We start from the raw sequence: 80,775 nt of genomic DNA, 5'->3' as shown, positions 1-80,775 counted from the left end.
GGTGTCGTTTTGAACCGTCAAAACGACACCTGGCGCTACCTGCTTCACGGGGAGCGGGACCCTACGGAATCGGCACGGGGGTGACGCCGAGCGGCTCCAGGTGCTCCGCGCCGCCGTCGGGCGCTGACAGCACCCAGATGCCCTTCTCGTGGACCGCCACGGAGTGCTCCCACTGGCAGGAGCGCTTGCCGTCGGTGGTCACCACGGTCCAGTCGTCCTCGAGGACGGCAGTGTCGATGCCGCCGCGGACCAGCATCGGCTCGATGGCAAGGCAGAGGCCGGGCTTGATCCTGGGGCCGCGGTGGTTGGTGCGGTAGTTGAGCACGTCCGGTGCCATGTGCATTTCGGAGCCGATGCCATGGCCCACGTAGTCCTCCAGGATGCCCAGCGGCTTGCCCGGCACGGAAGAGACATAGTCGTCGATGGCGGCGCCGATGTCACCCACATGCGTGCCCTTGGCCAGGGCGGCGATGCCCCGCCACATGGCTGCGTGTGTGACGTCCGAGAGTCTCTGGTCCTCGGGGTCGGCAGTGCCCACGATGACGGTGCGCGCGGAGTCGGAGTGCCAGCCGTTGACGATTGCGCCGCCGTCGATGGAAATGATGTCGCCGTCCTGCAGCACGCGGCTGCCGGGGATGCCGTGGACCACTTCATCATTGACCGAAGTGCAGATGGTGGCCGGGAAGCCGTGGTAGCCGAGGAAGTTGGACTTGGCCCCCGCCTCGTTCAGGACGGCGGCGAAGACGTCATCCAGGTGCTTGGTGGTGACCCCCGGCACCGCGGCTGCCACGGCGGCGTCCAGCGCGCGGCTGAGGACCAGCCCGGCCTCGTGCATGGTGCGCATCTGGGCATTGTTCTTGTATTCGATCCGGGGCTGGCCGAAGGCCATGGTGTTTGTCCTTTCACATGGCTGAGGCTCCTCCCGGTTGCCGGGAGGAGCCTCGCTCGATGGGGGCGCCTGGGTCAGGCTGCCTGTGCCGCCTTGATGGCCTGCATCACGCGGTTGGTCACCTCGTCGATGGGACCAATCCCGTCGACCTGGGTGAGGATGCCGCGCTCGGCGTACTTTGCCACGACGGCTTCGGTCTGCTCGTGGTAGAGGTCCAGGCGGTGGCGGATGACGGCTTCGTTGTCGTCGCTCCGGCCCGTCTCCTTCGCACGGCCCAAAAGCCGGTGCACCAGTTCCTCGTCGTCAGCGGTCAGCTGCAGGACGACGTCGAGCTTCTCGTCGCCGTTGGCGAGGATCTCGTCGAGGTAGTCCACCTGCGCGGTAGTGCGCGGGTAGCCGTCCAGCAGGAAGCCGTTGTCGACGTCGGGCTCGTTCAGGCGGTCGCGGACCATCTTGTTGGTCACGCTGTCCGGAACGAAGTCACCGTTGTCCATGTACTTCTTGGCCTCGATGCCGAGCGGGGTTTCGCCCTTCACGTTGGCCCGGAAGATGTCGCCGGTGGAGATGGCCACAACGCCGAGGCGTTCTGAGATCCGCTCCGCCTGCGTTCCTTTTCCGGAACCGGGAGGTCCAATAATCAGCATTCTCGTCATCGCAAAAGCCCTTCGTAGTGACGTTGTTGTAGCTGCGCATCAATTTGTTTGACGGTTTCCAGGCCAACGCCCACCATGATCAGGATCGAGGTGCCACCGAACGGGAAGTTCTGGTTCGCGTTGATCAGCACGAGCGCCACCAGCGGAATCAGCGCCACGAAGCCCAGGTACAGGGCACCGGGAAGAGTGATCCGGGAAAGCACGTACTGCAGGTAGTCCGCGGTCGGCCGGCCGGCGCGGATACCTGGTATGAAGCCGCCATACTTCTTCATGTTGTCGGAGACCTCTTCAGGGTTGAAGGTAATCGCGACGTAGAAGTAGGTGAAAAACACGATCAGGACGAAGTAAACGGCCATGTAGATCGGGTGGTCGCCGCGGGTCAGGTTGTTGTTGATCCATTCAACCCAGGGCTGGAGCTGCTCGCCGTTCTTCGGCTGGTTGAACTGCGCAATCAGGCCGGGAATGTAGAGCATTGAGGAAGCGAAGATCACCGGAATGACGCCGGCCATGTTCACCTTGATGGGAATGTAGGTGCTGGTGCCGCCCACGGTCCGCCTGCCGATCATGCGCTTGGCGTACTGGACGGGGATGCGGCGCTGCGACTGTTCAACGAAGACCACCAGCGCCACGGTCAGCAGGCCCACCACCAGGACGAGGAAGAACGTGCCGGGACCCTGCGAGGTCCAGATCGCGCCAAGCGATGTGGGGAACTGCGCCGCGATGGACGTGAAGATGAGCAACGACATGCCGTTGCCCACGCCCTTCTCGGTGACGAGCTCGCCCATCCACATGATCAGGCCGGTGCCGGCCGTGAGCGTGATGATGATCAGGATCGTGGTGATGACGCTGGAGTCGGGGATCACCGGCAGCTGGCAGCCGGGAAGCAGCTGGCCGGAGCGGGCCAGGGACACCAGGGTGGTTGCGTTGAGCAGGCCCAGCGCGATGGTGAGGTAGCGCGTGTACTGGGTCAGCTTGGACTGCCCCGACGCGCCCTCCTCGTACAGCTGCTGGAACCGCGGAATGACCACCCGCAGGAGCTGGACGATGATGCTGGCCGTGATGTAGGGCATGATGCCCAGGGCGAAGATGGACACCTGGAGCAAGGCCCCGCCGCTGAACAGGTTAACGAGCTGGTAGAGCCCGCCGGCAGTCTGACCGTTCTGCAAGCATTGCTGGACATTCTGGTAGTCCACACCTGGCGAGGGAATGAAAGCGCCCAAGCGGAAGATGGTGATGATTCCCAGCGTGAACAACAACTTGCGTCGCAGATCAGGCGTGCGAAAGGCCCGGCCAAATGCGCTAAGCAAGCGTCCTCCTGTGGTGTCAATAAAGAGTGGGGTGAGGGAATTCGATAGATCCCGACAACCGAGTCTAACGGTTGTATGCGCCATGCGAACAATCCGCAGGCTCGATCGTGCGCCCGGTGGCGGGAAAAATACGCCCGGCGGAAGTGAAAAACTCCCGGTATCCGGGGCCGAAGCCCGCGGATACCGGGAGTTTTTACAGCTGGCGCCGTCCTTAGAGGGCGGTGGTGCTTCCGCCTGCTGCAGCAATCTTTTCTGCGGCGCTGGCCGAGAATGCGTGGGCGGTGACGTCAACCTTGACGGTGATGTCGCCGGTGCCCAGCACCTTGACGGGCTGGTTCTTGCGAACGGCACCCTTTTCGACCAGGTTCTCCACGGTGACAGCGCCACCTTCCGGGAACAGCTCGTTGAGCTTGTCCAGGTTTACCACCTGGAATTCGACCCGGAACGGGTTCTTGAAGCCGCGAAGCTTCGGCAGGCGCATGTGCAGCGGCAGCTGGCCGCCGGCAAAGCCAGCCTTCACCTGGTAGCGGGCTGCCGTACCCTTGGTACCGCGACCGGCGGTCTTACCCTTGGATGCCTCACCACGACCAACACGGGTCTTGGCGGTCTTGGCACCCGGGGCGGGACGCAGGTGGTGAACCTTCAGGGCGTTCTGCTTCTCAGCAGCCTGTGCCTTATCAGCAGTGTTCTCTGCCATTTACTTCGCCTCCTCTACCTTTACCAGGTGCGGAACCGTGTTGAGCATTCCGACGGTCACGGCGTCGGCGGTGCGGACAACGGTGTGTCCGATCCGCTTCAGGCCGAGGGACCGCAGGGTGTCGCGCTGGTTCTGCTTGCCGCCAATGGCGGACTTGATCTGAGTGATCTCCAACTGAGCGTCGGAGGGGACCAGGTTCTTAGCCATGACTAGACACCTGCCTTCGGGGCGAGGAGGGCCTTCACCAGTGCCTGGGGAGCAACCTCGTCCAGCGGCAGGCCGCGGCGTGCTGCCACGGATGCCGGCTCTTCGAGGCGCTTGAGGGCGTCAACAGTCGCGTGAACGATGTTGATGGCGTTGGAGGAACCGAGCGACTTGGAGAGGATGTCGTGGATGCCCACGCACTCCAGTACTGCACGGACCGGACCACCGGCGATAACACCGGTACCGGCGGAAGCCGGACGCAGCATGACGACGCCGGCGGCGGCTTCACCCTGTACGCGGTGCGGGATGGTGTTGCCAACGCGGGGAACGCGGAAGAAGGACTTCTTGGCCTCTTCAACGCCCTTGGCGATAGCAGCGGGAACTTCCTTAGCCTTGCCGTAGCCGACGCCGACCATGCCGTTACCGTCACCAACGACGACCAGTGCGGTGAAGCTGAAGCGACGACCACCCTTGACGACCTTGGAAACGCGGTTGATGGTGACAACGCGCTCTACGAACTGGTTCTTTTCGGCTTCACGGCCACCGTCGCGGCCGCCACGGCCACCGCGGTCGCCGCGGCCCTGGCCGCGGTCGCCACGCTCGCCGCGACGGGCGCCACCACGGCGGTCCTCGGCAGCGGGGGCAGTGGTCTCAGCAGCTGCGGCCTCGGGAGCCTTCTGATCTGCAGACACAGTGTCCTTTTCCTTGTTTGCTTCGGTCACAGTGACAGCCCACCTTCGCGTGCACCGTCGGCGACGGCTGCGATGCGGCCGTGGTACTTGTTACCACCACGGTCGAAAACGACAGCCTCTACGCCGGCAGCCTTGGCACGTTCGGCGACGAGCTCGCCAACGCGCTTGGCCTTGGCAGTCTTGTCACCGTCGAATGCACGGAGGTCAGCTTCCAGAGTGGACGCGCTTGCTACGGTCTGCCCAATGCTGTCGTCGACAACCTGGACAAATACGTGGCGTGCGGAGCGGTTGACCACCAGGCGGGGGCGGGCAGCCGTACCGGCAATGCGCTTGCGGATACGAAGCTGGCGGCGGCTGCGGGCAGCAGCCTTGCTCTTGTTCGTACGCTTCTTGTTAATGGCGATGGCCATGGTTACTTACCAGCCTTTCCGACCTTGCGGCGGATAACCTCGCCGGCGTAACGGATGCCCTTGCCCTTGTACGGGTCAGGCTTCCGCAGCTTGCGAATGTTGGCAGCAACTTCGCCGACCTGCTGCTTGTTGATGCCTGAGACAGAGAGCTTGGTCGGTCCCTCTACTGCAAAGGTGATGCCGGCCGGAGCCGCAACGCTGACCGGGTGGCTGTAGCCGAGAGCGAACTCAAGGTCAGAACCCTTGGCCTGAACGCGGTAACCGGTACCAACGATTTCAAGCTTCTTCTCGTAGCCTGCGGTGACGCCCTGGATCATGTTGGCGATCAGGGTGCGGGTCAGGCCGTGGAGCGAACGGGAGGCGCGCTCGTCGTTCGGGCGGCTGACGGTCAGGGTGTTTTCCTCAAGGGCAACCTCGATCGGGCTGGCCACAGTGTGGCTCAGCTCGCCCTTGGAACCCTTGACGCTGACGACAGAGCCGTCAACCTTGACCTCAACGCCGGCAGGAACGGTGATGGGGAGACGTCCAATACGTGACATTATTCTCTTCCTTTCCCGTTACCAGACGTACGCGAGGACTTCGCCGCCCACGCCCTTCTTGCCGGCCTGCTTGTCAGTCAGGAGGCCGGAAGAGGTGGACAGGATTGCGATACCCAGGCCACCGAGCACGTGCGGCAGGTTGGTGGACTTCGCGTAAACGCGGAGACCCGGCTTGGAGATACGGCGAACACCGGCGATGGAACGCTCGCGGTTCGGACCGAACTTCAGCTCGAGGGTCAGCTTCTTGCCAACCTCAGCGTCCTCTTCCTTCCAGCCGGCGATGAAACCTTCGGCCTTGAGGATGTCGGCAACGCGTGCCTTGAGCTTGCTGTAAGGCATAGTCACGGAGTCGTGGTATGCCGAGTTTGCGTTACGCAGGCGCGTAAGCATGTCTGCGACAGGATCTGTCATTGTCATGGTGGGCTCTTGCCCTTCCTCGTAACGGTTTCCGCCGTTCGCCCACGCGGAGCGGAGCGGCCGGACCTTTTACGTAGTAATTAAGCTTCGGTCTTGAACGGGAAACCCAGCGCCTTGAGCAGCGCGCGGCCTTCGTCGTCAGTCTTGGCGGTGGTCACAACCGTGATGTCCATACCGCGGACGCGGTCGATCTTGTCCTGGTCGATTTCGTGGAACATAACCTGCTCGGTCAGACCGAAGGTGTAGTTGCCATTGCCATCGAACTGCTTGCCGCTCAGGCCGCGGAAGTCGCGGATACGGGGCAGTGCCAGGGTGACCAGGCGGTCGACGAATTCCCACATGCGGTCGCCACGCAGGGTTGCGTGTGCACCGATGGGCATGCCTTCGCGCAGCTTGAACTGTGCGATCGACTTGCGGGCCTTGGTAACCTGCGGCTTCTGGCCGGTGATCTGGGTGAGGTCGCGGACAGCGCCGTCGATCAGCTTGGAGTCCTTGGCGGCATCTCCAACACCCATGTTCACAACAACCTTCACCAGGCGGGGTACCTGGTTCACGTTCTCGTACTTGAATTCATCCTGCAGCGCAGCCTTGATGGACTCGGCGTACTTGGTCTTCAGACGAGGAACGATCTTCGTTGCCGGAGTCTCGAGAGTCTCAGTCATTAGATGTCCTTCCCGGTGCTCTTGGACACGCGGATACGGACGGTCTTCTTGACGCCGTCCTTCTCTACGGTGTCGAGGCGGAAGCCCACGCGGGTCGGCTTCTTGGTCGACGGGTCAACCAGGGCCACGTTGGAAACGTGGATCGGGGCCTCTACGACCTCGATGCCGCCGGTCTTGGTGCCGCGCTGCGACTGTCCAACCCGGGTGTGCTTGGTGACGCGGTTGATGCCCTCAACCAGCACGCGGTTGGTGTCGGTGAAGACCCGCAGGACCTTGCCCTGCTTGCCGCGGTCGCCGCCGCGCTCAGCCTTGGCGCCAGTGATGACCTGAACCAGGTCACCCTTCTTGATCTTTGCAGCCATGGACTAGAGCACCTCCGGAGCCAGAGAAACGATCTTCATGAACTTCTTGTCACGCAGTTCACGACCAACCGGTCCGAAGATACGGGTACCGCGGGGGTCACCGTCGTTCTTCAGGATCACGGCTGCGTTCTCGTCAAACTTGATGTAGGAACCATCCGCACGGCGGCGTTCCTTCTTGGTACGGACGATGACAGCCTTGACGACATCGCCCTTCTTTACGTTGCCGCCCGGGATTGCATCCTTGACGGTGGCGACAATGACGTCACCGATGCCTGCGTAGCGACGGCCGGATCCACCGAGAACGCGAATGGTAAGGATTTCCTTAGCACCCGTGTTGTCGGCGACCTTCAGTCGCGACTCCTGCTGAATCACTATTTACTCCTTGCGTCGCGCCGGTTCTCAGGCCGTGGTCTTGCTACGGAATGAGCCTTGCGGAACGGTTGATCGGGGTGTCTCTTGACCTGCCTGGATTTTGCCAGACCAGGCCTAAACGCCCGTGCCAGAAGCAGTTGCCTCCATCCGGTCCGGGAAGGATCCCGGGCGCAAGGAAGCACTATGCTGTGGCACGCTTGTTTACGAGGTTGATGACGGCGCACAGAAGGCGCCATACAAACTCAATATCCTAGCACGTTTCGCGCCGATCCCCATATCACCACTCCTGCCCGGGCTGCAAGACGGACGACGGCGTCACGCAGGGCAGCCTTTCGGCCCACCCATGGTGCCACTCCCCCGCGACGCCACGTCCCGCCGTCGTCCGCCCACGTGAAAAGGTGCCTGGCGTGACGCTTGCTTAAACGAGGAAGCCCCCGCTCCCGTATGGGAGCAGGGGCCTCAGCTAAGCAGCAGGTGCTACTTGGCCTTCTCGAGGATTTCCACGAGCCGCCAGTTCTTGGTAGCGGACAGCGGACGGGTCTCGGCGATGACAACGAGGTCGCCGATGCCGGCGGTGTTCTCTTCGTCGTGCGCCTTGACCTTGGAGGTGCGGCGGATGACCTTGCCGTACAGTGCGTGCTTCACGCGGTCTTCAACCTCGACGACGATGGTCTTTTCCATCTTGTCGGAGACCACGTAGCCGCGACGGGTCTTGCGGTAACCGCGCTGCCCAGCCTTGGCTTCGGTAGCAGATTCGGTCACGTTCTGGTCCTTTTCACTCACTTGGCGTCCTCCTCGGTCTCAGCCTTTTCAGCCTTGTCGGCCTTCTTGGTTGAAGCCTTCTTGGACTTCTTCTCTTCCTTGGCTTCCACAACCGGTGCGGCAACCTCGGCACGAATGCCCAGCTCGCGTTCGCGGAGAACGGTGTAGATGCGTGCGATGTCCTTCTTTACCGCGCGCAGGCGACCGTGGTTCTCCAGCTGTCCGGTGGCGGACTGGAAACGCAGGTTGAACAGCTCTTCCTTGGCCTTGCGGAGTTCTTCAACGAGACGCTCGTTGTCGAAACCGTCCAGCTGTGCGGGAGCCAGATCCTTGGATCCTACTGCCATTTCTATTCACCACCCTCGCGACGCACAATGCGTGCCTTCAACGGCAGCTTGTGGATTGCCAGGCGCAGGGCCTCGCGAGCTACCTCTTCATTGACACCGGAGAGTTCGAAGAGAACCCGTCCCGGCTTGACGTTGGCGACCCACCATTCCGGTGAACCCTTACCGGAACCCATGCGGGTTTCGGCAGGCTTCTTGGTCAGGGGACGGTCCGGGTAGATGTTGATCCAGACCTTACCGCCACGCTTGATGTGGCGGGTCATCGCGATACGAGCGGACTCGATCTGACGGTTGGTGACGTATGCCGGGCTCAGGGCCTGGATGCCGTACTCACCGAAGGAGACCTGGGTGCCGCCCGTAGCAGCGCCGGAACGACCCGGGTGGTGCTGCTTACGGTGCTTGACTCGACGTGGGATAAGCATTTAAGCCTGTCCTCCTTCTGCAGCAGCAGGTGCTGCTTCAACTGCCGGTGCTTCGGCAGCAGGAGCTGCCTCGGCGGCCGGGCGGTCGTTGCGACGGCGGCGGTCACCACGGTCAGCGCCACCCGGGCGGCCCGGACGGTCACCACGGTTACCGCGGGACGGTGCGGAAGCAGCCTGTGCAGCCAGTTCCTTGGCGGTGACGTCACCCTTGTAGATCCAGACCTTCACGCCGATGCGGCCGAAGGTGGTCTTGGCTTCGTAGAAGCCGTAGTCGATGTTCGCGCGGAGGGTGTGCAGGGGCACACGGCCTTCGCGGTAGAACTCCGAGCGGGACATTTCAGCGCCACCCAGGCGGCCCGAGCAGGCGATACGGATGCCCTTGGCACCTGCACGCTGTGCGGACTGCATGGCCTTCTTCATCGCACGGCGGAATGCCACGCGGGAAGTCAGCTGCTCTGCAACGCCCTGGGCCACAAGCTGGGCTTCCATCTCGGGGTTCTTGACCTCGAGGATGTTCAGCTGGACCTGCTTGCCGGTGAGCTTTTCGAGCTCGCCGCGGATGCGGTCTGCTTCTGCTCCACGGCGGCCGATGACGATGCCGGGACGGGCCGTGTGGATGTCCACGCGGACGCGGTCACGGGTGCGCTCGATCTCAACCTTGGCGATACCGGCGCGCTCCATGCCCGTGGACATGAGCTGGCGGATGCGGATGTCTTCGCGGACGAAGTCCTTGTACCGCTGGCCGGCCTTGGTGCTGTCAGCGAACCAGTGCGATACGTGATCGGTGGTGATGCCGAGTCGGAACCCGTGCGGGTTTACTTTCTGTCCCACTTAGCGAGCCTCCTCTTTCTCCGGGGTAGCGACTACCACGGTGATGTGGCTGGTGCGCTTCTTGATCTGAAATGCACGACCCTGGGCACGCGGCTGGAACCGCTTCATGGTCGGGCCTTCATCAACAAACGCTTCGCTGATGATGAGGTCACCTTCGTCAAACGCCACGCCGTCGCGGTCCGCGAGGACCCGGGCGTTGGAGATTGCCGACTGAACTACCTTGAATACCGGCTCCGAAGCTGCCTGGGGGGCAAACTTCAGAATTGCCAGAGCCTCATTCGCTTGCAAGCCACGAACAAGGTTGACGACGCGCCGGGCCTTCATAGGCGTTACGCGGATGTGGCGCGCAATTGCCTTGGCTTCCATTGCTTTCCTTCTCTCGTCTTTGACGTAAACGCAGGCGCCTAGCGGCGCTTGCCCTTACGGTCGTCCTTGACATGGCCGCGGAATGTCCGCGTGGGAGCGAATTCGCCGAGCTTGTGCCCGACCATCGACTCAGTGACAAACACCGGGATGTGCTTGCGTCCGTCGTGTACGGCGATCGTGTGTCCGAGCATGTCGGGGATGATCATCGAACGGCGGGACCAGGTCTTGATGACGTTCTTGGTGCCCTTTTCGTTTTCCCTGGCTACCTTCACAAAGAGGTGCTGGTCAACGAAAGGACCTTTTTTCAGGCTGCGTGGCATGTGTCCAGGCTCCTATCGCTTGTTCTTGCCAGTACGACGGCGACGAACAATAAGCTTGTCGCTCTCTTTGTTGGGGCGGCGGGTGCGGCCTTCACGCTTACCGTTCGGGTTGACGGGGTTACGACCACCGGAGGTCTTACCCTCACCACCACCGTGCGGGTGGTCAACCGGGTTCATGGCGACACCACGGACGGTCGGGCGGACGCCCTTCCACCGCATACGGCCGGCCTTGCCCCAGTTGATGTTCGACTGCTCGGCGTTGCCGACCTCGCCGATGGTTGCGCGGCAGCGCACGTCAACGTTGCGGATTTCGCCGGAGGGCAGACGCAGCTGGGCGAAGCGGCCTTCCTTGGCAACAAGCTGGATGGATGCGCCGGCGGAGCGGCCCATCTTGGCGCCGCCGCCCGGACGCAGTTCAACTGCGTGGACAACGGTACCCACCGGGATGTTGAGCAGGGGCAGGTTGTTACCGGGCTTGATGTCAGCACCGGCACCTGCCTCCACAACGTCACCCTGGGAGAGCTTGTTGGGGGCGATGATGTAACGCTTGGTGCCATCAACGTAGTGCAGGAGGGCGATGCGAGCCGTGCGGTTCGGATCGTACTCGATTTCGGCAACGCGGGCGTTGACGCCGTCCTTGTCGTGGCGACGGAAGTCGATCAGACGGTACTGGCGCTTGTGGCCACCACCCTTGTGGCGGGTGGTGATCTTACCGGTGTTGTTACGGCCGCCCTTCTTGGGCAGCGGACGTACCAACGACTTTTCCGGCGTCGACCGCGTGATTTCGATAAAGTCCGCTACGCTCGAGCCACGACGGCCCGGGGTAGTCGGCTTGTATTTACGGATTCCCATAATTTATTTCCTCGTTAAAGTGGTCTCCGCTACGAGAGCGGACCGCCGAAGATGTCGATGGTGCCTTCTTTGAGGGTGACAATCGCACGCTTGGTGTTCTTGCGGGTACCCCATCCGAATTTGGTGCGCTTGCGCTTACCGGCACGGTTGATGGTGTTGATCGATTCGACCTTGACGGAGAAAATCTTCTCCACGGCCAGCTTGATCTCGGTCTTGGTCGAACGGGGGTCCACCAGGAAGGTGTACTTGCCCTCGTCGATCAGGCCGTAGCTCTTTTCCGACACGACGGGTGCAAGCACGACGTCGCGGGGATCCTTGATGGTGGCTGCACTCACTTGGCATCCTCCTCGTTCTTAGCTGCCTTAGCGGCAACGAATGCGTCGTAAGCAGCCTTGGTGAAGACAACGTCATCAGAGACGAGAACGTCGTAGGTGTTCAGCTGGTCTGCGTACAGAACGTGAACGCCGGCGAGGTTGCGCACGGACAGTGCAGCCACGTCGTTGTCGCGCTCGATGACGACCAGCAGGTTCTTGCGCTCGGAAACACCCTTGAGCGTTGCCAGAGCGGTCTTGGCGGACGGCTTGTCGCCTGCCACCAGCTCGGAGACAACGTGGATGCGGCCGTTGCGGGCCCGGTCAGACAGTGCGCCGCGCAGAGCAGCAGCAATCATCTTCTTGGGGGTGCGCTGGCTGTAGTCACGCGGGGTGGGACCGTGGACAATGCCACCGCCGGTCATGTGCGGAGCACGGATGGAACCCTGACGGGCGCGGCCGGTGCCCTTCTGCTTGAACGGCTTGCGTCCTGCACCGGAAACTTCAGCGCGGGTCTTGGTCTTGTGGGTACCCTGGCGAGCAGCAGCGAGCTGGGCAACGACAACCTGGTGCAGCAGCGGCACGTTGGTCTGGACGTCGAAGATCTCTGCAGGCAGGTCAACCTGGACAGTGTTAGCCATTGGACTAGGCTCCCTTCACGGCGGTGCGTACGAGGACGACCTGGCCGCGGGCGCCGGGGACGGCACCCTTGATAAGGAGCAGCGACTTCTCGACGTCAACCGCGTGGACCGTGAGGTTCAGCGTGGTGTGACGAACGGCGCCCATGCGGCCGGCCATTTTCATGCCCTTGAAGACGCGGCTCGGGGTGGATGCGCCACCGATTGAACCGGGCTTACGGTGGTTCTTGTGGGCACCGTGGGAAGCTCCAACGCCGTGGAAGCCGTGACGCTTCATAACACCGGCGAAGCCCTTACCCTTGGTGGTGCCGATGACGTCGATCTTCTGGCCGGCTTCGAAGACCTCTACGGAGAGCTCCTGGCCCAGCTCGTACTCAGCAGCGTCTGCGGTACGGAGTTCGACGACGTGACGGCGAGGCGTGACGCCTGCCTTTTCAAAGTGACCAGCCAGCGGCTTGGTGACCTTGCGGGGATCGATCTGGCCGTAGCCGATCTGAACGGCGACGTAGCCATCGGCCTCAGCGTTGCGCAGCTGGGTGATGACGTTCGAGTCTGCCTGGACCACAGTGACGGGGATGAGCTTGTTGTTCTCGTCCCAGACCTGGGTCATGCCGAGCTTCGTGCCCAGCAGGCCCTTTACGTTACGGGTTGCGGTCATAGTTTCTCAGCACCTCCCTACAGCTTGATTTCGATGTTCACGTCGGCCGGCAGGTCGAGACGCATGAGCGAGTCAACAGCCTTCGGCGTGGGATCGATGATGTCGATAAGACGCTTGTGCGTGCGCATTTCAAAGTGCTCGCGGCTGTCCTTGTACTTGTGCGGAGAGCGGATGACGCAGTACACGTTCTTCTCCGTGGGCAGCGGCACGGGGCCCACTACCGTTGCGCCTGCGCGCGTGACCGTCTCAACGATCTTCCGTGCTGAAACGTCAATGACCTCGTGGTCGTATGACTTCAGCCGGATGCGGATTTTTTGTCCCGCCATGTCGCCTGACTCTCTTTCAGTCTGTGCTTCCCCTGGTTAGGGCTGCCCTGTTCACTTACTCGTTGTATGGCTGCCGAAGCATTTGAGGTCGTAACCACCATCCGCCGCACAAACTGAATCCGGATAAATCCGGGTTCCTCACCTTGCCGGCGCAACCGACCCCCGCGGTCGGGCGTGTCGCGCTCAACACGCATACAAATCCGCAAGTCCATTGGGGTGGGTTATGTTTGGTCTTCAACTTGGACCCTGCACCCGGCATTATCCGGATCGGGACGCGAAGAAGCGCTTGAACAACTCATCTAGTATGCCGGAAATCCGCGGCAGATGCGAATCGGTGCTGGCAGGGGCCCTGCGGCCGGCCATTGCCGTGGCCGCGAACGCGCTGGATGATAGGGGCATGACCCTGGAAGGCACCGAATCCGTGACGGAACTGGCCGGGCGCGTGCCGGCGTCGTTCACCCTGGGCGTCGCGGCAGCGGCGTTCCAGATAGAAGGCGCAGTCACAGACGGCGGCCGGGGGCCGTCCGGCTGGGATGCTTTTGCCGAGAAGCCAGGAGCGATTATTGGCGGGCACTCCCCCGCCGTCGCGTGCGACCACTACAACCGGCTGCCGGAGGACGTGGCCCTGCTCAAGGAGCTGGGCGTCGACTCGTACCGGTTCTCGCTGTCCTGGCCGCGCATCCAGCCTGACGGCCAGGGCAGCCTCAACAGCGAGGGCCTTGATTTCTACGACCGCCTGATCGACCAGCTGCTCGAGGCCGGCATCTCCCCCATGGCCACCCTTTACCACTGGGACACGCCGCTGCCGCTGGAGCACCGGGGCGGCTGGCTGCACCGGGACACCGCCGAACGGTTCGGCGAGTATGCCCGGGCGGCAGGTGAGCGGTTTGGTGACCGGGTGGCGCAGTGGGTGACCCTGAATGAGCCGGTCTCCGTCACCCTGAACGGCTACGCCCTGGGCGTGCATGCCCCCGGCCGGAAACTGATGTTCGACGCCCTTCCCTCGATCCACCACCAACTCCTTGCCCACGGACTCGGGGTGCAGGCACTGCGCGCCGCCGGAGTGGCAGGCGGCATCGGTGTGACCAACCTGCATGCCCCCGTCCGCCCCGCCAGCCGCAAACCCGGCGACAGGCTGGTGGCACACCTCTACGACCTGCTGATGAACAGGATCTATGCCGACCCGGTCCTGCTGGGACGCTACCCGTCGCTGCCGCTGTACGCACGGCCGTGGCTCCGCTCCATGGGCCGGATTTCAGATGCGGACCTTCGAACTATCCACCAGCCGTTGGATTTCTACGGGCTGAACTACTACTTCCCGGTCAAGGTGGCACTGGGCCCGGGCATAACCCCGATTCCGGCAAACACCCACCAGGAATTGGCCCGGCTGCCCTTCCATGAGGTGGGGTACCCGGACCACGGCAGCACGGGGTTCGGCTGGCCGGTAGCGCCGGAGTACCTCGGGACGCTCCTTGCCGAGATGCGCGACCGCTACGGCGACGCCCTTCCGCCGGTGTACATCACCGAAGGCGGGGCCAGCTTCCCCGAGCCGGACCGCGTCTCCGGAACGCTGGAGGACGACGACCGCGTGGGTTACCTGGCATCGCACCTTCGTGCCGCACTGGATTCCACCGCGCCTGGCGGCGCCGCAGAAGGCGTGGACCTGCGGGGCTACTACGTGTGGACCCTGATGGACAACTTCGAATGGGCGGCCGGCTATTCGCAGCGCTTTGGCCTGGTGCACGTCGACTTCGAGACCCTGGAACGGACACCGAAGCGGTCCTTCTACTGGTACCAGGCGCTCTCCCGGGCCAGGGGCGCCGGGGCCGCCTCCGGCAGCGCTGCGGCCGGATAGCGCGGCCGAATAGGGCGTAGCCGCCTGGTCAGGCTTGCCCGAGCACGGTGAGGAAGATCAGGACGCAGTTCAGGCCTACGATCAGCGTGGCGCTGGTCCATCCCGCGATGCGCAGGGGCCGGGAGTCCGTGTGGATTCCCATGATTTTGCGGTCGCCCGTCAGCCGGATCAGCGGCACCAGGGCGAAGGGGATACCGAAGCTGAGGAGGACCTGGCTCAGGACCAGGGCGAGGGTTGGTTCAATGCCCGCTCCCAGCACCAGCAGCGCCGGAATCAGGGTGACGAGCCGGCGGGTCAGCAAGGGGACGCGCAGCTTCAACAGTCCGCCCATGATGGTGGCACCGGCGTAGCATCCCACGGACGTGGAGGCCAGCCCGGATGCCAGCAGGCCAATGGCAAACACGACGCCGATGACGGGGCCCAGTGCCGACGTGACGGCTGCGTGCGCCCCGGCGATGGTGTCGGTGCCTTCGACGCCGCGGAGGCTGGAGGCGGCGAGCAGCAGCATGGCGATATTCACGACGCCGGCGAGCAGCAGGGCGCCGGCGACGTCAAAGCGGGTGGCACGGATCAGCCGCGTCCTGACTGCCGGGTCCTCCGAGAAGCCGTGGCGGTCCCGGGCCAGGGCTGAGTGCAGGTAGATGGCGTGGGGCATGACCGTGGCACCCAGCATGCTGGCAGCCAGCAGGACGGTGTCCGTTCCCTCGAACCGGGGCACGAGGCCGGCCAGGGCACTGCTTCCATCGGGCGGACTGACGAACAGGCCACTGACGAACCCGACGGCGATTACGCCGAGCAGGGTCAAAATGGCGAGTTCGAACGATTTCTGGCTGCGATGGGACTGCAGGGTAAGCAGCAGCATCGATGCCACGCCAATGATGACGCCACCCGTCAGCAGGGGGAGGCCAAAGAGCAGGTTGAGGGCAACGGCTCCGCCGATGACCTCAGCCATGTCCGTTGCGCCGGCAACGATCTCTGCCTGCGCCCAATAGGCACGGCGGCCGCGGGTGCCCAGCCGTTTGCCCAGGATCTCCGGCAGGCTCATCCCGGTGGCGAGCCCCAGCTTCGCGGACTGGTATTGCACCAGTACGGCCATGGCATTTGCCGCGACCAGGACCCAGACGAGCAGGTAACCGAAGCTGGCCCCTGCCGTGAGGTTGGCGGCAACGTTGCCTGGATCGACGTAGGCGATGGCCGCGACAAAGGCGGGTCCGAGCAGCAGGAGCCGGGACCAGACCCTGGATGAGGCGGGGCGCGCCTGCATTGTTGAAACAGCCATCAGTGGTCCTCGTCGTCGGGGGCGGTGATATGACGAGGATACCGTTAATTTAGGCGCACCGAAAACTCTGTTGCAGGCTTACCGGCAGATGTGTGTCCAGGCAGTAGGCTACATGTTTTTGTTGGCCCTGTTGATCCGCTTGGCACGGTCAATTTCGTGGCGGAAATACCTCTTGGTCCAGAACACGCCTGCCACTACGGCAACCGCGATAATCAGGAAAATCAGCCATCCCATGATGAGCTCCTCTCAGTGCTGCAACAGTATCAGGGGCGGGTTCCGGCGCGGCCTTGGCCGCCCTCCCCACCCGGGTTGTCCGTGCTGCGGTTCAGCCGCCAGACGGCGAAGGCAATGAGCCCGACGGCGATAAGTGCCAGCAGCGCGAAGGTGTACTGGCGCATGGCCCACAGAATGCAGGCGGCCACGCCGGCGGCACCCCACCGGACGAAGATCCGGTCCCCGAGCGCCAGTCCAGCGGCGAGCAGTATGGCAAGGCATGCCAGGACCCACAGCTGCTGGCCGCCGCTGCCCCCGAAGAGGACCCCCAGTCCGGACACTGTGAGCAGGCCTGCGGACGCAGCAGCGAGAGACCTGCCGATTGCCGCATAACCGCCCAGGTAGCGGAGGCCGGAAAGGACAGCGCCCAGCACGACGTACCACTGCGCCACCCAGAAACCGTCCGGGAGCCGTGCCCCGAACCGGGCAACCCCGCCGCCTGCCCCATCGAGCTGGAAAATCGCCGCGCGCTGGATGAACGCGACAAGAACAGCAACCCCCACTTCCGCCACCGCACGGCGGGCCCTTGGCGGTGCTTCCCTGGAGGCAACCGCAACGACGAGGACAAAAGCGGCAGCTGCCGTCCAGGCCGTCGCATCCCATGGCAGTCCGGCCAGCGCGGCGGCAGCATAGCCGAGGAGGGCCGCCCCTGCCAGCGCCCGGGCCCGGACGTTTGCGGCTCCTTGGCCGCCCGCAACACGTCCCGCGAAAGAAATGAGCCGGACGCAGTACATCACCGCTGCCGCCGCACCGGGTCCTGCCAGCCACGGGAGGTATGTCCCCCAGGCACCCTGGTGGTCCCCGAAAGCAACCGATGCGGCCATGAAGGCACCCGCAAGGAATGCTCCTGCCGCAGGTGCGTACAGGACGGCCCACCCTTCCACATGGGAAGCGGTAAAGCACACCGCCGCCAGCGCCAGGACCGCAACACCGGGAACCCAGTCCGCGGCAAGTTGTCCAAGCAGCAGTGCGGCAGCCACGAACGATCCCGCGGAAACGAGCCACAGCCAGTGTTCCGCGCCGGCTCCGGTTCCGATCCGCTGGTGCAGCATGCCGGCTGCTGTTGCCGCAAGGCCAAGCAGAATCAGCATCAGGGACGTCCCCGTATACGAGAGGACAGGTTCGTCGCCAAAGGGCGGCAGAGGGCTGAGGGAGAGCACGGCGCCCAGCACTGCGTAGTGCCCCAGGTAGAGCGCACCGAGTGCTGCAAACAGACGGCGGGCGGCGACGACCGAAGCCAGCAGCAGTGCGAATTCCAGGTAGAGCACCCAGCGCCCGCCGCCGCTGTGCGGGTCCGCCGCGTGCTGAACGGCATAGGCAACTGGCAGCAGCGCCTGGCCCGCAAGCGTGATCCAGACAGCAGCCTGCTGGAACGGAACCTCTGCCAGCCGGAACCGCATCACCCAACGGATGGCGTGCTGCGCCGCCAGAACCAGGGACAAGGTGACCGAGACCGCGGTGGGCGAGGCGGTGAGGTCGTAGCTGAACACCCCCGCCAGGCATGCGGTCAGGGCCCGCGCAGCCACGAAGTACCAGCCCTTGGCAGCCCGCCCGGCTGAACCCACGACCATGATCCCGGCGAACACGGCGTAGACGCCCAGCACGATTTCCAGCAGCGGCGCGTCGTTGGCGGAAAGGACGGCCAGGACCAGGAACGTCACAGGTGCATACCACACGGCGCCCGCCCCGCGCCTTAGCACGTAGCCGGCCCACGCCGCGGAGACGGCGGCCACTCCCACGATGAGCGGGTGCTGCCAGTTCCCGGCGGACAAGAGGCTTCCTGTCAGGGGACCTGCCGCTGCACAGGATGCCAACTGCAGGAGAAGGACCACCCCGGCGTCGATCCGGACACCCCGGGGAGCCTGTCCGTGGATGAAAGCGCGCAGCGGAAAGACCAACTGTGCTCCCAGCGCGGTGGCCAGCACCACGGCCGGGTCAAGCACTTCACCGGCAATGATGGGCCTCCCGGAACCCTCGGCAAGCTGTTCAAAGGCCGTGAGGACCAGTAGGGTGCCGGCACCCCGGGACATCCACCAGTAGCTCCAGCGGTGCTGGACGGCCGGCAGCCTGAGGGCACAGGCAGCAAGGTATGCCAGCAACATCAGCAACGCGAAGTTGCCGCTCTCCAGGCCGAGAACCTCGAAGGCGAAGGCAATGAGCAGGACAGCAACAACGGGCGGCAGGAGTTCGCCCACGGTGGGGCGCCAGGCATCGTCCCGGCCCACGCGCGGCAGCAGCGCAAGCCCTGCCGTCAGCACTGCCGCCAGATGAATGAAGGTTGCTGCCAAGGTCAGCGAAGCGCCTGTCCCGGTGTCTGCAGCAGAAAGGCTGTAAAGGCTGGCTACCCCGAGGACCATGTACCCCGCCAGGGTCGCCTGCGGCGCGAGGGTGCGCCGCCCGTACCGCTCCAGCGCAGCCGAAAGCAGCTGCTGGGCTAGGGCAGCCAGCACAAGGCTGAACCATACGGCACGGTCCTGGCCAGGGCCGTCGGTCACCGCGGCAACCACCGCCGGTGCCGCCAGGGTGGCAGCCGCCCGGGCGCCGAACACCATCAAATGCCGGAGGGCTCCTTCAGCCAGGCGGCCACGTACCAGCCAGAACAGGCCGGCGGCCGCCAGCAGCCCGGCCAGAGTGCCTTCTCCGAGCTGGTGGCTGAAGATTCCGGCCAGCACCAATGCCGCGGCGGGAGCTGCCTCGGCGCTTCCGCCCAGCTTGGCAGCGATGACGGCGCCCGTTACCAGGGCAAGGAGGAACACCATCCGGAAAGGCAGCTCCCCCGCCTGCACGTCGAAGGAAAACATGGCCCCGACCAACTCGTTCATTGCGTAGGCAGCGGTAAACAGAAGCTGTGCAACGAATGTTGACAACGCATCAAGCCGCCACCATCGCCGCGCAGGCCGGGCATCGCCGTCGGACGGGTGCGTGGGTGGCGGGCCCGCCGGAGGCGCCGGCGCGCCGGGCTCAGGACCCACTTGGGCGGAGGGCACGGCACTCCGGAACCAAACATCGAGGCGGCCCGCGCCGAACGCAAGCGCGCACGACTGAAGGGCCAGCAAGCCGGCCACCGTCAGCAAAGCGTCACTCCCCTGCCCGGTCATGGCCCAGATGGTGGTGGCCGCCGCAACAGTAAGCGCGGCCCGCGCACCGTAAAAGTAGCGGAGCCGGGACCGGCCGGAGGAAACGGCCGCCAATAGGGCGAAGTAAACCCCGCATAATCCAAGGATGAGCGCGTACTCGGCCTTGGCCAGGAGCACCGGGCAGAACGTTGCCACCATGGCAACCGCCGGAACCAGGTAGGGGTGAAGCGTGGCAAGTGGCCGCACATAAACCGGCGGCAGCCAACCGGGACGCACCATGGAAAGAACCGTGACGGACACGGCCACGGCAATCATGACGACGAAATACCAGACGAGCGCCGCGCCCAGCACAGACACTCCCGACCATGCCGACGACACCACGAACGTCAATGAGAGGTAGACCAGGATCCGGCTTTCCAGGCGCAGCGCGGCAGCTGCATACGCGGCCGTTCCAACCAGCGACGTGGCCAGCCAGGCCCCGGGCCCGTTGTGCCACGCGAAGTTGTACAGCGCCAGCCCTGCGACGGGAACAAGGGCAAGCCCTGTGCCCGCGAAAGCCACGGCGGCGGGCCGAAGCCGCTCCACCCGGGCGTGGAGGCCAAGGCCCAGCCCGTAGAACAACCCGGCTACGACCGTGACCCCGGCGAACCGCAGCAAGGGCGGGAGCCCCGTTCCGATGAACAGCGCAGCCGCCGCAACCAGGAGAAGGCTGGCCACGTAAAGGGTCACGTTGATGTTTTGGCGGTCCCTGCGTTCGCGGCGCGCCTGCTGCTCCGCCGGTGACAGTGCCGGCCGGACCGGAGGCTTGGGCGGGCGGGCGGCAACGGGTCGGTCCGCCGGCCGCGTGGTGGCGGGGGTCGCCGCGTGAATAGCGGCCGGATCCCGGGGCTGCGGCTGCGAACGCTGCGGAACCGCACGTGGTGGTGCCGCAGCCGGTGGCCAGGATGGAACCGGCAGGGTTGCGGCATGGGGTGGAGGCGCCACCGGACGCTGTTCCGTCGGACCCGGTGCGGCCTGGAGATCGGCCATCCTCGCCATGGCGTCCATCCAGCCCTGCAGGTGCCCGGCACGGTACCCCGCCTCGTACGCTTCGTCAGTCACGCCTGACCCCCTCCAAGATAAGCAGCACCATCCGCAATATGTCCAACGACTTTAGTAAAGATAGCAAAAGAAAACCCCGCTGCATGCAGCAGCGGGGTTTTCTGTGGATTACCTGCGGCCGGAGCCCGGCAGATCCGTGATCAGCAAGTACTACTTGATGATCTTGGTAACGCGTCCCGAACCAACGGTGCGGCCGCCTTCGCGGATTGCGAAGCCGAGGCCCTCTTCCATAGCGATGGGCTGGATGAGCGCAACGGTCATCTCAGTGTTGTCGCCAGGCATAACCATTTCCGTGCCCTCGGGCAGGGTGATGACGCCGGTTACGTCCGTGGTACGGAAGTAGAACTGCGGGCGGTAGTTGGAGTAGAACGGGTTGTGACGTCCGCCTTCGTCCTTGGAGAGGATGTAGACGTTGGCCTCGAAGTCGGTGTGCGGGGTGATGGAACCCGGCTTGACGACAACCTGGCCACGCTCGACATCGTCGCGCTTCAGACCACGGAGCAGCAGGCCACAGTTCTCGCCGGCCCATGCTTCGTCGAGCTGCTTGTGGAACATCTCGATACCGGTAACCGTGGTCTTCTGGACCGGGCGGATACCGACGATCTCGACCTCAGAGTTGATGGCGAGGGTTCCACGCTCGGCGCGGCCCGTCACAACGGTGCCACGGCCGGTGATGGTGAAGACGTCCTCGATCGGCATCAGGAACGGCTTGTCGCGGTCACGTACGGGGTCCGGAACGGACTCGTCGACCGCAGCCATCAGGTCCTCAACGGACTTGACCCACTCGGGGTCGCCTTCCAGGGCCTTCAGGCCGGAAACGCGAACGACCGGAGCGTTGTCGCCATCGAAGCCCTGCGAGCTCAGGAGCTCACGAACTTCCATTTCGACGAGGTCGAGGAGTTCTTCGTCCTCAACCATGTCAGCCTTGTTCAGCGCGACCAGCAGGTAGGGAACACCAACCTGGCGGGCGAGCAGAACGTGCTCGCGGGTCTGAGCCATCGGGCCGTCGGTAGCGGCAACCACGAGGATTGCGCCGTCCATCTGGGCAGCACCGGTGATCATGTTCTTGATGTAGTCAGCGTGGCCGGGGGCGTCAACGTGTGCGTAGTGACGCTTCTCGGTCTGGTACTCCACGTGGGAGATGTTGATGGTAATACCGCGCTGACGCTCTTCGGGTGCAGAGTCGATCGACGCGAAGTCACGCTTCTCGTTGAGATCCGGGTACTTGTCGTACAGCACCTTGGAAATGGCGGCCGTCAGCGTCGTCTTACCGTGGTCAACGTGACCAATGGTGCCGATGTTGACGTGCGGCTTAGTCCGCTCGAACTTTGCCTTTGCCACAGGTTCCTCCTAGAACGTTTTCAAATAACTTGCCCTCCAGCCGCGCTTGTCGCGGTAGAACTCAGGCAAGTCTACTTGGGGGCTTTGGATTGGTGAAATTGCAGATTCAGGAACTAATACTAATCCGCTGAGCCTGTTCGTGCAGGGGCCGGAACCGGCTTGCCGGATGACTCCGACCGGCCCGGCCGCCTGCACCGGGTGCGTTGGCCCGTGGAGGCCTGCACACCCGAGGTGTTCGCTTTGAAAGTCCGGAAAGGACTACTCGCCGCGGGACTTCTGGATGATCTCGTCGGCAACTGCCTTCGGGACCTCGGCGTAGCTGTTGAAGGTCATGGAGTACACCGCGCGGCCCTGGGTCTTGGAGCGCAGGTCGCCGATGTAGCCGAACATGCCGGACAGCGGCACGTGGGCACGGACAACCTTGACGCCGGCTGCATCTTCCATGGACTGCATCTGGCCACGGCGGGAGTTGAGGTCGCCGATAACGTCACCCATGTATTCCTCAGGGGTACGCACCTCGACATCCATCAGCGGTTCAAGCAGAACAGGGTTCGCCTTGCGCGCAGCTTCCTTGAAAGCCATGCGGCCGGCGATCTTGAACGCCATTTCCGAGGAGTCAACATCGTGGTAGGCGCCGTCAAGCAGCGTTGCCTTGATGCCGACAACAGGGTAGCCAGCCAGGACGCCGTCGTTCAGTGCGTCCTGGATACCAGCGTCAACAGACGGGATGTATTCGCGCGGAACGCGGCCACCGGTGACCTTGTTCTCGAACTCGTACAGCTCGCCCTCGGCGGTGTCCAGCGGCTCGATGGCAATCTGGACCTTTGCGAACTGGCCCGAACCACCGGTCTGCTTCTTGTGCGTGTAGTCGTGCTTCTCGACTGCGCGCTTGATGGTTTCGCGGTAAGCAACCTGCGGCTTGCCAACGTTGGCCTCAACCTTGAATTCGCGGCGCATGCGGTCCACCAGGATGTCCAGGTGGAGCTCGCCCATGCCGGCGATGATGGTCTGGCCGGTGTCTTCGTTGAGGGACACCTGGAAAGTGGGGTCCTCAGCGGAGAGCTTCTGGATGGCGGTGGAGAGCTTCTCCTGGTCACCCTTGGTGTTCGGCTCGATGGCCACGGAGATCACGGGCTCGGGGAAGCTCATGGACTCCAGGACGATCTGGTTGTTGGCATCGCACAGGGTGTCACCGGTGGTGGTGTCCTTCAGGCCGATGGCTGCGTAGATGTGGCCAGCGGTGGCTGCCTCGACCGGCATTTCCTTGTTGGCGTGCATCTGGAACAGCTTGCCGATGCGCTCCTTCTTGCCCTTGGTGGAGTTGACCACCTGGGCGCCGGATTCCACGTGACCGGAGTACACGCGGATGAAGGTGAGCTGGCCGAAGAAGGGGTGCGCCGCAATCTTGAACGCCAGAGCGGAGAACGGCTCGTCGGCTGAAGGCTTGCGGGTCAGTTCCTTCTCTTCGTCCTTCGGATCGTGACCGATCATCGGAGGAACGTCGAGCGGGTTCGGCAGGTAATCAACAACTGCGTCAAGCATCGGCTGGACGCCGCGGTTCTTGAAGGCGGAGCCACAGAACACGGGGTACAGCTCGGAGTTGATGGTCATCTTGCGGATGCCGGCCTTGAGCTCGTCGATGGTGAGCTCTTCACCTTCGAGGTACTTCTCCATGAGTTCCTCGGAGGCCTCGGCAACCGTCTCAACGAGGTTGGCGCGGTATTCTTCGGCCTTCTCCTTGAGGTCCGCGGGGATCTCCTGGATTTCGTACTTGGCACCCATGGTCACGTCGCCCTTGGCGTCGCCCGGCCAAACCAGGGCGCGCATGTAGAGCAGGTCGACGACGCCGACGAAGTCGTTCTCGGCACCGATCGGCAGCTGCATGACCAGCGGCTTGGCACCGAGGCGGCTGATGATGGTGTCTACGGTGAAGTAGAAGTCAGCACCGAGCTTGTCCATCTTGTTGACGAAGCAGATACGCGGAACGTTGTACTTGTCAGCCTGGCGCCACACAGTCTCGGACTGCGGCTCAACACCTTCCTTGCCGTCGAACACGGCAACTGCACCGTCGAGGACGCGCAGGGAGCGCTCAACCTCAACCGTGAAGTCCACGTGGCCGGGGGTGTCGATGATGTTGATCTGGTTGTTTTCCCAGAAGCAGGTCACGGCGGCAGACGTGATGGTGATGCCGCGTTCCTTTTCCTGTTCCATCCAGTCGGTGGTCGAAGCGCCGTCGTGCGTTTCGCCGATCTTGTGGTTCACACCCGTGTAGAACAGGATGCGCTCGGTTGTGGTGGTCTTGCCGGCATCAATATGGGCCATGATGCCGATGTTGCGGACCTTACTAAGGTCGGTAAGCACGTCCTGTGCCACGGGGTCTCCTTTTGGGATGGACTACGCGTTCGCCGCCGGCTCGGTTGAGCCGGCGGCGTCCGGGGAGTATTACCAGCGGTAGTGTGCGAAGGCCTTGTTGGACTCGGCCATCTTGTGGGTGTCTTCGCGACGCTTCACAGCGGCACCGAGACCGTTGGACGCATCCAGGATTTCGTTCTGGAGACGCTCGGTCATCGTCTTTTCGCGGCGGGCCTTGGAGTAGCCAACCAGCCACCGCAGGGCGAGGGCGGTGGAGCGGCCCGGCTTGACCTCAACCGGAACCTGGTAGGTGGCGCCACCGACGCGGCGGCTGCGGACCTCAAGCGAAGGCTTGACGTTGTCCATGGCCTTCTTCAGGGCTGCAACGGGGTCGCCGCCGGACTTGGCGCGTGCGCCTTCGAGTGCACCGTAGACGATGCGCTCGGCCGTGGACTTCTTGCCGTCAACGAGCACCTTGTTGATGAGCTGGGTTACCAGCGGGGAACCGTAAACCGGATCCGAAACGAGCGGCCGCTTGGGGGCCGGACCCTTGCGAGGCATATTACTTCTTCTCCATCTTTGCGCCGTAGCGGCTGCGGGCCTGCTTACGGTTCTTCACACCCTGGGTATCAAGGGCGCCACGGACGATCTTGTAGCGGACACCCGGGAGGTCCTTCACACGACCACCGCGAACGAGCACAATGGAGTGCTCCTGCAGGTTGTGGCCAACACCGGGGATGTAGGCGGTAACTTCCACGCCGCCGTTGAGGCGCACACGTGCCACCTTACGCAGAGCCGAGTTCGGCTTCTTCGGGGTGGTGGTGTAGACGCGGGTGCAGACACCGCGGCGCATGGGGCTGCCCTTAAGCGCGGGAGCCTTGGTCTTTGAGACCTTAGGCGTGCGGCCCTTGCGGACCAGCTGGTTAATCGTAGGCACTCTCGTGTTCTCCGTTTTATCCGGAGTGGCTGTTTCCGGCCACTCTCCTGTTGCGTTGCCCCGCCGCCCGGGCCTTGAAGAAGCTCTCCAGGGCGGCGAAGGCGAAGCCTTTAATAGTCGGATCGCACACCGGGGCGGGACGTAATTTCCCGCAGTTCCCTAGGCATGCAAAAATGTGGCATACGTTGCACAAGAACCCTGCAAACCGGAAACGTCGCTCTGGTCCAGCCTTTCAGCTGATACCGGCGCACTCATCCACTGCCACAATAACAATTGGTAACCAGTCTAGCATGGACAGGCTCCATGCCTTAATCGGCGGGTTAAACGAAGGGATGGACCCCCACCTTGCGGTGCGGGACCATCCCTCGTCAGGCGTCAACCGTCAGTGGTTACCGGAAGTCGTTGCCCAGGTCGTAGTCATCCAGCGGGATGGCGTGGAACTCAGGTGCTCCGTCGCCGCCCAGGGTGTCGTACGAGAAGTCACTGAACGCGCTGGGGCCGGTGAACAGGTTGGCCTTTGCTTCTTCAGTGGGCTCCACGGTGACCTCGGTGTAGCGCGGCAGGCCCGTGCCGGCCGGGATCAGCTTACCGATGATGACGTTTTCCTTCAGGCCCAGCAGCGGATCGCTCTTGCCTTCCATGGCCGCCTGCGTCAGGACGCGGGTGGTCTCCTGGAAGGATGCTGCGGACAGCCAGGACTCGGTGGCCAGCGACGCCTTGGTGATGCCCATGAGTTCAGGACGTCCGGAAGCCGGAGTCTTGCCCTCGGACACAACGCGGCGGTTGGCATCCTCGAAGCGGCTGCGCTCGGCGAGCTCGCCGGGCAGCAGGTCCGATTCGCCGGACTCGATGACCGTGACGCGGCGCAGCATCTGGCGGACGATAACCTCGACGTGCTTGTCGTGGATACCGATGCCCTGGCTGCGGTACACGCCCTGGACCTCGTCCACCAGGAACTTCTGTGCCGCACGCGGACCCATGATGCGCAGGACCTGCTTGGGATCGACCGGGCCGTTGATGAGCTTCTGGCCGACGGTGACGTGGTCGCCGTCTTCGATCAGCAGGCGGGAACGGCGCAGGACCGGGTAAGCGATCTCTTCCGATCCGTCATCCGGGGTGATGACCAGGCGCATCTGGCGCTCGGACTCTTCGATGGTGATGCGGCCGGCTGCTTCAGCAATCGGGGCAACACCCTTCGGAGTACGGGCTTCGAAGAGCTCCTGGATACGGGGCAGACCCTGGGTGATGTCGTCGCCGCCGCCGGCGGAGACAGCACCACCGGTGTGGAACGTACGCATGGTCAGCTGGGTACCGGGCTCACCGATGGACTGTGCGGCGATGATGCCCACGGCCTCGCCGATGTCCACGGTCTTGCCGGTGGCCAGCGAACGGCCGTAGCACAGGGCGCAGGTGCCGACGCTGGACTCACAGGTGAGTACGGAGCGGACCTTGACCTCGGTGATGCCTGCCTTGAAGAGCTCGTCGATAACGACGTCGCCGCAGTCGGTGCCGGCTGCCGCGAGGACGTTGCCTTCGGAGTCCACGACGTCGACAGCCAGCGTACGTGCGTACGCGCTGTTCTCGACGTTCTCGTCCAGGACAAGCTCACCGTTGGAGTCGGCGACGGCGATCGGCGTGACCAGGCCGCGTTCGGTGCCGCAGTCCTCTTCACGGACGATGACGTCCTGCGAGACGTCCACCAGGCGACGGGTCAGGTAACCCGAGTTGGCGGTACGCAGGGCGGTGTCGGCCAGCCCCTTACGGGCACCGTGCGTGGCGATGAAGTATTCCAGCACCGACAGGCCCTCGCGGTAGGAGGACTTGATGGGGCGCGGGATGATCTCACCCTTCGGGTTGGCCACCAGGCCACGGATACCCGCGATCTGGCGGACCTGCATCCAGTTACCACGTGCACCGGAGGACACCATGCGGTTGATCGTGTTCATCGGGGACAGGCTCTCGCGCATCACCGAGGCGATGTCGTTGGTGGCCTTGTTCCAGATCTCGATCAGTTCCTGGCGGCGCTCGTCGTCGTCGATCAGGCCCTTGTCGTACTGGCCCTGGATCTTGGCGGCGCGCTCTTCGTACCCGGCAAGGATTTCCGGCTTGGCGGCCGGAACTTCGATGTCGGAGATGGCGACGGTGACGCCCGAACGGGTGGCCCAGTAGAAACCGGCATCCTTCAGGTTGTCCAGCGTGGCAGCGGTGACAACCTTCGGGTAGCGCTCGGCGAGGTCGTTGACGATGCGGGACAGTTCGCCCTTGTCGGCTACGGCCTCAACCCACGGGTAGTCCTCGGGCAGGGTCTCGTTGAAGAGGACCTGGCCCAGGGAGGTCTGGACGAGCGCGGGCTGGCCCGGCTCCCAGCCTTCGGGTGCTTCCCAGCCGGCGTACGGAACGAAGCCTTCGAGGCGGATCTTGACCTGCGAGTTCAGGTGCAGCTCGCGGGCATCGAACGCCATGATGGCTTCCGAGACCGAACCGAAGATGCGGCCTTCACCGGCTGAACCCTTGCGCTTGGTGGTCAGGTGGTAAAGGCCGATGATCATATCCTGCGACGGCAGGGTGACCGGGCGTCCGTCAGAGGGCTTCAGGATGTTGTTCGAGGACAGCATCAGGATGCGGGCCTCAGCCTGGGCCTCGGGGCTCAGCGGCAGGTGGACTGCCATCTGGTCGCCGTCGAAGTCGGCGTTGAACGCGCCACAAACCAGCGGGTGCAGCTGGATTGCCTTGCCTTCAACAAGCTGCGGCTCGAACGCCTGGATGCCCAGGCGGTGCAGGGTGGGTGCACGGTTGAGCAGCACCGGGTGTTCGGTGATGATCTCTTCGAGCACGTCCCACACCTGCGGGCGGTAGCGCTCCACCATCCGCTTGGCCGACTTGATGTTCTGGGCGTGGTTGAGGTCAACCAGGCGCTTCATCACGAACGGCTTGAAGAGCTCCAGGGCCATCTGCTTGGGCAGGCCGCACTGGTGCAGCTTCAGCTGCGGGCCGACGACGATGACCGAACGGCCGGAGTAGTCGACGCGCTTGCCGAGGAGGTTCTGGCGGAAACGGCCCTGCTTGCCCTTGAGCATGTCGCTCAGGGACTTCAGCGGACGGTTGCCCGGACCGGTGACGGGGCGGCCGCGGCGGCCGTTGTCGAAGAGGCTGTCAACAGCTTCCTGCAGCATGCGCTTCTCGTTGTTGACGATGATCTCCGGAGCACCCAGGTCAAGCAGGCGCTTGAGGCGGTTGTTGCGGTTGATCACGCGGCGGTACAGGTCGTTGAGGTCGGAGGTCGCGAAGCGGCCACCGTCCAGCTGGACCATGGGGCGCAGTTCCGGCGGGATCACCGGGACGGCGTCGAGGACCATGCCAAGCGGGCTGTTGTTGGTGGTCAGGAACGCGTTGACCACCTTCAGGCGCTTGAGGGCACGGGTCTTGCGCTGGCCCTTGCCGTTGGCGATGACGTCGCGCAGGGCCTCGGACTCGGCCTGCATGTCGAAGTTCTCAAGGCGCTTCTTGATGGCCTCGGCACCCATGGAGCCTTCGAAGTACATGCCGTAGCGGTCGCGCAGTTCGCGGTACAGGCCTTCGTCGCCTTCGAGGTCGGCGACCTTCAGGTTCTTGAAGCGGTCCCAGACCTGCTCGAGGCGCTCGATGTCGGCGTCGGCACGCTTGCGCACGTTGGCCATCTGGCGGTCGGCGGAGTCGCGGGCCTTCTTCTTGTCGGCAGCCTTGGCGCCTTCGCCCTCGAGGCGGGCGATTTCGCCTTCGAGGTCGCGGGCGATCGCGGCGATGTCGGCGTCGCGGTTGTCGATCAGCTGCTTCTTCTCGATGTCGTGCTCAACCTGCAGGTTGGGCAGTTCCTCGTGGCGGGCAGCCTCGTCGACGCTGGTGATCATGTAGGCGGCGAAGTAGATGACCTTTTCGAGGTCCTTCGGTGCCAGGTCAAGGAGGTAGCCCAGGCGGGACGGAACACCCTTGAAGTACCAGATGTGCGTGACGGGAGCGGCGAGCTCGATGTGGCCCATGCGCTCACGGCGGACCTTGGCGCGGGTGACTTCGACGCCACAGCGCTCACAGATGATGCCCTTGAAGCGCACGCGCTTGTACTTGCCGCAGTAGCATTCCCAGTCCCGGGACGGGCCGAAGATCTTCTCGCAGAAGAGGCCGTCCTTCTCGGGCTTGAGCGTGCGGTAGTTGATGGTTTCCGGCTTCTTAACCTCGCCGTACGACCAGCCGCGGATGTCTTCCGCGGTGGCGAGGCCGATCTGCATGAGGCCGAAGGAGGATTCGCTGGACATATGGTCCCTGTTCTCTCTTGTTCTCTAAATTCTGAAGTCTTGGGTGCGGGATGAGGAAGGAGGACGACGGCGGGCGCGGCCCGCCGTCGTCGGACTCCTTAGACCTCTTCTACGGAGCTGGGCTCTGCACGAGACAGATCGATGCCCAGTTCCTCCGCAGCCGTGAAGACTGCGTCATCAGAGTCACGCATTTCAATTGTGGTTCCGTCCGTGGAAAGCACTTCCACGTTCAGGCACAGCGACTGCATTTCCTTGATCAAGACCTTGAAGGATTCGGGAACGCCCGGCTCGGGGATGTTCTCGCCCTTGACGATGGCTTCGTAGACCTTCACGCGACCGTGGATGTCGTCAGACTTGATCGTGAGGAGTTCCTGGAGCGTGTAGGCGGCGCCGTAGGCTTCGAGCGCCCACACTTCCATTTCACCGAAGCGCTGACCACCGAACTGCGCCTTACCACCCAGCGGCTGCTGCGTGATCATGGAGTAGGGACCGGTGGAGCGTGCGTGGATCTTGTCGTCCACCAGGTGGTGGAGCTTCAGGATGTACATGTAGCCGACCGAGATCGGATCCGGGAACGGCTCGCCGGAGCGGCCGTCAAACAGGCGGGTCTTGCCGGAGGAGTTGATCAGGCGGTCACCGTCGCGGGTCACGTTGGTGGAGTCCAGCAGGCCCGTGATTTCCTCTTCGCGGGCACCGTCGAACACCGGCGTGGCAACAGTGGTGGGACCACTCTCGCGCGGCAGGTTCGGCAGCTGCTTGACCCACTCGGGCTCGCCCTCGATCTTCCAACCGGTCTTGGCAACCCAGCCGAGGTGCGTTTCGAGCACCTGGCCCACGTTCATACGGCCCGGAACACCCAGCGGGTTCAGGACGATGTCGACGGGGGTGCCGTCGGCAAGGAAGGGCATGTCCTCGACGGGCAGGATCTTGGAGATAACACCCTTGTTGCCGTGGCGGCCGGCGAGCTTGTCGCCGTCGGTGATCTTGCGCTTGGCGGCCACGTAGACGCGGACCAGCTGGTTGACGCCCGGGGGCAGCTCGTCGTCGTTGTCGCGGTCGAAGACGCGCACGCCGATGACCGTGCCGGACTCGCCGTGGGGAACCTTCAGGGACGTGTCACGCACTTCGCGGGACTTCTCGCCGAAGATGGCGCGCAGCAGGCGCTCTTCCGGGGTCAGTTCGGTTTCACCCTTCGGGGTGACCTTTCCGACCAGGATGTCCCCTGCTTCAACCTCGGCACCGATGTGGATGATGCCGCGCTCGTCCAGTCCTGCGAGGACTTCCTCGGACACGTTGGGGATGTCACGGGTGATTTCCTCGGCACCAAGCTTGGTGTCGCGGGCATCGATCTCGTGCTCCTCGATGTGGATGGAGGAAAGGACGTCCTCGGCAACGATGCGCTGCGAGAGGATGATGGCGTCCTCGAAGTTGTGGCCTTCCCATGACATGAATGCCACGAGCAGGTTCTTGCCCAGTGCGAGTTCACCCTGGTCCGTTGCCGGGCCGTCGGCGATGATGCCGCCGACTTCCAGGCGCTGGCCCTCGTTGACGAGCACACGGTGGTTGTAGCAGTTGCCTTGGTTGGAGCGGGCGAACTTGTTGATGCGGTAGTTGGTCTCGGTGCCGTCGTCGTTGAGCATGATGACGAGTTCGGCGGAAACCTCGGTGACCACACCGGCCTTCTTGGCGATGACAACGTCACCGGCGTCGACGGCGGCGGCGCGCTCCATGCCGGTGCCCACGAACGGAGCCTCGGAACGGACCAGCGGCACAGCCTGGCGCTGCATGTTGGCACCCATGAGTGCGCGGTTGGCGTCGTCGTGCTCGAGGAACGGGATCAGGGCGGTTGCCACGGACACCATCTGGCGCGGGGAAACGTCCATGAACTCGACGTCCTCGGCCGGAACCAGGACAGGCTCGCCTCCACCACCACGGGCACGGACCAGGACGGTGTCCTCGGCGAACTTGTTGTTCTCGTCCAGCGGCGCGTTGGCCTGGGCGATCAGCACCTCGGCCTCGTCGTCGGCCGTCAGGTACTGGACGTCGTCGGAAACAACGCCGTCCTTGACCAGGCGGTACGGGGTCTCGATGAAGCCGAACGGGTTGATGCGTCCGTAGGATGCCAGCGAACCGATCAGACCAATGTTGGGGCCTTCAGGGGTTTCGATGGGGCACATACGTCCGTAGTGGGACGGGTGCACGTCACGGACTTCCATGCCGGCGCGGTCACGGGACAGACCGCCGGGGCCCAGGGCCGACAGGCGGCGCTTGTGGGTCAGGCCCGAGAGCGGGTTGTTCTGGTCCATGAACTGCGACAGCTGGGACGTTCCGAAGAACTCCTTGATGGCTGCAACCACGGGGCGGATGTTGATCAGGGTCTGCGGCGTGATGGCCTCGACGTCCTGGGTGGTCATCCGCTCGCGGACAACGCGCTCCATGCGGGACAGGCCGGTGCGGACCTGGTTCTCGATGAGCTCGCCGACGGCGCGGATACGGCGGTTGCCGAAGTGGTCGATGTCGTCGATTTCGACGCGCAGGTCCACTTCCTGGCCATCGCGGGTGCCCTTGATGGTCTTCTCGCCGGCGTGCAGCGCGACGAGGAACTTGATCATGGCAACAATGTCTTCAACGTGCAGGACAGAGGCTTCCTTGTCGCCAAGGGAGCGGTCGATGCCCAGCTTGCGGTTGATCTTGTAGCGGCCAACCTTGGCCAGATCGTAGCGCTTGGAGTTGAAGTACAGGTTGTCCAGCAGGGACTGGGCAGCCTCGACGGTGGGCGGCTCGCCCGGACGCAGCTTCCGGTAGATGTCCAGCAACGCGTCTTCGCGGGTCTCGGTGGCGTCCTTCTCCAGGGTTGCCCGCATGGAGTCGTACTGGCCGAACTCTTCGAGGATCTGGCCTTCGGTCCAACCCAGGGCCTTCAGCAGGACGGTGACCGACTGCTTGCGCTTGCGGTCAAGGCGCACGCCGACCTGGTCGCGCTTGTCGATCTCGAGCTCGAACCAGGCGCCGCGGGACGGGATGATCTTGGCGGTGAAGATGTCCTTGTCGCTGGTCTTGTCAGCGGCACGCTCGAAGTAGGCGCCCGGGGAACGGACCAGCTGGGAGACGACGACACGCTCGGTGCCGTTGACCACGAAGGTGCCCTTCTCAGTCATCAGCGGGAAGTCGCCCATGAACACGGTCTGCTGCTTGATTTCGCCCGTGTTGTTGTTCATGAACTCGGCCTTGACGTACAGCGGAGCCGAGTACGTTGCGTCCCGGTCCTTGCACTCGGCCATGGTGTACTTGGGGTCGGCGAACTCCGGATCGGAGAAGCTCAGGGACATGGTGCCCTGGAAATCCTCGATCGGGGAGATCTCTTCGAAGATGTCCGACAGGCCGGACGTGGTGGCGACGCTGAGATCGTTTTCTTCGACAGCCTTTGCCACGCGTGCCTGCCAGCGCTCATTGCCGACCAGCCAGTCAAAGCTGTCTGTCTGCAGGGCAAGCAGATTCGGAACGTCAAGAGGTTCGTGAATCTTTGCGAATGAGAGCCGGCGAGTGGCACCATCAGTGCTGTCGGCGGTGTTAGCGGTTTCGTTATTAGAGGTGCTCGAGGCGACCAAGAGGGATCCTTCCACAGACCTTCAGGCGTTTTCAGATCTCCCCCGCTGTGCACCCTGCGAAGTGACTCCGCAGCGCTACCATCCGGTTCCGCTATATGACCCGGGGCCCGAACTGGCTATGCTGTGACGTTGTTACGGCACGTTAATAGCCAGCTGCCAGGCAAAGCCCACCGCTATATGAAGGCTGAAGGTAAACAGGGAAGACGCAAATATCTACGATACGGCAAAACAACCTATGTGTCTACCCCACATCGGCCCGGATTGCAAGCACTGGTTTTTCCGGACTGCTTCCGGAGTGGCCGCTACAGCCGCAGGGTAACGCCCTCCGACGTGCATGCTGCGGAGTTCGCGAAGACAGCGTCCCTGACGGCATCCTGGGATTCCTGTGCCGGCCTGCCGCCGGACGCGGCGGTCGAGGAGTGGTCGATGGCAAGAAGGCTGAGGGAGGCAAACAGGCCCTGGAGGTCGCCGGTTACGGTGTCCTTGGCATCCTGGGCCTTGAGGTAAACGTCCTCATAGCCTTTGGCATCCGTAGGCGAAACGGCGGCATAGTCCGCCACCAGCTTGTTGAACAGCTCGCAGGCTTCCCTGGTTCCGGTTGCCTTCGCGGTGGCACCCGACGTGACAGGGCTGCTGCTTTCGGCAACCGCGGACGGGGCCGCCGCCCGGGAGGAATCCGCCGGGGCCGGGGCGGACACGGAACAACCCGCCAATGCGGCGCTGGCGGCAACAGCCGCCGCGGCAATGCCCCTCTTCATATCTTTGCTCCGTCCGTCAAGACTGCGGACTTGGCGTCCCCCTGCAAATACTTCCGCCGTCCACCCTACGCAAACGGCCGCCGTCGTGCACACCGCCGACGATGGGGACCTCTCCCCCGGGTCGCTGCAGGCCGGAATGCCGCCGCCCGCCCGGGCGTTTGAATAGATGGGTGACCAGGGTCACGATAGCCTTGGTGGCTTACACCGGAACCGGAGCGAAAGAGATAACCATGGGCAACTCTCCTGACAGCACCGACGTTGTCATCCTCGGGGCAGCGCGTACCCCGCAGGGCCGCATCAACGGGCAACTGGCGAGCCTGACGGCGGTGGACCTCGGGGCCCACGCGATCAAGGCTGCGCTGGCAGCAAGCGGCGTCGACGCCGCCGACGTCGAAACCGTGATCATGGGCCAGGTCCTGCAGGCCGGCGCCGGCCAGAACCCGGCGCGGCAGAGCTCCATCGGGGCCGGCATTGGCTGGAACGTGCCCGCGGTGACGGTGAACAAGGTGTGCCTCTCGGGGCTGACCGCAGTGATCGACGCGGCACGGATGATCCGCGCCGGCGAAGTATCGGTGGCGGTCGCCGGCGGCCAGGAATCGATGAGCCGGGCGCCACACCTGCTGCCCGGATCACGCCAGGGCTGGACCTACGGCTCCATCCAGGCGCTCGACGCTGCCGCCCATGACGGGTTGACCGATGCCTTTGATGGGCAGTCGATGGGGCTCTCCACCGAGACGCGGAACCTGACGCTGGGCATCGACCGGACTTCGCAGGACAACGTCGCGGCGCAGTCGCACCAGCGGGCTGCCCTGGCGGCGAAGAACGGAACGTTCGACGGCGAGATCGCACCGATCAGCGTCAAGCAGCGGAAGGGCGACGCCGTGGTGGTGGACACCGACGAAGGCGTCCGCCCCAACACCTCGGTGGAGTCCCTGGCCGGCCTGCGGGCGGCATTCGTCACCGACGGCACCATCACGGCCGGCAATTCCTCTCCCCTGTCCGACGGCGCCGCCGCCCTGGTACTCGCCTCCCGTGGATACGCGGAGGAGCACGGGCTGGACTACCTGGCAGTGGTCGGCAAGCCGGGCCAGGTGGCGGGTCCGGACAACTCCCTGCATTCCCAGCCCTCGAACGCCATCATGGACGCGCTGGCAAAGGCCGGCTGGGCCACGGGCGACCTCGACTTCATTGAGATCAATGAGGCGTTCGGCTCGGTGGCGGTCCAGTCCCTCAAGGACCTGGACTACCCGCTGGAGAAGTGCAACATCCATGGCGGCGCCATCGCCCTGGGCCACCCCATCGGTGCCTCCGGTGCCCGGCTCGCGGCCCATGCCGCCCATGAACTGAAGCGCCGCGGAACGGGCAAGGCTGCGGTGTCCCTTTGCGGCGGCGGCGGGCAGGGCGAAGCGCTCCTGCTGTACCGCGACTGATGGCGGGCGTATCCGGAAACAGGACGGACGGCGTCGGGCGGGAACGCTTCCTGGCCGACGCCGCCGCGCGCGGCCTGCGGGTAGACGTGGTGGAACGTCCGGCTGCGAAGAGCCTTGAGGAGGCCGCCGGCATCCTGGGCATCAGCCCCGCGGACATCGTCAAATCCCTCGTGGTCAAGCACAAGGACGGGACGTTCCTGTTCGCCCTGGTGCCCGGGGACCGGCAGATCTCCTGGCCCAAGCTGCGGGCCCTCCTGGGAGTTAACAGGCTCTCCCTGCCGCCGGCCGATGTCGCACTTGAGGCGACCGGTTACGAGCGGGGCACCATTACCCCGCTGGGGAGCACCACCGCGTGGCCGGTTTACGCTGACGCCACCATCACCGGACGCCGGATCTCCATGGGCGCCGGCGCCCACGGCTACAGTGCGTTTGTCGACGCCGACGCCCTGACCGAGGCGCTGGACGCCGTCGTCGCGGATATTTCGGACCCCGCCTGAAACGCAGGAAACCCCGCCCACCGGAGTGGACGGGGTTTCCTGGGGAAAAGGCGTTGTTACTTGAGGGTAACGGTGGCGCCTGCAGCCTCGAGCTGCTCCTTGGCCTTCTCGGCAGCTTCCTTGTTGGCGCCTTCGAGGACAGCCTTGGGGGCACCGTCAACCAGGTCCTTGGCTTCCTTGAGGCCGAGGGAGGTGATGGCGCGAACTTCCTTGATGACTGCGATCTTCTTGTCGCCGGCAGCTTCGAGGATGACGTCGAAGTCGGTCTTCTCTTCAACCTCTTCAGCAGCTCCGCCACCGGCGGGGCCGGCAACTGCAACAGCAGCGGCGGTAACTTCGAAGGTCTCTTCGAAGAGCTTGACGAACTCGGAGAGCTCGATGATGGTCAGTTCCTTGAAAGCTTCAATGAGCTCTTCGTTGCTGAGCTTCGCCATGGTAGGCGTCCTTCCTGTTGTTGGTGTCCGAACGGCGTGGAGCCGGACCGGCACCGGAGTCTGGTGGGGTAAAGAGAATTAGTTCTCTTCGGCAGCGGGAGCTTCGGCGGCAGCGTCAGCTTCAGCGGCAGGGGCTTCTTCAGCGGCGGGCGCTTCGGCAGCTGCCGGTGCACCGTTCTCTTCTTCAAGCTTGAGGCGCAGTGCGTCGATGATGCGTGCAGCTGCGGCGGCAGGTGCCTTGAGGACGCCTGCAACCTTGGCGAGCTGCAGCTCGCGGGACTCGAGGGCAGCCAGTGCGGCAACCTCGCTGGCGTCCAGTGCCTTGCCCTCGAAGTAACCGGTCTTGATGACCAGCTGCTTGTTGGCCTTGGCAAAATCCGTCAGGCTCTTGGCAGCGGCAACTGCGTCACCCTTGATGAACGCGATTGCAGTGGGGCCGGCAAGCTGGCCGTCGAATGCTTCGACGCCGGCTTCCTTGGCTGCAATGGCGGTCAGGGTGTTCTTGACGACCGCGAACTTGGTGTCCTGGCCGAGAGAAACACGCAGCTGCTTGAGCTGTGCAACGGTGAGCCCGCGGTATTCGGTCAGGACAGCGGCGTTCGATTCCTTGAAATCGTTAGTGATCTCAGCTACTGCTGAAACCTTGGTAGGCGTTGCCATAACCCTCCTTCCGGGGATAGTGCCGGTATTCGACGGTCCCCGCTCCAGAGAGCTAAAACTAAAAACGCCCCGCGCAGATGCACGGGGCTTGGCTCAACACGGCTTGACCGTGGAGCTTTGCTTCGTTCACCTGCGCCGGCCGCCCTGCGTTGAGGGTCCTTCGTCCGGAAAGCCACTGGAGTCCCCCGCGCACAACTGCAGAGTTGAGCCATGTTCAGGAGAGTGGATTTCCAACAACCGACGGTCTTTGGTACGTCCAGCTTACGCGAGGGCGCACCATCCGCCAAATCGGGCTCAACTGGTGCTGGTGTGCAGCTTTGGAAGCTCCTTCTGCCAGATGCCCGTCACCCCGGCCGTCTGGAAGCCGAGCTGCTTGTTCACCGTCAGGAGGTACCGGTTTTCGGGCGCGTTCCAGGTGTAGATGATCCTGGCGTCCGGGAACTGCTCGGAGAGCCGCTCCATGTTGGCCACCTTGATCAACAGTCCCAGCTTATTGCCGCGGTGTTCCTGCAGGACCAGGGTGTCGTCCTGGAACACCACATCGGTGCGGTGCGCCAACACGGTGATGGTGGTCAGCCCCACCAGGGATCCGCTGGCGAGGTGCTCGACGGCGGTGACCACTGTCCGCCTGCCCTGCGCAATGGCGACGTCCTCCGCTTCACGCAGGATGCCGCCGTCGAACACCATGTCCTGCTCCACCGGCACATCCATGGACGGGTCCACGCCCGCGCCGGCCTGGTTCTCCAGCGTGGCCACCGCTTCCAGCCAGCGGTCCGGGCAGCGGTCCGTCCAGTGGTGCAGGCGGTACCTGCCGTGGTTGGCTTCCTCGGCCTCGGCCTGGAGGTCGGCCACGAGCTTGCTGTCCAGCGGCAGGGCGCAGGCGCTGAACTGCTCGATGTGCTGCAGTGTGTAGCCCATCTTCCGGGCGAACTCGACCTCGCGGCTTTCCAGCGGCACGAAGCCCTGCCCGGATCCGGGAACGAGCAGGGCCTGTTCGAATTCGTGCAGTGACGCCCCGGGATGGTTGGTGTCCACCAGGATCATGGTGCGCCCCTCGCCCCTCGCCAGGTGTTCGGCGGCCTCGAGCAGCCTCCGCCCGACGCCCTGGCGCTGGAACTCGGGCAGGATGTCCAGGGTGAACTCGGCGAGGTCCAGGTGGTCGGTCAAGGGAAGCGCGATGTCCACGGTGCCCACGATGGCGCCGTCGACCTTCGCCACGAGGATGAGCTGTCGCTCATAGGGATCCTCGAACTCAAGGAGCTTCTCCAGGGGGCCGTAGGCGAGGTCGTCGCTCCCCCACGTCTGCATCCGTACCTTGCGGCCCACTTCGACGGCGGCCAGGAAGTCCGCTGCGTCAGGCGAGTCCAGTGAGTCGGGGATCCAGAGTTGCTCGATCTTCACGTCTATTGCCATTCGGGCATCATCCCAGCCGTTTCTGCCACTCACCTTCATAGCCTGCGGGCTTGAATCCAAGGGCGGTATTTATCGCCAGCATATGCTGGTTTTCGCTGGCATTCCATGTCAATATCGAGCGCGCCAGCGGCCATCTTGCCTGTGCCGTTCGGAGGTTCCAGAGCTTGACCAGCAACCCCAGCCGGTGTCCCCGATGCGGCCCGGTCACCAGGGTGTCCTGCTGCAGCACTGCCCCGGGAACCTCCGGCCGCCAATGAAGGACGGTGTAGGCCACCAGTTCGCCGGTGGCCCGGTGCCTGGCCGCCGCCACGAGGGTCTGCACCCCGCTGCGGGCGAGCATGTCCTCACCGCGGCGGACCCTGTCCACGTCCCAGGCTTCGCCTTCCCAGTCCATCCCGGCAGTGGGCGCGTCGAGGCTCATCCGCGCGTTCAACCGGGCATAGTTGTCCACCAGGTCCGCCGGGCAGGCGTCGGCCCACCCCACCAGTGCGTAGTCCCGGGCGTGGAGGGCCGCTGCACTGGCCAGCTCGGCCAGCCGGTCCGGGGACACAGGCAGGGCCAGGCGGCTGGACGTCTCCACCTGTTCCAGCTCATAGCCGGCGGCAACGGCGAAGGCGGTGGAAGGTTCATCCGAGGGCAGGCTTCCCGCCCCGGACTTGGCCGGCAGCAACGCCCGGCCCCCGTCCATGGACGCGGCCGGGAGTTCGAAGTAGCCGTCCAGGGACGTGCGGTTGTTCCTGCGCGCCACGGCCTCCGCGTGGCGCAGCAACTCCCGGCCCACGCCGCGCCTGCGGAAAGGCGGCGCCACCAGGACGCCGATCCCGGCGGTGGCCAGGTTCTCCCGCAGCGGCAGCGTCACCGAACACATCCCCGCCGCTTCCCCGCGAATCCGGCCTACGAAGAGGTGCCGTGCCTCGTAGTCCGTGCCGCGCCAGTGCTCCACTTCCTCGGCAAGGGTGTAGCCACGCTCCAGGTTGCCCCAGGTGTCCAGCTCGTGGGCCTGCCGCATCGCCAGGCAGTCACGGAAGTCCCGGAACGACCCGCTTTCAGTCGCGGATGAAGGGACGACGACGGCGGAGATCACCAGGGCGTTCGGCTTCGTCATGGCCCCAGCCTAGCCAGCCGTGGGCTGCTGTCGGGGAGCGCGGGCAGGGAGATTGTCCGGGTTAACGCGGGAAGGGACCGCCGGCAGCAAGCCGGCGGTCCCTTCCTGTGCGCCCCGAAGGCGCGGAATGCTGTGAGGACTAGGCCTCGATGAGCACCTTGGTGACGTTGGGGTCGACAGAGATGCCGGGACCGAACGTGGTGGCAACGGTGGCCTTCTGGATGTAGCGGCCCTTGGCGGCGGAGGGCTTCAGGCGAAGAACCTCTTCCAGTGCTGCTGCGTAGTTCTCAGCAAGCTTGACGGCGTCGAAGGACACCTTGCCGATGATGAAGTGCAGGTTGGAGTGCTTGTCGACGCGGAAGTCGATCTTTCCACCCTTGATGTCGTTGACGGCCTTGGTGACATCGGGGGTCACGGTGCCCGTCTTCGGGTTCGGCATCAGGTTACGCGGACCCAGGACCTTACCGAGGCGGCCAACCTTACCCATGAGGTCAGGGGTGGCAACGGCGGCGTCGAAGTCGGTCCAGCCGGCGGCGATCTTTTCGATCAGGTCGTCGGAACCAACGAAGTCGGCGCCGGCTGCGATTGCGGCCTCAGCCTTGTCACCCGTGGCGAAAACCAGGACGCGGGCGGTCTTACCGGTGCCGTGCGGCAGGTTGACGGTGCCGCGGACCATCTGGTCGGCCTTGCGGGGGTCGACGCCGAGGCGGAACGCGACCTCAACGGTGGCGTCGAACTTGGACGGGTTGGTGTTCTTGGCCAGCGTCACTGCCTCGAACGGTGCGTAGTGCTTCTCCGCGTCGATCTTGGCGGCTGCTGCCTCATATGCTTTGCTGCGCTTTGCCATGCTGCTTATTTCTCCTTGTGCAGTTGTGGTCTGCGGACCGCGCTGGGCCCTGCCACCGTCGGTGATCCGGTTTCGTTATCCGGCCCGGATGCCCGACATTTCAATTTTTGTGGTGCCGGTGTATCCGGCGGTGCCACCCGTCGTCGTCAAATGCCCGACGCTGGACAGCGGTAGGGGTATTAGCCCTCGACGGTGATGCCCATGGAGCGGGCGGTGCCGGCGATGATCTTCGCTGCGCCTTCGAGGCTGGTGGCGTTGAGGTCTTCCATCTTGGTGGAGGCGATCTCGTTGACCTGGGCCTGGGTCAGCTTGGCAACCTTGACGGTGTGCGGGGTGGCTGAACCCTTGGCAACGCCTGCAGCCTTCTTGATGAGCTCTGCAGCCGGCGGGGTCTTGGTGATGAACGTGAAGGAACGGTCCTCGTAAACCGTGATTTCCACGGGGATGACGTTTCCGCGCTGGGCTTCCGTCGCAGCGTTGTACGCCTTGCAGAATTCCATGATGTTGACACCGTGCTGGCCAAGCGCAGGACCGATCGGCGGGGCCGGGTTGGCGGCACCTGCCTGGATCTGCAGCTTGATGAGGCCGGTGACCTTCTTCTTGGGAGCCAATGTAGGGTCCTTCTCTCAATAACGTCCTGGGGCACAGGAGCGTGCCTCAGGTTTTTGGCCGCCATGGCAAGGCGGCCGGCCGTTCCGGTGCCGCTAAGCGGGCAGCACCGGGACGAATTCTAGGATTCTCAGATCTTGCTGACCTGGTTGAACGCGAGGGTGACGGGCGTTTCGCGCTCGAAGATGGAGACCAGCACCACGAGGGTCTGGGACTCGGGCTTGATCTCGGAGATCGTGGCGGGAAGGGTCTCGAAGGGGCCTTCCTTGACGATGACGGACTCGCCGACCTCGAAGTCCACGGACACGGGGGCCTGGTTCTGCTTGTTGACCGGCTTGCCCTTCTCGGCCTGCTCTTCCTCGAAGACAGGGGCGAGCATGGAGAAGACCTCGTCCAGGCGCAGCGGCACGGGGTTGTGGGCGTTGCCCACGAAGCCGGTGACACCGGGGGTGTGGCGGACGGCGCCCCAGGAGGCGTCGGTCAGGTCCATACGGACCAGGACGTAGCCGGGGATGCGGACGCGGTTGATCACCTTGCGCTGGGCGTTCTTGATCTCCACGACTTCTTCCATGGGCACCTGGATTTCGAAGATGTAATCTTCCATGTCCAGGGTCTGGATGCGGGTTTCAAGGTTGGCCTTCACGCGGTTTTCGTAACCGGCGTAGGAGTGGATGACGTACCAGTCACCTTCCTGGCGGCGCAGCTTGGCCTTGAATTCCTCAGCCGGATCTGCAGCCGCAGTGGCCGCGGCTGCTGCGAGGGCATCGGCGGGCTCTTCGTCGCCGCCGGCTTCTGCGGCGGCGGAGGCGGCGTCGTCGGATTCGGGCGCGGAGGACTCAACCTCGGACTCTTCACCGGCTTCTGCCGTGACGTCCTGGGACTCTTCCAGCCCAGTCTCGGTTACCTCGAGCTCCTGCTCAGACACTTGGTCTCCTGCTTCCTCATTGCCTAACATGCCTATTTAAATGGCTCAATTCCGCACACCGCGCCCCGTTCCGGATTCCCGGGCGGAACACGCGGCCTGCGGACCGCGCAGCCTTAGCTGTCCGTGGAGCCGGTACCGCCGAAGATCCAGCTGACAGCGGTTCCGAAACCTATGTCCAGCAGGCTGACGATGACCATCATGATGGCCACGAACACCAGCACCACGAGCGTGTAATTGACCAGTTCCTTGCGGGTGGGGGCAACGACCTTCTTCAGTTCGCCGATGATCTGGCGGACAAAGAGTGCAATGCGGGCGAAGAAGCTTGCCTTGGCTTCCTTCTTAGCTGGGCGGCCCTTGGAGCTGCTGGCAGCTGTTTCGGTCACCTGATCCTCGCTCATCCTTGCAATGGTGGATTACCCGGCCCTGATCAGAACCATGGTTGCTGCGCGTGCCTCCGGGCTTTCGCCCGGGGCACCTTGCGCAGGGCAGACAGGACTCGAACCTGCAACCTGCGGTTTTGGAGACCGCTGCGCTACCAATTGCGCCACTACCCTATGGAGTGAAACCCACGTTGGACGGCCTGCCACCAGTTTGCGCTGGGGCGCACGCCATCATCCGTGTTTCAACACCGGTGAACCAGTCTACGCAAGAACTTCGCGTTCGTCGAACCAGCCCGTTCCGGACCTCCTGCGGCGCGGCCTGAGCTGTACTGCCCGGGCAGTCACAAATCAAAACCGTCACCCCGGAGGGTCCGGTGAACAGCATAGAGTAGAACTCGTCGAATCCCACATTCCAGCCTTCGGGCTGCAAAGCGAAGAACGGACCTGCCATGTCTGCCGCCCGCGTTTCCCAGCGCATTTCCGCAATTGCCGAATCCGCAACCCTTGCCGTTGATGCCAAGGCGAAGGCGCTGAAGGCTGCTGGCCGGCCGGTGATTGGATTCGGGGCGGGCGAACCGGACTTCCCCACCCCGGACTACATTGTCCAGGCGGCCATCGAAGCGGCATCGCAGCCCAAGTACCACCGCTACTCCCCTGCCGGCGGCCTGCCGGAACTGAAGAAGGCCATCGCCGAGAAGACGCTCCGGGACTCCGGTTACGCCGTCGACCCTTCCCAGGTGCTGGTGACAAACGGCGGCAAGCAGGCCGTCTACAACACCTTCGCCACCTTGGTGGACCCGGGCGACGAGGTCATCGTCCCCACCCCGTTCTGGACCACCTACCCGGAGGCGATCCGGCTGGCCGGCGGCGTTCCGGTGGAGGTTTTCGCCGGCCCCGAACAGGACTACCTGGTGACCGTTGAGCAGCTGGAGGCCGCCGTCACGGACAAGACCAAGATCCTGCTGTTCGTCTCACCCTCCAACCCCACCGGCGCGGTGTACTCGCCGGAGCAGGTGGCAGAGATCGGCAAGTGGGCTGCCGCCAAGGGCCTGTGGGTCGTCACCGACGAAATCTACGAGCACCTGACCTACGACGGCGTGCCCTTCACGTCCATCGCCACCGCCGCCCCGGAGCTCGGGGACAAGGTGGTCATCCTCAACGGCGTTGCCAAGACCTACGCCATGACCGGCTGGCGCGTGGGCTGGATGATCGGCCCCGCCGACGTCATCAAGGCGGCCACCAACCTGCAGTCGCACGCCACCTCCAACGTCTCCAACATCATGCAGATCGCCGCACTGGCCGCGGTCTCCGGCCCGCTGACTGCGGTCGACGAGATGAAGGTGGCCTTCGACCGCCGCCGCAAGGCCATCGTCGCCGGCCTGAACGCCATTGAAGGCGTGGAATGCCCGACGCCGAAGGGCGCCTTCTACGTGTACGCGGACGTCCGGGGGCTGCTGGGCAAGGAGTTCCCGACGGCGACCGGCACCGCCACGCCGCAGACCTCGGCTGAGCTGGCGGCCCTGATCCTGGATGAGGTTGAGGTGGCAGTGGTTCCCGGCGAGGCATTCGGTCCGTCCGGCTTCGTGCGCCTCTCCTACGCGCTGGGCGACGACGACCTGGCCACCGGCGTCCAGCGCCTGCAGGAGTTCCTGGGCAAGGCCCAGTAACTCCCCCCGCACCCGATGCTCTATCACTTTTGGTTCCTAGAGAGGCATTTTAGGAACCAGAAGTGATAGAGCATCTTTGGTTTTAGAGGAGGCGGCGCTCGGCGGCCCACTTGGTGAGTTCGTGCCGGCTGGAGAGCTGGAGCTTGCGCAGCACCGCGGACACGTGGGTTTCCACGGTCTTGATGCTGATGAAGAGTTCCTTGGCCACTTCCTTGTAGCTGTAGCCCCGCGCGATCAGCCGCATGACCTCAAGTTCGCGGGCGGAGAGCCTGTCCAGTTCGTCGTCGGCGATGTCCGCCGGGGCGGTGCCGAAGGCGTCCAGGACGAACCCGGCGAGCCGGGGCGAAAACACAGCGTCCCCGCCCGCCACCCGGAACACGGCATCGGTGATCTCGGCCCCGGAGATCGTCTTGGTGACGTAGCCGCGGGCACCGGCACGGATTACGGCCACCACGTCCTCGGCCGCATCCGAGACGCTCAGGGCCAGGAAGCGGGTGGTGGGCAGGAGTGCGGCGGAACCGGCGATGACTTCCCGTCCGCCGCCGCCGAGGCCGCCGGGCAGGTGCACGTCCAGGAGCACGACGTCCGGCCGCTGCTGGGCGATCACGGCGATGGCCTGCTCCACGGTCGCGGCTTCCCCCACCACCTGGATGCCGGCGTCGAGGTCGGCTTTGAGCCCGGACCGGAAGATTGCGTGGTCGTCCACGATCACCACCCGTACCGGGTTGGCCGGCCGGCTGGTTCCTGTCCCCTGCGTCGTGCTCATGATTTCCCTTCCGCGCCCTGGGCCGCTGCCGCGGGCAGCCGCAGGCGCACCTCCGTGCCGTCGCCCGTGCTGAGGATCTCAGCGGAGCCGCCGTGCCTGTTCATCCTGCCAATAATCGATTCGCGGACGCCAAGCCTGTCCGCCGGGACGTCCGCAAGCTCAAAGCCCGGGCCGCGGTCCTTGATGAAGACCTCGGCCTGCCCGTCTGACGCCTCAAGGTAGACCGAAACGGTTCCGCCGCCGTGCCGGGACGCGTTGAGCATGGCCTCCCGGCAGGCCTGGACGAGGGCCTCGCGTGCCTCCGTCATGGCGGCGTCCCCCACGCTGACCACCTCGACGGCGTTGCCGAGCAGGTCCTCCACCTCGGCGGCCACCGCCTTGATCCGGTCCGAAAGCTGGCCGGTTTCGCGTCCGTGGTCCTGGAAGAGCCAGCCGCGGAGTTCGCGTTCCTGCGCGCGGGCCAGCCGGACGACGTCGTGTTCGTTGCCGGCCCGGCGCTGGATCAAGGCGAGGGTCTGCAGCACGGAATCGTGGAGGTGGGCGGCGATCTCGGCCCGTTCGGTCTCCCGGATCCGGCCGGCGCGTTCAGCTTCCAGGTCCCGCCAGAATTTCAGTGCCCACGGCAGCAGCACCAGGACCACCCCGCCGAGGACGGCCACCGAAGCCAGCAACGCGAGCCAGGTCTGCTCCCAGGAGCCCGAACCGGACACCATCACCAGGACCCCGGCCACCACCAGCGCCAGGCCTGCTGCCAGGCGGCCCCACCCGCCGGCCTGGTCAGCCTTGGTCTTGTCCACCAGCCCGGCCCGCCGCGTCTCGTCCAGCTGCATCCAGGCGATCGAAGCTCCGCCCAGGACGGCGGCGGCTGGTATCAGTGTGCCCAGGGAGACGTCCACGCCAAGCATCTGCGCAATCATGATGCCGGCGACGAGGAGCAGCCCGCAGCCGAGCAGGATTTCCTTGCCGTACCGGACGCCCCCGGCCCGGAACCACGGGACCGTCCCCGCCTGCCCCGGCCCGGGCGTCACGGTCCCCGCGGCACCCGGCCCCATGCCGGCGTCGTGCGCTGTCCCGGGTCCGGCCACCTGGCTCACCGCCGGGGCAATGGGCGACGCCGGGCGGCGGGCACTGCGCCGCGCGGCCTCATCCGCGGTGGGCACCATGATCCACAGCCAGGCGTAGAACAGCAGGCCTGCGCCGCCGGCGAGCGCGGCCAGGACCATGCCCAGGCGGACATTCCTGACCGGCCAGCCCAGGTGCAGCGCCAGGCCGGAGCATACGCCGGCGATGACGCGGTCGCTGCTCCGCGCCAGGGGCGGGCGCACCGGGAGGGTTGTCATGGATCAATCCAAGCACGGATCAGGGTGCCCCGGACCGCATACGGGTGCCAATCCGGGGCAGCTCAGGGACCGTTCAGGGTTTCCCCCAGTAGAGCGAAGACGAGGGGGCGGGAAGGATCGAAGTATGAACTCGCAGACCCCCTCCCCCAACGACGACGGAACGCCCACCGGCCCCCTGCCCGGCCCGGACAACCAGCAGCCCACGGAGCCGCTGCCGTCTTCTGCCGCACCTTCGCCGGACCCTTCCACGGGTCCCTCCGAAAGCCGTCCCGCCGGCCCTGAGTACCCAAGCCCCGAACAGCCCGGCCCCGGCCAGCAAAGCGCCGAACAGCAAAGCGCCGGGCAGCCCGGCCAGGGCTACCCGTACCGGCCCGTTCCTCCTGCCACAGCCGCCCCGACCGACTTCTACAGCTGGATCCGCGGGCACGGCATCTACCGCGGCAATGACCGCTGGATTGGCGGCGTGTCCAGCGGCATCGCCCACCGGCTGGGCGTGGACCCGATCATCATCCGGGGCGTTTTCGTAGTGCTCACCGTCCTGGCCGGCATCGGCGTGCTGCTCTACGGCCTGGCGTGGGCCTTCCTCCCTGAACCGGACGGCAGGATCCATGTCCAGGAGGCCGGGGCCGGCCGCTGGTCCAGCGGCATGACCGGCTCCCTGATCGCCACGGTACTGGGACTCACCGGCCTCGGCGGCGGATTCTGGGGCTGGAACCGGAACGGCTTGGGCGGACTCCTGTGGACCGTCTTCTGGGTGGCCGGCGCCATCTTCCTGGTGTACTACCTCTCGCAGCGCAACAAGGGCCCGGCCCACGCGGCCGCGGGCCACGGCACGGCGACGACCGCCGGCGGAGTGTTCCCGGCTGAAAGCGCACGTACCGAACGTCCGGGAACCGAACGCGCAGGAACGGAGCCCACCACAGCCTCCTTCGCGAGCACGGACTCAAAGCCGGCAGGAACCTTCCCAGGTGCCCCTTCCTACGGAAGCAGCTATCCGGGCGGCGCGGGCACGGCACCACTTGGCGGCAGCGGGTACGGCGCGGGTTCCTCCGCGGTGGGTCCGGGTGCCGGCGCCGCGTTCGGCAGCCCCGGCGGCCCGGGCGGGACAACCCCCGGCGGGCCCGGCGGCCCGGGCGCCGGAGCCCCGTTCGGCAGCAGCCCGGCACCGTGGGTCCCGCCCCAGCCCCACAAGCCGCGCCCGGCCGGCCCCGGCGCGCCCGCCGTCGCCATCGCTGCCGGCACAGCGCTGCTGGTAGGCGGCGGACTCAAGGCCCTGGACGCAGCCAACATCGTCGACCTCGGGAGGTCCGGCAACGCCATCGTGTGGGCCAGCGCGGCAGCCGTCCTGGGTTTGGGCATCCTGATCTCCGGACTGCGCGGCAGGACCTCCGGTGTCCTGAGCCTCTTCGCCGTGATCGCCCTGGTCTCCGGCGGTGTGTCCAACGTGGTGGATGACGGCCGGATGCGGTTCACCGAGGTGGACTGGAGCCCCGCAAGCGTCGAGGAGGCCCGAAACGGCATCGACATCACCGCAGGGCGCGGAACTGTCGACCTCACGGGCGTCTCCCCCGGCACCCCGCTGACCTCCGACGTCGTGGTTCCCTTGGACATCACTGCCAGCAACGTGACGGTGGTGATCCCGGAGAACGTCCCCGTGGACATCAAAGCGGACATGACCATGGGGAACCTAAATGAAGCAAGCGGCCAGCGCGGCGGCACCACCACCCGCGAAAGCAGCTACAACACCGGCCAGCCAGGCAGCCACCTGGTGGTGCAGATCGACGGAACCTTCAGCAACGTCACCATCCAGGAAGGTAACTGACATGGACAACAGCAACATTCCGACGGCGGGCCAGGACCCGGCAGCACCGGCACCGGCCCGCGTGGGAACCATCGTGTGGGGGCTCATTGTGCTGGCTCTGGCGGCACTGATCATCGTGGCGCAGCTGGGCGTTATCTCGCTCAACGGCACCTACGTGCTGATCGGCCTCATGATCGGTGCGGGTGTGGCGCTGGTGGCCGGCGGACTGCTCTCAGCCCGCAAACGTGACAATGAACCAACTACAGGGAAGTCTTGAACCATGGATAAGTTCTTCAGTATCGTCAGGGGCTTTGGCCTGAAGCGCGGCCCGGAGCGGTGGCTTGGCGGAGTCTGCGGCGGCATCGCCGCCAAGCTCAACGTCGACGTCGCGTTTGTCCGCATCGCCTTCCTTCTCTTCGCCCTGCTTCCCGGACCGGCCTTCGTTTTCTACATCCTGGCCTGGGTGGTCCTTCCGGACCAGCGCAACGAAATCCCGCTGCAGACCTTCCTGGACCGCCGGTCCCTCAACAGCTGAAAAGCCTGCCCTCCAGGACACCAGGCCCTGCTCCGTTGACCAGTTCACACGGGGCGGGGCCTTTTCCTGTCCCGCGCCTTGTTGTCCCCCCGCCGAACACCTGACGGGTCGTGATGCGCGGCACCGCAATGTAACCGGTTTGTGTCGTACCCCACACCCCGCACTACACTTCTAGGTGAGCTCAGCGTGGCGCTCTGCCTGTAAACCTTCTCTCCAGGATTTGAGCAAACATGAAAATTGGAATCCTCACCAGCGGTGGCGACTGCCCCGGACTGAACGCCGTCATCCGCGGCGCAGTACTCAAGGGCATTGCCATCCACGGCCACGAATTCGTCGGATTCCTCGACGGCTGGCGCGGCGTGGTGGAGGGCGACATCATCGACATCCCCCGCACCATGGTCCGCGGTATCGCCAAGCAGGGCGGCACCATCCTGGGCACCTCCCGCACCAACCCGTTCGAAAACGGCGGCGGACCCGAGGCCATCAAAGCGCACATGGACCGGCTGGGCATCGATGCGATCATCGCCATCGGCGGTGAGGGAACCCTCGCCGCCGCCAAGCGCCTCACCGACGCCGGGCTGAAGATCGTCGGCGTTCCCAAGACCGTGGACAACGACCTCGACGCCACCGACTACACCTTTGGCTTCGACACCGCCGTGCAGATCGCCACCGAAGCAATCGACCGGCTCCGGACCACCGGCGAATCGCACCACCGCTGCATGATCGCCGAAGTCATGGGCCGGCACGTGGGGTGGATCGCGCTGCACGCCGGCATGGCCGCCGGCGCCCACGCCATCCTGATCCCCGAGCAGAAGGTCAGCATCGAGCAGATCACCGAATGGGTGAAGGAAGCCCACCACCGCGGCCGTGCGCCCCTGGTGGTCGTCGCCGAAGGCTTCGTACCCGAGCACATGGAAAGCCCGCACTCCGAGCGCGGCCTGGACACCTTCGGCCGTCCGCGCTTGGGCGGCATCGCCGACCAGCTGGCGCCGGAACTGGAGGCCCGCACGGGCATCGAAACCCGGGCCACGATCCTCGGCCACATCCAGCGCGGCGGCGTCCCGTCAGCGTTCGACCGCGTCCTGGCCACCCGCCTGGGCATGGCCGCCATCGATTCCGTGGTGGAAGGCTACTGGGGCACCATGGTGGCGCTGAAGGGGACGGACATCGAACACGTGGCCTTCCAGGAGGCCCTGGGCCAGCTGAAGACCGTTCCGCAAAAGCGGTATGACGAAGCCGCGGTGCTGTTCGGCTAAGGAGGCCGCCCGCCCTAGGCTGGGACCATGACACTCGATCCCGGTTCCGCTGCCATCATCCAGCTGGCATGGGCGCGCCGGCTGGGCTTCGACGACGACGTGTTCGGTCCGGCACTGGTCTCCGGCGAGCGGATTGTCCGCGCTGACGAAACGGCCCGGACGGTGGAGTTCGTCCGGCTCTTCGGGACGTCGGCACTCGTGGCCCCGCAGGAGGTCATCGACGCCGCCGCGGACATTCCCGATGAACAGATGGCCCAGCACGTCACGCTGCTGACCCTGACCAGGTCCCGCGGCGGCCACGGGCTCGGAGCCGCCGCACTGTTCTTCGCCGACGACCTCCCGCTGCAGCAGCCCTCCGAAGAGCTGACCGTTTCGCACGGCAACCCGGAGGCGATCGAGCTGGAGGGCCGCTGCCCGCCCGACGACGTCAACGAAGTGGGCTTGTCGGACCTGGAAAACCGGTACACGATCGTCCATGAGGTGGATGGCCGGCGGGTTCCCCTGGCCTGCGGGGCGTACGGGGAGTGGGAGGGCCTGCTGGCCAACATGGGCGTCCTGGTGGATCCGGAGTGGCGGCGGCGCGGCCTGGGCTCCCTGGCAGCCTCGATTGCCGCCCATGAAGCCCTGGCGGCGGGCCTCACGCTGCAGTGGCGCGCCGACGTCAGCAACACCGGCTGCCTCGCACTGGCCCGGAAGCTGGGCCTGTCAGCCGGCGGAATCCAGACCAGCGTCCACCTTCGCTGACGCCGCGCCCTGGCCGGGGGCAGGCCAGCCCTGGATGGGCTGCGGTTTGGCGAAGAACAGGGCCACCGCCGCTCCCACCAGGATCACCCCGGCGGGCAGCAGGATGGACTGTCCCATCGCCGTCGAGAACCCGCCCTGGAGGACCTCCGGAAGGGTGCCGCCCATCGCCATCCCCTCGCCCGCGGATCCGCCCGGCCCGCCGGCGGGCAGCTCGGCCGCAAGGCGGGACTGGATCAGCACCGCAATCGCTGCGCTGCCCAGTACCGCACCGATCTGGCGGGTGGTGTTGTAGACACCCGAGCCTGCACCCGCCTGGCGCGGCGGCAGGTTCCTGGTGGCCGTGGTGCTCAGCGGGGCCCAGATGCCGGCGTTGGCGAAGCCGAGGACGGCGCTGGGCAGCAGGAACAGCAGGATGGGGGTGTCCGGGCGCATGAGCGCCGAGTTCCAGAGCAGGGCCACGGCCATGAGCACCAGTCCGGTGGCGGTGATGTACTTCGGGTTGACCCGGTCCACGAGCTTGCCCACCACCGGTGCCAGCCCGCCGGAGATCAGGGCCATGGGCACCATCATCAGCGCGGACTGGGTGGGGGTGAGGCCGCGGACCAGCTGGTAGTAGAAGATCAGCGGCAGGCTGAAGGCGGTTACCGTGAAGCCCACCGTGGTGATGCCGATGTTGGCCAGCGAGAAGTTCCGGTCCCGGAACAGCCCCAGGGGCAGGAGCGGCTCACCCTTGTTGTACCGCTGCCACACCACGAAGACCGCCAGGACTGCGATGCCGGCGATGATCAGGCCCCACACGGTAATGGGCCCCGTGATGGTGCCCCAGTTGTAGGTCTCGCCCTCCTGGATGCCGAACACCAGCAGGAACAGCCCGGCGGCGCTCAGCAGGACGCCAGGGATGTCGAAGCGGTGCGGATGGGTAGCCAGGGCCGGCACGTTGCGCAGCGCCAGGATGAAGCCCACGACGCCGATGGGCACGTTGATGAAGAAGATCCATTCCCAGCCCAGGCCGTCAACCAGGACGCCGCCCAGGATGGGCCCCACAAGGGTGGCCATGCCGGCGGTGGCTCCCCAGACCGCCATGGCGGGCCCGCGGCGGTCGGGCGGGAAGATCCGGGTGATCACGGCCATGGTCTGGGGGGTCATGATGGCGGCGCCCAGCCCCTGCAGCACGCGTGCCGCGATCAGGACCGCCACGTTGCCGGACAGACCGCACCAGAGGGAAGCCAGCGTGAAGACCACCAGCCCGGCGAGGTACAGGCGTTTGGGCCCGAACCTGTCGCCCAGCCGCCCGGTGATGAGCAGCGGGACGGCATAGGCCAGCAAATAGGCGCTGGTCACCCAGATCACGGAGTTGATGTCGGCGTCCAGGCCCTCCATGATGCGGGGGTTTGCCACGGAAACGATGGTGGTGTCGATCAGGATCATGAAGAACCCGATCACCAGGGACCGCAGGGCAGGCCAGGGCTTTGCTACGTTTTCCACTTGGTCATCCTTCAGTGGTTTGGGAGGTGCGCGGCTGGGCCCGGGAAGGGCTGGCAGCTAGCCCAGCAGGTCCAGGATCTCCGCGCGGGCGAACATCTGCGCGGCGGCACGGGCCGAGGGCGCACCGGCATCAGGATCGGCGCCGGCGGCCAGCAGGACCCGGGCCACGTCCGCGTATCCCTTGAATGCCGCCCCGGCGAGCGGGGTCTGGCCCCGGTCGTTGGCGGTGTTTGCGTCGGCGCCGTGCCGCAGGAGCAGTTCAACGGTGCCGGCATGGCCGTGGTAGGCGGCCAGCATCAGCAGTGAGTCGCCGGCGGCATTGGTCAGGGTGGCGGGAGCCCCGGCGCCGAGGTAGGCACCCAGCATCCCGTCGTTTCCTTCGCGGGCCGCCTCGAAGAGCGTGTGGGCCAGGGCGACGGCGTCGTCGTCGTGCTGTCCCCCAGCGCCCGCTCCGGCGGTACCGGTTTCTTCTGTCATCAGCGTGGCCCTTTCAGGAATCCGGTTTGCCGCCCCACAACCTGGCCGGCGTCCGGGGCAACGATGAGTTCCTGGGCGGCGGTGTACGGTTCGTCCCCGTCCAGGACCGTCAGTATTTCATCCGGGGCCACTGAGCGCTTTATGACCGCCAACGCAACGGGTCCCATCTCGTAATGCTGGGCCACCGACGTCACGGATCCCACCTTCCGCTCCCCCGCCATCACAGGGCTGCCCGGCTGCGGCAGCGTGTGCTGGGAACCGTCCAGCTGGAGGAAGACCAGGCGCCGCGGCGGGTGGCCCAGGTTGTGCACCCGGGCGATGGTTTCCTGGCCCTTGTAGCAGCCCTTGGCCAGGTGCACGGCGGTCCGGAGCAGGTCCAGTTCATGGGGAATGGTCTTGTCATCGGTTTCGGCCCCGATCCGGGGACGCCAGGCGGCAATGCGCAGGGCCTCGGCTGCGAGTACACCCGCCAGCGCGCGTCCGGCGACGGCGTCCTCCAGCTTGTCCGCGGGGAGCAGGTATTCGAACCACGGCCGTTCCAGTCCCGGATGGGACTCCTCGGGGACCGTGGCATAGGAGTATCCGCCGGCGCCCACGTGCGGCCACGGGTCCTGCCAGGCAAGGTAGCCAGACCAGTCAGGAACGGCCCGGGTGCTGCCCACCACTGCCCAGTCGGCGGAGACGTCGGCGATGTCCACCCGCAGCATGAACTTCATCCGGTTCAGGTACTCCGCCAGCGGTGCAGCCTCGGCGGCCTCGACGATCAGCCAGGTGGTCCCGCCGTCGTCAACGACACGGGCGTCAAAGTCGATGCGCCCCTGCACGCTCAGCAGCAGCAATTCGCTGGACTCGCCCGGCTTCAGCGCGGCGACCTGCTGCGAAGACAGGGTGTTCAGCCAGCTGAGCCGGTCGGGCCCGGTGACGGTGACCACGCCCCGGTGGGAGAGATCGACGACGGCGGTTCCGGCGGCGAGTGCGCGCTGCTCGCGCAGCGGCTCACCGTAGTGGGCGGCGACGCCGGCGTCCGGGCCTGCGGCCTCGACGGCGCCGGGACGCGACAAGAGAGGGCTGGGGGTAGTCATATGAAGTAGAAGTCTACGGGGGTCAGCGGTATTCCGGGTTTTCGAAATCGAAACGGGTTCCGGCCGACCACTCCCGGGGCAGGTTTCCGTAGGCGGGGTAGCCGCCGGCGTCCTTGAGGATCCTGGCCAGGTGCAGCAGGTTCCAGGTCATGAAGGTGGTGTTCCGGTTGGTGAAGTCGCTTTCCGGGCCCCCGGACCCTTCATCCAGGTAGCTGGGGCCGGGGCCCACGGGCCCGATCCACCCGGCGTCGGCCTGCGGCGGGATGCTGAAGCCGATGTGTTGCAGGCTGTAGAGGATGTTCATGGAGCAGTGCTTGATGCCGTCCTCGTTGCCGGTGATCAGGCAGCCGCCGACCTTGGGGTAGAACGCCCATTGTCCTTTGCCGTTCACTTCACCGGAATGGGCATAGAGGCGTTCGATGAGCTTCTTCGTCTGGGAGGAGTTGTCCCCGAGCCAGATGGGACCCGCCACCACCACGATGTCGGCTTCCTGCACCGCAGGATAAAGGTCCGGCCACTCGTCCGTGGCCCAGCCGTACTGCGTCATGTCCGGGTACACGCCGCTGGCAATGTCGTGGTCGACAGTGCGGATCACCCGGGTGGTGACGCCCTGTTTTTCCATGATGCGGCGGCTGATCCTGATCAGGCCGTCCGTGTTGGATGTCTGGGGCGACTTCTTCAAGGTGCCGTTGAAGAACACGGCCTTGAGGTCGCTGTAGTTCCTGGCTGTCCCTGCATCTTCCACGGTGCCGCTCCCTTGGGGTCAGGAAACCTTCTTCAGGAAGGCGGAGGCGTGGGCCTCCAGTCCCTTCCCGGTTTCTCCTCCTGTTGCGACGTCCCAGCGCCACAAAAGGTTCCCGTCCACCAGCCCGAATATCCGGGTGGCGGCGCTGTAGTCCTTGGAATGGCTGCCGCGCATGACCATGTCGGTGGTCAGCTGGATCTGCGGGCCTTTGATCTGGCCGTAGTACAGCTCGCTGATCCCACCCGGGTGCGCTATGGATACGGAGATGTCGAAGCCCCCATCCTTGTTGCGGAGGGCTTCCACCTCGTCAGCACTTTTCAAGACCGGGACGATGTCTGCGGGCACCAGGCCGGGGCCGCCGTCGGCATCCAGCTGTTTGCGCTCCAAAGCCCAGAAGCCCGTCTCCACGGTGAGCGGCCGCAGGCGCGTGCCTTCGTCGTCGGTCAGCCAGCTCTCGGCGCGGTACTGCAGGTAAGGCAGCCCGTTGTGGGTGAAGGAGACATGCTGCTCGAAGTGCTCCGAGTCCTCGTCGCCGCTGCCGAGCCGGCCGCGACCCTCCCACTCACCAATGAGCCAGGAAAGGGGCACGAGTTCGGGTGTCAGGTCTGTAGGAATCTCAATGGGCATTGGTATTACCTCGAGATACTGCCGGGTGCTCCGGAAGCGGGTTGTCTACTTCTGGCCCTTGAAGAGGCGGTAGACCACGAAACCGGCGAACCAGGCCATGGACAGGCTCGCAATACCGAGCAGGACGAGGAAGAAGATTTCAAAAGCAAGTACGGACATGATGCCATCCTAACCGTTAGTAGATGAGTAGTTTGTCTATGAAGTAGGCAAGGGACCCCACCGCCGAGACGGGCGCGAGGCCCATGCTCAACGCAGCAAGGATATTCAGGGGCGCGCCGCGAAGGGTGGCGAGCCTGCGGAAGCTGGCCAGGACCGCGCCGACGACGACGCCGAAGATGGCGGCCGGCAGCACGGCAATGTCCGACAGCACCAGCCCTGCGAGCGGCCCCGCCAGTCCGGCAAGGACAATGCCCAGCGGCGCAACAATGCTGTCCGGCCACCGGATGAGCCCGGCGAGCAGGGCCACGGCCGCACTGATGGCCGCCACCAGAAGCATCTCGCGGACACCGTTGAACCGGGCGCTGGCAATCCAGCCGGCTCCGAGGCAGGACAGCAGTACGCCCACGCAGCATCCGAGCGTGGATTCCAGGCGCTGGGCCTGGCCCGTTCCGCGGATCAACTGCACCACGAACACGGCCATCATTCCCAGGGCCACGAAAGCCGGAGTCCAGTCGAGGTAGCCCGGGGCCGGGGCGGCGGCCGCGGCGACGGCGGCGCCGGCACCGGGCAGGGCGATGACCGCGGCCAGGGTCTTCTTCGCCGGAATCCTCAGGAAGTGCGGCCAGCCGAGGCCCACTGCGGCGGCGATCAAAACGCCCACCACGGTGAGGACCTGCGGTGAGGCGTAGACGGCGGCGATGATGGCGATGAGTCCGGCGATCCCGACGACGCCGATCACCCAGGAGCCGAGCGAACGCACTGGGGCCTGCAGATCCGCCGTCATGCGGGGCCCGGCCTGTGCTTCGTCTGTGCACTCACTGCGCTGATTTCCCATCCTGGCGTCGGCCCGAAGGGCGGTCGGCCCCCTCATGGCAGGGCTGGTCCGCCCTGGTCCAATCCTGCCCTATATGAACCGCATATGTCGCAAAACGGGCTCCTCCCGGGCGTGGATCTGTGGTCCGGAACGCACTGCCGGGTATACTCAAGGTTCAGCTAAGCTCCCTGCTGAGGTGGCTGGCCGGCGGCGTGCTGACGGTCCAGGAACCTCCCGCAAGAAGCCAGTACCGGCCGGTGAGAATCCGGTTCAGTCGCCCAATGATGCGCGGACGGCCCTTGGAGGAACAATGTCGCACATCCTGTTACTGACCAACAGCACCGGTTCTTCGGTGGACATCCTGCCTGCCTTGGAACTGCTGAACCACCGGGTCCATATCCTCCCCGCCGAACCCACCGCCCTCCTGGAGACCGACCCCTGCGACATCGTCCTGCTGGACGCCCGCAAGGACCTGGTTGGGGCGCGCTCCCTCACGCAGCTCCTGAAAGCCACCGGCCTCAGCGCTCCCCTGGTGCTGATCCTGACCGAAGGCGGCATGGCGGCAGTTTCCTCGGCCTGGGCGGTGGATGACATCGTCCTCGATTCCGCCGGTCCCGCCGAGGTGGAGGCCCGCATCCGGCTCTCGGTCGCCCGGGCGGTGCCCGAACAGGAGGACGCTCCCAGCGAGATCCGCGCCGCCGGCGTCATTATCGACGAGGCAAGCTACACCGCCCGCGTCAACGGGGCACCCCTGAACCTGACCTTCAAGGAGTTTGAACTCCTTAAATACCTGGCCCAGCACCCGGGCAGGGTATTCACCCGCCAGCAGCTGCTCACCGAGGTGTGGGGCTACGACTATTACGGCGGCACCCGCACCGTGGACGTCCACGTCCGGCGCCTGCGCGCCAAGCTTGGCGCTGACCACGAAAACCTGATCAGCACGGTCAGGAACGTGGGTTACCGCCTCACCCTGGTCCGGCAGCAGGAAGATGAGCTTACCGAGGCCTGAGCCCGGATCCGCCGCCGGCGTATAGCCTTGCCTCATGACTCCAGCGCACCCGCAGAAGTGGCCCGTCCAGGTTGTCCGAGGCGGAGTTGACCCGCAGCTCCTGAAGGACTGCCGCGACCTGCTCGCCGCAGCCGAGGAATCAGACGGCAACCCCTCCATCTCCGAGCAGACGCTCGTGACCATGCGTGCCGGAAACTCCGCCGGGCACACGCTGCTGACCCTGGCCCTGTACGCCCCGGACGAGGACTCGGATCCGGCCACCGGCGAAGACCTGGCCGGGTTCGCCGTCGTGGTGGAAGAGCCGGACGGCAGTGGCATCCTGGAGATCGCCGTCCACCCGGCCTACCGCAACCAGGGCGTCGCGGACCGCCTGGTGGGTGCGCTCAAGGAAGCCCGCGGCTTTGACGGGCTGAAGGCCTGGTCCCACGGCAACCATGAAGCGGCTGCCGAGCTTGCCGCGCGGTACGGCTACGCTCCCGTGCGCGAGCTGTGGAAGATGCGGATGACCACGGCGGACACGGACCTGCCCGACGCCGGCCTCCCGGACGGGGTCTCCATCCGCACCTTCGTGCCGGGCCAGGACGAGGAGGCCTGGCTGGCAGCCAACAAGGCCGCGTTCGCCCACCACCCGGAGCAGGGAAACCTGACCCGGGCTGACCTTGAGGCACGGATGGCGGAGGACTGGTTCGACCCCGCCGGCTTCTTCCTGGCCGAGGACCGGGACGGCCGGCTGCTGGGCTACCACTGGACCAAAGTCCACCCCCGGCACGGTGAGCACCCCGCAATCGGCGAGGTCTATGTTGTGGGCGTGGCGCCGGAGGCCCAGGGCATGGGGCTGGGCAGGGCGCTGACCATCGCCGGCATCAGGCACCTCCGCGATTCCGGCCTGTCGGCAGTCATGCTCTACGTCGATGCGGACAACTCTGCCGCCGTTTCGCTCTACCGCCGGCTTGGTTTCAGCCGCTGGGACATGGATGTCATGTACGGCCCGGCGGCTGCGGGCTGAGAGCCCGGCCCGCAGGAACACTTTGTGGGCCAAAGACGGGGGCCGGGGGCCTGTGAATGCTTGTAAGGTTGAAATCGAACCGTGCGGGGCGGATGCGCCGGCAGCACACCGGCAGGTAAAGGAGAAGCCATGAACCCGGAACCGTCCGGAACAGCCACGCCACAGGATGTTGCAGTGCCGGTGCGCGCCCGATTCGGTTCTTCCGAGGTACCGGCGTCACGGGCCACCCAGGACCGCATCGACATCCCGGAGTTCGCCCCGAACCTGCAGCCCGAAGGCGACATCCGCCCGGACCGGTTCCTGGACCGGGAACTGAGCTGGCTGGCCTTCAACGCACGGGTGCTGGAACTGGCCGAGGACCCCACCCTGCACCTGCTGGAGCGGGTCAACTTCCTGTCGATCTTCGCGTCCAACCTGGATGAGTTCTTCATGGTCCGGGTGGCAGGCTTGAAACGCCGCATCGCCACGGGACTTGCAGTGCCGTCCCCCGCGGGCCTGAGCCCGGTGGAGGTGCTGGAGAGGATCAGCGAGGCTGCCCACCGGCTGCAGGAGCGGCACGCGCAGGTCTATGCCGACCAGATCCGGCCCGCCCTGGCCTACGAGCACATCCACCTCATGCAGTGGGAAGAACTCGACGACGCCGCCCAGCAGCAGCTCAGCGTGATGTTCGCCGAAAAAGTGTTCCCCATCCTCACCCCGCTGGCCGTCGACCCGGCCCACCCTTTCCCGTATATCTCCGGGTTGTCGCTGAACCTCGCCGTCGTGGTCCGGAACCCGGTCAGCGACAAGGAGCTCTTCGCCCGCGTCAAGGTGCCGGACCAGCTGCCCCGGCTGATTTCCATCGACGGTCCCCGCGCCGGCGCCGTGCCGGGCCGGGTGGCCCGGTTCATCTCCCTCGAGGATGTCATCGCCGTCCATCTGGACAAGCTGTTCCCGGGCATGGAGGTGCTGGAGCACCACAGCTTCCGCGTCACCCGCAACGAGGATGTCGAGGTGGAAGAGGACGACGCAGAGAACCTCCTGCAGGCCTTGGAAAAGGAACTGCTGCGCCGCCGCTTCGGGCCTCCGGTCAGGCTTGAGGTCACCACGGACATCAACCCGAACATCCGGTCGCTGCTGATCCGCGAACTGGGCGTTGAGGAATCCGAGGTGTACTCGGTGCCTGCTCCCCTGGACCTGCGCGGCCTGTCCGTGATCGCCGGGATCGACCGCGCGGACCTGCACTACCCCAAGCACATGCCGCACACCTCGCGGTACCTGAACGAGTCCGAAACCTCCAAGGCAGCGAATGTCTTCGCCGCCATGCGCCGCCGGGACATCCTGCTGCACCACCCGTACGACTCGTTCTCAACCTCGGTGCAGGCTTTCCTGGAGCAGGCCGCCGCGGACCCGAAAGTGCAGGCCATTAAGCAGACCCTGTACCGGACTTCCGGCGACTCCCCCATCGTCGACGCCCTGATCGACGCCGCCGAGGCCGGCAAGCAGGTTTTGGCCCTCGTGGAAATCAAGGCCAGGTTCGACGAACAGGCCAACATTTCCTGGGCGCGGAAGCTGGAACAGGCCGGGGTGCACGTGGTGTACGGCATCGTGGGCCTGAAGACGCACTGCAAGCTCTCGCTGGTGGTGCGCCAGGAGGTGGACGGGCTGCGCCGGTACTGCCACATCGGCACCGGCAACTACCACCCCCGCACCGCGCGCTACTACGAGGACCTGGGCCTGCTCACCGCCAACGACCAGGTGGGCGAGGACCTGTCCAAGCTGTTCAACCAGCTCTCCGGCTATGCCCCCAAATCCACGTTCAAGCGGCTGCTGGTGGCGCCACGGTCCGTGCGGTCCGGGCTGATCGACCGGATCGAAACGGAGATCCGCAATGCCCGCGCCGGTGTGCCGGGACGCGTGCAGATCAAGGTGAACTCCATGGTGGACGAAGCCATCATCGACTCCCTGTACCGCGCCTCCCAGGCAGGGGTGAAGGTCGACGTTGTGGTGCGCGGAATCTGCTCGCTGCGCCCCGGCGTTCCGGGCCTGAGCGACAACATCACCGTGCGCTCCATCCTGGGCAGGTTCCTGGAGCACTCGCGCGTGTTCGCCTTCGCCAACGGCGGGGACCCCGTGGTGTATATCGGATCCGCAGACATGATGCACCGCAACCTGGACCGCAGGGTGGAAGCCCTGGTCCAGCTGGCCAGCCCCGACGACATCGCGTACGTCCTTGACCTCATGCAACGCTACATGGCGCCGGAGACGTCGAGCTGGCACTTGGACAACGAAGGGAACTGGATACGGCACCACCTGTCTGAGGACGGGAAGCCGCTTGAAGATGTCCAGTCCTGGCTCCTGGCCTCCCGGCCCCGCCAGCGCAGCCTGAGCCGGCGATAAGGACCCCCGCATTGTCGAGCGACGCACTCGTAGCTGACCAGACAGACCATCCCGGGGAACCCATAGCGGTCGTCGCTGCCGGCGCCCTGCCGTGGCGGGTCACCAAGGACCGGCTCGAAGTCCTCCTGATCCACCGGCCCCGGTATGACGACTGGTCCTGGCCGAAGGGGAAGATCGACGACGGCGAGACCGTCCCTGAGTGCGCCGTACGTGAGGTGCGCGAAGAGATAGGCCTCGAAGCCCCGCTGGGTATCCCCCTGCCGCCGATCCATTACCACGTGGCGTCGGGCCTGAAGGTGGTGCACTACTGGGCGGTGAAGGCGAACGGCGCCCGCTTGGTTCCGGACGGCAAGGAGGTGGACAGCGTCATGTGGTGCAGCCCCGAAAGGGCCGCTTCGCTGCTGTCCAACCCGTCCGACGTCGTACCCCTTGAATACCTGCGCGAAGCCCATGTCCGCCGCGAGCTGGACACCTGGCCGCTGATCGTCCTCCGGCACGCCAAAGCCAAGCCCCGGTCGTCCTGGAGCAAGGCCGAAGGGGAGCGTCCGCTCGCCGCCACCGGAACACGGCAGGCGCAGGCGGTGGGCCGGATGCTGCAGGTGTGGAAGCCTTCGCGGGTGGTCACCAGCCCGTGGCTGCGCTGCGTGGCAACGGTGGCGCCCTACGCCAAGGCGTCAGGGGCGAAGGTGAAGCTGGTGGAGGCGCTGACCGAGCACCGGCACCACCGCAGTCCGAAGAAGACGGCGGGCGTGGTGGAGGCGCTGTTCGACAAGCAGCGGACGGTGGTGGTCTGCACGCACCGGCCCGCGCTTCCCACCGTGCTCCGGCAGGTGGCCGAGCACATGCCGGCCAGGCTGGCCAGCCTGCTTCCCGCGAAGGAGCCCTACCTGGCGCCAGGGGAAGCAGTGGTGTGCCACGTGGCCAACGGAGGCAAGCACAAGATCGTGGCCGTGGAGCAATTCAAGCCGTTTGACGACTAGGTGCTTCGCAGTTCGCCAGTGCAGGCCAAGTAGACTTGGGGCGTGAGCATCCCAACGCCCTATGAAGACCTCCTGCGCGATGTCCTGGCCAACGGCACCCATAAACCGGACCGCACGGGCACCGGAACCACCAGTGTTTTCGGCCGCCAGATCCGCTTCGACCTCTCCGGGAGCTTCCCGCTGATCACCACCAAGCGGGTCCACTTCAAATCCGTGGCAGTGGAACTCCTGTGGTTCCTGCGCGGCGAAACCAACATCAAGTGGATGACGGACCAGGGCGTCACCATCTGGAACGAATGGGCAGACGAGGACGGCGACCTGGGCCCGGTCTACGGCGTGCAGTGGCGCAGCTGGCCCACCCCGGACGGCGGCCACATCGACCAGATCGCCGAGCTGGTGGAGAACCTGAAGTCCAACCCGGACTCGCGCCGCCACATCGTCTCTGCCTGGAATGTGTCCGAACTCAACGACATGGCGTTGCCACCGTGCCACGCGTTCTTCCAGTTCTACGTGGCCAACGGCAAGCTCTCCTGCCAGCTCTACCAGCGCTCGGCGGACATGTTCCTGGGCGTGCCGTTCAACATCGCCTCCTATGCGCTGCTCACCTGCATGCTTGCCCAGCAGGTGGGGCTCGAACCGGGTGAATTCGTCTGGACCGGCGGTGACGTGCACATCTACGAAAACCACATGGACCAGGTCCTCAAGCAGCTGGAGCGCGAGCCCTACGAATATCCGCAGCTGAGGATCAACCGCAAGCCGGCGTCGATCTTCGACTACACCGTTGAGGACTTCGAAGTGGTGGGCTACCAGCACCACCCCACGATCAAGGCTCCGATCGCCGTATGAGCACCGAAAATTCCACGGATCCACAGTCCTTCACGGAGGAGCTCGCCGCTTCAGTGACCGGCGTCGGCCTGGTGTGGGCCCAGACCTCCGACGGCGTCATCGGCAAGGACGGGGACATGCCCTGGCACCTGCCGGAGGACCTGAAGCACTTCACCCGGCTCACCACGGGGCACCCGGTCATCATGGGCCGGAAGACCTGGCTGTCCTTCCCGGACAAGTACCGCCCCCTGCCCGGGCGCACGAACATCGTGATCACCCGGCAGAAGGACTGGGCCGGTACGCCTGAGGCGGAGGGCGCCGTCGTGGTTCCTTCCCTGGACGATGCCCTCCTTGAGTCGCAGTTTGTCGACGGCGGCGAGACGGTATGGATCCTGGGCGGCGGCGAGGTCTTCCGCCAGTCAACCGAGCTCGCCAACGTCGCGGTGGTCACCACCATCGACGTGAAGGCCGACGGCGACACGTTCGCCCCGGAGCTCGGCACCAGTTGGGAGGCGTCCGCCTCCGTCCCGCCGGACGGCTGGCTGACCGCCGCCAACGGCACGCGCTACCGATTCACCAAATGGTCACGGACCGAGGGCTAGGAACATGCTGAAGAAACCGGAAACCCTGTTCGTCCTGGGCTACATGCTGCTGCCGCTGCTGGCGCTGCTGTCCGCGATCGTGGGGCTGACCATGATCCTGGGCGGCAACAAGATCGCCGGGGCCATCGTGCTGGTGGTGGTGACGCAGGTCTTCGCGTTCGGTGCTTTCTTCGCCCTGCGCGCACGCAAGGCAGCGGTGCTGGAGCAGTCGGACCGGCGCTGATCCTCCCGGCTGCATGGGGAGGCCACCCCATCGCGGCCGGCCGGGTCCTGCCTTAGGCTGGGCCTGCAGCCGTCAGGAGCTGTTCGAATATTGGGGGAAGCCTGGTGACAGGAAACGTTTGGGGCGCCGACGTGGCACAGCTGCGGACGCTCGCGCAGCAGTTCAGCAAGACAGCGGACCTGCTGCAGCAACAATCGACGCAGCTGAGCAGCCAGATCAACAACAGCCCGGCCTGGAAAGGGCGCGATGCCGAGCACTTCCGGTCCGACTGGAACGGCAACCACCGGACGCTCCTCCAGCAGACCGCATCCCGGCTGAAGCAGGAATCGAAGCTGCTGCTCAAGAACGCCGACGAGCAGGAGAAGGCCAGCACGGACGGCCCGGCAGCCGATGGAGGACCGGGCACCGGGACCCCCGCCAGCAACAATGGCCCGCGCACGCCGGTTCCGGGACAGGGCAGCAACGACCCGTGGGGTCCGGACTGGCTCACGGATCCCGACTCCCTCTTCCGCGACGGCTGGGACATCTACGGCCTCACGAAGGCTTTCCCTAACATACGTGCGGGCCTGTTCGACATTGGTGCCATGCTCCACAAGTCCCGGATCGGTGATTTCCTGGACCCCGCCGCGTGGAAAGCCTTCGAAAACTCCAACGAGTTCAGCAGGTTTTTCAACCTGTCCAACAATTTATTTGAAGGCAAATTCCATGAAGTTCTAAATCTGGCAAACACCACCCAGGCGTTCAAGTACCTGGATGGCTTCAGCAAGGGCCTGGGCGCTGTGGGCGTGGGCCTGGACGCCTTGGATGCCTTCAACAATTTCAAAGAGGGCGATGTCGACGCCGGCAAGTATTCGTTGTTCAAGGTAGCGGTGGGGGCCGGCTCGTTCGCTCCACCACCGGTAGGTACGGCCTGCATGGTTGCCAGTGGCGCACTCGCCTTGTACGACAACGTCCCCGTTATCCACGAGGCGGTGGACACAGCCAAAGATAAGATCGTGGAAGGGGCAGAGGCCGTTGGCGGTGCCATCAGCGACGGCGTCGACGCAGTCGGCGACTTTTTCGGCTTCTAAGAACTGAGGAGAACAGTCAGTGACTGAAACAAGCACAGCCAGGGGCGCAGCCGCCGGACAAGGTTTCCCGGACGCCATCGGTTTTGGCTTCGCCGAGCTGGCACTTCTTCTGAGCCTGCGTCGAGGCCCTGAAGCAGAGGCATCTGCGAAGGCATTGCGGCTGGTGGAAGAACTGGACAACGCCTCCATGCTCGCTGCCGGCGCCTCCTCCCTGATAGCCCGTGGCGCAGCGACAGCGGAACCCGGTGGTGAACTTTCTGTCGTTGGACCGGTAGCAGCAGTAACGAGCGCTCTGACCGAGGCAGTCAAGCATGTCCAGATTAATCTCCTGACCGTTGACTCCGTGGACAATGTGCTGTCCGTAGAGTCGCCCAAATACCAGATACTCCTGCAGCCCCGTGCGTACCTCAGCTGGTTTGCGATGGCCCAGCGTCCCGACGCCACGCCCGCAGAATCGAACTTTTACATAATCCGCAAGCACCTTGAAGACCATCCGTCGGGAGGTGCCACCGTCCGGCTCCTGCAAGACGATACGAAGACGCAGCTTCTCGTCAAACGCAGCGGGCCGGGGTGGGCGGTTGGGTACGGCGCCATCGACTCTCCCTCCGCACCCATCCAGGAAATTACAGGCCTCACAGACGACCAGGTCTTGGATCACATCCGTTCAATCCGACAGGACTAAGGTGCAGAACCGCATTCCGGGCAGCAACACGGGCAATGGCTCCAACTCAGACGACCAAGTCCGCGCCGAACACGAAAAGGCGCTGGAGCGCGGCGAAAAGAGAGTCCTGTTTCGCACTGTGAACGGTGACCTGTACAGCTATGCGAAGGACGAACTCGGGGTGGTGAACGCCAGCTCACATCCTCAGGTTAGGTCTGCCTTCGGTTTCCTGGTGCTGGGGGCTGTCTTTGCTGCCGTTGCCGTCGTCTCCATCGTGCTGGTAGCAGGACCCATGACCAGGGGTCAAGACCCGATGTGGGACTCCCTTTTCCTGACCGTGCTGGGAGTCGCGGGCGTCCTTTACGCCGTTCGAATGGCGAAGGTGGCTTCAAGGGCAAAACGCCTGCGGGCGGAACGGGGCGTTCCCGAGCCCACAGGCCGCCAGTTGGACTGGTAGCAGCGAGCGGTTGTTCCGAGGTGCGTGCCGCCGTCGTACCTTGCCAAGCCGCCCACGGCGTGACGTAACCGACTGCGCCCTGCCGGTTCCGAAGTCTAAACTGTACGAATGACTACAGCAGCTACCCCTTCCGTCGGCCTGGTCGGATGGCGCGGCATGGTCGGTTCCGTCCTCATGCAGCGCATGCAGGACGAGGGCGACTTCGCCAACATCAACCCGGTGTTCTTCTCCACTTCCAACGCGGGAGGTGCCGCGCCTTCCTTCGCCGAAGGCGCAGGCAAGCTCGAAAACGCGTTCGACGTCGACACGCTGGCCAAGCTGCCCATTATTGTCACCGCCCAGGGCGGCGACTACACCAAGCAGGTCCACGGCGAGCTGCGCAGCCGCGGCTGGGACGGCCTCTGGATCGACGCCGCCTCCACCCTGCGCATGAACGACGACTCGATCATCGTGCTGGACCCCATCAACCGCGACGTCATTGATAAGGGCCTGGTCAACGGCACCAAGGACTTCATCGGCGGCAACTGCACCGTCTCCTGCATGCTGATGGGCCTTGGCGGCCTGTTCAAGAACGGACTGGTGGAGTGGGGAACCTCCATGACCTACCAGGCTGCCTCCGGCGGCGGGGCCCGGCACATGCGAGAGCTGCTCAGCCAGTTCGGCACGCTCAACGCCGAGGTCAGCACGGAACTGGACGACCCGGCGTCGGCCATCCTGGACATCGACCGCAAGGTCCTGGCCCACCAGCGCACAGACATCGACGCCACCCAGTTCGGCGTCCCCCTGGCCGGCTCGCTGATCCCCTGGATCGACGCGGACCTGGGCAACGGGCAGTCCAAGGAAGAGTGGAAGGCCGGAGTCGAAACCAACAAGATCCTGGGCACCACGGACGAAAACCGCGTGATCATGGACGGTCTCTGCGTCCGCATCGGTGCCATGCGCTCCCACTCCCAGGCCCTGACCCTGAAGCTCCGCGAGGACCTGTCCGTCGCCGAGATCGAGAAGCTGCTGGACGAGGACAACCAGTGGGCCAAGGTGGTTCCCAACACCAAGGAAGCCTCCATGGCCGAGCTGACCCCCGTCGCGGCTTCCGGCACCCTGGACATCCCCGTGGGCCGCATCCGCAAGATGGAGATGGGCCCGCAGTACATCAGCGCGTTCACCGTCGGCGACCAGCTCCTCTGGGGCGCCGCCGAGCCGCTGCGCCGCATGCTCAACATCGCCACGGGCAACCTGTAACGCCTACAGCTGCTTCACGAGCGGCCCTGCCCCGCACGAACGGTGCTGCCCAGCACCGGTTATCCGGGGCAGGGCCGCTTATGCAAGCGGGCAAGCTGGTCAGGCGGCCAGGAACGCCAGGTAGCGCCGGGCAGCCTTGGTGAGGGCTGCCTGCGCTGCAGGGCCCAGCGTCGCGGTCCCGTCAAAGAGTTCAGGTACGACGGCGGTGCCCGGCCCCGAGCCCTGCAGCGCCCAGGTGCCCACCACCTTCCCCGCCGCGACGACCGTCTTCTTGAACACACCGTTACCGCCGGGAACGATCAGGTCGGAGTGCTCCGGCGCCAGGACGGCCGACCGGTCCGTGTAGCCGAGGACGAACTCATCGAACCCGGGCAGCAGATGCACGGACCGGGCGCCGGGAAGTCCGGAGTCCAGGAGGGCCGCCACATCCGGTGAGAGCCAGTAGCCGGCACCCTCGATCTCCAGTTCCACCAGCTCGCCCCGGACGCTTTCAAAAGCAGCCCGCACCTCGGTCAGCGGCAGCTGGGTCCACCAGGCGAAGTCGCGGAGCGTTGCCGGGCCGTGGCTGCGGAAATAGCGGAGCGCGAACTCCGCGATCCCCTCCTCGCGGCCGAGGCTGCGGGACTCTGGGATCCATTGCTCGAAGGCGGCGATCAGCTGCTGGTTTCCCGACAGCGGACCCAGCACCAGCCAACCATGCCGGCACAGCGAGCCGAGCAGATGGATCCCCCTTTGGCCTTGGGTCGGCTGGCCGGCGGCGTCGAAGACCCGGAACAGTTCGGCGCGGCTGACCGGACCTTCAGCCGAGATGTGCTCCAGCGCGATGTCCCGGGCTTTTTCGATATCCGCCCACGTGATCTCCAGCTGCCGGTGCCGGCCTGCAATGCTTTTGGTGAGCCGCTCGGCCGTGAGTTCCAGCATCCAGCCCAGGTCCTCCGGTGCCACCAAATGCAGCGTTCCGCGCATGGGCCAGGACCTGGCCACAGTCCCGGCATCTATGGCGGCCCGCACGTCGGCGAGTCCTGCTGCGGGCACGCGGACGCCCACGGCCCACAGCGCCGCCTGCAGGTCCTGCGCCTGCATCGCGGTCATCCAGCGGACCAGGTCAGGTGCCGTCGCCGCGGCCTCGCCCACGAGCCGCTGGGATGCCAGGCGGAGCCGTCCCACAATCCTGCGGTCGCGCAGGGAAGCGTGTGCAGCCATGGCCCCATCCTAGGCCTGGTTACGGCCGGGAATGCCTACAGTTCCAGGCCAATCAACAGCGGCTCCGGGTGCAGCGAAATGCCGAAGCAGCGTTCGACGCCGGCACGCACCTCCCGGGCGACGGCCACCATGTCCGCGGCGCTGGCTGCGCCGCGGTTGGTGATGGCGAGCGTGTGCTTGGTGGACAAGGAGGCCCGGCCACCCGACACGCCGTCGGGCTCCAGGCCGAAGCCCTTGCCGAATCCTGCCTGGTCAATCAGCCAGGCGGCGGAGAGCTTCACCAAGCCATCGCTTCCGGCCGGGTAGCGGGGTGCCGTTTCCGGCAGCCCGTCCGCCACCTCGGCGGGCACGATGGGGTTGGTGAAGAACGAACCCGTGGAGTACGTGTCCCGGTCCGCAGCGTCCCACACCATGCCCTTGGAAGCACGGAGCCGCAGGACCTCGCGGCGGACGTCGTTGGAGTACGCCCGCTTGCCCGGCTCCACGCCAAGCGACCGGGCGAGCTCGGCGTAGCGGATAGGCGCGCTCATCCGGCCCAGCGGCAGCTGGAATTCCACCGTCAACACGATGTACCGCGGAGAGCCGTTCACCGTGGTTTGTTTGAGGATGGAGTCGCGGTAGCCGAACTTCAGCTCAGAGTTGGTGAAGGTCTTCACGGCGTTCTGTTCGCGGTCCCAGGTGCGGACGGCTGCGATGGTCTGGGAGACCTCGGCGCCGTAGGCACCAACGTTCTGTACCGGCGTCGCCCCGGTGGAGCCCGGGATGCCGGACAGGGCCTCGATCCCGGACCAGGCGTGGCGGACGGCGTGCTCCACCAGTTTGTCCCAGTTGTGGCCGGCCTGCACCACCACGGCCACTCCGCCGCAGGAGTCCTCCGCGTTGACGGTGAACCCCTCGGAGGCGATCTTCACGACGGTTCCGGCGAACCCGTCGTCGGACACCAGGAGATTGGAGCCTCCGCTGATGATGAGGACCTGCTCCCCCGCCGCATCCGCCGACCTGACGGCGTCGATGATTTCAGCCTCGGTCCGGGCCTCGACGAACTTGCCGGCGGGGCCACCGACGGCGGACGTGGTCAGGGAGGAAAGCAGGGTTGGAGTCACCCGTCCACAATACTAGGGAAACCTAGGCAGCCTTCCGGGCCACCGGCGACAGGACGAAGCTCACCGCAAGCATCACCATGACCGCCAGCAGCGAATGCAGGATGCCCACGTGTTCGGCCAGCAGGCCCAGCAGCGGTGGTCCGCAGAGGAACGCGGCGTAGCCGATGGTGGACACCACCGAGACCCGGGCGGCGGCCATGGCCGGGTCATCGGCCGCGGCGGACATGCCCACCGGGAAGCCGAGGGAGGCGCCCAGCCCCCATGCGGCAAGTCCCACGTAGGCCAGCCAGGGCGCGGTGGCGAAGACGAACACGCCCAGGCCCACGACAGCCAGGGCGGCGCACCATCGCATGACCGGCACGCGGCCAAAGCGGTCCAGCACGACTGTTCCCGCGAAGCGTCCGATGGTCATGAATGTCACGAACAGTCCGTAGCCGGCGGCGCCGGCAGCATCGGTCTGGCCGTGCCCGTCCGCCAGGGCAAGGGCCACCCAGTCCCCCGCCGCGCCCTCGGCCAGTGCGAGGCCCAGCACCAGGACGCCCAGCAGCAGGGTCCGCCGGTCCCGCCACGCCTGCGCTATCTTGCGTTTGTTGTCCAGCGGTGCGCCACCGGGTGCGGTTCCGGCGGCAATGACGGGGATGGGACCGGTGACCGGGTCCTCGAAGTTGTCCGGGACGTAGGCGCGCTCCCCCGCCGCGGGGGTGATGTCGGCACGGAACCGGGCCGCCGCCGTCGCCACCGACACCGCGACCACCGCACCTGCCGCAGCGAGGTGCCAGAACACCGGCAGGGACACTGCCGCGGCACCTGCGCCCAGTCCGGCGCCCGCAACGGTCCCCAGGCTGAACGCGCCGTGCAGCCGCGGCATGATGTGCCGGCCCACGGCCCGTTCCACCGCGGCACCTTCAACATTCGACGCGGTGTTCCAGCTGCCGGTACCCAGTCCGATGACTGCCAGCCCCACGGCTGTGGCCACCGGGCTGGATAGCACGGTTGTGCCAAAACCGGTGGCCAGCAGGCCGGCGCCCACCATGATGCTTCCGGTCCGGATGGTCCGCTTGGATCCCAGCCGCAGCACCACCAGCCCTGATGCTGAGACGGAGGCGAAGGATCCCAGCGTCATGCAGAGCAGGAGGATCCCGATGTTGCCGGGAGTGAGGTCCAGCGCGTCCCGGATGGCCGGAAGCCGGGAAACCCAGGAGGCGAAGGCGAGGCCGCTGGCTGCATAGGCCACCACCACCGCGTTGCGCCACTGCCTCACCTGCAGGGAGGTGGCCGCGGTTCCCGCGCCTGCGCTCAAGGGCGGGCGCTCAAGACAGCTTGACGAGCGCCTGGGCCTTCATCAGGACCTTCTGCCCGGCCGAGACGACGGTGAGGTCCACACGCGCGGTGCCGGCATCGGCGTCGAGCTTGCCGATGGTGCCGCTGACCTCGATGGTGGCGCCGGGCTCCTGCGTGCCCGTGGTGTCGGCGACCAGGACGGGCTTGGTGAAGCGGGTCTGGAAATCGACGACGGCGCCCGGGTCACCCGCCCAGTCGCTGACCAGCTGGACGGCGGAGCCCATGGTGAACATGCCGTGGGCGATGACGCCGGGCAGTTCCACGCTCGTGGCGAAGGCCTCGTTCCAGTGGATGGGGTTGAAGTCGCCGGACGCGCCGGCGTACTTGACCAGGTCGGTGCGGGTGACCTCGATGGTGCGGCTGCCGATCTCCTGGCCGGCGCTGAGTTCGTTGAAGGTGGGGCTCATGGTTACTGTCCCTCTCCGCGGACCAGGATGGATGACGTGGTGGTGGTGACGTGTTCGCGGGCGTCGCCGTCGCCGAGGGCGAAGATCTCTGAGCGGGTGGTGATCATGGCGCCGCCGCCCATGGCCCGGACGCCGTCGACGTGCAGTTCCGCGATGAGGCGGTCCCCGGCGACGATGGGCCGGTGGTGCGTGAAGCGCTGGTCGGCGTGGACCACGCGGGAGAAATCGATGCCGGCTGCCGGATCCTCGATCAGCTGGGCGTCGGCGCGCTGGGCGATGATGATGGCGAACGTGGGCGGGGCCACGAGGTCGCGGTGGCCCAGGGCCTTGGCTGCGTCGAGGTCGAAATGTGCAGGGTGGGTGGCTTTGACGGCGCGGGCAAACTCGCGGATCTTCTCGCGTCCGACGTCGTACACCTCTGCGGCAGGGTAGCTTCGCCCCTGCAGGTCCGGATTGATAGTCATGGCCTCCAGCCTATCGCCCGGTCAGTGGCGGCCGGAAAAGCCCGCCGTTACCGTTCCGGCGGCGGCTAGCGGCGGAGATTCTTGCGGATCGCCTGGCCACGGACCACGATGCCGGCCACATGCAGGACGAGGCCCAGACCGATCAGCGGCAGGGAGGCCATGGCCAGCCCTTGGTTGCCGCTGGTGTTGCCCACCAGGTTGAGGATGATGCCTACGGCGATCAGTCCCATCGCGCTGAAGACCAGGACTTTGTAGCGGGTTGGCGCGGTGGCCCAGAATTCGTTCAGCACCCAGCCAGTTTACCGGGCCGTCAGAACAGGGACTCCTGGATCGCCGGCACCGCCGAGGCATAGTCACCCAGGACTATGGTCCGGGCGGCCAGTTGGGACAGGTTGACCACGAACTCGGCACCGGTGCCGTCCAGCCGGGCCAGTGCGTTCGGCCCGCTCAGCGCGGCGATGTCGAAGCCGTGCCGGCCTGTGTCCAGCGGGTGCGGGTAGGCGTGGCGGAAAGCGTCACTCCCGTAGAGGGCGTCGGCCCGGGCCGGCCGGACCCATTGCTCCTCCACCGCCTCGAAGCCGTCGACGGCGGTGCGCGCCAGCAGCGCCCGCACCCGGGCGGCGGCGCGGGTATTGATGGCGTCCAGCTGCCTGGGCGGGAGCGGCTGCAGCAGGGCGTCCGCCTTGGCTGCGGACCGGATCTGCTGCGTCAACCCGGCTTCCGAGCTCACCAGGTCCTCGAGGATACGCACCACCCGGCCGTCCTCCGCCCGCGCCACGTACCTCGCGGCAGCGGCGCCCTGCTCCGCGAGCCGGTTCCACTTCCGAGGGCCGGACGCCGTCCCCACCTTGGTGGCACCGCCGGCGAAGGTGGCCACATAGAGCCAGTGTTCCTGCATCAGGTAGTCCCGCAGCCCCGGAGTGACCCGGCCGCCGCGGTGGAAGTCGTGCATCAGCCGGGATTCGTCCAGCATGAAGCAGCGTTCGCACTGCTTTCCCTTCGATGCCGGGGCCCCAGCCGTACACAGGATGTGTTCCCGCCGCGATGGGGAATGAACCACCACGTGCCCCAGGCAGGACCTGCCCGGCTGGACCACCTCAAAGCCCAGGCGCGCGCCGGCGTGGAGGCCGAGCTGCCGGAACTCGCCGTCCGGCGACTGGAGGCGCAAAACCGGGGCACCGCCGTCGTCAGCTGCCATGGCAGCGCCCGCTGCCATGGAAGCCGGCCCATCCCAAAAGACCCCGTGGACCAGATAGCGGGTATCGGTCAACGGGGCCTCCTGAAGATATGTGGGCGGCACTACAGTGCGGGCTGCACCCCGAAGGCGACCGCGAGCTTCATGATCTTCTCGGCGCGGCCCAGGCGGGGCAGGTCGGAGCCGTCACGGATGACGCGGCCGTTGGCTTCGAAGTCCGCCATGAAGTCGGTGGCCCAGGCGACGTCGGACGGCGTGGGGCTGATGACCTCGTTGATGACGGGGGTCTGGTCGATGGCCAGGCACAGCTTGCCGGTCATGCCCATCATCACGGTAATGCCGGTCTGCTCGCGCAGGATGGGGTGGTTGGTGCCCACGGTGGGTCCGTCGATGGGGCCCGGCAGGTTGCCCACGCGGCTGGCCACGACGAGCTTGGCGCGCGGGTAGGCCATGGCCTCGGGGGTGGCGGCCATGCCGGTGTCGCGGCGGAAGTCGCCGGAGCCGAAGGCCAGGCGGAAGGCGCCCTGGGCCTTGGCGATGTTGTTGGCTTCCTCGATGCCGACGGCGGATTCCACCAACGGAATGACGGGGGTCTTGCCGTCCATGCGGTGGAAGCTCTCGGTGACCTGGTCCGCGGATTCGGTCTTGGCGAGCATGACGCCGAGCAGGCCGGGGGTGCCCCGCAGGCCGGCAAGGTCATCGGCCCAGAACGGGCTGGTGGCGTCGTTGATGCGGACCCAGGCCTTGCCGCCGGCCGTGAGCCAGTCGATCACGTTGTTCCGGGCCTGGTCCTTCTGGGAAGGGTCCACGGCATCTTCAATATCCAGGATGATCGAGTCGGCGCGGGACACGGCCGACTGGTCGAACAGTTCCGGCTTCATGGCGTTCACGAGGAGCCAGGAGCGGGCGATCTCTGCAGGGATATTGCGTTCCGGCCTTACGGTCTCGGTGGCGATGGTAGACGTCATGTATCTACCGTATCCGGCCCGCAAGCGGCGCGGTGAAGAAAACGGCCAGCTTGTGAGGATCAATACGAACTAAACGGGATATGACCGGTCCCGTGGCGAATGCAGGTAGCAGCAAGTGCCGTTCCGCGCTCCAAAACGGCACTTGCTGCTACGTGGTTGGGTGGGGTCAGGGGATGTTGCTGCCCCGCGCCGTCACCCAGAGTTTGTACCAGTCGGGCCGCGACATGGCCTCCGCCACGCGGGCGGCGTCGGCGCAGGCCCGGATCCGGTCCGGTTTGACCGTTCCGATCACCGGGGCGATGCCTGCCGGGTGCTTCATCAGCCAGCCCAGCAGCACAGCTTCGCCGGTGGTGCCGTACCCCGCCGCCAGCTGCGCCACGAGTTCCGTGGTGGCTGCCTCCGGGGAAGCCGGGGTCTCCGGTTCCACGCCGGTATAAGCCCCGCGGGCCAGCGAACCATAGGCCTGCAGCGTGATGTTGTTGCGCGTGCAGAACTCCACGGTGCCGTGCGGGAAGCTGTAGTCCAGGTGGCCGGGATGGTTGACCAGGACCTGGCTCTCCAGCCAGGCGCGCTTGAGCAGGCTCATTTCAAGCTGGTTTGCCACCACCGGCGTCTCCAGCCGGTCCTGCAGCGCCTCAATCTGCGGCCCGGACATGTTGGAGACACCCAGCTGCCGGACCTTGCCTTCCGCCATCAGCTGCCCGACGGCGGATGCCACCTCGGCAGGATCGGACAGGGGGTCGGGGCGGTGCAGCAGGAGAATGTCGACGTAGTCCGTCCGGAGCCTTTTGAGGCTGCCGTTGACACGCTCAAGGATGGCTTCGCGGCTGAGGTCGTAGTGCGTTTGCAGGCCGCGCTCATTGAGCCTGATGCCGCACTTGGTTTGCAGCCTGATGCGTTCCCGGAGCCCCGGCGTGGCCGCGAGGACCTCACCAAAGACCGCCTCCGACTTGCCGTTCCGGTAGATGTCCGCATGGTCGAACAAGGTGATGCCGGCGTCCAGGGCGGCCTGGACGGCTGCCGCGGCCTCGTCCACATGATGGCTGCCATGTGGCTCGTCGGACCAGCTGCCGCCCAGGCCCATGCACCCGTAGATCAGCTCCCGCATCAGCGGGCCGCGCCTTCGCCGCGGCCGCGCATCAGCGCAGCCATGCGGTGGTGTTGGCGGGCAGCTTGCCGTCCTCGAGCGGGCCGCTGCTGACCAGCACCTTGCCGGCCGGAAGGTCCACGGCGGTGTTCCCGAAGTTGGTCACGGACTGCCAGCCGTTGGGGCGCCTGAAGTGCAGCACGTCAGGATTGCCGTTTTCCACCCATTCGAGGTCCTCGCTTGTCTGCAGTTCCCGGCGCAGCTTGAGGGCCGTCCGGTAGAGCTCCAGGGTGGAGCCTTCCGTTCCGTCCTGCGCCTCGACGGCGTACTTGCTGAACCAGTCCGGCTGCGGCAGGTGGGAACCGCCGTCGCCGAAGCCGAAGGAGGTTCCCTCCACCTTCCACGGCAGCGGCACGCGGCAACCGTCGCGGCCGATCTCCACTCCCTTGTTGCGGAAGAAGGACGGGTCCTGCCGCTCGGAGTCCGGAATCTCGGCAACCTCCTGCAGGCCCAGCTCCTCACCCTGGTAGAGGTAGGCGGAGCCCGGCACAGCGAGCATCAGCAAGGTGGCAGCGCGGGCACGGCGCTCGCCGAGTTCAACATCCAGCTGGTCCTTCGGGCCGCCTGCGAGCAGCCAGTCCTTGCCGTCCTGGCCCTTGGTGCCGGCCTTTTCCTTGGCCACCTGCGGCAGGCCGTAGCGGGTGGCATGGCGGACGACGTCGTGGTTGGAGAAGACCCAGGTGGAGGAAGCGCCGGTGGCGGCGGCCTCCGCGAGGTTGCGGGTGATGATTTCCCGGTACTCCGCCGCGTCGAAATCGGCCTGCAGCAGGTCGAAGTTGAAGGCCTGGCCAAGGCCCTGGGGGCTCGCGTAGCGGGCGCGGCGGGTGGCGTGCACCCAGGCTTCGGCGACGGCGGTGCGCGGAGGGTTGTATTCGTTGAACACTTCGCGCCATTCGGCGTAGATCTCATGGACTTCGTCCCGGTCCCAGAACGGGTGCGTGCCGTCGTCGAACCCGTCCACGCCGGTGTTGGCCGCGCTCAGTTCCAGCTTGGAGAGCAGCGGCTCGGTGAGGTCCTTGGTGAGGGCGTGGGCCACGTCCACGCGGAAGCCGTCAACGCCGCGGTCGGACCAGAAGCGCAGGGTCTTGAGGAAGTCCTCGCGGATTTCCCGGTTGGACCAGTTCAGGTCCGGCTGCTCCTTGGCGAAGATGTGCATGTACCACTGGCCCGGGGTGCCGTCCGGCTCAGTGATGCGCTCCCAGGCGGGCCCGCCGAACACGGAGTCCCAGTCCGACGGCGGGAACTCGCCGTTGGGGCCCTTGCCGTCGCGGAAGATGTAGCGGTCGCGGGCAGGTGAGCCCTTCGGCGAGGCCAGGGCCTCCTGGAACCACTTGTGCCGGTTCGAGGAGTGGTTGGGGACGATGTCGGCAATCAGCTTGATGCCGGCCCCGTGCAGGGCCTTGGCCATCTCGTCGAAGTCCTCCAAAGTGCCCAGCTTGGGGTCCACGTCGCGGTAGTCGTCAACGTCGTAGCCGCCGTCAGCCAGGGCCGAAGGGTAGAAGGGGCTCAGCCAGACGGCGTCGATACCCAGCGTTTTCAGGTACGGGACCTTCGCCGTGATGCCCTTGAGGTCGCCGATGCCGTCGCCGTTGGAGTCGGCGAAGCTGCGCGGGTAGATCTGGTACACGGACGCCTGGCGCCACCAGTTCGGGTCAGCCAGACGGTCAGAGTCGGACAGGGTTGCCAAGGTGGCAGTGGTGGACAAGGCTCGATCCTTTTCTTCAGCAAGGGGGATATTTATTTTGAATCTAAATTTACTTCCGGATCCATTATTCGCGCCCTGCAGGGGAAGGTCAACAGCATCCCGGCACCGGTCCCCGGACCAACTGTCCGGGACCGGCTACGGCCGCGGTTCCAAGGCTGCTGCCACGGGCAGCGTGCCGTCCCGGAATTCAATGGTCCGGCCAGCGGTTTGCGGCAGGTCCAGAACTGCCGCCGCCACGATCGCCGTGTTGGCCCGTGAGGTTTCCCGGGAGCCCCCGGGCGCCGGATCGACGTCGATCAGCCCGGTCCCGGGCTTGTCCGTCAGCGCTCCGGGGCCCAGGATGGTCCACGCCAGTCCGCTGCCGCGCAGGTATTCGTCCGCGGCCGCCTTGGCCTCCGCATAGGCGTAGAAGCTGTTGTCTTCCGGCACGCCGTGGTTTTTGCCGGCACCCAGGTAGGAGACCATGACATACCGGTCCACCCCGGCCTGGGCTGCGGCATCCATCGACCGGATGGCGGCGTCCCGGTCCACGGCGTAGGTGCGGCCCGGGTTGCCGCCGCCGGCGCCGGCGGACCAGACCACGGCGTCGTGGCCTTCCAGCGCCTCGGCGATGTCCGCCGTCGTTGCATTCTCCACGTCCAGGACCACCGGCGTGGCACCGGCACCCGCAACGTCGGCGGAATGGTCCGGATTCCGGATGAACGAGGTGACGCTGTGGCCCTCGTCGGCAAGCATGGCGGACAGGAGGAGGGCCACTTTGCCGTGGCCGCCGATGATGGCGATGCGTGTCATGCACCCATTCTGCCTGCCCCGGGGATAATTCCAAGGGCCCAGGCGGCCCTGAACAGGGCCTTTGTGCCCTAGCCCGGCTTTCCGGCCCCACCCTAGCTTGAAGGAATGGCTGCCGGACCCAGAGCGGGGTTGGATGGACCCGCCTCAGAGACGATGTTGAAGCTGGGCCGTTTCTTCACGAAATGGGACCAGACAGGGGACGGCAGGGCGGTGTTTCGGGAAGGCGGCCGCAAGGGCGACATCTTCTACCGGGACCGTTGGAGCCACGACAAAGTGGTCCGCTCCACCCACGGCGTGAACTGCACGGGGTCCTGTTCCTGGAAGGTGTATGTCAAGGACGGCATCATCACCTGGGAGTCGCAGCAGACCGATTACCCGTCCGTGGGCCCGGACAGCCCGGAATACGAACCCAGGGGCTGCCCGCGCGGGGCGGCCTTTTCCTGGTACACCTACTCCCCCACCCGCGTCCGCTTCCCGTACGCCCGCGGGGTCCTGGTGGAGATGTACCGCGAAGCGAGGGCCCGGCTCGGTGATCCGGTGCTTGCCTTCGCCGAAATAGCGGCGGACCCGGAAAAGCGGCGCCGCTACCAGCAGGCCCGCGGCAAGGGCGGACTGGTGCGCGTGTCGTGGCAGGAAGCGATCGAGATTGCGGCCGCAGCGCACGTGAACACCATCAAGACCTACGGCCCGGACCGCTGTGCGGGCTTCTCCCCCATCCCGGCGATGTCCATGGTGTCCCACGCGGTGGGAACCCGGTTCATCCAGCTCATCGGCGGGGTGATGACCTCCTTCTACGACTGGTATGCGGATCTGCCGGTAGCCAGCCCGCAGGTGTTCGGGGACCAGACCGACGTTCCGGAATCCGGGGACTGGTGGGACGCGCGGTACCTGATGATGTGGGGCTCCAACGTCCCCGTTACCCGCACCCCGGATGCCCACTGGATGGCGGAGGTCCGCTACCGGGGCACCAAGGTGGTCACGGTCAGCCCGGACTATGCGGACAACACGAAGTTCGCGGACGAGTGGCTGCCTGCCCAGGCCGGGACAGACGCCGCGCTGGCCATGGCGATGGGGCACGTGATGCTCAAGGAGTTCTTCGTGGACCGGCAGGTGCCCTTCTTCACCGACTATGTGAAGCAGTACACGGACCTTCCGTTCCTGGTCCGGCTGGCAAGGAACGACGACGGCGCGCTGACGCCGTCGAAATTCCTCACCGCCCTTGACGTCCCCGGGGAGTCCACGGCCGAGGACGCGGCGTTCCGCACCGTCCTGTTCGACACAAAGGCCGGCCGCCCGGCGGTGCCCAACGGGTCCATGGGGTTCCGGTACTCAGGCAGCGGCGAGGGCAAATGGAACCTCGACCTCGAAGGACTCGAACCTGCCCTGTCCCTTCGGGAAGTCTCCGCGGAGAGCGCCGAGATCCTCCTCCCCTGCTTCGAGGACCCCGGCGGCGACGGCAGCATCCTGCGGCGGGGCGTGCCGGTCATCGAGGTCAACGGCGGGCTGGTGACCACCGTGTTCGACCTCATGCTGGCCCAGTACGGGGTGGGCCGCGAGGGGCTGCCCGGCGACTGGGCCGCGGGGTACGGGGACGCCGCCACCCCCTACACACCCGCGTGGCAGGAGGAAATCACCAGCGTCCCCGCGCAGGCGTGCATCCGGGTGGCCCGCGAATTCGCCCGCAACGCAGAGCAGTCCAAGGGCCGGTCCATGATCATCATGGGCGCCGGCATCTGCCAGTGGTTCCACGGCGACACCACCTACCGGGCGGTCCTGGCCCTGGTCATGCTCACCGGCTGCATGGGCCGCAACGGCGGGGGCTGGGCGCATTACGTGGGACAGGAGAAGACCCGGCCCGTGACCGGCTGGGTATCCCTGGCCAACGCCCTGGACTGGTCCCGGCCGCCGCGCACCATGATCGGCACCGGCTACTGGTACATGCACACGGACCAGTGGCGGCAGGACGGCTACTCCGCGGATGCGCTGAAGTCGCCGTTGTCCACCGGCAACCTGGACGGCATGCACACGGCGGACGCGCTTGCCCAGTCCGCCCGGCTGGGCTGGATGCCCTTCTACCCGCAGTTCGACCGGAACCCGCTGGACGTCGCGGACGAGGCGGAGGCCGCCGTCGCCGCCGGCGCAGCTGCCAACGCCCCCGCCTACATCGCCGAAGCACTGAAGAACCGCACCCTCAACCCGGCCATCGAGGACGTGGACGCCCCGGCCAACTGGCCGCGGACCCTCGTGCTGTGGCGCTCCAACTTGTTCGGCTCCTCCGCCAAGGGCAACGAGTACTTCCTCCGCAACCTGCTGGGGACGCACAACAACGTCATGGGCCCGGACAGTGCCGCCGAACTCAAACCACGGGACGTTGCCTGGCACGACCAGGCACCGGAAGGAAAGCTGGACCTTTTGGTGTCCGCCGACTTCCGCATGACCTCCACCACACTGCTGTCGGACGTCGTGTTCCCGGCGGCCACCTGGTACGAAAAGAACGATCTGTCCTCCACGGACATGCACCCGTTCGTCCACGCCTTCAGCCCGGCCATCGACCCGCCCTGGGAAACCAAGACCGACTTCGACACCTTCCACCTGCTGGCCCGCGAGTTCTCCCGCCAGGCAAGGACCCACCTCGGCGTGCGGCGGGACCTTGTCAGCGTGCCGCTGCAGCATGACACCCCCGGTCAGCTCGCCCAGCCCGGCGGCGTGGTACGGGACTGGCGGAACCCGGACATCCCGGCCGTGCCCGGGCAGAACATGCCCGTCTTCTCTGTGGTGGAGCGGGACTATACGGCCATCGCGGACAAGCTTGCCGCCGTCGGGCCCCTGGCTGACAGGCTGGGCTTCACCGTCAAGAACGTCACCTACAAACTGGCCGGACCGCTGGAACGGCTCAGCCGGTCCAACGGCGTGATGCTCGGCGGCGCCGCGGACGGCCGCCCCGCAATGGACACCGACGCGAAGATGGCCGAGGCGATCCTGGCCTTCTCCGGGACCACCAACGGCGCCTTGTCGGTGCAGGGGTTCAAGGACCTCGAGGTGCGCACCGGGAGGAAGCTGGCGGACCTCTCGGAAGGCTCCGAGGAGAAATCCATCACCTTCGCCCAGACGCAGGCCGGCCCGGTGCCGGTGATCACGTCGCCGGAATGGTCCGGTTCCGAGACGGGCGGGCGCCGGTACGCACCGTTCACCATCAACATCGAACGGCTCAAGCCCTTCCACACCCTGACCGGGCGGATGCACTTCTTCCTGGACCACGACTGGATGACGGACATCGGCGAGGCCCTGCCCATCTACCGGCCGCCGCTGGACATGCACCGGCTCTTCGGCGAACCGCGGCTGGGCTCTGACGGGTCCATGGAAGTGACGGTCAGGTATCTGACCCCGCATTCCAAATGGTCCATCCACTCCGAGTACCAGGACAACCTGCTGATGCTGTCGCTCTCCCGGGGCGGCCCCACCGTGTGGATGAGCCCGGCGGACGCGGACGCGATCAAGGTCCGGGACAACGACTGGGTGGAGTGCGTGAACGTCAACGGGGTCCTGGTGGCGCGCGCCATCGTCAGCCACCGGATGCCGGCCGGCGTGGTGTACGTCCACCACGCCCAGGAGCGCACCATCGACGTCCCCAAGTCCGAGGCCACCGGCAGGCGCGGCGGCATCCACAACTCCGTGACCCGGCTGCTGGTCAAACCCTCGCACCTGATCGGCGGCTACGCCCAGCTGGCCTACGCCTTCAACTACCTTGGCCCCACCGGAAACCAGCGCGACATGGTGGCCACCGTCCGCCGCCGGTCCCAGGAGGTGCAGTACTGATGCGGGTGATGGCCCAGATGGGCATGGTGATGAACCTGGACAAGTGCATCGGCTGCCACACGTGCTCCGTGACCTGCAAGCAGGCCTGGACCAACCGCGCCGGCACCGAATACGTCTGGTTCAACAACGTGGAAACCCGGCCCGGGCAGGGCTACCCGCGCCGCTACGAGGACCAGGACCGCTGGTACGGCGGCTGGTCGCTGAACAAGCGCGGCAGGCTTGTCCTGAGGGCCGGCGGCAGGGTGAAGAAGCTGTTCGGCATCTTCGCCAGCCCGGTCCAGCCCGAGCTCAAGGACTACTACGAGCCCTGGACCTATGACTACAAGACCCTCGTGGACGCCCCGCTCGGCGACGATTTCCCCGTGGCCCGTCCCAAGTCGCTCATCACCGGCGAGGACACCAAAATCACCTGGTCCGCCAACTGGGACGACAACCTGGGCGGCTCCCGGGACAACGGCCACCTCGACCCGCTGGTGGAAAG

At 65.7% G+C, this 80,775-nt stretch carries 82 protein-coding genes and 1 tRNA gene (1 of these 83 cut by a window edge); 22 read left to right on the top strand and 61 right to left on the bottom strand.

From position 1 onward, the window contains the following. Positions 1–61 precede the first annotated feature (61 nt). The 23 genes from map to rpsJ form a co-directional block, all read right to left on the bottom strand. On the bottom strand, positions 62–889 hold the full coding sequence (gene map / locus K4G53_RS15130; protein WP_221386474.1) for a type I methionyl aminopeptidase: 828 nt from the start codon (positions 887–889) through the stop codon (positions 62–64). A 74-nt stretch (positions 890–963) separates the two neighbouring features. After that, positions 964–1,533, bottom strand: coding sequence for an adenylate kinase (locus K4G53_RS15125; protein ID WP_221386473.1), 570 nt, complete (start codon positions 1,531–1,533; stop codon positions 964–966). A 5-nt stretch (positions 1,534–1,538) separates the two neighbouring features. Further along, positions 1,539–2,849, bottom strand: a complete 1,311-nt coding sequence (gene secY / locus K4G53_RS15120; RefSeq protein WP_221386472.1) for a preprotein translocase subunit SecY — start codon at positions 2,847–2,849, stop codon at positions 1,539–1,541. A 211-nt stretch (positions 2,850–3,060) separates the two neighbouring features. Continuing rightward, the gene (gene rplO, locus K4G53_RS15115) at positions 3,061–3,546 is read right to left on the bottom strand and encodes a 50S ribosomal protein L15 (protein ID WP_013601817.1); all 486 of its coding nucleotides are present in this window, start codon (positions 3,544–3,546) and stop codon (positions 3,061–3,063) included. Continuing rightward, on the bottom strand, positions 3,547–3,753 hold the full coding sequence (gene rpmD, locus K4G53_RS15110) for a 50S ribosomal protein L30 (protein WP_009358731.1): 207 nt from the start codon (positions 3,751–3,753) through the stop codon (positions 3,547–3,549). Positions 3,754–3,755: 2 nt separating this feature from the next. Next, positions 3,756–4,472 (bottom strand): 30S ribosomal protein S5, encoded by a 717-nt coding sequence (rpsE, locus tag K4G53_RS15105; RefSeq protein ID WP_141942667.1) that lies wholly within the window; start codon positions 4,470–4,472, stop codon positions 3,756–3,758. Further along, entirely contained in the window at positions 4,469–4,852 is a 384-nt protein-coding gene (gene rplR, locus K4G53_RS15100) for a 50S ribosomal protein L18 (RefSeq protein ID WP_018760446.1), read from the bottom strand. The genes rpsE and rplR overlap by 4 nt, the downstream gene beginning before the upstream one ends. 2 nt (positions 4,853–4,854) lie before the next feature. After that, positions 4,855–5,391: a 50S ribosomal protein L6 gene (gene rplF, locus K4G53_RS15095; RefSeq protein WP_221386471.1), complete on the bottom strand. Its 537-nt coding sequence runs from the start codon at positions 5,389–5,391 to the stop codon at positions 4,855–4,857. An 18-nt stretch (positions 5,392–5,409) separates the two neighbouring features. After that, positions 5,410–5,808: a 30S ribosomal protein S8 gene (rpsH, locus tag K4G53_RS15090; protein ID WP_018760448.1), complete on the bottom strand. Its 399-nt coding sequence runs from the start codon at positions 5,806–5,808 to the stop codon at positions 5,410–5,412. Positions 5,809–5,888: 80 nt separating this feature from the next. Then, positions 5,889–6,470: a 50S ribosomal protein L5 gene (rplE, locus tag K4G53_RS15085; protein ID WP_188570832.1), complete on the bottom strand. Its 582-nt coding sequence runs from the start codon at positions 6,468–6,470 to the stop codon at positions 5,889–5,891. Next, a complete protein-coding gene (gene rplX / locus K4G53_RS15080; RefSeq protein ID WP_058266512.1) occupies positions 6,470–6,832 on the bottom strand; it encodes a 50S ribosomal protein L24 in 363 nt (120 codons plus the stop codon). Before rplX ends, rplE begins: the two co-directional genes overlap by 1 nt. 3 nt (positions 6,833–6,835) lie before the next feature. Next, positions 6,836–7,204: a 50S ribosomal protein L14 gene (gene rplN / locus K4G53_RS15075; RefSeq protein ID WP_003803789.1), complete on the bottom strand. Its 369-nt coding sequence runs from the start codon at positions 7,202–7,204 to the stop codon at positions 6,836–6,838. A gap of 477 nt (positions 7,205–7,681) precedes the next feature. Next, the gene (rpsQ, locus tag K4G53_RS15070) at positions 7,682–7,987 is read right to left on the bottom strand and encodes a 30S ribosomal protein S17 (protein WP_221386470.1); all 306 of its coding nucleotides are present in this window, start codon (positions 7,985–7,987) and stop codon (positions 7,682–7,684) included. Next, a complete protein-coding gene (rpmC, locus tag K4G53_RS21475) occupies positions 7,984–8,313 on the bottom strand; it encodes a 50S ribosomal protein L29 (protein WP_018769136.1) in 330 nt (109 codons plus the stop codon). The genes rpsQ and rpmC overlap by 4 nt, the downstream gene beginning before the upstream one ends. Before the next feature lie 2 nt (positions 8,314–8,315). Then, the gene (rplP, locus tag K4G53_RS15060) at positions 8,316–8,732 is read right to left on the bottom strand and encodes a 50S ribosomal protein L16 (protein WP_043454603.1); all 417 of its coding nucleotides are present in this window, start codon (positions 8,730–8,732) and stop codon (positions 8,316–8,318) included. Beyond that, positions 8,733–9,563 carry a 30S ribosomal protein S3 gene (gene rpsC / locus K4G53_RS15055; RefSeq protein ID WP_221386469.1) on the bottom strand — a complete coding sequence of 277 codons (831 nt, stop codon included), beginning with the start codon at positions 9,561–9,563 and terminating at the stop codon, positions 8,733–8,735. It abuts the gene before it with no gap. Beyond that, positions 9,564–9,929 carry a 50S ribosomal protein L22 gene (gene rplV, locus K4G53_RS15050; protein ID WP_009358304.1) on the bottom strand — a complete coding sequence of 122 codons (366 nt, stop codon included), beginning with the start codon at positions 9,927–9,929 and terminating at the stop codon, positions 9,564–9,566. Positions 9,930–9,967: 38 nt separating this feature from the next. Further along, positions 9,968–10,249 carry a 30S ribosomal protein S19 gene (gene rpsS, locus K4G53_RS15045; protein ID WP_003803803.1) on the bottom strand — a complete coding sequence of 94 codons (282 nt, stop codon included), beginning with the start codon at positions 10,247–10,249 and terminating at the stop codon, positions 9,968–9,970. A gap of 12 nt (positions 10,250–10,261) precedes the next feature. Next, positions 10,262–11,101 (bottom strand): 50S ribosomal protein L2, encoded by an 840-nt coding sequence (gene rplB, locus K4G53_RS15040; protein ID WP_221386468.1) that lies wholly within the window; start codon positions 11,099–11,101, stop codon positions 10,262–10,264. Positions 11,102–11,130: 29 nt separating this feature from the next. Beyond that, positions 11,131–11,436 carry a 50S ribosomal protein L23 gene (rplW, locus tag K4G53_RS15035; protein WP_221386467.1) on the bottom strand — a complete coding sequence of 102 codons (306 nt, stop codon included), beginning with the start codon at positions 11,434–11,436 and terminating at the stop codon, positions 11,131–11,133. Then, positions 11,433–12,053, bottom strand: coding sequence for a 50S ribosomal protein L4 (gene rplD, locus K4G53_RS15030; RefSeq protein ID WP_221386466.1), 621 nt, complete (start codon positions 12,051–12,053; stop codon positions 11,433–11,435). Before rplD ends, rplW begins: the two co-directional genes overlap by 4 nt. Before the next feature lie 4 nt (positions 12,054–12,057). After that, positions 12,058–12,708, bottom strand: a complete 651-nt coding sequence (rplC, locus tag K4G53_RS15025; protein WP_013601833.1) for a 50S ribosomal protein L3 — start codon at positions 12,706–12,708, stop codon at positions 12,058–12,060. 17 nt (positions 12,709–12,725) lie between these two features. Further along, positions 12,726–13,034, bottom strand: a complete 309-nt coding sequence (gene rpsJ, locus K4G53_RS15020; RefSeq protein WP_003803825.1) for a 30S ribosomal protein S10 — start codon at positions 13,032–13,034, stop codon at positions 12,726–12,728. Positions 13,035–13,431: 397 nt separating this feature from the next. On the opposite strand from rpsJ, the gene K4G53_RS15015 reads away from it, so the two are divergent. Further along, complete coding sequence (locus K4G53_RS15015) at positions 13,432–14,889, top strand: GH1 family beta-glucosidase (protein ID WP_221386939.1); 1,458 nt, start codon at positions 13,432–13,434, stop codon at positions 14,887–14,889. Positions 14,890–14,917: 28 nt separating this feature from the next. Here the strand turns inward: K4G53_RS15015 and K4G53_RS15010 are convergent, their stop codons facing one another. The 10 genes from K4G53_RS15010 to K4G53_RS14970 form a co-directional block, all read right to left on the bottom strand. Further along, positions 14,918–16,168: an Nramp family divalent metal transporter gene (locus tag K4G53_RS15010; RefSeq protein ID WP_221386465.1), complete on the bottom strand. Its 1,251-nt coding sequence runs from the start codon at positions 16,166–16,168 to the stop codon at positions 14,918–14,920. Positions 16,169–16,276: 108 nt separating this feature from the next. Next, positions 16,277–16,402, bottom strand: a complete 126-nt coding sequence (locus K4G53_RS21355; RefSeq protein WP_260323617.1) for a hypothetical protein — start codon at positions 16,400–16,402, stop codon at positions 16,277–16,279. A 29-nt stretch (positions 16,403–16,431) separates the two neighbouring features. Next, the gene (locus K4G53_RS15005) at positions 16,432–20,619 is read right to left on the bottom strand and encodes a hypothetical protein (protein ID WP_221386464.1); all 4,188 of its coding nucleotides are present in this window, start codon (positions 20,617–20,619) and stop codon (positions 16,432–16,434) included. Positions 20,620–20,769: 150 nt separating this feature from the next. Next, the gene (tuf, locus tag K4G53_RS15000; RefSeq protein WP_013601835.1) at positions 20,770–21,960 is read right to left on the bottom strand and encodes an elongation factor Tu; all 1,191 of its coding nucleotides are present in this window, start codon (positions 21,958–21,960) and stop codon (positions 20,770–20,772) included. Between the two features lie 258 nt (positions 21,961–22,218). Next, positions 22,219–24,333, bottom strand: coding sequence for an elongation factor G (gene fusA, locus K4G53_RS14995; RefSeq protein WP_221386463.1), 2,115 nt, complete (start codon positions 24,331–24,333; stop codon positions 22,219–22,221). A 69-nt stretch (positions 24,334–24,402) separates the two neighbouring features. Next, positions 24,403–24,873 (bottom strand): 30S ribosomal protein S7, encoded by a 471-nt coding sequence (gene rpsG, locus K4G53_RS14990; protein ID WP_003803829.1) that lies wholly within the window; start codon positions 24,871–24,873, stop codon positions 24,403–24,405. Position 24,874: 1 nt separating this feature from the next. After that, positions 24,875–25,249 carry a 30S ribosomal protein S12 gene (gene rpsL / locus K4G53_RS14985; RefSeq protein WP_009358312.1) on the bottom strand — a complete coding sequence of 125 codons (375 nt, stop codon included), beginning with the start codon at positions 25,247–25,249 and terminating at the stop codon, positions 24,875–24,877. Between the two features lie 389 nt (positions 25,250–25,638). Then, positions 25,639–29,538 carry a DNA-directed RNA polymerase subunit beta' gene (locus tag K4G53_RS14980; RefSeq protein WP_221386462.1) on the bottom strand — a complete coding sequence of 1,300 codons (3,900 nt, stop codon included), beginning with the start codon at positions 29,536–29,538 and terminating at the stop codon, positions 25,639–25,641. Positions 29,539–29,636: 98 nt separating this feature from the next. Beyond that, a complete protein-coding gene (gene rpoB, locus K4G53_RS14975; RefSeq protein ID WP_141942688.1) occupies positions 29,637–33,146 on the bottom strand; it encodes a DNA-directed RNA polymerase subunit beta in 3,510 nt (1,169 codons plus the stop codon). A 302-nt stretch (positions 33,147–33,448) separates the two neighbouring features. Next, positions 33,449–33,904, bottom strand: a complete 456-nt coding sequence (locus tag K4G53_RS14970) for a hypothetical protein (protein ID WP_221386461.1) — start codon at positions 33,902–33,904, stop codon at positions 33,449–33,451. A gap of 230 nt (positions 33,905–34,134) precedes the next feature. Here K4G53_RS14970 and K4G53_RS14965 point away from each other — a divergent pair, with 230 nt between their 5' ends. Both K4G53_RS14965 and K4G53_RS14960 read left to right on the top strand, forming a co-directional pair. Continuing rightward, positions 34,135–35,334: an acetyl-CoA C-acetyltransferase gene (locus K4G53_RS14965; protein WP_221386460.1), complete on the top strand. Its 1,200-nt coding sequence runs from the start codon at positions 34,135–34,137 to the stop codon at positions 35,332–35,334. Beyond that, entirely contained in the window at positions 35,334–35,831 is a 498-nt protein-coding gene (locus K4G53_RS14960) for an aminoacyl-tRNA deacylase (protein ID WP_221386459.1), read from the top strand. The genes K4G53_RS14965 and K4G53_RS14960 overlap by 1 nt, the downstream gene beginning before the upstream one ends. Before the next feature lie 56 nt (positions 35,832–35,887). Here K4G53_RS14960 and rplL read toward each other — a convergent pair whose 3' ends face one another. The 9 genes from rplL to K4G53_RS14915 form a co-directional block, all read right to left on the bottom strand. After that, on the bottom strand, positions 35,888–36,265 hold the full coding sequence (gene rplL, locus K4G53_RS14955) for a 50S ribosomal protein L7/L12 (RefSeq protein ID WP_018769123.1): 378 nt from the start codon (positions 36,263–36,265) through the stop codon (positions 35,888–35,890). 78 nt (positions 36,266–36,343) lie between these two features. Further along, positions 36,344–36,925, bottom strand: coding sequence for a 50S ribosomal protein L10 (gene rplJ, locus K4G53_RS14950; protein WP_221386458.1), 582 nt, complete (start codon positions 36,923–36,925; stop codon positions 36,344–36,346). Between the two features lie 294 nt (positions 36,926–37,219). After that, the gene (locus K4G53_RS14945; protein ID WP_221386457.1) at positions 37,220–38,338 is read right to left on the bottom strand and encodes a GNAT family N-acetyltransferase; all 1,119 of its coding nucleotides are present in this window, start codon (positions 38,336–38,338) and stop codon (positions 37,220–37,222) included. A gap of 7 nt (positions 38,339–38,345) precedes the next feature. Next, complete coding sequence (locus K4G53_RS14940; protein WP_221386456.1) at positions 38,346–39,443, bottom strand: GNAT family N-acetyltransferase; 1,098 nt, start codon at positions 39,441–39,443, stop codon at positions 38,346–38,348. Between the two features lie 139 nt (positions 39,444–39,582). Further along, positions 39,583–40,290: a 50S ribosomal protein L1 gene (gene rplA, locus K4G53_RS14935; RefSeq protein ID WP_221386455.1), complete on the bottom strand. Its 708-nt coding sequence runs from the start codon at positions 40,288–40,290 to the stop codon at positions 39,583–39,585. Positions 40,291–40,469: 179 nt separating this feature from the next. Continuing rightward, on the bottom strand, positions 40,470–40,901 hold the full coding sequence (gene rplK, locus K4G53_RS14930; protein WP_003803853.1) for a 50S ribosomal protein L11: 432 nt from the start codon (positions 40,899–40,901) through the stop codon (positions 40,470–40,472). Positions 40,902–41,029: 128 nt separating this feature from the next. Continuing rightward, on the bottom strand, positions 41,030–41,824 hold the full coding sequence (gene nusG, locus K4G53_RS14925) for a transcription termination/antitermination protein NusG (protein ID WP_221386454.1): 795 nt from the start codon (positions 41,822–41,824) through the stop codon (positions 41,030–41,032). 113 nt (positions 41,825–41,937) lie between these two features. Then, on the bottom strand, positions 41,938–42,222 hold the full coding sequence (gene secE / locus K4G53_RS14920) for a preprotein translocase subunit SecE (RefSeq protein ID WP_221386453.1): 285 nt from the start codon (positions 42,220–42,222) through the stop codon (positions 41,938–41,940). Between the two features lie 83 nt (positions 42,223–42,305). Further along, a tRNA-Trp gene (locus K4G53_RS14915) sits at positions 42,306–42,378 on the bottom strand. Positions 42,379–42,653: 275 nt separating this feature from the next. Between K4G53_RS14915 and K4G53_RS14910 the strand changes: the two genes are divergently transcribed. Beyond that, positions 42,654–43,871 carry a pyridoxal phosphate-dependent aminotransferase gene (locus K4G53_RS14910; protein WP_221386452.1) on the top strand — a complete coding sequence of 406 codons (1,218 nt, stop codon included), beginning with the start codon at positions 42,654–42,656 and terminating at the stop codon, positions 43,869–43,871. A gap of 82 nt (positions 43,872–43,953) precedes the next feature. Here K4G53_RS14910 and K4G53_RS14905 read toward each other — a convergent pair whose 3' ends face one another. Both K4G53_RS14905 and K4G53_RS14900 read right to left on the bottom strand, forming a co-directional pair. Next, positions 43,954–44,637: a response regulator transcription factor gene (locus K4G53_RS14905; RefSeq protein WP_221386451.1), complete on the bottom strand. Its 684-nt coding sequence runs from the start codon at positions 44,635–44,637 to the stop codon at positions 43,954–43,956. Then, on the bottom strand, positions 44,634–45,977 hold the full coding sequence (locus K4G53_RS14900) for an ATP-binding protein (protein WP_221386450.1): 1,344 nt from the start codon (positions 45,975–45,977) through the stop codon (positions 44,634–44,636). Before K4G53_RS14900 ends, K4G53_RS14905 begins: the two co-directional genes overlap by 4 nt. A 124-nt stretch (positions 45,978–46,101) precedes the next feature. Between K4G53_RS14900 and K4G53_RS14895 the strand changes: the two genes are divergently transcribed. The 5 genes from K4G53_RS14895 to K4G53_RS14875 all read left to right on the top strand — a co-directional run bounded on the left by K4G53_RS14895 (position 46,102) and on the right by K4G53_RS14875 (position 50,313). After that, positions 46,102–47,799 carry a PspC domain-containing protein gene (locus K4G53_RS14895; RefSeq protein WP_221386449.1) on the top strand — a complete coding sequence of 566 codons (1,698 nt, stop codon included), beginning with the start codon at positions 46,102–46,104 and terminating at the stop codon, positions 47,797–47,799. 1 nt (position 47,800) lies between these two features. Next, positions 47,801–48,055, top strand: a complete 255-nt coding sequence (locus K4G53_RS14890) for a hypothetical protein (RefSeq protein ID WP_221386448.1) — start codon at positions 47,801–47,803, stop codon at positions 48,053–48,055. A 3-nt stretch (positions 48,056–48,058) separates the two neighbouring features. Next, positions 48,059–48,313, top strand: a complete 255-nt coding sequence (locus K4G53_RS14885; RefSeq protein ID WP_221386447.1) for a PspC domain-containing protein — start codon at positions 48,059–48,061, stop codon at positions 48,311–48,313. 230 nt (positions 48,314–48,543) lie between these two features. After that, the gene (locus K4G53_RS14880) at positions 48,544–49,569 is read left to right on the top strand and encodes an ATP-dependent 6-phosphofructokinase (protein WP_221386446.1); all 1,026 of its coding nucleotides are present in this window, start codon (positions 48,544–48,546) and stop codon (positions 49,567–49,569) included. 27 nt (positions 49,570–49,596) lie between these two features. Continuing rightward, positions 49,597–50,313, top strand: a complete 717-nt coding sequence (locus tag K4G53_RS14875; RefSeq protein ID WP_221386445.1) for a GNAT family N-acetyltransferase — start codon at positions 49,597–49,599, stop codon at positions 50,311–50,313. Here the strand turns inward: K4G53_RS14875 and K4G53_RS14870 are convergent. The 6 genes from K4G53_RS14870 to K4G53_RS14845 form a co-directional block, all read right to left on the bottom strand. Then, entirely contained in the window at positions 50,275–51,855 is a 1,581-nt protein-coding gene (locus tag K4G53_RS14870) for a DHA2 family efflux MFS transporter permease subunit (protein ID WP_374226176.1), read from the bottom strand. The two genes, K4G53_RS14875 and K4G53_RS14870, sit on opposite strands and share 39 nt — an antisense overlap. After that, positions 51,856–52,275 (bottom strand): ankyrin repeat domain-containing protein, encoded by a 420-nt coding sequence (locus K4G53_RS14865; RefSeq protein WP_221386443.1) that lies wholly within the window; start codon positions 52,273–52,275, stop codon positions 51,856–51,858. Next, positions 52,275–53,357, bottom strand: coding sequence for a folate-binding protein YgfZ (locus K4G53_RS14860; protein ID WP_221386442.1), 1,083 nt, complete (start codon positions 53,355–53,357; stop codon positions 52,275–52,277). The genes K4G53_RS14865 and K4G53_RS14860 overlap by 1 nt, the downstream gene beginning before the upstream one ends. A 22-nt stretch (positions 53,358–53,379) precedes the next feature. Continuing rightward, complete coding sequence (locus tag K4G53_RS14855) at positions 53,380–54,102, bottom strand: flavodoxin family protein (RefSeq protein ID WP_221386441.1); 723 nt, start codon at positions 54,100–54,102, stop codon at positions 53,380–53,382. Positions 54,103–54,120: 18 nt separating this feature from the next. Then, positions 54,121–54,729 (bottom strand): FABP family protein, encoded by a 609-nt coding sequence (locus K4G53_RS14850; RefSeq protein WP_221386440.1) that lies wholly within the window; start codon positions 54,727–54,729, stop codon positions 54,121–54,123. 175 nt (positions 54,730–54,904) lie between these two features. Then, complete coding sequence (locus tag K4G53_RS14845) at positions 54,905–55,672, bottom strand: permease (RefSeq protein WP_221386439.1); 768 nt, start codon at positions 55,670–55,672, stop codon at positions 54,905–54,907. 340 nt (positions 55,673–56,012) lie between these two features. Here K4G53_RS14845 and K4G53_RS14840 point away from each other — a divergent pair, with 340 nt between their 5' ends. The 11 genes from K4G53_RS14840 to asd all read left to right on the top strand — a co-directional run bounded on the left by K4G53_RS14840 (position 56,013) and on the right by asd (position 66,153). Further along, entirely contained in the window at positions 56,013–56,711 is a 699-nt protein-coding gene (locus K4G53_RS14840; RefSeq protein ID WP_018769102.1) for a response regulator transcription factor, read from the top strand. Between the two features lie 34 nt (positions 56,712–56,745). Next, positions 56,746–57,717: a mycothiol synthase gene (gene mshD, locus K4G53_RS14835; protein WP_221386438.1), complete on the top strand. Its 972-nt coding sequence runs from the start codon at positions 56,746–56,748 to the stop codon at positions 57,715–57,717. A gap of 129 nt (positions 57,718–57,846) precedes the next feature. Beyond that, on the top strand, positions 57,847–60,096 hold the full coding sequence (locus K4G53_RS14830) for an RNA degradosome polyphosphate kinase (protein WP_221386437.1): 2,250 nt from the start codon (positions 57,847–57,849) through the stop codon (positions 60,094–60,096). An 11-nt stretch (positions 60,097–60,107) separates the two neighbouring features. Then, complete coding sequence (locus K4G53_RS14825; protein WP_221386436.1) at positions 60,108–61,076, top strand: NUDIX hydrolase; 969 nt, start codon at positions 60,108–60,110, stop codon at positions 61,074–61,076. A 42-nt stretch (positions 61,077–61,118) separates the two neighbouring features. Beyond that, positions 61,119–61,922 carry a thymidylate synthase gene (locus K4G53_RS14820; protein ID WP_221386435.1) on the top strand — a complete coding sequence of 268 codons (804 nt, stop codon included), beginning with the start codon at positions 61,119–61,121 and terminating at the stop codon, positions 61,920–61,922. Continuing rightward, on the top strand, positions 61,919–62,503 hold the full coding sequence (locus K4G53_RS14815) for a dihydrofolate reductase (RefSeq protein WP_221386434.1): 585 nt from the start codon (positions 61,919–61,921) through the stop codon (positions 62,501–62,503). The genes K4G53_RS14820 and K4G53_RS14815 overlap by 4 nt, the downstream gene beginning before the upstream one ends. 4 nt (positions 62,504–62,507) lie before the next feature. Beyond that, the gene (locus K4G53_RS14810) at positions 62,508–62,726 is read left to right on the top strand and encodes an NF038396 family protein (RefSeq protein ID WP_221386433.1); all 219 of its coding nucleotides are present in this window, start codon (positions 62,508–62,510) and stop codon (positions 62,724–62,726) included. 104 nt (positions 62,727–62,830) lie between these two features. Then, positions 62,831–63,796 carry a hypothetical protein gene (locus tag K4G53_RS14805; RefSeq protein WP_221386432.1) on the top strand — a complete coding sequence of 322 codons (966 nt, stop codon included), beginning with the start codon at positions 62,831–62,833 and terminating at the stop codon, positions 63,794–63,796. A 19-nt stretch (positions 63,797–63,815) separates the two neighbouring features. Beyond that, the gene (locus tag K4G53_RS14800; RefSeq protein ID WP_221386431.1) at positions 63,816–64,478 is read left to right on the top strand and encodes a hypothetical protein; all 663 of its coding nucleotides are present in this window, start codon (positions 63,816–63,818) and stop codon (positions 64,476–64,478) included. Between the two features lies 1 nt (position 64,479). After that, positions 64,480–64,914 carry a hypothetical protein gene (locus tag K4G53_RS14795; RefSeq protein ID WP_221386430.1) on the top strand — a complete coding sequence of 145 codons (435 nt, stop codon included), beginning with the start codon at positions 64,480–64,482 and terminating at the stop codon, positions 64,912–64,914. Between the two features lie 108 nt (positions 64,915–65,022). After that, on the top strand, positions 65,023–66,153 hold the full coding sequence (gene asd, locus K4G53_RS14790; protein ID WP_221386429.1) for an aspartate-semialdehyde dehydrogenase: 1,131 nt from the start codon (positions 65,023–65,025) through the stop codon (positions 66,151–66,153). Positions 66,154–66,252: 99 nt separating this feature from the next. On the opposite strand, the gene K4G53_RS14785 is transcribed toward asd, so the two are convergent. The 11 genes from K4G53_RS14785 to K4G53_RS14735 all read right to left on the bottom strand — a co-directional run bounded on the left by K4G53_RS14785 (position 66,253) and on the right by K4G53_RS14735 (position 76,478). Continuing rightward, positions 66,253–67,356: a winged helix DNA-binding domain-containing protein gene (locus K4G53_RS14785; RefSeq protein WP_221386428.1), complete on the bottom strand. Its 1,104-nt coding sequence runs from the start codon at positions 67,354–67,356 to the stop codon at positions 66,253–66,255. 35 nt (positions 67,357–67,391) lie between these two features. Then, positions 67,392–68,459 carry a UDP-N-acetylmuramate dehydrogenase gene (locus K4G53_RS14780; RefSeq protein WP_221386427.1) on the bottom strand — a complete coding sequence of 356 codons (1,068 nt, stop codon included), beginning with the start codon at positions 68,457–68,459 and terminating at the stop codon, positions 67,392–67,394. A 22-nt stretch (positions 68,460–68,481) separates the two neighbouring features. Beyond that, the gene (locus tag K4G53_RS14775) at positions 68,482–69,759 is read right to left on the bottom strand and encodes a sugar MFS transporter (protein WP_221386426.1); all 1,278 of its coding nucleotides are present in this window, start codon (positions 69,757–69,759) and stop codon (positions 68,482–68,484) included. Positions 69,760–69,769: 10 nt separating this feature from the next. Then, positions 69,770–70,207: a MaoC family dehydratase gene (locus K4G53_RS14770; protein WP_221386425.1), complete on the bottom strand. Its 438-nt coding sequence runs from the start codon at positions 70,205–70,207 to the stop codon at positions 69,770–69,772. A 2-nt stretch (positions 70,208–70,209) separates the two neighbouring features. After that, positions 70,210–70,671 (bottom strand): MaoC family dehydratase N-terminal domain-containing protein, encoded by a 462-nt coding sequence (locus K4G53_RS14765; protein ID WP_221386424.1) that lies wholly within the window; start codon positions 70,669–70,671, stop codon positions 70,210–70,212. Between the two features lie 65 nt (positions 70,672–70,736). Beyond that, positions 70,737–70,961 carry a DUF3188 domain-containing protein gene (locus tag K4G53_RS14760; RefSeq protein ID WP_221386423.1) on the bottom strand — a complete coding sequence of 75 codons (225 nt, stop codon included), beginning with the start codon at positions 70,959–70,961 and terminating at the stop codon, positions 70,737–70,739. A 20-nt stretch (positions 70,962–70,981) separates the two neighbouring features. Further along, a complete protein-coding gene (locus tag K4G53_RS14755; protein ID WP_221386422.1) occupies positions 70,982–71,941 on the bottom strand; it encodes a DUF2797 domain-containing protein in 960 nt (319 codons plus the stop codon). Between the two features lie 29 nt (positions 71,942–71,970). Next, positions 71,971–72,834 (bottom strand): CoA ester lyase, encoded by an 864-nt coding sequence (locus K4G53_RS14750; RefSeq protein WP_138133122.1) that lies wholly within the window; start codon positions 72,832–72,834, stop codon positions 71,971–71,973. 166 nt (positions 72,835–73,000) lie between these two features. Next, positions 73,001–73,942: an aldo/keto reductase family oxidoreductase gene (locus tag K4G53_RS14745; RefSeq protein ID WP_221386421.1), complete on the bottom strand. Its 942-nt coding sequence runs from the start codon at positions 73,940–73,942 to the stop codon at positions 73,001–73,003. 31 nt (positions 73,943–73,973) lie between these two features. After that, positions 73,974–75,686 carry a glycoside hydrolase family 13 protein gene (locus tag K4G53_RS14740; RefSeq protein WP_221386420.1) on the bottom strand — a complete coding sequence of 571 codons (1,713 nt, stop codon included), beginning with the start codon at positions 75,684–75,686 and terminating at the stop codon, positions 73,974–73,976. 135 nt (positions 75,687–75,821) lie between these two features. Beyond that, positions 75,822–76,478, bottom strand: a complete 657-nt coding sequence (locus K4G53_RS14735) for an SDR family oxidoreductase (protein WP_221386419.1) — start codon at positions 76,476–76,478, stop codon at positions 75,822–75,824. Positions 76,479–76,583: 105 nt separating this feature from the next. Between K4G53_RS14735 and K4G53_RS14730 the strand changes: the two genes are divergently transcribed. Then, the gene (locus tag K4G53_RS14730; protein ID WP_221386418.1) at positions 76,584–80,294 is read left to right on the top strand and encodes a nitrate reductase subunit alpha; all 3,711 of its coding nucleotides are present in this window, start codon (positions 76,584–76,586) and stop codon (positions 80,292–80,294) included. After that, a protein-coding gene (gene narH / locus K4G53_RS14725; protein ID WP_221386417.1) for a nitrate reductase subunit beta crosses the window boundary here: on the top strand, positions 80,294–80,775 show its beginning. The gene runs 1,213 nt beyond the window's last position; only the first 482 of its 1,695 coding nucleotides appear in the window; its start codon is at positions 80,294–80,296; the stop codon falls past the right edge of the window. The genes K4G53_RS14730 and narH overlap by 1 nt, the downstream gene beginning before the upstream one ends.

The sequence above is a fragment of the Arthrobacter sp. MAHUQ-56 genome, assembly GCF_019710585.1.
GTDB lineage: Bacteria > Actinomycetota > Actinomycetes > Actinomycetales > Micrococcaceae > Arthrobacter.
The sequence above is the reverse complement of the archived record's forward strand: the minus strand, read 5'-3'. Positions and strand labels throughout refer to the sequence as shown.

Bases quoted from the DNA above. Each gene is read 5' to 3' on its own strand.
- K4G53_RS14960 (WP_221386459.1), top strand. From the start codon at position 35,334: ATGGCGGGCGTATCCGGAAACAGGACGGACGGCGTCGGGCGGGAACGC.
- K4G53_RS14965 (WP_221386460.1), top strand. From the start codon at position 34,135: ATGGGCAACTCTCCTGACAGCACCGACGTTGTCATCCTCGGGGCAGCG.
- K4G53_RS14875 (WP_221386445.1), top strand. From the start codon at position 49,597: ATGACACTCGATCCCGGTTCCGCTGCCATCATCCAGCTGGCATGGGCG.
- rplV (WP_009358304.1), bottom strand. From the start codon at position 9,929: ATGGAAGCCAAGGCAATTGCGCGCCACATCCGCGTAACGCCTATGAAG.
- rplE (WP_188570832.1), bottom strand. From the start codon at position 6,470: ATGACTGAGACTCTCGAGACTCCGGCAACGAAGATCGTTCCTCGTCTG.
- rplJ (WP_221386458.1), bottom strand. From the start codon at position 36,925: ATGGCAACGCCTACCAAGGTTTCAGCAGTAGCTGAGATCACTAACGAT.
- K4G53_RS14895 (WP_221386449.1), top strand. From the start codon at position 46,102: ATGAACTCGCAGACCCCCTCCCCCAACGACGACGGAACGCCCACCGGC.
- K4G53_RS14730 (WP_221386418.1), top strand. From the start codon at position 76,584: ATGGCTGCCGGACCCAGAGCGGGGTTGGATGGACCCGCCTCAGAGACG.
- K4G53_RS14785 (WP_221386428.1), bottom strand. From the start codon at position 67,356: ATGGCTGCACACGCTTCCCTGCGCGACCGCAGGATTGTGGGACGGCTC.
- K4G53_RS14940 (WP_221386456.1), bottom strand. From the start codon at position 39,443: ATGACGAAGCCGAACGCCCTGGTGATCTCCGCCGTCGTCGTCCCTTCA.
- rpmD (WP_009358731.1), bottom strand. From the start codon at position 3,753: ATGGCTAAGAACCTGGTCCCCTCCGACGCTCAGTTGGAGATCACTCAG.
- K4G53_RS14865 (WP_221386443.1), bottom strand. From the start codon at position 52,275: ATGACAGAAGAAACCGGTACCGCCGGAGCGGGCGCTGGGGGACAGCAC.
- rplR (WP_018760446.1), bottom strand. From the start codon at position 4,852: ATGGCCATCGCCATTAACAAGAAGCGTACGAACAAGAGCAAGGCTGCT.
- rpsH (WP_018760448.1), bottom strand. From the start codon at position 5,808: ATGACAATGACAGATCCTGTCGCAGACATGCTTACGCGCCTGCGTAAC.
- K4G53_RS14840 (WP_018769102.1), top strand. From the start codon at position 56,013: ATGTCGCACATCCTGTTACTGACCAACAGCACCGGTTCTTCGGTGGAC.
- rplX (WP_058266512.1), bottom strand. From the start codon at position 6,832: ATGGCTGCAAAGATCAAGAAGGGTGACCTGGTTCAGGTCATCACTGGC.
- map (WP_221386474.1), bottom strand. From the start codon at position 889: ATGGCCTTCGGCCAGCCCCGGATCGAATACAAGAACAATGCCCAGATG.
- rpsJ (WP_003803825.1), bottom strand. From the start codon at position 13,034: ATGGCGGGACAAAAAATCCGCATCCGGCTGAAGTCATACGACCACGAG.
- K4G53_RS14910 (WP_221386452.1), top strand. From the start codon at position 42,654: ATGTCTGCCGCCCGCGTTTCCCAGCGCATTTCCGCAATTGCCGAATCC.
- rplB (WP_221386468.1), bottom strand. From the start codon at position 11,101: ATGGGAATCCGTAAATACAAGCCGACTACCCCGGGCCGTCGTGGCTCG.
- K4G53_RS14905 (WP_221386451.1), bottom strand. From the start codon at position 44,637: ATGAGCACGACGCAGGGGACAGGAACCAGCCGGCCGGCCAACCCGGTA.
- K4G53_RS21355 (WP_260323617.1), bottom strand. From the start codon at position 16,402: ATGGGATGGCTGATTTTCCTGATTATCGCGGTTGCCGTAGTGGCAGGC.
- K4G53_RS14900 (WP_221386450.1), bottom strand. From the start codon at position 45,977: ATGACAACCCTCCCGGTGCGCCCGCCCCTGGCGCGGAGCAGCGACCGC.
- rplA (WP_221386455.1), bottom strand. From the start codon at position 40,290: ATGGCAAAGCGCAGCAAAGCATATGAGGCAGCAGCCGCCAAGATCGAC.
- K4G53_RS14845 (WP_221386439.1), bottom strand. From the start codon at position 55,672: ATGACGGCGGATCTGCAGGCCCCAGTGCGTTCGCTCGGCTCCTGGGTG.
- K4G53_RS14770 (WP_221386425.1), bottom strand. From the start codon at position 70,207: ATGAGCCCCACCTTCAACGAACTCAGCGCCGGCCAGGAGATCGGCAGC.
- rpsS (WP_003803803.1), bottom strand. From the start codon at position 10,249: ATGCCACGCAGCCTGAAAAAAGGTCCTTTCGTTGACCAGCACCTCTTT.
- K4G53_RS14860 (WP_221386442.1), bottom strand. From the start codon at position 53,357: ATGACTACCCCCAGCCCTCTCTTGTCGCGTCCCGGCGCCGTCGAGGCC.
- asd (WP_221386429.1), top strand. From the start codon at position 65,023: ATGACTACAGCAGCTACCCCTTCCGTCGGCCTGGTCGGATGGCGCGGC.
- secE (WP_221386453.1), bottom strand. From the start codon at position 42,222: ATGAGCGAGGATCAGGTGACCGAAACAGCTGCCAGCAGCTCCAAGGGC.
- K4G53_RS14745 (WP_221386421.1), bottom strand. From the start codon at position 73,942: ATGCGGGAGCTGATCTACGGGTGCATGGGCCTGGGCGGCAGCTGGTCC.
- K4G53_RS14880 (WP_221386446.1), top strand. From the start codon at position 48,544: ATGAAAATTGGAATCCTCACCAGCGGTGGCGACTGCCCCGGACTGAAC.
- rplF (WP_221386471.1), bottom strand. From the start codon at position 5,391: ATGTCACGTATTGGACGTCTCCCCATCACCGTTCCTGCCGGCGTTGAG.
- K4G53_RS14890 (WP_221386448.1), top strand. From the start codon at position 47,801: ATGGACAACAGCAACATTCCGACGGCGGGCCAGGACCCGGCAGCACCG.
- K4G53_RS14750 (WP_138133122.1), bottom strand. From the start codon at position 72,834: ATGACGTCTACCATCGCCACCGAGACCGTAAGGCCGGAACGCAATATC.
- rpsG (WP_003803829.1), bottom strand. From the start codon at position 24,873: ATGCCTCGCAAGGGTCCGGCCCCCAAGCGGCCGCTCGTTTCGGATCCG.
- K4G53_RS14815 (WP_221386434.1), top strand. From the start codon at position 61,919: ATGAGCACCGAAAATTCCACGGATCCACAGTCCTTCACGGAGGAGCTC.
- rplD (WP_221386466.1), bottom strand. From the start codon at position 12,053: ATGGCTAACACTGTCCAGGTTGACCTGCCTGCAGAGATCTTCGACGTC.
- K4G53_RS14945 (WP_221386457.1), bottom strand. From the start codon at position 38,338: ATGGCAATAGACGTGAAGATCGAGCAACTCTGGATCCCCGACTCACTG.
- K4G53_RS14980 (WP_221386462.1), bottom strand. From the start codon at position 29,538: ATGTCCAGCGAATCCTCCTTCGGCCTCATGCAGATCGGCCTCGCCACC.
- K4G53_RS15015 (WP_221386939.1), top strand. From the start codon at position 13,432: ATGACCCTGGAAGGCACCGAATCCGTGACGGAACTGGCCGGGCGCGTG.
- rplL (WP_018769123.1), bottom strand. From the start codon at position 36,265: ATGGCGAAGCTCAGCAACGAAGAGCTCATTGAAGCTTTCAAGGAACTG.
- K4G53_RS14850 (WP_221386440.1), bottom strand. From the start codon at position 54,729: ATGCCCATTGAGATTCCTACAGACCTGACACCCGAACTCGTGCCCCTT.
- K4G53_RS14830 (WP_221386437.1), top strand. From the start codon at position 57,847: ATGAACCCGGAACCGTCCGGAACAGCCACGCCACAGGATGTTGCAGTG.
- rplC (WP_013601833.1), bottom strand. From the start codon at position 12,708: ATGACCGCAACCCGTAACGTAAAGGGCCTGCTGGGCACGAAGCTCGGC.
- K4G53_RS15125 (WP_221386473.1), bottom strand. From the start codon at position 1,533: ATGCTGATTATTGGACCTCCCGGTTCCGGAAAAGGAACGCAGGCGGAG.
- K4G53_RS14970 (WP_221386461.1), bottom strand. From the start codon at position 33,904: ATGAAGAGGGGCATTGCCGCGGCGGCTGTTGCCGCCAGCGCCGCATTG.
- mshD (WP_221386438.1), top strand. From the start codon at position 56,746: ATGACTCCAGCGCACCCGCAGAAGTGGCCCGTCCAGGTTGTCCGAGGC.
- K4G53_RS14735 (WP_221386419.1), bottom strand. From the start codon at position 76,478: ATGACACGCATCGCCATCATCGGCGGCCACGGCAAAGTGGCCCTCCTC.
- rplO (WP_013601817.1), bottom strand. From the start codon at position 3,546: ATGGCAGAGAACACTGCTGATAAGGCACAGGCTGCTGAGAAGCAGAAC.
- K4G53_RS14810 (WP_221386433.1), top strand. From the start codon at position 62,508: ATGCTGAAGAAACCGGAAACCCTGTTCGTCCTGGGCTACATGCTGCTG.
- K4G53_RS14885 (WP_221386447.1), top strand. From the start codon at position 48,059: ATGGATAAGTTCTTCAGTATCGTCAGGGGCTTTGGCCTGAAGCGCGGC.
- K4G53_RS14765 (WP_221386424.1), bottom strand. From the start codon at position 70,671: ATGACTATCAATCCGGACCTGCAGGGGCGAAGCTACCCTGCCGCAGAG.
- rplP (WP_043454603.1), bottom strand. From the start codon at position 8,732: ATGCTTATCCCACGTCGAGTCAAGCACCGTAAGCAGCACCACCCGGGT.
- K4G53_RS15010 (WP_221386465.1), bottom strand. From the start codon at position 16,168: ATGGCTGTTTCAACAATGCAGGCGCGCCCCGCCTCATCCAGGGTCTGG.
- rpmC (WP_018769136.1), bottom strand. From the start codon at position 8,313: ATGGCAGTAGGATCCAAGGATCTGGCTCCCGCACAGCTGGACGGTTTC.